General features: G+C 71.7%; 62 protein-coding genes (1 of these 62 running past the window's edge). 42 read left to right on the top strand and 20 right to left on the bottom strand.

What is annotated here, in order from left to right:
• The 4 genes in view from AB0F82_RS22515 to AB0F82_RS22500 are tightly spaced (at most 25 nt apart) and all read left to right on the top strand, a layout consistent with a single transcriptional unit that may run on beyond the window.
• Window positions 1-955, top strand: partial view of a sensor histidine kinase KdpD gene (locus AB0F82_RS22515; protein ID WP_362630576.1) — the end only. Its footprint begins 1688 nt before the window's first position; the window shows 955 of its 2643 coding nt (coding positions 1689-2643); its start codon lies beyond the left edge, outside the window; its stop codon occupies window positions 953-955.
• Window positions 952-1638 carry a response regulator gene (locus AB0F82_RS22510; protein ID WP_362630573.1) on the top strand — a complete coding sequence of 229 codons (687 nt, stop codon included), beginning with the start codon at window positions 952-954 and terminating at the stop codon, window positions 1636-1638. The genes AB0F82_RS22515 and AB0F82_RS22510 overlap by 4 nt, the downstream gene beginning before the upstream one ends.
• A gap of 25 nt (window positions 1639-1663) precedes the next feature.
• Complete coding sequence (locus AB0F82_RS22505) at window positions 1664-2083, top strand: OB-fold nucleic acid binding domain-containing protein (RefSeq protein WP_136229447.1); 420 nt, start codon at window positions 1664-1666, stop codon at window positions 2081-2083.
• 6 nt (window positions 2084-2089) lie between these two features.
• Complete coding sequence (locus AB0F82_RS22500) at window positions 2090-2833, top strand: DUF3159 domain-containing protein (RefSeq protein WP_362630569.1); 744 nt, start codon at window positions 2090-2092, stop codon at window positions 2831-2833.
• 635 nt (window positions 2834-3468) lie between these two features.
• On the opposite strand, the gene AB0F82_RS22495 is transcribed toward AB0F82_RS22500, so the two are convergent.
• Complete coding sequence (locus AB0F82_RS22495) at window positions 3469-4131, bottom strand: potassium channel family protein (RefSeq protein WP_030650639.1); 663 nt, start codon at window positions 4129-4131, stop codon at window positions 3469-3471.
• Complete coding sequence (locus AB0F82_RS22490; RefSeq protein ID WP_030838372.1) at window positions 4128-4796, bottom strand: potassium channel family protein; 669 nt, start codon at window positions 4794-4796, stop codon at window positions 4128-4130. The genes AB0F82_RS22495 and AB0F82_RS22490 overlap by 4 nt, the downstream gene beginning before the upstream one ends.
• A gap of 315 nt (window positions 4797-5111) precedes the next feature.
• On the opposite strand from AB0F82_RS22490, the gene AB0F82_RS22485 reads away from it, so the two are divergent.
• From AB0F82_RS22485 to AB0F82_RS22410, 16 genes are all read left to right on the top strand, one after another.
• A complete protein-coding gene (locus tag AB0F82_RS22485) occupies window positions 5112-7166 on the top strand; it encodes an APC family permease (RefSeq protein WP_362630565.1) in 2055 nt (684 codons plus the stop codon).
• 100 nt (window positions 7167-7266) lie between these two features.
• On the top strand, window positions 7267-8592 hold the full coding sequence (locus tag AB0F82_RS22480) for a class I SAM-dependent RNA methyltransferase (RefSeq protein WP_356811661.1): 1326 nt from the start codon (window positions 7267-7269) through the stop codon (window positions 8590-8592).
• Window positions 8593-9796: 1204 nt separating this feature from the next.
• Complete coding sequence (locus tag AB0F82_RS22475; protein ID WP_362630562.1) at window positions 9797-10825, top strand: conjugal transfer protein; 1029 nt, start codon at window positions 9797-9799, stop codon at window positions 10823-10825.
• An 86-nt stretch (window positions 10826-10911) separates the two neighbouring features.
• On the top strand, window positions 10912-11166 hold the full coding sequence (locus AB0F82_RS22470) for a hypothetical protein (protein WP_362630559.1): 255 nt from the start codon (window positions 10912-10914) through the stop codon (window positions 11164-11166).
• Window positions 11166-11735 (top strand): hypothetical protein, encoded by a 570-nt coding sequence (locus AB0F82_RS22465; RefSeq protein ID WP_362630556.1) that lies wholly within the window; start codon window positions 11166-11168, stop codon window positions 11733-11735. The genes AB0F82_RS22470 and AB0F82_RS22465 overlap by 1 nt, the downstream gene beginning before the upstream one ends.
• Entirely contained in the window at window positions 11732-14284 is a 2553-nt protein-coding gene (locus tag AB0F82_RS22460; RefSeq protein ID WP_362630553.1) for an ATP-binding protein, read from the top strand. The genes AB0F82_RS22465 and AB0F82_RS22460 overlap by 4 nt, the downstream gene beginning before the upstream one ends.
• Window positions 14281-14838, top strand: coding sequence for a hypothetical protein (locus tag AB0F82_RS22455; RefSeq protein WP_362630550.1), 558 nt, complete (start codon window positions 14281-14283; stop codon window positions 14836-14838). Before AB0F82_RS22460 ends, AB0F82_RS22455 begins: the two co-directional genes overlap by 4 nt.
• A gap of 9 nt (window positions 14839-14847) precedes the next feature.
• Entirely contained in the window at window positions 14848-16824 is a 1977-nt protein-coding gene (locus AB0F82_RS22450; RefSeq protein ID WP_362630547.1) for a hypothetical protein, read from the top strand.
• Window positions 16821-17600, top strand: a complete 780-nt coding sequence (locus AB0F82_RS22445; protein ID WP_362630544.1) for a hypothetical protein — start codon at window positions 16821-16823, stop codon at window positions 17598-17600. The genes AB0F82_RS22450 and AB0F82_RS22445 overlap by 4 nt, the downstream gene beginning before the upstream one ends.
• Window positions 17600-18766 carry a peptidase M23 gene (locus AB0F82_RS22440; protein ID WP_362630541.1) on the top strand — a complete coding sequence of 389 codons (1167 nt, stop codon included), beginning with the start codon at window positions 17600-17602 and terminating at the stop codon, window positions 18764-18766. The genes AB0F82_RS22445 and AB0F82_RS22440 overlap by 1 nt, the downstream gene beginning before the upstream one ends.
• A 4-nt stretch (window positions 18767-18770) precedes the next feature.
• A complete protein-coding gene (locus AB0F82_RS22435) occupies window positions 18771-19613 on the top strand; it encodes a hypothetical protein (protein ID WP_362630538.1) in 843 nt (280 codons plus the stop codon).
• A gap of 2 nt (window positions 19614-19615) precedes the next feature.
• Entirely contained in the window at window positions 19616-21349 is a 1734-nt protein-coding gene (locus tag AB0F82_RS22430) for a type IV secretory system conjugative DNA transfer family protein (RefSeq protein WP_362630533.1), read from the top strand.
• A gap of 56 nt (window positions 21350-21405) precedes the next feature.
• Window positions 21406-22038, top strand: a complete 633-nt coding sequence (locus tag AB0F82_RS22425; protein ID WP_362630530.1) for a hypothetical protein — start codon at window positions 21406-21408, stop codon at window positions 22036-22038.
• Complete coding sequence (locus AB0F82_RS22420) at window positions 22035-23045, top strand: hypothetical protein (RefSeq protein WP_362630527.1); 1011 nt, start codon at window positions 22035-22037, stop codon at window positions 23043-23045. Before AB0F82_RS22425 ends, AB0F82_RS22420 begins: the two co-directional genes overlap by 4 nt.
• A complete protein-coding gene (locus tag AB0F82_RS22415) occupies window positions 23045-23434 on the top strand; it encodes a DUF4913 domain-containing protein (RefSeq protein WP_362630524.1) in 390 nt (129 codons plus the stop codon). The genes AB0F82_RS22420 and AB0F82_RS22415 overlap by 1 nt, the downstream gene beginning before the upstream one ends.
• Before the next feature lie 284 nt (window positions 23435-23718).
• Window positions 23719-25836 (top strand): DUF2075 domain-containing protein, encoded by a 2118-nt coding sequence (locus AB0F82_RS22410; protein ID WP_362630664.1) that lies wholly within the window; start codon window positions 23719-23721, stop codon window positions 25834-25836.
• 57 nt (window positions 25837-25893) lie between these two features.
• On the opposite strand, the gene AB0F82_RS22405 is transcribed toward AB0F82_RS22410, so the two are convergent.
• The 4 genes from AB0F82_RS22405 to brxD form a co-directional block, all read right to left on the bottom strand.
• Window positions 25894-26022, bottom strand: coding sequence for a DUF6408 family protein (locus AB0F82_RS22405; RefSeq protein WP_362630521.1), 129 nt, complete (start codon window positions 26020-26022; stop codon window positions 25894-25896).
• A gap of 258 nt (window positions 26023-26280) precedes the next feature.
• Window positions 26281-28173, bottom strand: coding sequence for a DNA/RNA helicase domain-containing protein (locus tag AB0F82_RS22400; RefSeq protein WP_436842130.1), 1893 nt, complete (start codon window positions 28171-28173; stop codon window positions 26281-26283).
• Window positions 28174-28298: 125 nt separating this feature from the next.
• Window positions 28299-30482, bottom strand: coding sequence for a DEAD/DEAH box helicase (locus AB0F82_RS22395; protein WP_362630515.1), 2184 nt, complete (start codon window positions 30480-30482; stop codon window positions 28299-28301).
• On the bottom strand, window positions 30482-31816 hold the full coding sequence (gene brxD, locus AB0F82_RS22390; RefSeq protein WP_362630512.1) for a BREX system ATP-binding protein BrxD: 1335 nt from the start codon (window positions 31814-31816) through the stop codon (window positions 30482-30484). Before brxD ends, AB0F82_RS22395 begins: the two co-directional genes overlap by 1 nt.
• 149 nt (window positions 31817-31965) lie before the next feature.
• Here brxD and AB0F82_RS22385 point away from each other — a divergent pair, with 149 nt between their 5' ends.
• Window positions 31966-33789, top strand: a complete 1824-nt coding sequence (locus AB0F82_RS22385; protein WP_362630509.1) for a GmrSD restriction endonuclease domain-containing protein — start codon at window positions 31966-31968, stop codon at window positions 33787-33789.
• Window positions 33786-34832, top strand: a complete 1047-nt coding sequence (locus AB0F82_RS22380; protein ID WP_362630506.1) for a CBS domain-containing protein — start codon at window positions 33786-33788, stop codon at window positions 34830-34832. Before AB0F82_RS22385 ends, AB0F82_RS22380 begins: the two co-directional genes overlap by 4 nt.
• Before the next feature lie 9 nt (window positions 34833-34841).
• On the opposite strand, the gene pglZ is transcribed toward AB0F82_RS22380, so the two are convergent.
• From pglZ to AB0F82_RS22360, 4 genes are all read right to left on the bottom strand, one after another.
• Window positions 34842-37736, bottom strand: coding sequence for a BREX-2 system phosphatase PglZ (gene pglZ, locus AB0F82_RS22375; RefSeq protein ID WP_362630504.1), 2895 nt, complete (start codon window positions 37734-37736; stop codon window positions 34842-34844).
• Window positions 37733-41632: a BREX-2 system ATPase PglY gene (pglY, locus tag AB0F82_RS22370; protein ID WP_362630502.1), complete on the bottom strand. Its 3900-nt coding sequence runs from the start codon at window positions 41630-41632 to the stop codon at window positions 37733-37735. Before pglY ends, pglZ begins: the two co-directional genes overlap by 4 nt.
• Before the next feature lie 188 nt (window positions 41633-41820).
• A complete protein-coding gene (locus AB0F82_RS22365) occupies window positions 41821-42063 on the bottom strand; it encodes a hypothetical protein (protein ID WP_362630499.1) in 243 nt (80 codons plus the stop codon).
• Window positions 42060-42290: a hypothetical protein gene (locus AB0F82_RS22360; protein WP_362630496.1), complete on the bottom strand. Its 231-nt coding sequence runs from the start codon at window positions 42288-42290 to the stop codon at window positions 42060-42062. The genes AB0F82_RS22365 and AB0F82_RS22360 overlap by 4 nt, the downstream gene beginning before the upstream one ends.
• A 194-nt stretch (window positions 42291-42484) precedes the next feature.
• Between AB0F82_RS22360 and AB0F82_RS22355 the strand changes: the two genes are divergently transcribed.
• Together AB0F82_RS22355 and AB0F82_RS22350 are read left to right on the top strand one after the other, a co-directional pair.
• Window positions 42485-43327, top strand: a complete 843-nt coding sequence (locus AB0F82_RS22355; protein WP_362630662.1) for a helix-turn-helix domain-containing protein — start codon at window positions 42485-42487, stop codon at window positions 43325-43327.
• Window positions 43309-43518 (top strand): DUF397 domain-containing protein, encoded by a 210-nt coding sequence (locus AB0F82_RS22350; protein WP_362630493.1) that lies wholly within the window; start codon window positions 43309-43311, stop codon window positions 43516-43518. Before AB0F82_RS22355 ends, AB0F82_RS22350 begins: the two co-directional genes overlap by 19 nt.
• Before the next feature lie 68 nt (window positions 43519-43586).
• On the opposite strand, the gene pglX is transcribed toward AB0F82_RS22350, so the two are convergent.
• Together pglX and pglW are read right to left on the bottom strand one after the other, a co-directional pair.
• Entirely contained in the window at window positions 43587-47192 is a 3606-nt protein-coding gene (gene pglX / locus AB0F82_RS22345) for a BREX-2 system adenine-specific DNA-methyltransferase PglX (RefSeq protein WP_362630490.1), read from the bottom strand.
• Window positions 47189-51829, bottom strand: coding sequence for a BREX system serine/threonine kinase PglW (gene pglW, locus AB0F82_RS22340; RefSeq protein WP_362630487.1), 4641 nt, complete (start codon window positions 51827-51829; stop codon window positions 47189-47191). Before pglW ends, pglX begins: the two co-directional genes overlap by 4 nt.
• 314 nt (window positions 51830-52143) lie before the next feature.
• Here pglW and AB0F82_RS22335 point away from each other — a divergent pair, with 314 nt between their 5' ends.
• Window positions 52144-53187, top strand: coding sequence for a beta family protein (locus AB0F82_RS22335; protein WP_362630484.1), 1044 nt, complete (start codon window positions 52144-52146; stop codon window positions 53185-53187).
• Between the two features lie 3 nt (window positions 53188-53190).
• Here AB0F82_RS22335 and AB0F82_RS22330 read toward each other — a convergent pair whose 3' ends face one another.
• Both AB0F82_RS22330 and AB0F82_RS22325 read right to left on the bottom strand, forming a co-directional pair.
• Window positions 53191-57090, bottom strand: coding sequence for a caspase, EACC1-associated type (locus AB0F82_RS22330; RefSeq protein WP_362630481.1), 3900 nt, complete (start codon window positions 57088-57090; stop codon window positions 53191-53193).
• Window positions 57087-57506, bottom strand: coding sequence for an effector-associated constant component EACC1 (locus AB0F82_RS22325; protein WP_362630478.1), 420 nt, complete (start codon window positions 57504-57506; stop codon window positions 57087-57089). Before AB0F82_RS22325 ends, AB0F82_RS22330 begins: the two co-directional genes overlap by 4 nt.
• A gap of 191 nt (window positions 57507-57697) precedes the next feature.
• Between AB0F82_RS22325 and AB0F82_RS22320 the strand changes: the two genes are divergently transcribed.
• Window positions 57698-59701, top strand: coding sequence for a UvrD-helicase domain-containing protein (locus AB0F82_RS22320; RefSeq protein ID WP_362630476.1), 2004 nt, complete (start codon window positions 57698-57700; stop codon window positions 59699-59701).
• 253 nt (window positions 59702-59954) lie between these two features.
• Here the strand turns inward: AB0F82_RS22320 and AB0F82_RS22315 are convergent, their stop codons facing one another.
• Window positions 59955-60776, bottom strand: coding sequence for a helix-turn-helix domain-containing protein (locus tag AB0F82_RS22315; RefSeq protein ID WP_362630473.1), 822 nt, complete (start codon window positions 60774-60776; stop codon window positions 59955-59957).
• 142 nt (window positions 60777-60918) lie between these two features.
• On the opposite strand from AB0F82_RS22315, the gene AB0F82_RS22310 reads away from it, so the two are divergent.
• The 16 genes from AB0F82_RS22310 (at window position 60919) to AB0F82_RS22235 (ending at window position 101356) form a co-directional block, all read left to right on the top strand.
• On the top strand, window positions 60919-61653 hold the full coding sequence (locus AB0F82_RS22310) for an SDR family oxidoreductase (protein ID WP_362630470.1): 735 nt from the start codon (window positions 60919-60921) through the stop codon (window positions 61651-61653).
• The gene (locus AB0F82_RS22305) at window positions 61650-62126 is read left to right on the top strand and encodes a nuclear transport factor 2 family protein (protein ID WP_362630467.1); all 477 of its coding nucleotides are present in this window, start codon (window positions 61650-61652) and stop codon (window positions 62124-62126) included. The genes AB0F82_RS22310 and AB0F82_RS22305 overlap by 4 nt, the downstream gene beginning before the upstream one ends.
• 75 nt (window positions 62127-62201) lie before the next feature.
• A complete protein-coding gene (locus AB0F82_RS22300; protein ID WP_362630464.1) occupies window positions 62202-62702 on the top strand; it encodes a hypothetical protein in 501 nt (166 codons plus the stop codon).
• A gap of 104 nt (window positions 62703-62806) precedes the next feature.
• Window positions 62807-63655 carry a dimethylargininase gene (gene ddaH, locus AB0F82_RS22295; RefSeq protein WP_362630461.1) on the top strand — a complete coding sequence of 283 codons (849 nt, stop codon included), beginning with the start codon at window positions 62807-62809 and terminating at the stop codon, window positions 63653-63655.
• 534 nt (window positions 63656-64189) lie between these two features.
• On the top strand, window positions 64190-64729 hold the full coding sequence (locus AB0F82_RS22290) for a toxin-antitoxin system HicB family antitoxin (protein ID WP_356811705.1): 540 nt from the start codon (window positions 64190-64192) through the stop codon (window positions 64727-64729).
• Between the two features lie 136 nt (window positions 64730-64865).
• Window positions 64866-65714: a DUF4097 family beta strand repeat-containing protein gene (locus tag AB0F82_RS22285; RefSeq protein ID WP_356811706.1), complete on the top strand. Its 849-nt coding sequence runs from the start codon at window positions 64866-64868 to the stop codon at window positions 65712-65714.
• Between the two features lie 45 nt (window positions 65715-65759).
• Window positions 65760-66773 carry an ATP-binding cassette domain-containing protein gene (locus AB0F82_RS22280; RefSeq protein ID WP_362630456.1) on the top strand — a complete coding sequence of 338 codons (1014 nt, stop codon included), beginning with the start codon at window positions 65760-65762 and terminating at the stop codon, window positions 66771-66773.
• Window positions 66770-67567 (top strand): ABC transporter permease, encoded by a 798-nt coding sequence (locus AB0F82_RS22275; RefSeq protein WP_030650717.1) that lies wholly within the window; start codon window positions 66770-66772, stop codon window positions 67565-67567. The genes AB0F82_RS22280 and AB0F82_RS22275 overlap by 4 nt, the downstream gene beginning before the upstream one ends.
• Before the next feature lie 347 nt (window positions 67568-67914).
• Entirely contained in the window at window positions 67915-68709 is a 795-nt protein-coding gene (locus tag AB0F82_RS22270; RefSeq protein WP_362630452.1) for a thioesterase II family protein, read from the top strand.
• A 177-nt stretch (window positions 68710-68886) separates the two neighbouring features.
• Window positions 68887-75438, top strand: a complete 6552-nt coding sequence (locus AB0F82_RS22265; protein WP_362630449.1) for an amino acid adenylation domain-containing protein — start codon at window positions 68887-68889, stop codon at window positions 75436-75438.
• 10 nt (window positions 75439-75448) lie between these two features.
• Window positions 75449-93001, top strand: coding sequence for an amino acid adenylation domain-containing protein (locus tag AB0F82_RS22260; protein WP_362630446.1), 17553 nt, complete (start codon window positions 75449-75451; stop codon window positions 92999-93001).
• Between the two features lie 2 nt (window positions 93002-93003).
• The gene (locus AB0F82_RS22255; protein WP_362630443.1) at window positions 93004-94236 is read left to right on the top strand and encodes a cytochrome P450; all 1233 of its coding nucleotides are present in this window, start codon (window positions 93004-93006) and stop codon (window positions 94234-94236) included.
• Between the two features lie 46 nt (window positions 94237-94282).
• The gene (locus AB0F82_RS22250; protein ID WP_362630440.1) at window positions 94283-95485 is read left to right on the top strand and encodes a cytochrome P450; all 1203 of its coding nucleotides are present in this window, start codon (window positions 94283-94285) and stop codon (window positions 95483-95485) included.
• A gap of 139 nt (window positions 95486-95624) precedes the next feature.
• Window positions 95625-96839 (top strand): NAD(P)/FAD-dependent oxidoreductase, encoded by a 1215-nt coding sequence (locus AB0F82_RS22245; RefSeq protein WP_362630437.1) that lies wholly within the window; start codon window positions 95625-95627, stop codon window positions 96837-96839.
• The gene (locus tag AB0F82_RS22240; protein ID WP_362630434.1) at window positions 96836-100039 is read left to right on the top strand and encodes a non-ribosomal peptide synthetase; all 3204 of its coding nucleotides are present in this window, start codon (window positions 96836-96838) and stop codon (window positions 100037-100039) included. Before AB0F82_RS22245 ends, AB0F82_RS22240 begins: the two co-directional genes overlap by 4 nt.
• A 57-nt stretch (window positions 100040-100096) precedes the next feature.
• On the top strand, window positions 100097-101356 hold the full coding sequence (locus AB0F82_RS22235) for a cytochrome P450 (RefSeq protein ID WP_362630431.1): 1260 nt from the start codon (window positions 100097-100099) through the stop codon (window positions 101354-101356).
• Between the two features lie 83 nt (window positions 101357-101439).
• Here the strand turns inward: AB0F82_RS22235 and AB0F82_RS22230 are convergent, their stop codons facing one another.
• The 5 genes from AB0F82_RS22230 to AB0F82_RS22210 all read right to left on the bottom strand — a co-directional run.
• Window positions 101440-102564 carry a hypothetical protein gene (locus tag AB0F82_RS22230; RefSeq protein ID WP_362630428.1) on the bottom strand — a complete coding sequence of 375 codons (1125 nt, stop codon included), beginning with the start codon at window positions 102562-102564 and terminating at the stop codon, window positions 101440-101442.
• A 123-nt stretch (window positions 102565-102687) separates the two neighbouring features.
• Window positions 102688-103512, bottom strand: coding sequence for a thioesterase II family protein (locus AB0F82_RS22225; protein WP_362630426.1), 825 nt, complete (start codon window positions 103510-103512; stop codon window positions 102688-102690).
• On the bottom strand, window positions 103509-105494 hold the full coding sequence (locus tag AB0F82_RS22220; RefSeq protein ID WP_362630423.1) for an alpha/beta fold hydrolase: 1986 nt from the start codon (window positions 105492-105494) through the stop codon (window positions 103509-103511). Before AB0F82_RS22220 ends, AB0F82_RS22225 begins: the two co-directional genes overlap by 4 nt.
• Window positions 105491-112117 (bottom strand): type I polyketide synthase, encoded by a 6627-nt coding sequence (locus tag AB0F82_RS22215; protein WP_436842134.1) that lies wholly within the window; start codon window positions 112115-112117, stop codon window positions 105491-105493. Before AB0F82_RS22215 ends, AB0F82_RS22220 begins: the two co-directional genes overlap by 4 nt.
• Window positions 112118-112250: 133 nt before the next feature.
• Window positions 112251-115343, bottom strand: a 3093-nt coding sequence (locus AB0F82_RS22210) for a type I polyketide synthase (protein ID WP_362630417.1), incomplete at its 5' end; no start/stop codon positions are given.

Genomic DNA, 115343 nt, shown 5'->3' with positions numbered 1-115343 from the left:
CGACCACATGGCGCTCGCCCTGTCCGGGCGGGTCCTGCCCGCCGAGGACCGCCGGGTGCTCGGGGCCTTCGCCGCCCAGGCCGCCGTGGTCCTGGACCGCCAGCGACTGGTCGGCGAGGCCGAGGAGGCCCGCCGGCTGGCCGAGGGCAACCGGATCCGGACCGCCCTGCTGGCCGCCGTCAGCCATGACCTGCGTACGCCGCTGGCCTCCATCAAGGCCTCCGTGACCTCGCTGCGCTCCGACGACGTCGAATGGTCCGAGGCGGACCGCGCCGAGCTGCTGGAGGGCATCGAGGACGGCGCCGACCGCCTCGACCACCTGGTGGGCAACCTGCTGGACCTGTCGCGGCTGCAGACCGGGACCGTCACCCCGCTGATCCGGGAGATCGACCTCGACGAGGTCGTCCCGATGGCGCTGGGCGGCGTACCGGAGGACAGCGTGCTGCTGGACGTGCCCGAGTCGCTGCCGATGGTGGCGGTGGATCCCGGGCTGCTGGAACGGGCCGTGGCCAACGTCGTCGAGAACGCCGTCAAGTACAGCCCGGCCGGGACGCCGGTGCTGGTGGCGGCCAGCAGCCTCGGCGACCGGGTCGAGGTGCGGGTCGTCGACCGCGGTCCCGGGGTCCCCGACGACGCCAAGGACCGCATCTTCGCCCCCTTCCAGCGGTACGGGGACGCCCCGCGCGGCGCCGGAGTGGGCCTCGGGCTGGCCGTCGCCCGCGGATTCACCGAGTCCATGGACGGCACGATCGCCGCCGAGGACACCCCCGGCGGCGGGCTGACCATGGTGCTGACCCTGCGCGCGGTACACCGCGGCGCGCCGGCCCGTGGCACCGTGGACGCCGGCGAACGCGGGGACGGGGACGGGCTCGCCACCCCCGGTGCGGACGCATCGCAGACCGGTCACGACCGTGACCGGAAGACCAGGACGCGACAGAAGGCAGGACCTCAATGACCCGGGTGCTCGTGGTGGACGACGAGCCGCAGATCGTCCGAGCCCTCGTGATCAATCTGAAGGCACGCACGTACGAGGTCGACGCCGCCGCCGACGGCGCGAGCGCCCTGGAGCTCGCGGCGGCCCGCCACCCCGACGTGGTCGTCCTCGACCTCGGTCTCCCGGACATGGACGGGGTCGAGGTGATCAGGGGGCTGCGCGGCTGGACCCGCGTCCCCATCCTGGTCCTCTCCGCCCGGCACAGCTCCGACGAGAAGGTCGAGGCCCTGGACGCGGGCGCCGACGACTACGTGACCAAGCCCTTCGGCATGGACGAGCTGCTGGCCAGGCTGCGCGCCGCCGTCCGCCGGGCGGAACCGTCCGCCGGTGCGGGAGAGGGCGAGGTGGTCGTGGCGACCGAGGGCTTCACGGTGGACCTGGCCGCCAAGAAGGCGGTGCGCGAGGGGCGTGACGTACGGCTGACCCCCACCGAGTGGCACCTGCTGGAGGTCCTGGTCCGCAACGGCGGCAAGCTGGTCAGCCAGAAGCACCTCCTGCAGGAGGTCTGGGGGCCGTCGTACGGCACCGAGACGAACTACCTGCGGGTCTACATGGCCCAGTTGCGGCGCAAGCTGGAGGCGGACCCCTCGCATCCGCGGCACTTCATCACCGAACCGGGCATGGGATACCGCTTCGAGAGGTAGTCGGCGCGCCGGTAGGCTTTCCTGTATGAGTGCTGAACCGCGTCCCGAGAAGCCCGCGAAGCCGGCCAGGCCGGCGGGCCGGTTCCGCCGGATGATCGAGCGGCTGTCGACCTCGCAGGAGGACCTGCATTCCGCGGAGCTGCAGGAGGACGCAGAAGCCGCGGGCTGTACGCGGATCTGCGACTGCGACGACCGCCAGATAGTCAAGGTGACCGGCACCCTGCGTACGGTCACCCTCCGCCCGAGGGCCGGCGTCCCCGCTCTGGAGGCCGAGCTGTTCGACGGCTCCGGCGCACTGGACGTGGTCTGGCTCGGGCGTCGCTCGATCGTGGGAATCGAGCCCGGGCGACGCATGATCGCCTCCGGGCGCATCTCGCTGAGTCACGGCCGTCGGGTGCTGTTCAACCCGAAGTACGAACTCCGACCGCTCGGACAGGAGCAGTAACCGGCGATGTCACTCGACAAACCGACCAATCCGGAGCCCGGCGCCGAGCCCCCCGCGGAGCAGTCCGCGGACCAGAAGGCCGTGACGCAGGCGGCGCTGTTCGACGCGTTCGGAGGTGTCCGGGGCACCGTCGAGACGATGCTCCCCGGGCTGCTCTTCGTCATGATCTACACGGTCAACAAGGACGTGAAGATGTCCGCCGTCGCGGCGGGCGCGGTCGCCGTGCTGCTGGTGATCGTGCGGCTGCTGCGCAAGGACACGGTGAAGCACGCCTTCAGCGGCGTCTTCGGCGTGGGCGTGGGCGTGGCCTTCGCCCTCTTCACGGGCAGCGCGAAGGGGTTCTACCTGCCGGGCATGATCTACGGCGTCGGCCTGGGCGTGGCCTTCACGGTCTCGGCTCTGGTGGGCTTCCCGCTGCTGGGCGTGATCCTCGGCCCGGTGTTCAAGGAGAACCTGTCCTGGCGCACGCGCAACCCGGGGCGCAAGAAGGCGTACACGAAGGCCAGCCTGGCCTGGGGGCTGATCTTCCTCGCCAAGTACGCGATCCTCTTCCCGCTGTACTGGTGGGGCGACGCGACGCAGCTGGGCTGGGTGCTGATCGCGCTGAAGCTCCCGCCGATGGTGCTCGCGGTGTACTTCACCTGGGTCTTCCTGGCGAAGGCGCCGCCGCCGATCGACGTCATCGCGGAGTGGGAGGCCAAGGAGGCCGCCGAGGAGGCCCGCAAGGCGACGTCCCACCGGAAGCCCTGACCGACGGGCAGATGTAACGAGGGGCGGGACGGCCGAAGGGCCGCTCCCGCCCTTCCGCATTGCGGGCCGCAGCCACCGGGCAGCCCCTGGCCGCCCGGCCTCCGGGCCCGGCCCCAGGCCCGACCGGGCCCGGCCCCAGGCCCTGGCCTGCCCGGCCCCGGTCGAGAACGGCCCTGGGCCGCGGGCCGATCCGGGCACCTGGTGGCCGCATTCGCCGAGGTCGCACCTTCGGGAAGCCACGCTGAACGTGTCGTGGGGGCCGGGCTGCCGTCGACCTGCCGGCACGCCGTCCGCGTACAGCGCCACCTTGCCGCGGCCGCCATCCCGCACGAGCATGCAGCGCCGCGGGGGAGCCCGTCAGGCACCCGTACGTCGAGTGCGCCCCTCAGGGCCGGCGGCCGCCGAGAAGGGGGGGCACCGGCCGCCCGGACGGTGGCAGCGGCGGGCGGGGCTCCGTCCGTCGAGCGTGCCCGCAGGGCCGGCCGACGGTGCGTGGCGCTGCCCATGCGCAGGCCGAGGGGTGGCCGAGCCTGCCCGGGCGGGCCCGCAGGGCCTGTGGTGGGGAAGCGCGAAGGGGGCGCGCCGTGCCGGGCGCGCCCCCTTCGTCGGCCGAGCAGGTCCGCAGGTCCGCAGGACTAGCGGCGGGCCTGGAGGAGGTCCTCCAGCTGCTCCTCGCGGGCCTGGGCCGCCACGAAGAGGAGCTCGTCGCCCGGCTCCAGGGTCTCCTCGCCGTGCGGGGTGAGCACCCGGTTGCCCCGGATGATCGTCACCAGCGAGGTGTCCTCGGGCCAGCTGATCTCGCTGATCTGCGTACCCGCGACCGAGGAGTCGGCCGGCAGGGTCAGCTCGACCAGGTTGGCGTCGCCGTGGCTGAAGCGCAGCAGCCGCACCAGGTCGCCGACGCTCACGGCCTCCTCGACCAGGGCCGACATCAGGCGCGGCGTGGAGACCGCGACGTCCACGCCCCAGGACTCGTTGAAGAGCCACTCGTTCTTCGGGTTGTTGACGCGGGCCACCACGCGCGGCACGCCGTATTCGGTCTTCGCGAGCAGCGAGACGACGAGGTTGACCTTGTCGTCACCGGTCGCCGCGATGACCACGTTGCAGCGCTGCAGCGCCGCCTCGTCCAGCGAGGTGATCTCGCAGGCGTCGGCCAGCAGCCACTCGGCCTGAGGCACCCGCTCCACCGAGATGGCGGTCGGCGCCTTGTCGACCAGGAGCACCTCGTGGCCGTTCTCCAGCAGCTCGCCCGCGATGGAGCGGCCCACCGCGCCTGCCCCGGCGATAGCGACCCTCATGCGTGTGCCTCCTCAGGCCCCTCGGCGAAAGCCGCCTCGACCTTGTCGATCTCGTCCGTGCGCATCATCACGTGGACGAGGTCGCCCTCCTGCAGCACCGTCTGCGACGTCGGCAGCATGGCCTCGCCCAGCCGGGTGAGGAACGCGACACGGACGCCGGTCTCGTCCTGGATCTTGCTGACCTTGTGCCCGATCCAGGCGGGAGAGGTGTGCACCTCGGCGAGCTGAACGCCGCCGCTCGGGTCCCGCCACAGCGGCTCGGCGCCCGACGGCAGCAGCCGGCGCAGCATCTGGTCGGCGGTCCACCGCACGGTGGCGACGGTGGGGATGCCCAGGCGCTGGTAGACCTCGGCGCGCTTGGGGTCGTAGATGCGTGCGGCGACGTTCTCGACGCCGAACATCTCCCGGGCCACCCGCGCGGCGATGATGTTGGAATTGTCACCACTGCTGACGGCGGCGAACGCGCCCGCGTCCTCGATTCCCGCCTCCCGCAGGGTGTCCTGGTCGAAGCCGACCCCGGTGACGCGGCGGCCGCCGAATCCGGCGCCGAGCCGGCGGAATGCGGTGGGGTCCTGGTCGACGACTGCGACCGTATGCCCCTGCTGTTCCAGGGTTTGCGCGAGGGCGGAGCCCACTCTTCCGCAACCCATGATGACGATGTGCACGGCCGTCCTTCCGGCTGTCAGCGACTCGCTGGTTCCCAGCCTCATTGCATCTCTGGTTTAACAGGGTCTCAGACCATGGCCCAAGCTACACACGGGTGGTCACGGGTGAGGCCTCTTGTTCGCTTCTCGGGACGCACCCGGGCCCGCCCGGGCCCACCGGGGCACCTCCGCGACGTATCCGCGGCGCACTCGGGGCACGTCCGCGGTGCGGTCGTGGTGCGTTCGTGGTGCGGTCGGGGAGGAAATGCGACGGGATTGCGTTATGAGGGGGTGGGGGGTTCGTCAGTCTGATTTCGAACGCTTACGATCCTCTGCGTGTCCAAACTGACCGACGTGCCCAAACGGATCCTGATCGGCCGGGCGCTACGCAGCGACCGCCTCGGGGAAACACTCCTTCCCAAGCGGATCGCCCTTCCTGTCTTCGCGTCCGACCCTCTCTCCTCCGTGGCCTACGCCCCGGGCGAGGTCCTGCTGGTCCTGTCGATCGCGGGCGTGTCGGCGTACCAGTACAGCCCCTGGATCGCCCTCGCGGTCGTGGTGCTGATGTTCACGGTGGTCGCCTCCTACCGGCAGAACGTCCACGCCTACCCCAGCGGCGGCGGCGACTACGAGGTGGCCAACACCAACCTCGGCCCCCGGGCCGGCCTGACCGTGGCGAGCGCCCTGCTCGTCGACTACGTCCTGACCGTCGCCGTGTCGATTTCCTCCGGAGTGGAGAATCTCGGCTCGGCGGTGCATTTCGTCATCGAGCACAAGGTGCTCTCGGCGATCGTCATGATCCTTCTGCTCACGCTGATGAATCTGCGCGGCGTGAAGGAGTCCGGCAAACTCTTCGCGATCCCGACCTATGTCTTCGTCGCCGCCGTCTTCGTCATGATCGGCTGGGGCGCCTGGAAGGGCATCGTCCTCGGCGAGACCATGTCGGCGCCGACGGCCGACTTCGAGATCGAACCCGAGCAGAAGGGCCTCGCCGGCTTCGCGATGGTCTTCCTGCTGCTGCGCGCCTTCTCCTCCGGCTGTGCCGCACTGACGGGCGTCGAGGCCATCAGCAACGGCGTCCCCGCCTTCCGCAAGCCCAAGAGCAAGAACGCCGCGAGCACCCTCGCCCTCATGGGCGGCCTGGCGGTCACCATGTTCTGCGGCATCATCGGCCTCGCCATGGCCACCGACGTGCGCATGGCCGAGAACCCCGCCGTGGACCTGCTGCAAGACGGAGTACCGGTCGGCCCCTCGTACGTCCAGGACCCGGTGATCTCCCAGGTCGGCGAAGCCGTCTTCGGCGGCGGCAGCATCCTGTTCATCCTGCTCGCCACGGCCACCGCGCTCGTCCTCTTCCTGGCGGCGAACACCGCGTACAACGGCTTCCCGCTGCTCGGCTCGATCCTCGCGCAGGACCGCTACCTGCCGCGCCAGCTGCACACGCGCGGCGACCGGCTCGCCTTCTCCAACGGCATCGTGCTCCTCGCCGGCGCCGCCATACTGCTCGTCTGGATCTACGACGCGGACTCGACCAAACTGATCCAGCTGTACATCGTCGGCGTATTCGTGTCCTTCACGCTCAGCCAGATCGGCATGGTCCGGCACTGGAACCGGCACCTGAAGACCGAGCGCGACGCCGCCACCCGCCGGCGCATGCACCGCTCCCGGGCGATCAACACCTTCGGCGCCTTCTTCACCGGCATGGTTCTGGTCATCGTCCTGGCCACCAAGTTCACCCACGGCGCCTGGGTCGCCCTGCTCGGCATGGTGATCTTCTACGGCACGATGACCGCGATCCGGAAGCACTACGACCGGGTCTCCGCCGAGATCGCCGCCGCCGAGGGCCCCAGCGACGACAGCGTGCGCCCCTCCCGCGTCCACTCGATCGTCCTGGTCTCCAAGGTGCACAAGCCCACGCTGCGCGCCCTGGCCTTCGCCAAGCTCACCCGCTCCGACACCCTGGAAGCGGTCAGCATCAGCGTCGACACGGCCGAGACCAAGGCGCTGCGCGAGGAGTGGGACCGACGCGGGATCAACGTCCCGCTCAAGATCCTCGACTCGCCGTACCGCGAGATCACCCGCCCGGTCGTCGAGTACGTCAAGGGCCTGCGCAGCGAGAACCCGCGCGACGCGGTCAGCGTGTACATCCCGGAGTACGTCGTCGGCCGCTGGTGGGAGCACCTGCTGCACAACCAGAGCGCACTGCGCCTCAAGGGCCGGCTGCTCTTCACCCCCGGTGTGATGGTCACCTCGGTGCCCTACCAGCTGGAGTCCTCGGAGCTCGCCAAGAGGCGGGCGAAGAAGCGCCAGGACTGGAACGCCCCGGGCTCGGTCCGCCGCGGTCCGGTCGACACCCCGCGACCGTCGAAGGCGCCGACCGGCAAGGGCTGAACCGGTTGGTGAACGGCCGGACGAGATCCACGTAAACTGGTGGGTCGGTCGTCCGGCCGTTCACTTTTTTGGTCTTTCTTATCCTTGGAGCCTCCCCGCCATGACGGAGCAGAACGAGAAGCAGTCACTGGTCGGGGAGGAGTACGAGGTCGAGGTCGGTCCCGTCGCGCACGGCGGCCACTGCATCGCCCGCACCGCAGAGGGCCGGGTCCTGTTCGTCCGCCACACCCTGCCCGGCGAGAAGGTCGTCGCGAAGGTCACCGAGGGCGACGTCGACTCCCGCTTCCTGCGCGCCGACGCGATCACCGTGCTCGATGCCTCCAAGGACCGCGTCGAGGCCCCGTGCCCGTACGCCGGCCCCGGCAAGTGCGGTGGCTGTGACTGGCAGCACGCCAAGCCGGGCGCGCAGCGCCGGCTCAAGGGCGAGGTCGTCGCCGAGCAGCTGAAGCGGCTCGCCGGGCTCACCCCGGAGGAGGCCGGCTGGGACGGCACCGTGATGCCCGCCGAGGGCGACAAGCTGCCGGCCGGGCAGGTGCCGCAGTGGCGCACGCGCGTGCAGTACGCCGTCGACGAGGACGGCACCGTCGGCCTGCGCAAGCACCGCTCCCACGAGATCGAGCCGATCGACCACTGCATGATCGCGGCGCAGGGCGTCAGCGAGCTGGGCATCGAGAAGCAGGACTGGCCCCAGATGGCCACGGTCGAGGCCATCGCCGCCTCGGGCTCCCAGGACCGCCAGGTCGTCCTGACCCCGCGTCCGGGCGGCCGCCTGCCCCTGGTCGAGCTCGACAAGCCGGTCTCCGTCCTGCGCGTGGAGGAGAAGGACGGCGGGGTCCACCGCGTCCACGGCCGCCCCTTCGTCCGGGAGCGCGCGGACGGCCGTACGTACCGCGTCGGCATGGGCGGCTTCTGGCAGGTCCACCCGCAGGCCGCGGACACCCTGATCAAGGCCGTCATGCAGGGCCTGATGCCGCGCAAGGGCGAGATGGCCCTCGACCTCTACTGCGGTGTCGGCATCTTCGCCGGGGCCCTCGCCGAACGCCTCGGCGAGACGGGCGCCGTCCTGGGCATCGAGTCCACGAAGCGCGCGGTGGAGGACGCCCGGCACAACCTGGCGGACTTCCCCCGGGTCCGCATCGAACAGGGCAAGGTCGAGACGGTCCTCCCGAAGACCGGCATCACGGAGTGCGACCTGGTCGTCCTGGACCCCCCGCGCGCGGGCGCGGGCAAGCAGACGGTCCGCCACGTGGCGGGCCTCTCGGCCCGCCGCATCGCCTACGTGGCGTGCGACCCGGCGGCCCTGGCCCGCGACCTGGCCTACTTCGCGGAAGCCGGCTACAAGGTCCGCACCCTCCGCGTCTTCGACCTCTTCCCGATGACCCACCACGTGGAGTGCGTGGCGATCCTGGAACCGATCGCGAAGTAGGAATCCTGCCCCGCGGTTCGGGTGGCCGAAATGTCGGCTCGGCTGTCGTTCCGGCAAATCGCTCAGTGTCTTGCCCCCGGATGACCGTCATCCGGGGGCATTGCTGACGCTCCGTCAGAGGAGGAGGGGTCGCCGCTCGGGCCGCGCTCCACTGGGTAGTGCTCGGCATTTCCGGACTGTGGACCGGCGTGGCCGGTACGGGTTCGTCGTACCCGTACCGCCCCATCCACATACGGTGCTCAATGCTGTAGACCCCGGAGGCCGGGACGCCCTCCGTGCCGTGCGCGTGAGCGGCCGTCGGTGGCCGGGCCGACCTTGCAGCCGTCTCGACGAGGGGCGTCGGCCGCCCGGGGGCGCTGTGGTCGAGGCCACAGGCGGGCCGCGCAACCGGAGGCCCCGCACTCCGCGTGTATGCGCCGAGAACCGCGCCGCGCCCCGTGGGTCCGAGCGCGACTTTGCTCCTACCTCCGGAGTATTCGCTGAAGTGAAGGCTGGGGTAGTAGAGCGTTTCTGCAGGGTGGGGCTTCCGGCGCTGTCGCTCGGCGTGCGGTAAGCGTGCGAAGGGCGCTCGGTCACCCCGAGGGGCCCGTCGAAGTCATGCCGCCGCATTCCCGTGAGTGTGCCGAGAGGGTTCCACTTCCGGGCTTCCCGGATTTCCTGGCCGGATCGAGTGAGGGCGACGGAGGATCGTGCTGCCGCAGCGGCATCGCGGGGCGCGGTGAGCTCTCGTAAGTCTCTCACCTGCTGGTATGGGGCTTGACACAACTGTGCTGGTCGGTCCCGGGGTGTGGGTGAAGTGGCCCCGGAGCCGACAGTCGTCGTGCAGGTGGAACTCGGACGGGTCCGGTGTCGGGGGTTCGTGGGTGTGCACAGAGTCTGGCGACCGATCGATATGTGAGACGGGTCTGGATTCCCCGCCCGAGGTGTCCTTGTCGACTTAGCGCTAGTTGAAATTTTTGACTGATGATCACATGTCTCTTATGGTTTGCCGCTGCTGCATGTGCCAACACATGGCAGCTGGGGGGCGGGCACGTCGGCGTGAGGTCGAGGCGTGCGCCGGAACGGCGGGAGAGGCGTGGGGGGAATGGGCTCGTTTGCGAGAATGACCCGGAAGGTGATGGGCCTTCCGGAACCGGTGGACCAGAGCAAGCGAGGACTTCCGGAGGGGCCGTCCCGACAGGAAGAGAAGCCGGGCTCTCAGACGGTGAATCCGTGGGAGGCCGCGGGCGCCGAGCTGGTGGCGGCGCGTGAGCGTGCCTCCGCGGCGCCCAATGAGACGGTCCGTCAGGTGGTGACGCCGACCGCTCCGTGGGTGCCCCAGGACGAAAGCTCGGGTGTGGTATTCGCCCGCAGGCTCGGCCGCGGCCTGCTGTGGACCGTTGTGGCCCTCGCGGCCGTCACGGGCGTCCGTGCCTGGGTGGTTCCGCCCAAGGCCCCGGCCGCCGCCACCGCTCCGGCTCAGGCAGGGCCGACGTACCCGACCGCCGAAGCCCAGGCGGCCGCCGCCCGCTTCGCCCGCGCCTACCTCGGCTGGGACGAGACCAGGAAGGAGGAGCGCGCTGCGCTCCTCGCCTCCGCACTGCCGGCCGGGGCGGACAGCACCATGGGCTGGGACGGCAAGGGCCGTCAGGAGGTGCTGGCCGTCCAGCCCGGCGCGGTCACCCCGGCTGAAGCCGGTCGTGCGCTCGTTCGCGTCGACGTCCTGATCCGTTCCGCGGGAGCGGCCGAACCGTCCACCAGCCCCGCCCCCTCCGCCGCCCCCGGGGGAACCGCGCCCCGGGCGGAGTCGGGCGCCCGCTGGGTGGGGCTCGACGTCCCCGTGTTCCAGGCCGGTGGGCGGTTCTCCGTCACCGGACGTCCCGCCCTGGTGGGCGTGCCGGCCACGGGCCCCCAGCTGCCTGACACGCCGGCCGTCCAGACGGACGCCGAGCTCACCGGCCAGACGAAGAGCACCATCGAGAAGTTTTTCGCCGCCTACGCGGGCGGTGACACGGAGAGCGTCTCGGCCCCCGGCGCGCGACTGCCGGCCCTGCCGCAAGGGATCGAGTTCAAGGGTGTCCTCTCCTGGTCCGTCGACGCCTCCGGAGCAGGCGACCGCTGGGGTTCCGCCCGGGTCGGCTGGGCACTGGGCGGCACCACCGTCGAAGTCGCCTACCGCGTGAAGCTCACCCGGGTGTCCAGCTCGGACGCCCAGCGGTGGCAGGTCGCGGACATCCGCGGCGGCGCTCTCTGAATCTCCGTTCCCGTCGCTCACCGGGGTGAGTCGTCGTCACGGAAATCGCTTCAGCATGACAGTCATCACAACAACGGGGGAATCCTGTGCTGCACCAAACCGCCACCGAGACGCTCGCGCTCACCACGGGCGCCGACCTCAAGGGTTGGATCCTCGCCGTGGTCGGCAACCTCTTCGCCGCATTCCTGGCAGTCAGGGCCCTGGGCCACTTCCTGAAGAAGGAGTGGGGCGAGATGCTGACGCTGTTCGTCGCGGCCGTGTTCGTCGCTGGAATCGTGTGGTTCCCGGACGGCGTCAAGACGCTCCTCGGCGATGTCTGGAAGAAGGTCGCGGGGGCCTGATGAGAGTCGGTCGCACCTACACCAGCCACCTCAACCTGGAGACCAAACAGCACGAACTCCTCGGCATGGACCTGGGCGAAGGTGTGCCCCGCCGCGCGCTCGTCATGGGACTCGTGCTGTACCTCGTGTGGGCCGGGCCGCTCCTGCTGCTGTTCGGCTTCCCGTCCAAGGTCACGTTCACGTTCTACTTCCTGCCCCCGCTCCTCACCGTGGTCTACGGCACGCAGAAGAGCCGGGACGTGGACCGGCGGTGGAACGTGACCCGCTGGTCCATCGGGGCCCGCTACCTGGTGCTCGGCCACCGGCCGATCATCTCCGGCGGCCGCCGAGCCGCCACCCGCGGCGAGTGGATCAGCCGTCGCGCCCGCTGGTCCGGGAGGACCGAGATCCTCCTCGAAAGCCCCCTCGGGGGACCGCTGGAGCGGTGGCTCGGGGCCGAGGAGGCGGTGCCCGCCGGCGCCGGGGCGCCGATCCGCCTCGCCGCGCGGCCCCGTCTCTACGGTCCTGACGCCGTGGCCCGCGCCTACGGCCGCAAAGCACTTCAGCACCAGGAGGGGAAAGCATCTTGAAGATCCTGCAGAGAGTGGGCACGTTCCTCGGGATCGGGGGCGACCGGTCAGCGGGTGCCCCGCGGTACGTCGCCCTCGCCGACGGCCTGATCATCACGGACAGCCACACGGAGGCCTGGTTCACCCTCGCCTCTTCGAACACCGACCTCATGAGCGAGGGCGCGCGCGACACCGAACTAGACGCCGCCTCGGCGGCCCTCGCCCGTACCCTCGCCGGATTCGACTGCCACTTGCGCGTGCTGTGGTCGCCCCTGCACGCCGAGGACTACGTCGCCGAGGCCGCCGGAACGTTCAGTCACGGCGCGTGGCAGGAGTGGGCCGATCTGCGCGTGCGCCGACTCGAACAGATCGGCCTGCCCACCCGGCACCTCCTGCTCGGCGTACGGATGACCGAGCGCGCGGGCACGGTCCGTACGGCCGGCAAACGAGGGGTGCAGGACGGGTTGGGCCTCACCTCGACAACGGTCTCCACCCGCGAACTCAGCAAGTTCGACGCGCAGATGCGCCGCCTCGGGCGCCGTCTGGAGGCCAGCCCGTGGAAGGCGCGGCCCGCCGCGGTCGAGACCCTGGCGTGGATGATCTCCCGGGAGCAGCATCGTGCGGCGCCGCTGCCGACGGCCAACGGGGGAGTGATCACGGGTGCCAAGCTGGCCGCGCTCACCCGTGGTCGGATCCTGCCCCACCCCGATCACCTGCGCGTGGTGGACGCACACGGTGAAGTGGTCGCCTGGACGGCCGTATTGACCATGACGGGCTTCCCCGAGGAGATGCAGAGCCCCGGCAACGGCGAGTGGCTGCGCGTCCTCTCCGAGATCAACTACGTTCCGGACCTGGACGAGGACGACCTCGACCCGGGCACCGACCCCACCGCGCTGATCCTGCCGGTTTCCCCGGAGGCGAGTGTCCGCTTCCGCGTCCAGCCGAAACGGGACGCGCTCAAGCTGGTCGACGAAGCACGGCGGTTGGCCAAGGAGCAGAGGCGTTCGGCGGCCCGCCAGTCCGCGGAGGACCCGGGGCGCGAGATCGAGGAGACCGAGCAGGTGATGGCCGGTCTCACGCGTGACATGCGGCGTGAGGACCTCACCCTGGTCGAGGACCACCCGCGGCTCGTCGTCACCAGCACCATTTCGCTCGCCGACCTGCGCGACCGGGTGGACGCCGTCATCACCCACTACGGCGGCATCGGCATCGAGGTGGTCGTCGGCGAGGAGGAGCAGCGGGAGCTGTTCATCGAAACCCAGCCCGGCGACCAGCTGCGCGTGCCCGACCTGGGACACGTCCGGGACGTGACCGCGCTGGCGGGATCGTGGTGGTGGGGCGGGGCCCAGGTCGGTGACGACACGGGTCCGATCGTCGGCTACCTGACGGGCTCCACACCGGGTGTCTTCCGCAATGACGTGACCTCGGGCTCGGACCGCGGTGATGCCACGACCACTGCCTACGTGGGCCGTTCGGGGCGCGGCAAGACCATGGCGATGATGCTGTCGATGCTGGACGCGGCCTTCCGCGGCGCCCACGAGATCGCCTTGGACTTCAAGGGGGACCTCGGCGGAGTGGTGAACGCGGCCCGCCGATACGGGCTGAACGCCCACCTCGTTGAGACCGGTCCGCGCTTCGCCGGCTCCTGCGACCTGTTCACCCTGCTGGCCGCCGACGGCATCGACGCCGCCCGCGGTGAAGTCCCCGCCCAGCTGAGCATCGCCGCTCCCGAGCACCTGCGCCAGCGTGGCGCCGAAACCCCCATCACCCACGCCGTCAACGCCGTGGTCAAGGCGGGAGAGCCGGCGACGTGGAAGGTGATCGAGTACCTCCGCACGATGCAGGACCCGCTCGCCCGTGAGACCGGAGAGGCCCTGTACGAGCTGGCCCAGTCCTCCTTGGGTGCCCCTTTCATGGGCCGCCCGACCGGGGACGCGCCCCTCATCAGCCCGGGACCGGGCATCTGGGTGGTGCAGATGCCGGGCCTGAGCCTGCCCGGAGTCGAGGCCGGCCGTCACGAATGGACCCCGACGCAGCGGCTGTCGGTGGCCCTGATGCACAGCATGCTCGCCTACGGCATCACCACCGCGGGCCGCCGCGACCTGCGCCACCTGCGCAAGAGCGTCTGCGTCCCCGAGGTCCACGTCCTGACCGCGACCCGCGAGGGCGCCAACTTCCTCCAGTACATCGCCCGTGTCGGCCGAGCCCTGGGAACCTCGCTGCTCCTGGACACCCAGGACCCGGAAAGCCTCGTCGAACTCGTCGGCATCACCGAACAGCTCACCACCGTCGCCGGGTTCCAGCTCACCACCAAGGGACAGCAGGACGGCCTCGCAGAACTCCTTGGCCTGCCCAAGGACGACCACACCCGCGCCCTCATCCGCTCCGTCGGGCTCCTGCCGGACGGCGAGATCCGCCACGGCCACTGCATCATTCGCGACCGTCGCTTCAACTGCGCCACCGTCCAGTGGGACGTCCCCAGCCTCGAACTCCTCGAACTCCTCGACACCTCGCCCAAACCCGCGCGCCAGGCCGCGGACTCCGACGACTCCGAGAAGGTGCCAGCATGACCCGTCGCACGACCCACGTCGCCGCCCTGGCCCTGGCCGCCTCGCTGCTGGCGGCCGGCTGTTCCTCGTCCGGGGAGGACGGGGAGGGAGGCGTCCTCGCGCCGAAGGACCCGAAGGCGGCGGCGATGGCGGCGGCCCAGACCTACATGCAGGCGGTCAAACGCCAGGACTGGAAGACGGCCTGCCCGCTCGAGTCCCAGGGGTACCTGAGGGGGTCGGTCGAACAGTGCATCGCCTCGAGGACGGACGGAGGTCCGTCGCCGTCGCCGTCCGGCAGCGGTCCCGAGCCTGCCGGTGCGGGACAGTTCAAGGCCTCGGACGCCGTGGAAGTCGCCGCCGTCGGCAAGCACCCCGCAGGGCTCGGAGTTCTGGTCGCTCAGACCGAAACGGAGCCGGGCAAGCCCACGGAGACCGAACGCGTCGCACTTCGCCTGGTCGAGGAAGGCGGTTCCTGGAAGGTCGACCAGCGAGAGAGGGTGCGTGCGAAGGACATGGCACGCGAGCCCGACATGCCCTCCCTGGTCCGTGCCCTGATCACGGCGGGAGGGGAGTAGGAGATGTCCATGCGCTTGCCACGGCTCAGAACCGTGGCGATCCCCGCTCTCTTCGCCTTCACCTCCGTCATGGTCCTGGCCGGCCAGGCACACGCCGAGGACATCAACCCCGTCGGTATCGGAGACCTCTTCTGGTCGCCGAGTGACGGGAACATCCCCGAGGGCGGGGAGACGATGTACGAGCTGTACGACCCGGGGCGCTGGTTCATCGATGCCGACCTCAACATGTTCGAGGGCATCGACTCGAGCATGCACTTCATCGTCAGCATCCTCATGGCCCTCCTGCTCATCATCGGCCTCGCCATGACGGTGATCGTGGGCTGGGTGTTCCGGTTCACGTCGATCCCGGAGATGGAGAAGGCCATCTCCACCATGATCGGCGGCGCCTCGCAGAGCCTGATGGAGTTCATTCTCCCGAGCTGCCTCGTAGTCGGCGGGTTCATCGCCTTCGTGCAGCACAGGAAGGGCGGTGGCGGAGGCGGGCTCTCGCAGATCGCCTGGGTTCTGATCTCGGGCGTGGTGTCCGTATCCCTCCTGACCAGCCCCCAGTCCTGGGTGAGCGGAATCGATTCGGCGCGGCAGGTCGGCGCGAGCGTCACCATGACCGCCACGGCCGAGGGCCTTGGTGACGGATCCGGAGATTTCCCCTTCGCGCTCAAGAACGCGCCGAAGTTCACGGACAACGGCCGCGACACGCTGCTGCGGAAGTCGCAGGACTCCATCTGGCGGGGGTTCGTCGCCACGCCTTGGTGCATCGCCGAATTCGGCAGCCTGGAGGCCTGCAAGAAGTACGGAAGGCAGGTCCTGGACCAGGGGACCAGCGCAGAAGACCGTGTTGACTACATCGACAAAGAGGTCGAGGACCATATCGGTGGAGCCTCGAAGGACTGGGTGGACGGCGACACCCCGGTCGGGCGCATCATGGTGCTGATCCCCTCCGTCGTCGTCGCCCTGCTGTTCGCGGTCCTGTTGCTGGTCCTCGCGTTCACCTCCCTGGCGGCCTTCCTCGGGTCGCTGTTGCTCCTCCTGACCGGCGTCTTCTTCGCCTGCCTCTGGGTCATTCCCGGGCGGCCGAGGCAGTGGGGGCTCGCCTGGTTCGACCAGCTCCTCGCCCGCACCCTCGAGAGCTTCATCGCGACCCTGGTGCTCGGCGCCGTGCTCTCGGCGCAGACCGCGACGATGCAGATGTTCGGGAAGTACGGATGGCTGCCCACCATGGGCCTGTCCATCGCCCTGTCCGTGGTGGCCTTCCAGTTCCGGTCCGTACTCGCCCAGATCTTCGGCGTGCGCGGCACGACGGGCGGGTCGATCGCCGGCATGCTCGCCACCCGTGCCCTCAGCGCCGTCGGCAAGGGAGGCGGGAAGCGCTCCGGTTCCGGCTACGACCGTCCCGGGGAGACCCTTCCGGGCCGGACCGGCGGGGGCGGCGGAGGCGGGGGGAGGAACCGTCCGGGAATTCCCACCGGTTCCGGCGGTTCGGGTGACGGTGCCGACGTCACGGTCACCCGCGTTCCGCCGGCGCGCCCGCCCGCCCCGGCGCCCCTGCCGGCCGGCCACCGCCCCAAGATCGCACTCCCGCCGGGAAGGTCCGCCGAAGCCGCCGGCGGATCCGTTTCAGGGGCGGCCGGTGCCACGAAGACGGGCGCCGCCGCGGTCTCCGGGCCGTCACCGCGCCCGACGCCCGCCGTACAGGCCTCGCAGCCGCGTCCGGCCCTGCCCCCCGGCCCCTCGAGCGGCGCCGGGGCTCCCGGCGACCGAGGCCACAGCAGCCCGAGTGCCCCTTCCGGCAACCCGGCTTCGCCGGCCATGCGCCCTGAGTCCGGCAATCGGCCGAACTTCGCCTTCCGCCAGGCCCCGGTACCGCAGTCGCCGGGCGAGCCCCGCCTCATCTCGGCGACCGTCATCCGCAGTACGCCCAACCGGCCCCCGCGCAGGCCCGCGAGCACCTCGCCCCATTCCTTCCGACCCCCGGTCAGGCAAGCATGAGTGACCGAACGCCACAGGAGTGGCGCGAGATCCTGGCCGACATCCGTCACCCGGAGGAGGTCCGGAAGGCGGGCAGCCGCCGGGCGCGTCGCCGTGCGAAGGCGGTACACCACCAGCAGATGCGGCGCCGGTCGCACGAGTGGGTGCGCGAACAGCGCCGCCGCGACCCGATCCGCCCCACCGGCGCCGCGATCATCGTCGTGGTGGTGCTGGCGCTCGGAGTGGGCACCCGCTGGGTGTGGCCGGGCCTGCTCGGCGAGAAGCAGCCCGCCGCCACAGCCGGCCCGGCCCCCGCGGCACCGGCGCGCGGGGACGGTGCGGCGGAGGTCCCGGCGGCCTCCGCCCCGCCCGGCGCGCCCTCGGCGACGCCCGCGACGCCGCCGTCGCCGGCCGACCTGGACAACCCCGACCGGGTCGCCGAGCAGTTCGCGCGCGTCTACCTCACCCGCAACCCGCCGCAGGACCAGACGCACAGGACGGTGGTGGAGCGGGTGCGCCCCCTCCTGGCGCCGGCTCTGGCCGCGAACCTCTCCGAACACACCGACCCGGCCTGGGACAAGCTCGTCAGCCAGGGCGGTATCTCCACGGTGCGCTCCGTCGCCGTGACCCCCTCGGGCAAGGACCTGCCCGGGGACTCCCCGTTGCGCGTCTGGCGTCAGGCGACCACCGTCGTGGCCGTCGACGGCTACTCCGACTACAGCGAGACCACCGTCCTGCAACTGGAGTTGATGACCTCCGGCGGGAAGTGGCACATCACGCGAATCCTGGGCGTCTAGTGCGGGCCCGTGATGCGGCGGGTCTCCTGCTCGATGCCAAGGGGATCGTCTTCAAGCTCAAGGCGGCGGCCGTGCTGTCCGTCGTCATGGTCTTCTGCCTGCTGTTGCTCGGGCTGGTCGCAGCCATGGGCGGCGACGCCTCCGCCGTCGGCTGCGGCGACCGGGGCCGCCCCGGAGTGGACCCGGGGGACTCAGAAGGCGGCGGCGGGGCGCAGCGGCCCGGCGAAGGCATACGCAAGGCACAGCTCGCGAACGCAGAGATCATCGACACCGTCGCCAAGGAGGGCGGACTGTCCGGCCGGGCCACCCTGATCGCCCTGATGACGGCCTTGCAGGAGAGCACGCTCCTCAACCTGGACTACGGCGACCGCGACTCGGTCGGCCTGTTCCAGCAGCGTCCTGTCGCGGGCTGGGGCACCAAGGAACAGATCATGCAGCCCAAGTACGCCGCCAAGATGTTCTTCTGGGGCGGCGACGACGGCGACCCGCCGGGGCTCACCGACGTCCGCGGCTGGGAGTCCATGAAGTACGGCGCCGCCGCCCAGGCGGTCCAGCGCAGCGCGTACCCCGACCTCTACGACCAGCACGAGGACTACGCCCGCGAGCTGGCCGGCGAGGCGAAGATCGACCTGAACCGGCGCGGCACGAACGGAAGCCCTCCGGGTGGCGGCGAATCGGACAAGCCCCGGGACAAGGGCTGCCAGGACGGGGGCAAGCCCGGTGAACCGGGCCAGCCCTTCCACGACGGCGCCGCCGGCTGGCCCCCCGAGGTCAAGAACCCGCGGAGCACGAAGGAGGCCATCGCGGCGGCCCGAGAAGAGGCGCGCAGCGGTCCCAAGAAGTGGTACCAGATGTGCCTCGCCTTCACGTCCGTCGCGTACGGATGGTCTTCCTCCGGTGTCCCCTACGCCATCGACCACTACCGGGAAATGCCCACCAGCATGAAGCACGACAAGGACAGGACCCCGCCCCCGGGGGCGCTGATGTATTGGGACACCGGTCAGCGGGCCGGCCATGTCGCCGTCTACCTCGGGGACGGCGAGATCGCGAGCAACGACATCCGCAGGCCCGGGTACATCGACGTCGTCCCGGCGACGGAGATCGAGTCGAAGTGGGGCGCCACCTACCTCGGATGGGCGCCTCCCTACTTCCCGAAGGGCGGATGACGCAGTGACCACCGATGCCGGCCAGGTGCCGGCCACCCCGCTCTACACCATCACCCTCACCGGCTCCGGAGTCAGCATCGACGGGGAGCCGGTCGGCGCCCCGTCCGGCGACCTCCCGGCCGCCCGGCTGGCCGCGCTCGCGGAGATCCGCGTCCGCGCCGCGCTACGGGGCCGGCCCGTCCGGGTCACGGCCAAGGAGCCGGACGGCTCGGCGTGGCCCCTCGTCGTCGACCCCGACGGCCACGTGACGACGCTGTCCGTGCCGCACCCCGTCGTGCCCCCGCCGGCCCGGGTCGGCGACGGCTCCGGCCGCTCGGCCGCGCCCGCCGTGCCCTTCGTGCCCGAACCGGCCGTGACGTGGGGAGCGCCGCTGCCGGCCGCCCACCAGGAGGCCTGGGCGCGGCTCCTGGCGGCGCACGGGGCGGGGGACACCGCCACGGCGATCGCCCTGGCGGAGCGGACCGAGGCCGCGCTGGAGGCCGAGTACGGGCCGCTGCACCCTTACACCGTGCAGGTCCTGAGCGCGCGGGCCTGGCTCGTACTGGGCCGGCGCGACGACCTGTCCGCCACCGTGCGGCTGCTCGTCCGGACCGCTCTGCGTCGCCGCCGCGCCGGAGCGGAGCCGAGAAGCGAGACCGCGCAGGTGGCGGGCAACGCCCATGCCGCGTGGCGCTCGCTGGCCGCGACGGACCCGCGCCGAGCGCTGGAACTCAGCGGACCACTGACCGACATGCTCGAGGAACTCGGGTGGCCCGGCCACACCCAGGACGTCGTCCGCTGGGTGGAGGAGACCACACGTCAGCCCACCCTCCCGGAAGACTCTGCCTCCTCGGAAGGGAGAACATGACGATGACCAACGAACAGCAGAAGGAGCCCCGTCCCGGCGACGCATGGGCGAAGGAGGCCGCGCTGATCGCCGCCGCGCTCCTGGTCGTCGCGTGCGGGGCCTGGATCGCCGCCGGCCTCGGCGCCCGCGCCGACGACGGCCCGGACCCCGGCAGCCTGGTCTCCTTCACCATGGGGCTGGCCACGGGTACGTACACCTGGCCCGGAGGCGCTGCGAACGCCTACGTGGCGGGCGAGCTGTCGGTGCTCGCTGCGGCGGCGGTCGCCGTGCACCGGCTCCGCCTGCGCCGACGCCGCAAGCCCGACGTCGACGGCGCGGCCCACCACCTGGCGCAGGGCGAGGAACTCGGCCGCCTCAGCGCCAAGGGCGCCGCCTCGACCGCCGCGCGCCTCGGTGTGCGAAGCCGTGTGCCCGGTGTCCTCATCGGCCGCTCGGTGCGCGGACGGCAGCCCCTGTACGGCTCCTTCGAGGACATGCACGTCGACATCTGGGGACCGCGCACCGGCAAGACCACCCGGCGTGCCATCCCCGCCGTCCTCGACGCACCGGGCGCCGTGCTCGTCACCTCCAACAAGCGGGACATCGTCGACGCCACCCGCGGACCGCGTGGCGCGCGGGGCGCCGTGTGGGTCTTCGACCCCCAGCAGGTGGCACAGGAGGGGCCCACCTGGTGGTGGAACCCACTCTCCTACGTGACGGACGTGGCGCGTGCCCGCAAGCTGGCCGAGCACTTCGCCTCGGGCTCCCGCGACGCCGACGCCTCCACCGACGCGTACTTCGACCCCGCCGGCCGGGACCTGCTCGCCAACCTCCTGCTCGCCGCCGCGACCGCCAAGGCGCCGATCACCCAGGTCTACAGCTGGCTCGCCAACCCGAAGGACGACAGCCCGGAGCGCATCCTGCGCGGCGCGGGGCACCACATGCCGGCGGACGCCCTGTTCGGTGTGATCACCGCGCCGGACAAGCAGCGCGGCGGCATCTACGGTGTCGCCCAGCAGATGGCCTCCTGCCTCGTCAACCCGGAAGTCAACAGGTGGGTGACGCCGGTGGCCGAGGACGACGACCGCCCGGAGCTGGACCCCGCCGAATTCGTCCGCGGTGAAGGCACCCTCTACTCGCTCTCGCGGGAGGGCAGCGACTCGGCGGGCCCGCTGGTGACGGCCCTGACCGTGGCCGTCGTCGAGGCCGCCGAGGAGTACGCCGGTTCCCAGCGCGGCGGCCGGCTGTCGAAGCCGCTGCTGGCCGTGCTGGACGAGGCGGCGAACGTCTGCCGCTGGCGTGCCCTGCCCGACCTGTACTCGCACTACGGCTCGCGCGGCATCATCCTGATGACGATCCTCCAGTCCTGGGCGCAGGGCGTGGAGGTGTGGGGTGAGCGGGGCATGGAGAAGCTCTGGTCCGCCGCGAACGTACGGGTCTACGGCGGCGGTGTCTCCGACACCCGCTTCCTCGGTGACCTCTCCGAGCTGGCGGGGGAGTACGACGTCCGCGAGTTCACCGCGACCCGTGAGGCGGCATTCGTCGGCTGGTCGGGCAACCGCACCGTGAACGAGTCCCACCGGCGCGACCGCGTCCTCAAGGTCTCCGACCTGGGAGCAATGCCCCCGGGCCGGGCGCTCGTCCTGGCCTCCGGAACCAAGCCGGTCCTGGTCGAGACGCTGCCCTGGTGGCAGGGACCGCACGCAGCCGCGGTCAAGGCCTCCCTGACACGGCACGACCCGGACGCCCGAACCTGAGCACGCGTTCGACCGGGATACCTTCGAAACGCACCGACCGAGCAATGGAGAGAAGGATGTTGACAGAGACGACGGGCCGCAGCGCCTCGGACCTGACCGCGGAGCTGGAGAACTGGCGCGGGGTCGACTGGGTCTCGGTGTGGAACGGGCCGCCGCAGGGCGGTTCTCCGGAGTTCCGGGAGTGGTGCGAGCGGTACGGCTGGGTGCCGGAGACCTTCGACCGGCAGCTGAACGTGACGACGCGCAGCGGTGGCAGCTGGACGTTCTCCGACGTCCTGGGCGGGCATTGGAGCCCGGTCAGGAGCCTCGACCACGACGCCTGGCAGGTCAGGGCCTCCGCCGCCGCCGAGAATGGTGAGGTGCTGTCCACCGCCGCCGAGATCTGGCCTGCGTACCTGCAGGCGGCCGAGGCGGTCCTGGGCACGCCCACCTGGACGGGCACCTGGGACGCCGAGGACTTCCCGGAGCCGCCGGAGCCCGGGTACTGGCCGGATCGGGAGTTCCGGCTGGAGAGCCGTCGGCCCTACCGGTTCGCCTATTGGAAGCCGGCAGGTGCGACGCGCGGTGAGCCGTACGTCGTGCTGAGCCAGTCCGTGTCCTTCCAGGTCTGGACCGCAGACATGCCAGGGGGTTCGACCATCTCGGTCGACGTCCACGCACCGTCCGAGTTCCTGCGGGCCCGCCGGTGACGAAGGCCGTAGCTCCCACGCGCGAAGAGCTCGCGTCGGCCGTGGAGCGCCAGAACGAGTACGAGGCGAACGTCCCCCGCACAGGTCGTCAGGTGTCCGAGGTCCGGGACCGGATTCTCCGGGACTGGCGCGAGGCGAACGAGAAGGGCGAGGGCCATCCGGACGTCCAGTCCTTCATCAGGAGCGTCGCCGCGAACGCGTCGGTGACCAACGAGGATCGCGGCGACGTCCGGGCGTTCTGGTCCTACAAATCCCAGCCGGAAGGCTCCACCGAAGTGGTGGAGCACCGGTACGTGGCGCAGGCCTGTGGCGAGAGCCGGGGCTACCAGGTCTTGGAGGACAGTCCGGCGGGCCGCCGACTCGACTCCTACCACCTGTGGCGGCCCGAGGTCCGGCAGATGCTCACACGTGACTTCGACGTGCCGTCGAAGGAGGCCGTCGACCTCGCGCCGGAGGTCTGGAGCACGGTCTCCCGCCGCTATGCCGAGGAGGCCAAGGGGCCTGTCGTCGTCTTCGCCGCGGACATCGGAGAGGAGTCCGTCCTGGGCAAGGACGAACTCCCCCAGCTGCTCGCACACGAGCGGGTGGGTAAGGACGGCGTGGAATTCGCGCTGCCCTCGCCGCGCCACGGACACCTGCCGCCCGAGATCGACGAGTTGATCGCGGACGACCCCGTGCGTTGCCAGATACGCATGGAGGACTTCGACCCGAAGGAGACGACGCCGAAGAAGTTCGCACAGAAGCTGGCCGCCGTCTCCGTGCCGGAGAACCGGCGGACGGCGCACCAGGCCGCGATCTCACGGCTGATGTCGGCGGAGAGCTACCCGGAGTTGAAGGAACAGCCCGCCGCGTCCGCCGCGCGTGGCCAGGACCGCGCGCACGGCTACTTGGTGGCGGTGGACATACCTGACAGGGTCCCCTCGCAACGGCCCACAGGGCACTTGGGCCACGGGGTGGTCAACCCCGTGCCGGAACTCGCGCCGCGCACCGCCGGGGTCGAGCGCTGATGCCTGCCGATACCGGGGCACGGGAAGTGCCGGCGGAGGGTGCGGAGTTCCACTTCGCCGATGTCTTCGCCTTCGTCTCGGAGTATCTGGCGCCGACGATCCGGCGGCGCCTGAACGGCACGTCCGCCACCTGGTGCCCCCGCTGGTGGGAGCACCCGGAGGCAGGCGCCAGGCTGGCCGCGCTGTGGCTGGCCTGGGAGCAGCTGCGCCTGGATCCCATGCTGGGAATGTCGACCTGGTGGCTGCACCACGCCGACCCGCACCTGCGGGTCCTGACGGATCCGGACACCGGCCCGTTCGGCGCCTGCTCCCCCAGGGGTGGGCACACGGCCCACCCCTTCGACCCGCTGCCCGTCGACCCGTACGAACCGGGCGCCGACCAGCCCTGACGGCCGCCCCGGCCCGCACTCCGTGTCGGGCCGGGCGCCACCGTGCAGCGGCTCGCCAGCCCCCGGCACACTGGCATCCGCTGGCCTCACGCGGGGAGGCAGACTCACAGATTCGGCCATGATCGACTCAGTTCTGGCCGACAGCCGTGGCAGCGTTTTCGGTCCGCCAGTCCTTATCTAGGATCACCTCAACCGATTGCGGCCCGACGGGCTTCCTGGCAAGGACAAGGACATGCCCCCACCCGCACGAGTCACTCGTGCCCTGGGGGAACCATCTCGTGTCCATGCTCCTGCTCAAGCTGTCGGCGGAGGACCTGCTCACTCTGAACGCGCGGCGTCGGATGGTGCCGCACCTGGCTGCCCGATGGCGGCATTTCAGGGGCGCGGACGCTTCGTTGTCAGAACGCTCAGCGTGGGCGGAGAGCCTGGTGAGCCTGGCGAACGATCTGGTCGCTGCGGAACGCGGCAACGTGGAGATGATCGTCGAATGTGCTGCCACGGTCGACGAGGCCATCCGATCCGAGAACGCGCGCCTCATTGACGTCGTTCTGGTGGGTCGTCACCCGGAACGTGGTGTGCCCTCCGTGCAGCTGGTCGAGCTGAAGCGATGGTCGACGGTTACGCGGGTGGAACGGGCCACGGCAGACCTGCTGTACGTGCCGGCCATGGATGAGGTGAAACAGCATCCTGCGCTACAACTTCGCTCGTACTACCAGGCGTTCACGAGTGAACGGGGCCCGTTCCGGACAGCGGAGTTCGAGTGCGGAGGTTTCGCCTATCTGCACAACGCCACGGAAGAATCAGTGCGACCGTTGATCGAAGTGGACGCACCGACGGGTGCCTACGCCCGTGTGTACACGCGTGACCGGCGCACAGACTTGTTGCACGACCTGCGGAAGCACTTCGCTGTTGATGGCGCGGATTCAGAGGCCGAGAAGATGCTCGGGAACATGGGTTTGCGTAATACTCGGTTGCTCGACGCGATGATCTATTCCCGCGGCGCCGACTCGGTATTCACCCTGCGGGGGCGCCAGAAGGACGTGGCCGACCAAGTGCTGGAGACAGCGGCCAAGGTGCTGCCGGATCCGGAAACGCCCGCCTTGATCCCGGACGAGCGGCGGGTGATCTTTCTGGTGACCGGCGGTGCCGGCACCGGGAAGAGCGCGATCGGACTGCAGATCAAGGCGGAGCTGGAGGCACAAGGCCGCACGGTCAACTATGCCAGCGGTAGCCGGGCGTTCAATGGTGCATTGCAAGAGCACGTGGGTTACGGGGACCGGGCGTTCAAGGAGACGTTCACCTACTTCAGCAACTTCGTCAAAGCGCCGGAACCACCCCTGGACGTGCTGATCTGCGATGAGGCACACCGCCTTCGAGACAGGTCCACGAACAGATTCTGGAAGCCGGAGGATCAGGGCACGGGGCCGCAGGTGGATGAGCTTCTCGCGGCATCGCGACTCACTGTGTTCCTCATGGACGAAGGGCAGTCCGTCAGGCCGAACGAGGTCGGCACCGTCAATTTGATCAAGGAAGCGGCCGCACGGCACGATGCCCACCTCGTTGAGATGGGACTCCGCGAACAGTTCCGCTGCGGCGGGAGCGATGCCTACCCCCGTTGGGTACGCGCCGTCCTCGGCGTGAACGACGACGCAGCCGACCGTTGGTGCCCGGACGGCCTGATGCACGTCGAAGTGGCGGATACTCCCGAGGAACTGGAGAGGATCATCCGTACTGAGGCCCTCGCCGGGGCTTCCGCGCGAATGGTCGCCGGCTATTGCTGGCCCTGGACGAAGCCGCTCGGGAAGGAAAAGAGGCTGGAGGCAGATGTGCGCATCGGTGGCTGGCACCGGCCGTGGAACGCGGACAGCGACAGCTTTTGTGCCGATGCCGCGCCCCCGTCCAAGATCTGGTCCGTGCATGAGAACGGGCTCGGCCAGATCGGGTGTGTGTACACGGCGCAGGGCCTCGAATGGGACTGGTGCGGTGTCATCATGGGCGAGGACATGGTGCGCAGGGACGGGCAGTGGGTTTTCCGTCGGGGTAAGGAGCGCAAGGAGGAGGGCTCCGACGTCAAGCGGGTAGACCGGCCGGGCTCGTTCGACCCGAAGGTGAAGGCGGGCAGTGTCGACGACGAGGAATTCGCCCGGCTCGTCCGCCACGCCTATCACGTGTTGATGACCCGAGCGAGCAGGGCGGCCGTGCTCTACTCCACTGACGAGGAGACCCGGACCTATCTCAAAGAACTCGTCGGGCCGGTTGAGATCCACGCGCTGCGGCCCACGTGGGAGAACCTGCCGGCGGAGGCCCGTAAGCCGCACATGCCCCGGCCCGGCAGGGGAAGTCGCGGCAAGAATCGGCGGAAATCGCGCAAGAAGGGGGGTTCCGACCTGACCCTCTTCTGAATGGGCTCGTCGCGCCGGTATGAGTGGCGGGCTCGCCGGGCCCGCCACCCGCCTGCTCTAGAAGAGCAGACCTGCGACCGACAGCAGGGCCGTCACCAGAAGATTGGTGACGACTCCGACAGCGATCTCGATCAGGATCTCGCGGATCCTTTCACGACGCGCAGGCTTGTACTCGACCGAGGTCATGGCCGCTCCAATGCAGTGAGATCGGAATGGCAGGGGGACGCCCTGCGGGCATCCACGCTCGCGCCGTGTGTCACCACCCGACGGGCACAACCACTCGTCGCTCACGGGTCATTGGGGCATCCACAGCGACCCTTGCCTCGTACCCTCCGGGAAGGTGCGCAGCGTGATCATGCTAGCTGGCGGATCGGTCTCGCGCGCGGGGTTCTCGAAAGCTCAGGAGGCTGCAGGTCTCCTGGCTCCGCGTGTTCAGGGGTGGGCTCACGGAGTCGGCGGGATCAGCGAACGGAGCTTCTCGCGTGTCTCGGAGTCCGTCGAGTAGATCACCGTCCCGATCATCCCCCGGGTGAGAAGCACCTTGTACGTGTTGCGTACGAGGCGATCCACGTCGTCGTCCGATGTCGCCTTGGTGAAGGAGGGATCCTTCGACGCCGTGCGGTCCACCACCCAGCGGTCGGTCCGCCAGACGAGGTCGGGGCCGATGATGACACCCGACCAGTCATACTCGAAGCCCTGGGCGGTGTAGACGCATCCGACCTGTCCGAACCCCTCGGGGGCGGTGGCCCACAGCGGCGCCGGCGGTGCGCCGAGCAGAGCCCGGTCGCCGTAGAGGTTCCACGGTCTCGCCCAGTCGCCGATGACCACGTCGGTGGGCAGTGCGTTCATGCTGGAGGTGATCTTCGTCGTCCATTTCCAGCAGTAGCCCGCGGACATGCGGGCGCTGTACCCCTGTTCCCGTTGAGCGACCAGGAAGTCTTCCAGCTGCTGAGGGGTGTCGACGGTCAGCAGGCGTACCTTGTCATCCGGCTCCCATACGGTGGGAGCTTTACCTTCGAGCCCCAACAGGTCGATGACCCACCGCAGGTACGCGTCGCTGCCACCGCAGCGGAACTGACTGTCCAGTTTCACCACGGTGCATGTGAGGTTCAGGGCGGCGGCCGCCTCCCGGATCTGCTCCTCCGTCCCCATCTCGCCAGGACGGACCACCTGGTGCTGGTCGAGAAGGAAGACCGGAACCTGGGCCGCTGCCATGAGTTCCGCGATCTGCGGCCGCCCTGTGCGGAGCGTCGCCTTCGTGTAGCGGTTTGCTGAGGTCTTGCGCAACCGGTGGGCCTCGTCGCAGATCAGGACGTCGAGATCGTTGGGCTCGGCCTCCATGAAGCTGTTGAAATAACGGAAGAGCCGTTGGACCTCGGGCTTGCGAGTGCCCGCAATCTTGCGCATCGTCTTGGTGAACGATTGGGAGCCAGTGGCGTGCAGGGCGGGTACACCACGCCGGTACAGGTCTCCCAGCAGGGACAGGGCGATCACGCTCTTGCCGGAGCCAGGCCCACCGGTCACCACGACGACCTCTTTTTGGTTGGTCCATCGAGCCCGCCGCACAGCCGCCATGACAGTTTCGTAGGCGGTTCGCTGTTCGTCGAGCAGGACGAACTGCTCCCGGTCACGTACCTCTGCAGCAGCGACGGCAATCAGTTGCTTTGAAGGCCGGATTTTGGCCTGCAGTAGTGCATCGGCCGCCTCGGCGCCGGGCTTCGCGGCCAGCTGCGAGCGCAAGTAGCCGATCAGGGCGCCACGCTGATCGCGCGTGAACATCCGACCCCGGCCGTCCTCCGTCACAAGGCGCAGGCCCGCGACCTTGGACTCCGGAGCGTTGTGCAGGTAGGCGATGCCGACGACCGATTCCGGACTGTGTTCCAGCGCCCCGTTGAACGAGACCAGGTACTCGCAGTAGCCGCGGACCTGCTCGATCGGGTTGAGGATCGGATGTGCCCAGGCGTCGATGCGGCACAGCAGGGGGTCCTCCGCCTCAGGGTGGGCCTCGCCCCACTGCTTCAGCTCGACCACCACGTACGACGGCTCGCCAGTGGCCGGATGTTCGCCGGCCAGTATCACGTCAGCGCGCTTGCTGGTCAACGGCAGTCCGTACTCCAGCAGCATTTCGACTTCGCCGAGGCCTGCTTCCACGAGCACGTTGATGAGTGCCGGAATACTGCGTTCCCAAGCATTGACCTCCGCTGGCTGCGGTCGGTGGCGGTGCTGGTGCAGGAAGTTCTCGGTCAGGAGCCGGGCCAACCGACCCTCGACGTGGGTACGAGTGGCCAATGATGCCGCGGACTCACGGAACAGCAAGAAAATGCCCCCAGGCAGCACGAAGTAGCTCGTGCGGGTGGGGGCATGTCCTGAGTTCCGCGGACGCGGAGCGGAAGCCTGTCGGGCCGCTGAGTCTGTCCTGATCATCCTAGAACAGGCGGTGGATCAAGGGATCGGTCCGAGCCCTACTCGGAGGAGGCGAGGTAGAAGCGTACGGTCTCCTGCAGGGCCGCGCGCGCTCCATCGAAGTCGGCCAGCCGTGCGGCAACGGTGGCCACCGCAAGGCGCTGGGGGAGCGCGGCTGAGAACTTCAGGCCGTGCACCGCTCGGTGATCGACATCAGGGAGGACCAGTGCATTCCCGCTGTCGGCATCTACACGTGCCACTCGCCACATGTCGGGTGTGAGGTCTTCCCGCAGCCGCAGATAGCAGTCCGTCGGCCGTTGCACGGGGTCGCTGATCGACGGGAGGGTGGCGGCCAAGGTTGCGTTCGCTCGGTAGCCGGCCCACGTCCACCAGCGCACGTCGGTTCCGAGGCGGGTGATCAGGGAGCAGTCGGCATCGGTGATCTGGGGAGCGTCCTGCTCGCGCCACTCGGTCAGGCAAGCCTCGGCACGACGGGTGAGTAAGACCGGAGGGTCCGCTCCGAGGAGTACGTCGCGCATTGAGCGGGTCAAGGCGTAGGAGAGCCCGGCGAGCCCGCTGCCCGTCCACTTGGCAACGCCGCCACCATCGGCCGGTTCGACGAAGGCCCGCTTTCGTCCCCAGTCGATGAACGTCACCTGCCAGCTGCGCCCACCGAGTAGCAACCGACGCGGGCCCGGACGCTCCTCTGTCAGGACGGAAGGGTCGGTTTGCCCGATTTCGGTACGACCCGACAGGACTGTGAACTGAGGGGGCGCGGTGAAGGAGGCGGTCAACTCGATGAAGTGACGTCGGCCGAAGCGTCGCTCTGCCTCCGGACCGATGAACAGCATGCTGCCGTCCTCGTCGAGGAAGCCTTCGTTCACCAGGTGTCGCAGGACAGGAGCCGCTGATCGGTCGAACGGCGCCAGTCCGTTCCACATTCCTTGCCACGTACGGTCGCCGATGCGGTGCTGTTGGAGCGTGGCGGAGAGGAGTTGTTGTGCCACGAGATGGCGGGGTTCGGGAGGGGGCGTCACCGGTTCGACCCAGCCGCGGCCCCAGAGCAAAAGGAGGGCGGCTGCCTGCAGCAGGGTGTCCTTGCCAGTCGCGAGGAACAGGCAGTTGCGTGTGGTCGCCGAGCGCCTGCCGGTACGGCCGATGCGCTGCAGGAAGGAGGCCACTGTGCGGGGCGAGTCGATCTGAATGACCCGATCCAGGTCGCCCACGTCGATGCCGAGCTCCAGTGTGGAGGTGGAGACAATGACGCAGTCCCGTGCCTCAGTGAAGGCTTGTTCCGAGCGGGCTCTTTCCTCGGCCGAGAGCGAGGCATGCGACAGGAACACCGTCACTTCTCGTGCCCTCAGGGCGGCTCCCAGCAGCTCGACCTGTCGCCTTGACTCGCAGAACACCAGCCGCTTCTCGCCGCGGTGGAGGGCTGAGATCAGCTTGGCCGCGTTCTCGAGCGACCCTACGTAGTCCAGCTCCACCTCCCCCGGCGGTCGGCGGTCCACGGGTGAGGTGGCCGCGGCCGACGCGGTGACCGGTGTCAGTGCGACGCCGGGGGCGACGACCCGGCCGGGGCGTTTGCCGGCACCGGATCCCTGGAGCCAGGTGAGGAGCTGTTGAGGGTTGCCGACGGTGGCAGAGAGACCGATCCGCTGGATGGGGCGTCCCGTGACCTGCTCCAGGCGTTCCAGGACCGCAAGCAGGTGCCAGCCCCGGTCGTCACCCGCGAACGCGTGCACCTCGTCCACCACGACGGCCCGTACCTCGCCCAGGAGCTGGGCGTGGTCGGTCTTGACCCCGATGAGCATCGCCTCGAGGGACTCGGGAGTGGTGAGGAGGATGTCTGGTGTGTCCGTACGGATGCGCCTGCGCTGGGACTCCTTGGTGTCTCCGTGCCACAGCTCGGCTCGGCGGCCGAGCCACTGGGCGTAGGAGTCGACTCGGGTGACCAGGTTGTTGAGGAGCGCTTTGAGCGGGCACAGGTAGAGAACGGATGTTCCGGACCAGTGCCTGCGGGACATGGCCGACAGGATGGGAAGACAGGCTGCCTCGGTCTTGCCGCCCGCCGTGGGCGCGAGCAGCACGACGTCCTCGCCGTCCATGAGGGGATCGATCGAGGCCCGCTGCAGAGGGCGGAGGTCGGGCCAGCCGAGGGTATTCACAACATGGTGAAGGATGACCGGGTCGAGGCGGTCGACCGGGTCCGTGCCGGCGTCACCCGCTTCGTCTCCGCTCATCAGACGTCCAGGTCGATGTCGTCGGCCGATCCCGATGCCGCGTAATTGCGCTCCACGTCCGTCAGCTCGCTGCTCGTCACGGTCAACCGGTAATGCTTCCGGGGGTCGAAGTCCTCGAACTGGTCGATGCGGTCCAGAACGTCGCCGACGAGCTTCTTGAGGAACAGCCGGGGCGCCACACCGACCTTGCCCCCGAGTGCTCCGCCCACCGCGCGGGCGAGGTCGGCAACGTACGCATCGTCGGCGAGCGACTTCACACGCTCCGGCGACGTGGCACCCTCCGCGTAGAGGTCCCGAATGGTTGCTCCGAGGCCGACCAGGGACTCCTGCGTGAAGCCGGGCAGTCGGACCTGCGCCGCGCGCGGGTTGTCGAAGCGGGGGTCGGTGGTGAAGTCGGTGGCGAGGCGTTGCGCGAGAGGGGCGAGCCGCTGAACCCCCTGCTGCCCGTCGTAGAACGCCGGAGTTCCGGTGATCAAGAGATAGAGACCGGGGAACCGGCCCGAGTGCACCTCGTCGATGAGCTGTCGGAGAGCGTTCAACGCCTTGTCCCGCGCATCCGAACGGACACGCTGCAGAGTCTCGACCTCGTCCAGGACGACGAACAGGCCGTTGTGCCCGGAGTCGCGCAGTACGGTCAGGAGACCTTGTAGGAAGCCGAGGGCCCCGAAGTGATCGAGGTCCCCGCGTACGCCGGCGGAGCGGCGGGCGGCCGCTGCCACGTGGGGCTGGCCGCCCAGCCACGCCAAAACGGCTACGGCCGTCGCATCGTCGCCGTCTGCGATGGCCGACTTGTATCCGCGCAGTGCGGTGGCGAACGACGGGGCATGGCGGGACACCTCGGTGAGTCGAGCCACCAGCAGCTTCTCGACCGCCTCTGGGAGGTGCTCGTCGTTAGCGCCGTCCGCAAGGGCATCCTCTTCCAAGGCGTAGAACCAGGCGTCCACAACGGGCCGGAGCGCGCTCGGCGGGAAGCTTGCAGTGGCCAGCCGCTCGGTGAGGCGTCGGTATACGGTCTCCAGCTTGTGGAGTGGGGTCTCGGTCTCGGAGATCTGGATCTCCGCCAGTGCGAAGCCCCGCCGCTTGGCCCGCTCACCCAGCCATCGCGTGAAGAAGGTCTTGCCCGACCCGTACTCGCCGCGGACGGCCTTGAACACCGACGAACCGGAAGCCACCGCTTCGAGCTCGGCATCGAGCGCCGCTTCGAACCGGTCCAGCCCAGTGGCCAGAAGATCGAGCCCGCTTTCGGGTACGGCGCCGCGGCGCAGAGCGTCGATCACAGCGCGGCGACGCGCCGCGCTGGCCGGGGAGGGACGGGAGGAAGCAGCGGTACTCACGCCATCAGTGTCCCATTCCAGCAGCGCCCCGCGACTGGCTGAACTTCATTGCCGGTCCTTCCTATCTCGTTGACCGCTATGTCGCGTGGTTGGTCTAATCGCCGCCCGCGTGAAGAACGCGCAGCACTGCGAGGGTGGGGAACGAGCACGTGGCAGGACTCGACAATGTGAAGCTCAAGGCGCTCCTGGCGGATGTTGCGTCAGGATCTCTTCAACTGCCCGACTTCCAGCGGGACTGGAAGTGGGATGACGATCGAATTCGAGCCATTGTTGCGACGGTGACGCTCGACTACCCCTTGGGCGTGGTGATGACGCTGGAGACGGGGGGTGACTCGCCCTTCCGTGCCCGCGCACTCACGGGCGCACAGGTGGCGGAGGAGACGGCACCCAGCCTGCTACTCCTCGACGGACAGCAACGGCTCACCTCGCTGTTCCAAGCGCTTTTCCAGGACAGTCCCGTCGAGACCAGCGATGCGCGAGGCAACGCCGTCAGGCGCTGGTACTACGTGGACATCGAGAAGGCGATCGGACTGCCCGCGGATCGTGACGAAGCGATCGTCTCCGTACCCGAGGACAAGGTCCTACGCGCGAACTTTGCCCGGGACGTCGTCCACGACCTGACCACCACCAACGGGGAGTGCGCGGCCGGACTCTTTCCCCTGAGCATCGTCTTCGACACGGCGAAGGTGAATGCCTGGCGACGGGCGTACGAGAAGGCTGATGACGGTCACTTCGATCGGTGGAGCCTCTTCGAGGACCAGGTTCTCGAGCCCGTGCGCTCCTTCCAAGTACCCATGATCAAACTGGCCGCCTCCACGTCCATGGACGCTGTGTGTGCCGTCTTCGAGCGGGTGAACACGGGAGGTGTGCCCCTCAACGTCTTCGAGCTGCTGACGGCCACATACGCCGGTGACCGCGCCTATCGCGAGCGGACTGGAGACTACTACCAGCTGCCGCAGGTCTGGCGGGCCATCAAGGAGGAGCTCGCCGGCCGCCATCCCGTGTTCGGGCGGCTGGAGGCGGGCCTCGACGACGGACTGAGCAGCAGCGACTTCCTCCAGGCCGTGGCCCTGGTGCGCACGTGGTCGCGGAAGCAGGACGGGGTGGGCACAGGTGTCTCTTGCAAGCGTCGCGATCTTCTTGAGCTCCCCCTCGCGGACTTCGAGTCACTCGCCCCGCGACTGGCCAAGGCGTTCGCGTGGGCGGGAGCGTTCCTCGAGCGGCAGTGCATCGTGCGTGCTGCTGAGCTGCCCTACCGAACCCAGCTGGTACCACTCGCCGCCATCCGGGCCATCTTGGGGGAGGCGACCGACAGGCTCGGTGCCGAGGACATGATCACGCAGTGGTACTGGTGCGGCGTGCTCGGCGAAATGTACGGCGGCTCCACCGAAACCCGCTTCACGCGGGACGTCGAACAGCTGGTGGCATGGGTCCGACGTGAGGGTCCCGCGCCGGAGACCGTCAGCGACGCCTACTTCTTCCCCGAGCGGTTGGACACGCTCACCACACGGAACAGCGCTGCCTACAAGGGAATCTTTGCGCTGCTCATCAAGCAAGGTGCCGTGGACTGGCACCACACGGAGACGCCGCTGAAGCCCAGCCTGATGGACGAGTACGGTGTGGACGTCCGGCACATCTTCCCCAGGGCCTGGGTGCGGCGGCAGTACAACGGGGCCAAGACGCCTCCGGCCAACTCCATCGTCAACAAGACGCCGCTGTCCTTGCGCGCGGCTCAAGGTCTTACAGGTGCCCCCGGTACGTATCTCGACTCGCTCGCCGCTGCTTCGGACATGCGCCGGGAGTGGTTCGACGACGTCATCGCGACGCACCTGATCGATCCGTACCTTCTGAGGAAGAACGACTACGAGGCGTTCTACGCGGCACGAGCCAAGCAGCTCGAGGACATGGTGTATGCAGCCATGGGCAAGCGGACGATCCTGCGTGACATGACCGACGCCAAGGCGGTCAAGTGAACCGGAAGCCGACCACCGAGGAACTACTCGCGCTCAAGGGCACGGAGGTCCCACTCGGAGAACTGCTGGACCTCTTCGGCGTGCGGGTGCGCAGACCGTGGAACGTGCACGAGATTGCACAGGCTCTCACCGACACAGGGCTCGCCACGCTCCCGGACTTTGCCAACTGTGCGCCGGGTGAGCGCGTCCACATCGTCGCCTTCGCTGCGGCAGTGCAGGTCACGCCGGAGAGTGATGAGGCCGAAGAGACCGAGAGGGATCCCCTTCCTTCGGCCGCACTGCCGCAGCGGCTTCTGATCGGTGACCTTCCGTCTGCCCGCGGCGGGGTCCGATGTGTGTCGCTCACCGCGGAGCTTTCTCAGGCGACGTACCTGATGCGCCAGCGGGGCTATGCCCAGATCCCCGTTACGACGGGCATGACCACGGTCCACGGTGTCGTCACCTGGCGTTCCCTGGCCCTCATGTACGAGCGGGGGAAGGAGGTCAGCCTGGAGAACGCCATGCAGCAGGACTCGCTGCCGTTGGCCGACGCGCGACAGGAGTTCTTCTCGTGTCTGCCCATGCTCTTGGAGCACGGCTATCTTCTGGTCCGAGGCGAGGACGGGAGTCTCTCAGGCATCGTGACCCAGGCCCATGTGATCCACCGTTTCGAAAGCGCTGCCCGCCCCTTCTTCCTTCTCGGTGAGATCGAGTCCCTCCTGCGCCGATGGCTGGGAGCCGGCCTCACCGAGGAGGCGATCAAGGCGGTGCAGACGAACAAAAAGGCCGAGCACCGCTCCGGCAAGGTCGAGGACCTGACCTTCGGCGACTACGTCTACCTCCTCAACGGAGAGCAGAAGAAGCCGACCATGGCCCAGCAGGCGGACCTCAACTGGGCCGCGCTCCAGTGTGAATCTCTGGACCGCGGCCAGTTCGTGCGTCATCTGCAGCGGGTGAAGGACATCCGCAACCGCATTGCCCACTTCGATGCGGAGCCTTTGCCCCTCGAGTCCATGCGGGAGCTGACGGCCTTCACCAACCTGCTGCGGGACTACGCGGGCTGAGCCACTCCGTCACACTCCGAACTGCAGCTGCAGCAGACTCCTGTCGAGGCGGAGCGTTCGCCCGTCCGGCAGGGTCTGCAGCACCTGCACTCCGTCGTAGTTGAGGAGTTGGCGCAGCACGGCGGCAAACCCGTCCGCCCGGCTGGCCGGGTACTCGACGCGCTGCGCCACGGCCGTCACGGGCAGGGTGCCGGCCTCCAGCAGGGCCTGGATCGCCTTCTCCACCTTGTCCATGGGTGGCTTGCGGGCCAGCACCCCCACCTGGTCCTGGAACGCCTCCGATGCGAACAAGGCAGCGATCAGTGCATCATCCGGCGCGACCAGCACGGGTGTGACCAAGGCACCCTCGTGTTCGGCTGCCGGAACGAGAGCGACGTCGAAGAGTGAGTCGTGCGTCTCGGCAAGTTCGGCCTGCGCTTTCGTCGGCTTGGGGCGGCTCTGCTTCTCCGGACGGGGAGCGGTCGACGCCCCGCCCGGAGGGGTGCTCTGGACAGGTGTGTGCCCGTCGAGTAGCCACCATGGCGGGCGCTGATCACCCAGTTCGCGCCAGCCGCCGGGCGGCACCGCACCGAACGGGAGGAAGGCGAGCACGGGGATGGTGACTTCACGCAGGGAAGCCCCACCGTGGTAACCCGCCTTGAGTGCGGTGTAGCGGGAGTCGGCGTCCCAGAGGGCAACGATCGAGCCGCCTGCGTCGGGCCAGACCACGCGGGGACCGGACAGGGCGACCTCCGTGTCTCCGAGGGGGCCACCGGGGGAGCGGTGGCGGGCGGAGTCGGGTGCACCGGCATCCACCTTGACCCCTTGCCGGTCCACGACATGGCCGTGGTCGCTGGTGAGGATCACGGCCATGCCCTGGGTCGCGGCGACCCGCAGCAGATCGCGCAGTCGCCCTATTTCATCGACGTGCCAGGCTCCGTCACCGAGCTTCTGTTCTTTCGCGAGCCGGTCGTCGATGGTGTTCAGCACGACCGCGACGTGCGTGCGGCCGTCAGCGAGGGCCTCCGTGAGTGCCGGGCCGAATGTGTCCCCGGAGCCCTCGGCGCGCAGGTCGTCCTTGTGGAAGACCGCAGCCGGCGCTCCGCCCCAGAAAGCATGGGCGGGAAACAGCCGCTCCTCCTCCGCCTGCGTGCCCTTCAGCAGTCGGCCTGCGAAGAGGGACGTACGGCAGACCGCCGTCACGGTGGGCAGGGCAGCGGCCATCGCGCGGCGGCGGGGTGTTCCCTCGTCGAGCGGGTCGAACTCGGCCCACGATGCACGCAGTGCCTCGCCCAACTCGGAGGCGATGGCGGCGCTCATCCCGTCCAGGACGAGCAGGAGTACGCGACGGTCGGTCCCGGCGCGCACGACCGGCTTCACCACCCGGTCGAGGAAGGTCTCCACGGTCAGCATAGAGCCAGGCTGCGTGCCGGCCGCCGTCCAGCCGGCCAGCGCGCGGGCGAAGTCGGCGTCGATCTCGTGGCGCCTGCGGCGGACCTGACGGCCGAGTGCGCCATATGCCGACTTCAAGACGGGATCCGGGTCCCCGCCCGCCTCGATGTGCTCGAGAGCACGGTCCACCCAACCGGTTTCGCTGACGTGGCGCTGCAGGGCATCGGCCACGGTGTCCGATGCGACGGCCGGTTCGCCTGCCATCCACGCCGCCAGCCTCTGGCCCATGCGGGCACGCTCCACCCGGGCCCGTGCCTCCGGGCCGTCGGCCTGGCTGTGCTCGCCCAGGGCGCGTACCGCATCCGCGACGGTACGTGGATCCCCGGCGGTCAGAGCCCGTCCCACCGCAGCGAAACGTGCCTCGAGGCCCGCGGCCAGCATCGCACTGGACTTGGCGGCCTCCTCCGCGCCGAACTGGCGCACCAGAGTGGAGGCCCGGTCCAGGACGGTGTCACTGAGCCGTCGGGCCTCGCGCACTGCCTCTGTGTCACTGCTGGTGCCACGGGCCGCAGAGGTCAGCAGCGTGGCGACGTACTTCTCGGCAGCGAGCGCGAACCGGGACACGAGCAGGTCGAGCTCCTCGCCCTTGGCGAGGGGTTGCTCGCCCAGCCACCGCTCGGCCCGCCCACGGGCCCGATACACGGCCTCGTCAGGCTCACTGTGCACCCACAAGGCGGCGCAGACCAGGCCGAAGGCCACGGCGTCGGGGCCGTGGTCGGCTTCGACCAGCGCGAGGAGGGTCCGTCCGGCGTGACCGGCCTGGTCCTCCTCGCCGAGGAACGAGGACAGGCCGTCCCGTTCCGGACGGCGGAGCTTCAGCAGCAGCTCGGGCCCGCCGGCGGACAGGGACCAGCCGAACAGCGTCTGAGGATCCAGGGTGTCACCTGCCGGGGCCCGGCCCGAGGACTCCGCCTCGCTGTCGTACCGACCCAGCCGCAGCCGGCGCAGGGCCAGGGAGGTGAGGGCGCTGCGCCGGGAGAGCATGCCGCCGGCGACGGGCGGCCAGCCGCCCTTCGGCGGGGTGGCGTCCAACAAGGCCTCCGCGGCCCAGTTGGAATCCTTGAGCCGGGGATCGACCTGCTGGGCGCGGAACGCGTCGCGGACCACGTCCCAGCTGTCGACCGTGTCGACGCGCTTCTTGTGCGCGCGGGCCAGGATGGCGGGGTCCAGCTCGTTCTGCTCGCGGTCGGTGAGCACGACCAGTACGGCGGGTCCGGGCACCGTGCCGTCGAGATGGCCCAGCAGCAGCTCGTGTACGGCCAGGGGTGAGGGTGCGGCAGCGATGCGAGCCGTCAGCCCCTCGCCCCAGGAGGGCTCCGCGGGACCCTCCCACTGGGGCGCCGAGCGCAACAGCACGGCGCGGCGACGGTCATTGCCGCCCAGGGACGCGGTGAGGGAGGTCTGGGACGACAGGTACTGGGTGACGGTCGCGAGGTTCAGGCGCACGGCGACGGTCGGGGAAGCGATGCTCATCGGCCGACGACCCGCCACGTGATCTCTACGGTGACACCCGGCTCGGCGGCAGCCAGCTCCGCCAGCTCTGCCTGGAGCTCGGCGACGGCGCGCGAGGCCGTCGTCGTACGCGCCCCGCTGGTGCGGCGCTTCCCGGCAGGGGTGGCGGGTGCCGTCTGAGGTCCGGCGTAGGGAATCCGAGGATCGCTGGTCTTCGTGTCCAGGGGAACGTCCGCGGGACCCTGGGGGCCGGGAGCTGGGGCCACCGGCGGGGGTGAGGAGACCGCCCGGTTCCGCTTGACCAGCGCCAGCACCTCGCGCTGGGTGCGGACGAGAGCCTCCTCCAGTTTGTCCGTCCGCTGCTGGTCGCTGCGGGCGACATTGCGCAGGGAGTCGAGGAGCGCGTCACCCTCCGGGCCTTCGGCGGACGCCAGCTCCAGAGTGCTCCAGGAGGTCGCGGCGAGTGCTTCGGCCACCTTCCGAGCCTGCTTGATGGAGGTCCCGTACTGCTCGGGCGACATCTGGCCGAGGTCGAACCGGGCGAGAGCCTCCACCGTCTTCTTGGCACCGGCCGCACCTTGGCCGGCCGTCGAGGTCAGGGCCTTGAGGAGCTCCACGGCCCGTCGGGCGAGGGCGAGGCGGCCGGTCTCGACGGTCTGGTCGAGGTGGAGGAAGCCGGCGTGCTCGGTCAGCCGCTCGGCCAGCTCGGCGGTGGCCTCCTGGAAGGCACGGGCCTGCTCGGTGATCTGGCGGGCGAACTGGTTGACGATGCGCCCGCGCAGCAGGGTGGGTGCCGACTGCCCGAAGACGGCCGCGAAACGCTGCCTGGCGGACTCCCAGTCCTCCGGGGAAGGCAGCGGCTGGCTGCGCAGGGCGTCGCGGTCCTTGACCTGCGCCAGCTCGGGAGCGGGGTCGAGGGGCATGCCCTCGCGCACCCAGACCCGGTCGTCCATCTCGGCGAAGGCCGCCACGACGAGCCGCCCGAGGAAGTCCGGCAGGCCGCGCGGGGCGGGCTTGTCGGTCCAGTCGGTGAGCGTGATCAGGGTGAGGTCGCCGGTGACGCCGTTCTCCCGGGCGAGCTGGCGGAAGTGATCGGCCCAGTACGGGGACAGCTCGAAGTACGCCTCCTTCTGCTGTCCGAGGCGCAGCGGCCCGGCGATCCGCTTCATCAGTGCCCGGTCGCCGGCGGGAACCTCGGTGCGGCCGTCGCGGGCCTCGGCCGCGGCGCGGACGTGCGTGAAGACCTTCTTGGCGTCGGTGCCCTTGACGACCGTGCCGGTGTGGTCGGGGTCGAAGTCCGGGTGGTCCGGGAACTGCGTCGCCAGCAGCTTGCCGGCGATGTGCCGGATGCCGTCGCGCAGGGACTGGCCGAAGGAGAGGGTGAGGCCGTCGACCTCGCGCAGCGATTCCAGGTGGTCGCCGAAGCCCAGCTCCACGTCCGTGGGCTTCTTCTCGGCGAGCCCGTACGCCTGCTTGAAGGCTGCCTTGACGGTCTTGAGCAGGGATTCGCGCTGGGTTTCCAGGAGGCCCTTGGCGCGGGCGCGGTTGTCGGCGTTCAGGTGGCCGGCGTACTGGCTGTCGAAGCGCTGGTCGTCGGCGAGCGCCTTGTCGATGACCACGAGTCGGCAGAAGTCCCCGTACCGCTGGCTGGAGAGGTGGGTGGGCAGCCAGGCCACGGTGCGGGACCGCTCGCCCTGCTGCTTCTCGCGCAGGCGCCGGATGCGGTTGGCGTCCTCGACGGGGCCGTACTCGCCGTCGTCGAAGGGCAGGTCGACGGCGATGCGCCAGCGGCCTTCCTCGCGGGGCATCAGGTCGTGGTCGGGCAGTTCGTCCTCGTCCGCCATGTTTCCGAAGATGACCTCGACGGAGCGGTTCGTGCCGCGCCAGACGAACTGCAGCTCCTCGACCAACTGGCCGTGGCTGACGTCGAGTTCCTCGGCGAGCAGCCGCTTGGCGAGGGCGAGGCGGTTGCCCGGGTTGTTGTTGACGTTGGCGTTGGCGATGACCGAGTCGACGTCGACGCCGGAGAGCTCCAGGCGAACGCCCGGGTTGGTGTCGGTGCCGGTTTCCTTGATCTCGGGGAAGCGGCCCGCCCAGTCGGCGACCTTGTTCTTCAGGATGCCGTACTCGCGGCCGGGGATCGGGGCGACGACCGAACCGTAGTTGAGTGCGGACAGCCTGCGGATGGTCAGGTCGGCGAGGGCCGGCACGCTCGGCGCGAGGGCGGAGAGCAGCAGGGTGCCGATGATCCGGTTGTCACCGACGAAGGTCTTCACCCGGCCGCGCAGGGCGGCATCGGTGATGCTGTCGGGGCGGTGGGTGTACTGCTCGATGTCCTCTTCCGACACGTTGTACGTGGCGAGGAGGAACGGGCGCAGCTTCGTCCGGTACAGCTTGTCGGCGGCCTCGAAGACGACCTTGAGGCTGTCGGTGAACGGCTTGTCGCCACCCGCGGTGATCAGCGGGTACAGGTCGCCGACCGGGATCAGGTCGCCCAGGCGCAGCTCGTGGCGGTGGTCGGCGAGGAGCTGGCCCATCAGCTTCATGCCGGTGCGGTTGCGCTGGAGCGCGGAGGAGACGTGGACGAGGGTGTCCATGAAGGCGGGGGAGAACGGGTAGGTGAGCCGGAAGCTGTCCTCGTCGGCGCCGACGCCGTCGGCCCCGCGGTCAGAGCCGAGCAGGGTGTCCCAGACTTCCTGTCGGACCTTGCGCGTCTTCTCGAACTCGGCCGTGATGAGGGCGGCCGACTCGGAGTCCTTGGGCTGGAGCAGGCGGGCGTGCGCGACCTGGGGGAGGTTGCGGTCCTCCAGGGTGATCTTGTCGAACCGGCCGGAGGCCTGGTTGAGGGTGTCCTGGATGGAGGACTCTGCTGCGCCGGACAGCTCCTCGCCGACGAGCTCGCGCAGGTCGCGCTGGCGGGCGATGAAGGACACGATCGGGATGGCGCGGCGGGCGTCGGCGCCCTCGACGAAGTTGGTGATCTTACCGGCCTCGCGGCCCACGAACTTCTGGTCGTGGATGAGGGTGGCCAGCCAAAGGATCAGCTCGTCGAGGAAGAGGATCAGGCCGTCGTAGCCGAGGGACTTCGCGTGCTCGGCGATGACGGACAGGCCGGCGTCGAGCGAGATGAAGCCGTGCTCGTTCTCGTGCGCGTTCTGCGTGAAGCCGGGGAGGAGGTTCGCGCTGGCGTCCTGGACCAGGCGGGCACGCAGCTCCACGGGGGTGGAGGGAGTGACGAGGTTGAGGGCGTACCCGGCCTCGTGGATCTCCTCGGCGGCGAGCGCGGTGTCGAGGAGGGCGGGGGTCCAGGCGAAGGACTCGCCCCACTCGTCGTCCTCGTCCGCCTCCCCGCCGATCGAGCCGAGGCCCTTGATGACGGCCTCGTCGCCCATCCGGTCCCGCATGGCGTGGATGTCGGCGAAGAGGGAGTCGGTGCGGTAGACGCGGGGGGTCGGAGCCTCGGGGTGGAGCTTCTTGACGTGGCTCACGTAGGTGCCGAGGACCCGCTGCTCCAGGGCCTTCGCGCCGAGCATGTGGTACGGGACGAGGAGGAACTTCTTGCCGTCCGTGCTCAGCCACTCGTGCTTGGCGAGGACGGAGTCGAAGTCGGAACGGCGGTGGGCGGCCGGGCTGCCACTGAGCAGAGCGTGCAGCACGGCCATGAAGTGCGACTTACCGGAACCGAAGGAGCCGTGGAGGTAGGCGGCCTTGGAGGTGTGCCCGTCGAGAGAGGCCTTGATCAGTCCGAGGGCCTCGTCGAAGTTCTCCAGCAGCCGTTCCGTGACGACGTAGTCCCTGAGCGCGAGCTCGGCACCATCGGGGGTGGTGGCCTCGGACAGCTGAAGGACGAAGTCGGACGTGGAGATCGACTCCTTGATGTTGATGACATCGCGGAGCAGGGGCGGCTGCTGGGCCATTGCGCGTCTCGCTCACCTTCTGACGGCCGTCGCCGTCGCTGTCCGTGCCGGTACGGGGACCGGGGCAGGTTCCTCGGGCCATTGTCCGGCATCATCGCTGGTTACGGGCCTGATGGGCGGAAATCTCCCGAGGATCGGGACGACAGAGGGCACGGACAAACGACGGGGTGCGGTGGCGGGTGGCTGGCTCAGCCGCTCGGAGGGCGCTTGCGACTGCGGGCGTTGACCTCAGCGAGGCGGGCGCGCAGCACCTCGGGAGGCGTGGCCGACTCGACGTGGGCGGGGTCGGCATCCCACTCGAGGCCCCCGGCGAGGGGACGGAGCTGGAGGTAGGGGCCGAGCCGCTCGGTGACGACGCCGATGCGGTCGTGGCGGGTGTCGCGGACGGTATCGCCGATGGCGGGTTGGGGGCTGCGGCCGGTCCCTGTCACCGGGAGGCACCCCTCGTGATCACTTCCGCGAGCGCGTGGGCGACGGGAGCGGAACACAGCCCGAGGTGCACGAGGGCGTAGCGGGACTCCTCGGCCCAGGGGGTACGGATGTCCATGGCGGGGAGCTGGATGCCGGCCTTGGTGAGGGCGGTGGCGAGGGCGTCGCGGGCGTCCACGGCCTCCTTGATCTTGCGCTGGGCAGGGGTGGCGGGGCGACGGTCGGGCACGGGGGTCTCCTTCGGCTGGCGGTGCGCTGGTTTCCCGGACCGGGGGATGGGAGTTGGATTACGGTGCGTAGTCCGGGCACTACGAGCATGGATCCGCAGGAGGCCGTTGATGTTGTGGGTGGGGTTGTGGTTCCCCGGCCCGCAGCGTTAGTTCCACACCTTCCACTTCCATGGTCATCAGGGAGGAAGCCGTCATGCCGCCACGCCGAGCGGTCACGGGCCGGAGCAGGGAGCCGCGGCAGCGGTTCGCGGAGGAGCTGCGGCTACTGAGGACGGGGAGCGGGGCGAGCCTGCGGCAGCTGGGGGAACGGCTGGGGTGGGACTGGTCGCTCTTCGGAAAGATGGAGAAGGGCGAGACCTTGGGCGGGCCCGAGGTCGTCCAGGCGCTGGACCAGCACTACGGGACGCCGGGGTTGTTGTTAGCGCTGTGGGAAGTGGCGGCGGCGGACAAGACCCAGTTCAAGGCGCGGTACTGGCGGTACATGACGCTGGAGGCCGAGGCGGTGAACCTGTGGCATTTCGCGGTGAGTGTGCTGCCGGGCTTGTTGCAGACGCGGGGGTACGCGACTGAGCTGCTGGCCGCGGGCGGGTTTACGGGGGACGGGCTGACGCAGCAGGTGGAGGCGCGGCTGGGGCGGCAGGAGCTGTTGGAGGGTGAGGGGGCGCCGCCATTCCGGACGATCTTGTCGGAGGCGGCGCTGCGGATGGCCCTGCGGGATGAACGGTCGTGGCGGGAGCAGTTGGCCTACCTGGCCGAGGCAGCCGAGCGTCCAAACCTGACCATTCATGTGCTGCCGGAGAGTGCGGGACCGCACGGCCTGGTCAGCACTGACGTGTGGTTTCTGCGGATGCCGGACGCGCGTACCGTGGCATACACCGAGAACGCCTATCAGGGCGAACTGATCGAAGAAAATGGCACAGTGGAGCGATTGCAACGCGCCTACGATGTGGTGCGTGACCTGGCACTATCCCCGGCCGAGTCGCGAAAGTTCGTCCTGCGCATGTTGGAGGAAGTGCCGTGCGATCCATCGACCTGAGCGCCGCGACTTGGCGTAAGAGCAGCCACAGCAACCCTGACGGTGGCGCGTGCGTCGAGGTCTCCGACGACTTCGGAAACGTTGTCCCGGTGCGGGACAGCAAGGACCTGCGTGGACCGGTACTCGTTTTTCCGGCAGGGAACTGGCGGGTCTTCGTTGCCGCGGTCAAGGGTGGGCAGTTGTCCGCTTGAGCCAGTGAACGAAGCGATGGCCCTCGTGGACTCATTGAGTCCACGAGGGCCATCGCTGTTGAGGCGGGCTACTTCTTGGTGGCGCGCCGTCCACGGGCGGCAGCGGCCGGGCGCCAGGCGCGCAGGTCGTCGTCGGTCAGGCCGTGCTCGCCCTGCACCATCTGCCGGTCGCCACGGAAGAACGCGGCCGGCGAGGCACCGAAGTTCGCGTCGAACTCGTCGTGCCACTGCTCAAGCCAGGGCTGGAGTTCCAGCAACCCAGCAAGGAACGGCGTCAGCTCCTCGCTGGTCAGCGCCTCGTGGGAGGCGATGTAGGCATCGAGCGCGTACGCCTGCTCCCGGTGGTCCCAGCCGGCCCAGCCATAGAGGTCGGGGGTGGGGGCGTTGGTCTGCCCGTACGAGATGAACCGCTCCTTGGGCACGTCGAGCTTGCCGCGCGCCTTCCAGTAGGAGGGCCTCAGGAAGTCCGCCGAAGTGTACTTCGGCGGTACGGGGATCGTGTCCCGGATCTTCCGCTTGGCTGGCTCGTCCGGGGCGGCGTCCTCCTGCCGCTGGAGGTCCCAAACGTGCTCCCAGTCCTCGCGCTTCTTCAGCCCGGAGGGCTTGTAGCGCAGGGCGGGGAGGAACGGCACGTGCTCGTCGGTCATCAGCTCGGCGACGACGGCGGGCAGTGCCTTGCGGGGCGCGAAGATCTTGGTGACGGAGACGAAGTCCTCGTCGCGGGACAGGGCATCGGTGAGCTGGGAGAGTCTGACGAGGGCGGGCATCCCGTTCTCGTCGAACCAGTGGTCCCGGTTCTCGATCCGGTCGAGCAGCCATGAGCGGAGCGCCTTCTCCTGAAGCGCGTCCCACCCCTCGGTAGCCCACCGCCGCTTGTACTCCGGCCGCTCGACCATGCCAATGGCTCGGCTCGACTCGATGGCATCGATCCGCTTCTGCACGACCGCCGAATAGGCGGCAGGCCAGTGGGCGGGAATCTTGGTGACAGGCAGGTACTTGTGGTTGTGATGTCTGAACCAAGAGGTGTTCACTTGGCCAGCTTCAGACTTGCGGGCAAGTACGATTGCGAAGGCGCGCTCGGCGGGCGCAACTTCTGGTACATCGGCCGCGGGGGCGCAAATTTCTTCATCGAGTAGACCGAAACTGCCATAGACCTGCCAATCCAACTCCTCCTGCAGTGCAATCATCCGGGCGCGGAGTGAATGCCAGGCGACCTTGCCGTCTCGAAGTGCGGCAGTGGTGGGAACTCTGTTGGCTGCGATGGCTGACGGGCTCGTGGCCGCCAGCTGCTGAGCAAGGGCGTCCAACGATGATGCATGCATTGTTGGGATCTCTTTGGGGAGCGGGAACTCCTCCAGTTTCGTTCCTGTGAACTCGAAACGATGCTCCCAAGGTTCGTCGGCTCCCGCTGCATCGGCGCCAGGTCGACCCTTGTCATGGCTGACTTGGCGAAGCCAGAACCCGGCCGCCGAGCTGTTTAGCAGTCCAAGTAGCCCGAGATATTCCTGCTCGCTCGCCCCCTCAGGGAGTTTGATCACCGGCGCGGTGCGGATGAAACCGCTTTGGTCTCGACGCAGGGTCACCTGGTTGTGAGTAGACACGTATGAAAACGTCAGAAGGTACGGTGACCAGTAGCGCGTTGGATTAAAGCTGGAGAACTCGAACCACTTGAGTCCCTGCTCTTCTTGCGTGCCGGACAAAGCTTTGCGCATACGGAGGTGGACTCTATTGCGCCACATCAGGCGTTCTGTCGAATCATCGATCTGCGCTGAACGGTCTCCGTCAACATAAGGGAAAACAGTGCCGACCCCGTCGTTTAGCGACCAGTCGCGGACGGAGGCGCCCCCATGGAACAATCGGACATGGGTGGCAGGAACTCCGAGCCTGCGGGCGGGACCCTCGCCGATCATGTAGGCGTCGTCCTCGCGAGTTACTGCACAGAATCCGATGCTTTCGGCGATATCGCCGAGCTTCGCTGTGCCTCCGGCGTTGATTCTCTCATTCATTTCGAGGCCGCCGTCAGTCAGAATCCACGGCTGCTTGCCGAAATATCGACCCCGCTCGAGGTCATCCACAGAGACCCATTGACTGACGGACCCGGGGTCGTTGATTTGTTCCACAATCGCTCGCCACACCTGTCCGTCCTCGCCTCGCTCTGGTGTTGACGGCTCTCCCTGGACGCTTCGCACGGTCCGGATGGTCTCGGACCGTCCGTTTCCCTTGCGGCGCTTTCCGATCAGGATGACAGTCGGCGTACCGTGCCCTGGGATGTACGCCCCTGAGGTGTCGATGACCTCAGTCAGTTCGACCTCGTGCGCGAAGTATGTCTCGATGAGCTTGGTGCCGAACTCGCGTTTCATGAAAGAATTCGCCGTGATCTGGCCGACTGTGCCGTATCCGTGACCGTTGGCATCGCCTCGCTTGGCCAATTCGAAGAACCTCTGAGCGAATGGCACAGATAGGGCGTACTGGAGGGCGCAAGCGTCGTACAATTCCTTGTAGAGTTTGTTCAGTCCCTTGTCCTTCACCTGAATGTACGGGGGGTTGCCTACCACCACGTGGTACCGACCCTGCTGCAGGATGCCAGGGTGCTCGTGAACATCCTCCGTGGTGTACGCGAACGAGGCCGGTACGTCATCGTCGCCGTCTTCATCCCCGCCCAGCGTCAGTTCCAGCTGCCGAGCCTTAATCAGGGAGTCGCCCACTGCGAGGTGAATCGGCCACTCGTACTTTGCGGCCTCCGTCACCGTCCGGACGTTGCTCGTGGCCATAGCCGCAACCAGCAGTCGGAACCGGGCGATAGCCACAGCGAAGGGGTTCAGGTCCACGCCGTGCACCGAATCCAGCGCTGCGCGTACCCGCTCGTGCACATCCTTGGCTGGGTGGCCCTCAGCCCACAGCCGGACCAGGCGACGAAACGCACCCAACACGAAGTGGCCAGACCCGCACGTGGGGTCGATCATCCTTAGGCCCTCGTAGCCGAACTCGCGGACCGCCGGGTCCATCGTGCGGTCGAGGATGAACTCCTCCACGAACTCCGGGGTCTGGAGCAGCGCGTAGGTCTTCCGGGCTGCCTCGCTCAGGTCCTGGTAGAGGTCGCCCAGGAAGCGGGTGTCCCAGCCCTCTGTGCCGTCCTCGTTCAGCTTGTCCGTGAAGTCGTGGACCAGGACGCCGGCCTCGTCGCGCTCGCGCCAGAAGGCGATGAGCTCGCGGGCGCCGTCGTGGGACAGGGGGATCTGAAAGAGGGGGTTGTGCTTGCGGTCGAAGAGGAGGCGGCCTGCCTGGCCCGCGCCCAGGTCGGCGAACGCGCGCTCCAGCCAGCCGCGGAACGTCGGGTCCGGGTCCTTGGCCACGTACTCCTCGTAGCGGGCCAGGGCCAGGTCACGGCGATCGGCATCCGGGGCCGTCAAGTACGGCTCTGGGATGAGCTCGTTGTCCTCACAGAAGCGGACGAAGACCGTTCCCAGGACCCAGGCCACCGCGACCTGGGTGATCCGCTCGTCAAGCCAGGAGTTCCACGTCGCCGCCGTGCGGCCCAGCTTGCGGGCCTGGTCGTACTCGGCGCGGAGGCGAGTACCTACCTCGGTGACAGCTTTGACCTGCTTGCCGAGGTCCGTCTCGACCGCTTTGACCTGCTTCTTGAGGTCTTCCAACAGGGCCTTGCGGTCGATCACTTGGTGTCTCCCTCGGGTCGATCGGTTACTGCTGTCGTGTTCGTCCTCGCGTCCTTGACCCACGAGTCCGGAAGTTCGATCCACTCACCCAGCCCGGCCTGGTACGCCACTGCGACCTGGCCCAGCTTCGGCTCCCTGGCCGGGTCGCCTTGCGGGACCAGCAGCCACAGGCCTCGGCCGCCCTGGCGGGCCGCCTCCGCCAGGCGGTCCAGGACGCCCATCGCGTCGTAGCGGGCGAAGACCGAGGCCTCCGTGAGGAGAACTGGGCCGGACCCGGTCGCGGGGTCCAGCAGGGTGCGGATCTGCGGTTCTACCGAGCCCCATGCCGTTCGTGTGTACTCCGCGAATTTCATCGCGCCCCGTGAGCCAGCCTCTGCCACGTCTGCCTTGAGGAGGGTTTCCCACGTCGGCTTCGACCCTTCCGGGGCCAGGGCGTGCATGGCCTCCAGGAACAGCGCCGTCACCGAGACGGCCTGGGCTCCGATGGGGGCCGCGCCCAGCGCGCGTGCCGCCTCCTCCGGGCGGTGGTGGTGCACGGTCAGGACGCGGTAGCCGTCGCGGCGGGCCGAGGCGGCCAGGCGTTCTTTCGCCCGGACCGCGGCCGCCAGTGCCGGGTCGTCCGCGTAGCGGGTGACCGCTCCGACGTCGGTGGCCTGGCGCCACGCGCCCGTGGTCAGGTAGCTGGACGCGCTGTCCATCCGCGTCGGGAGGTAGCGCAGGGTCTTGGTGTCCTCGCGCGTGGACAGGGTGAGGTCGAAGCCCGCATCCCGGAGGGCCTTGGTGAGCGGGCCCGCCGTCGGGAGGTCGTGGGAGAAGCCGCCGCGGGAGTCGGGCAGGACCAGCTCCGGGAAGCGGGCCCGAACGCGCTCGTGGACGTCCTCGCCCGTCACGCCCGGCTGGCGGGCGTCCGGGACCCCGGGAATGAGCCGGACCAGGCCGGCCTGGGTCAGGCGGAGGGCGCGGACGAGGGACAGGTCGCGCGGGTAGATCTCCAGGCGGGGGGTCGCCGCTGCGTTGAGGGAGGCGGCGGCAGCCAGCTCCACCAGGCGGCGTTCGTCCCACTCCACCGAGCCGGGAGGCGGAGTGAGGGAGCCCAGCTCGCCCAGAACCGTCGTCGCCGTCGGCAGGGTTTCGAGCTTGGCCAGGCGGTCGGCCGTCTTGCCCAGGCGGGTCGCGTAGTCGAGCAGGCCCGGCGCGGTCGGGGTGTCCGGGGCGTCGTCCTCGCGGACGTCCAGGGCGAGGAGGCCCGCCCCCAGCGCTTCCTCGGTGGCCTTGCGGTTGGGCTGGTGTTGGAACTCGGCTTCCTCCGGCTCCAGTTGCTCCACCTCCACCACGGCCCGGACGGCGGCCAGCGCCAGCGCGCGCCGCTGCTCGCGCTCAGACAGCTGCGTACCCCGACGCACGGCGAGGGCGTCGGCAATCTCGGCGGCCGAGGCGACACGGCCCAGGTCGGTGAGGAGGTCCAGGATCTCGGCGCGGAGGGCCTGGATCGCCGGGTGCTTCTTCCAGCGCTTGCGCTCCTCCTTCAGCAATTGCGGGATGCGGCCGGCCGACAGGCCGAGTGCGTCCGCGATGTCCTTCTGCTTCGGCCAGACCCCGATGTCGGGCAGCTCACCCTGTGCGTTGGGCAGGCGCAGGAGCAGGCGGACCGTCTCGACCTTGTTGTGGTTCGAGCGATTATTGTTGAGCTCCGGGACGAAGATCGTAGCCAGGGTGTCCAGGCTGACGGCCCGCAGCGCGGATCCGCTGAGGCCGCCGGCCTCGTCCCCGGTGGCCAGGGTGCCCAGCAGCGCCGACTCGGTGGCGGACAGCTGGGCCAGTTCCTCCTTGGCCTCCGCCCGACCCCTCGGGGTGAGCGGCGAGACCGGCGTCTCGCGTAGCCGGTCGCCCCACTCGCGCTGACGGCGCTGGATCTCGCTTCGGGTCTTCGCACCCAGGCCGGGTGCGGTGAGGAACTTTCGGCGGCTGTAGTCGAGGAGTTCGCCGACCGTGGTGATGTGCAGTCCGTAGAGGAATGCCTCGGCAGCGGGGGTGAGGCCGGCGGCCGAAAGGTGGGTGTCGAGGGTGACCTCCGCCGCCAGCTGCTCGCGCTGCTGCTCCGCGGTGAGCGGTTCGGCGTCCGCGATGGCGGCCTGGCCGGCGTCGACGGCCGGGGTCTCGGCGGGCTCCGGGTGGCGGGAGCGGTGGCTGGAGGGGACGGTCTGCGTGGCGTCCAGGAAGATCTTCTTCCAGGCGTCGCGCATCGGCTTCAGCTCGGGGAAGCGCCGGGCGGCGTCCCGGTGCAGGGCCTTCTCGAAGAAAGCGACCAGACCGTCGCGCACACCGGGCTCGAAGGCGTCCTTCGCGATGGTCGGGTACGGGTGCTGCTTCGGGTCGGTCATCCGGGGCAGCACCGAGCCGTCGCCCCACTTGGGGAGCTCGCCCGAGGCCATCTGGTGCAGGGTGACCGCGACCGCGTACCGCTCGGCGTGCGAGTCGTACGCGGTCCGGGTCAGCGTCCCGATGAACGGGTCGAGGTAGCCCTCCGTGCCCGCTTCGTAGTCCTTCGCCGGGTATCCGGCCAGGGAGAAGTCGATGAGGACGAGCTCACGGGTGCGGTTGGGGCGGATGCGGATGGCGATGTTGTCCGGCTTGATGTCCCGGTGCCAGACGCTCTCGCCCTCCAGGAAGTCGACGGCGCCGAACAGGTAGTCGCCGTAAGCCTCCAGCTGGTCGATCTGGAGACGCCCGCTCTCGCGGAGCTGGCGGGCGACGGTCTCCTCGCGGCGGCGGGTGCGGGGGGTGGCAGACTCCTCGCCCTCGCCGCTCTCTTCCCGCTCGTCGCCCACGTACTCCAGGACGAGGACGGTACGGTCGGCGATCTTCAGCGGCTCCGGCTCCACGAGCCGGATGATGCGGGAGTCGGCGCGCAGCCGTCCCATGACCTCGGCCTCGTGGGCGAGGATCTCGCCGCGGTTGTCGGAGAGTGCCACCTTGAGGACTGCCAGGGGTCGCGTCTTGCGTGCGACGTAGTCCTGGTCGTGCACGAGGAAGGCCCTGCTGGTCGAGCCGGTGCCCAGACGGCGCCGGACCTGCCAGCGGCCGCCCAGTACGTCCCCGGCGACGGCTTCGAGGGGGTCCTTCTCGGGGGCTTCCGGGACCGGCGGCGTGGCGGGTGTCGTGAGGGAGTCCTCGACGAGTTCCAGCATCTCCAGGAACTCGTCGATGCTGGAGAGGCGCTGGCTGGGCCGGTAGGCGGTGGCCGCCTGAACGAGGTCGTCGATGTCCTCCGAGAGGCCGTCCACCAGCGAGCTGGGACGCAGACCCTCACCGGCTTCGAGCCGGGTCAGCAGCTCGGCCTGGCTCGCGGCCGGCGCCTTGCCCGTCACCAGGAGGTAGGTGAGGACCCCGAGGCCATAGACGTCGAGGTAGACCGGGTCGGCGTTGAGCGCGGTCAGCTCGGGAGCCAGGTACGGGTCGGAGCCCTCCGCCAGGTGCATCGCGGACAGGGCGGTCGGAGCGAACCGGGTCGCCCCTTCACCGGAGCCCGTGCCGCTGCGCTGGGTGGCGATCTGCCAGTCGGAGATCTGCAGGTGAGGGGAGAGCCAGGCAGCATCCTCGCCGAGAGCCTGCCCCTCGCGGCCCCGGTTGCGGGGAAGTACGTGGACGGAGCGGGCGGCCAGTGCCCGGTGGTGGATGCGGCTGGAGTGCGCGGAGCGCATGGTCTCGGCGAGCTGCCGGACGAGGGCCATGCGGCCGAGGATGTCGATCTTGTCCCCGTACTGGAGGAGGTACTCGTCCAGGCGCAGGGTCTGCGGGTGGTAGTCGAAGATCAGGGCGGGGCCCGAGAGGTGCCCGGACGGGTCGTACTGCTTGAGCTGGACGACGCCGGGGTGGCGGAAGCGGCGCAGTACCGCCGCCTCGCGCCGGGCGGCATTCTCGACGGACTGCCGGATCGAGGTGTCGGAGCCGCGTTCGCGCAGGTAGATGCGGACGCGGGCGACCTCGGGGAGCTCGGTGTGCTCGGCGAGGTAGTCGGCCCAGGTCTCGCCGGAGTCGAAGGACTTCCGCTTCAGTTCGTACGGGCCGACCTTGTACTTGGCGTCGCTGGGGCGGACACCGACGCGCTCCAGGGCCGCCTTGATCTCGCGGGAGTCGACTGCGGTGATCCGTCGGCGCTCGTCGCGCGGCGGCTGCTGCAGCATCGCGACCAGCTCGGCGACGGTGTAGACGCCGTTCTCGTCGTGGGCGGGAAGCCGGATGCGCAGGCCGTCGTCCGTGAAGCAGACGGCCTCCGCGACCCAGACACGCTTGCCGTTCTGGCCGAGCAGCCCGGCGAGCTCTTTGGCCTTCTTGTTGACGAGGTGCAGGGGGTTGCCGTGCAGGACGCGTCGGCCGTTGGGCGCGGTCTGTACCCAGGTCCCGTTTTCGCTGGTCACGGAGCCGTGCCAGTTCTTGAGCTCGATCATGCAGACGCCGCCGGGGGCGATGACGAGCAGGTCGATCTCGCGGACGTGTCCGGTGTTGGCCGTGAAGGTGAAGTTCGACCAGGCCCGCCAGGGGTCGGAGTCGGGGAGATTCTCGCGGATGGCCTCCAGGCCGCGGTGCTCGTGCTCGTACTCGGACTCGGTGACCGTGGTCCACCGGCCTTCCCGCATGTGCCGCCCCCGCTTCGTCGCCTCGTGCTGGAGAGCTGCCCGGTTCGGCCATCCGGCGGTATGCAGCTCAGGGGGGATCCTATCCGTGGGCTGCGACATCCGGGGCAGGTACGACCAAGCGGGCAGCGCAGGTCAGCGGGCTTCTGGTGAGGTGCGGCCGAGCCTTTTGATATCGGCATGAACCGTGGCAAGGGGCTGCGGTGAATTATTTTCCGGTCAATCCGGCTGGAAAGGCGATGTTCCGAGGTGTCCGGAAACAGGAGAACCTGAAGCGCGAGGGAAGAGGGCAGGGGTTGAGCCGAGGGGGAGCTGCCATGTCCGTACCGCTTTACGTTCCCGTCCTGCCGGCCAAGCCGCATGCTCTGGCCGCCTACCAGCACCTCGACCCCGTCGTACAGGCGGCTGTCGTGCCGCTCTGGAACCTGCCGTCGCGGCCGGGCCTTCCCCCGGGCGCCCTCCGCGCAGAGATCCGGCGGGACGCACACGCCGTGAGCCGGAGGCAGCGACACCATCCCGCCTGGATCGACGCCCCGTTCGCCGATGCGGCGCAACTGAACGCACTCGCGGCGGTGCTGGCGGAACTGGGCGAGCTGGGGCCGCTGCGGCCGGTCACCGGCCCCGACCGTCCAGCTTCGCACCAGGCGGCTTCCCTGGCACACGCCCGGATCGCCGGGAACGGCCTCGGCATACGGGTCGACGTGCCCGGGGAGTGGGACGGTACCTCAGCCCTCGCCGTACGCGATCTCCTCGCACGAGTGGATCCGGCCGTCGAGACGGACCTCTTGCTCGACCTGGGCGCCGTCCTGGCCGATCGAGCCGAGGCCGCGAAGGAGGCCCTGCGCGCACTCGACGCCCTGATCCCGCTGATCCCGTGGCGCACCGCCGCCGTGCTCAGCGGTGCGTTTCCGGACGTGACCGCCGACAAGCTGCAGTACAGCTTGTATGCCGAGCCACGGATGGACTGGCACACCTGGGGCGAGCTGGCGGGCAGCGGCCGCGACTACGCGAGCTGGCTCAGCCACGGCGACTACGGGATCCAGTCCGTGCGGGCCCTCGCGCGGGAGGCGTCCCAGGGGGGCGGCCCGCCCTGGGGAACGCTGCGCTACACCACCGAGGAGTCGTTCGTTCTCGCCAAGGTGCTTACTCGCGGCGAGGGCCGCGACAGTGTCAACCGCGCCGCAGCCCGGCAGCTCACGGAGCTGCCGGGCTTCCGGGGCCCGGCTGCCGGGGCGGGCGAGAGCTGGCTGCGGGATTGCGCGTACGGGCGGGGGCCGTCCGGGACGGGCAATGCAGCGGTCTGGCTCCGCGTGGGCAACGTCCAGCACATGTCGTACGTCGTCCGGAGCCTGCGCGCGTGACCGTCAGGGGAAGAGCGGGTCCAGGAGGGCCGGGCCCGCCGGGAGGCGCCAGGCCGGGAGGCGGATGGTGCGGGTCACCGGGGCGGGTTTCGCTCCACGGCCGCCTGAAGGGAGGCCGATCAGTAGGTCGCCGCGGGCGTGGGTGAGCCGCAGGTGGCGGGCGGGGTCCTGGCCGGGCGGGGGGCCCGGGTCGATGAGCACCGCCGTGTTCTCCCCGTCCACCGTGAACAGCAGGTCCACTGTGTGCCCGCCGACCACCGCCGCGCGTTCCAGGTCGGTGATGCCGCGGGTGCCGAGGTAGTCCTGGAGCTGGTCGGCCAGTTCCTCGCGGAAGCCGGGCCTGGGTGTCGGACCGGCGTCGATGTCCTGGTCCGACGACGCTTCCGCTCGCAGCAGCGTCGAGCGGGCCGCGAGCAGGGCCGGCAGGCCGGCCTGCCCCTGCCAGAAGCGATGGCTCCCCACCGTGATCAGCTGCGACTTCGCCCGGGTGACCGCGACGTTCCAGAGGTTGACCTGGCTCGCCACCCAGTGCGTCGTCCTCGGCGGGGTGTTGTCCGTGGCCACCGGGCTCAGGACCATGACATCGCGCTGACCGCCCTGGAAGGCGTGCACCGTGCCGACCCGGACCCGGTCGTCGCCGGCCCACAGGCGGGCCAGCGCCTCCTTCTGCGCGCGGAAGGGCGTCACCACACCGACCGTGGCTCCGTCGGGCAGCCGTGCCAGCAGTCCGTCCACCGTCCGCCGTACCTGGTCCGCCTCGGCCTGGTTGCGCCAGGACCGGCCTCCGCTGCCTGCCGCGGACTCGCCGTACGGTACGTCCACCCAGCCGAGCACCGGAGCGGGATCGGCCGCCCCCGACGGGTCGACCGGCGGGACCTGCCTTCGGACATCGGTGAGGACCTGCAACTGGCCCGCATAGCAGTAGCCGTTGACCACGTCGGCGATCTGCGGATGGCACCGGTAGTGCTCGTCGAGCAGCAGCGCCGCCTCGCCGTGCTGCGCCGCCGCGTGGTACGAGGCGTACACGTGGTAAGCCAGCCGGTGGTCCTCCAGCTGCGCGGCGGTGAGGCCCGCCCGCACACGGGCCTGCCGCTCCTGCTCCGGGCTGATCCCGGGAATGTGCCCGAGCTGCATCGGGTCGCCGATGATCAGTGCCCGCTTCGCCCGGAACAGCAGCGGCAGCACCGACGGGATCGAGCACTGGCTCGCCTCGTCGATCACCACGAGGTCGAAGACCTTCGGAGCGAGTTCCAGTTGGCGCACCGAGTGGGTGCTGATGGCCCATGCCTTCAGGTGCGCCATCAGATTGCGTTGGCTCTTCTGGAAGCCCGAGCGCCTGCGCAGTGCCTGGAGCCGCTGGTTCATCAGCGACCGGCCCCGCACCATGGCCTCGGCGGCCACGGAATGCGCCAGCTCCCCCGACACCGCGGAGGACGCGTCCGAGCTCTCCAGCCTGGCCTGCTTCAGTGCCTCCTCGTCCCAGGCCAGATGTGCCGGTACGAGTTCTCGCAGCGTGCGTTCGACCGCCACGGTCTCCGCGAGGTCGAGCAACAGCTCGGGCACGGACGGGCGCTCCACGGCCCAGTCTGGCCACGCGGCTGCGGAGTCACCGCCGCAGGAGCTGGTGAATGCCGCGAGGGCCCGCCCCCGGCGCCACCTGCCGAGCGTCAGCCACCCGGCACCGGCAGCCCTCCGCGCGCGCTCCTCCCAGCGGGCGAGAGCGTCCGGCTCCTGCGCGGACCAGGCGCCCTCCAGCAGCCGTACGGGCAGCGCGAGCGCCTCCGCACGCCGGGCCCGCTCACGGAACAGCTCCAGCAGGCGTGCCTCCTCACCGACCCGCCCGGCGGCCTCTGCCCGGAGCGCGGTCGTACGCGCGCGGCGGTTGCGCAGCTCACCGGCGACGGTCGCGGCACCCCGGGCCGGTCCTGCGGCCGGCTCGGCCAGCAGTCCGGCCAGCTTCTCGGCCTCCCGTTCCCGGGCCTCCACGTTGCCGGTCCGTATGAGCAGGCCCGGTGAGATCTCGTCGCACCGCTCGGCCACCACGTTGACGGCCTCGTTGTTCGTGGACGCTACGAGGACGGACTGTCCGGCGGCGACGGCGGTCGCGACCACGGCCGTCACCACCTCGCTCTTGCCGGTACCGGGCGGACCGGTCGCGACGGTGAGGCGGCGGGTCATCGCCGAGGAGACCACCTGCTCCTGGCTCTCGTTGCACGGGCCGGGGGACACCACCGTCACGGCTGCCGTTTCGCGGTCCGTGCCGTCGCGATCCGGCCCGTTACCGCAGTCGCCGCCGGTGAGGAGGGCCTCCAGTGCGGTACCAGCGACCTGACCTGCACGGGTCGACATCTGGAGCAGGTTGTCGACCAGGCCCTCGGTCGCGACCCGTTCCATGCCGGAAGGCACCAGCAGCACTGAGGCGTTGTGCGCACCCGGCCGCAGTGAGTCCATCACGGACCGCTCGCTGAGCGAGGAGAGGTCGAGGGGTTCCAGCTCCGGAACGCCGAGCTCGGTCAGGAGCTCCCGTACCGCCTTGACCATCTGGGTGCCGTTGCCGTCCTGCCAGCTCGGCTGCCAGCGAGCCAGCAGCTCGGCGGCCTCGTCGTCCGACAGCAGCTCGGTGATCACGCCGGTGTGCAGGGACGGGACCCCGCTCGGTCGCAGCAGGTCGCGGCCGCTCTCGTCCGGGGCGAGCTCCATCGGCTGGACCAGAAGCGGCGCGATCCGCACCGCCGCCCGCCGACGACCGTCGCCGCCGCGTTCGGGAAGGGTGATCGCGGGATACCCGTACCAGTACTCCTGGAGCCCGGCCGCGTCCGCCTGCGCACCCGTGCTCTTCGGCTTGGGCAACTGCCCGGGTGCGGGGAAGGAGTGTTCGACGCCGGACTGGATCGACTCCGGACCCTGGCCCAGCAGGAAGTATGCGGAGCCCCGGCCGCTGTCGCGGTCGGGCAGCATGCCGGACGCCGCCTGGGCGCCGAGGCAGTGCGCGTAGTACCGCAGCAGCCGCTGCGGGTCGAGGCCCTCCCCAACGTCCTGAGCGACCAGCTGCCGCGCCTTCAGCAGTGCGGGCGAGACCCCGGACCGGGCGGCGGCCCGGGCCGCGTCGCGCGGTGCGTCGGGAAGACGGACCGGACGGGCGACCGAGCGGGCGAAGGGCAGCGAACGGGTCGCCCGGATCGTGGACTTGGTGGGCCGCTGTTCTTCGGGGACGCCCTTGACCACCATCTGCGCCGTGAGGTACTCGAAGAGGTCGTCCGGGGTGATCCAGCCGCCCTCCTTGATCCGACCGCTGCGCAGGCCCTCCACGATCTCCCCGGTGAACCGGGAGGTGCCGAGGGAAGACCCCTCCGGCGCCATCGCGGACGCGGTCTGGAGGGCGTCGGATGCGGTAATGAAGTACACGCCGGTCGGGTGCAGCAGCGTACTGGGCGCGGGCCGATCTCCGGCGTCCGCGCCGCCCTTGGCCGTCCACCCCTGGACGACGGACCCGCTGGAGCAGCAGTCCAGCAGCACCAGCTTGGACGAGGCCCGGCAGGACTGGAGCATCCGCTCCAGGAACTCGGCCGGAACCGCCGTGCCCGGCAGGTCGTCCGGGTCGGCGTCCCGGGTCAGGAAGTACAGCTGTCCGTCGGCCTCGCAGAACTGGCCGTGCCCGCTGAAGTAGAGCAGCGCCGTCTCACTGGACTGCCGCTCCTCCAGGAACTGCTCGACGGAGTACAGCATTTCGGCGCGGGTCGGCTCGGCGACCATCGCGCAGTCGTTGTACATGCCGATCTCGGTGCTCTCCAGCACCGCGCGCATGTAGTGCAGGTCGGCCCGGACGGGCGGCAGATCGTGGTAGCGGTCGCTGTCGTACGTGGATACGCCGATGAGCATGGCGTACCGGTCGTTGTCGCTCACGGGGTGCCCGGCTCCGCCTCGCCGCCGTCTTCCTGCCCGGTCCCGTCCGCACCCTCGCCGGCGAGGAACCGGGCGATCAGCTCGCTGTCGGCCCGGGCCTCCTTGCCGGACACGCTGAGCGCCGTCCCGTCCGGCCGGGTGATGACGATGCTCCTCTGGGGTACCCGGGCCAGCCACACCTGGATGCTCGCCGCGACGAGCGAGCCCCCGCTGAAGACCAGCCCCAGCAGGTCGGTGACCGGGCCGCCCTTGAGGCTCTCGTCGCCGGGCCGTGGACGAGGGACGTCGAGCGAGGCCCGAGGGTCGGCCTCGGTGAGGGCGGCGAGCAGCTCGCGTGCTTCGCGCCGGGCGCGCAGCGGGTCCTCGTCGACGATGGCGATGCGGTGGCCGGCGGCCGGTCCGGTGGTGCTGCTCACGTTCTTCGTCCCCCTGGATCTTCCCCGTGCGGTGGGCACACGGACGGGCGAGCGTATCGGAGTCCCTCCGCAGCGAACCCGACAATTGCTTGAACTGCACTGGTCATTGGCCTGAAACAGCGGGCACGCGGTCTGCCGGATTGGTGGCTTTGCGTCCTATGATCGCCACTCCGTGTATGAGGGGGGCTGGCATGCGCGAGGTGCGGAGGCAGGAGCGGTTGCTGCGGGAGCAGTGGGAGGCCGCGCGGAGGCAGGTTCGGCAGTGGGGCGGGGTCGGGGACGGGGAGCGGCGGGTTCTCGCGCAGCTGTTGGTGTTGACCGTGCGGGGCTGGCGGTTGCTCGTCGGCCGTGACCGGAGCGGGAACGCGAGCGGGAACGTGCTGTTGGTCGGGCCCGGAGGGGTGTTCGTCGTCGGCGTCGGGGAGGCGGACGCCGTTCGGGACGAGGACGCGGCCGGGCTGCTCGCCGCCACGAAGGTCGCCGAGAGCGCGGTGGCGTCGCTCGGGATGTCGCCGGTGGCGGTCCAGCCGGTCATGGTGCTGGCCGGGCAGAGCCTCGACCGGGGGCTCGGGCGGATACGGCTGCTGGGGGAGCAGCAGGTCGGGCCCGTGCTGCTGGCGCAGCCGCGGCGGCTGCGGGCGGAGTCCGTCCGGGCGATCGCGGATCACCTGGAGAGGGTCCTCCCCGGCTGTGAAGGGCTCGTGCTCGAACAGGGTGCGGCGCCGGATACCACCCGACAGGACTCCCCCGACGGGCTGTTCGATCTGGACGGGCTGCGCGAGGCGGCCCTGGAGGGGGCGCGGCGGACGCCGATCGAGCAGTGGATGACCTTCCTCCACCCCGATCAGGTGGCACTGGTGCGCCGCAACTGGTCGGGCCCGGCGCGCATCAGCGGGCCGGCGGGGACCGGCAAGACGGTCGTAGCCCTGCACCGTGCGGCCCATCTGGCCCGGCGTACGACGGGCCGCATCCTGTACGTCACCTTCGCCAACAACCTGCCCCGCGTGCAGAGCACCTTCCTGCGGACCATGGCTCCCGCCGTCGCCGACCGGGTGGACTTCCGCAGCCTGCACTCATGGGCCCAGGAGTTCCTGCAGGAGCGCGGCGTACCGGTGCGGCTGAACGGGGACAAGGCCGAGACCGCCTTCAGCCTGGCGTGGAAGAACCTCGGCCGCGGGAGCCGGCTGGCCCAGATCGACCCGGGTCCGGCCTACTGGCGGGAAGAGATCGACTACGTCATCAAGGGGCGCGGCCTCACGCGCTTCGAGGAGTACGCGGTCGTCGTCAGGAAGCGGCGCAAGGCGGGCCTTCACCGTACGCAGCGGCAGTCGGTGTGGGAGCTGTACGAGGAGTACGAGGCACGGCGTCACGAGCGTGGCGTCCACGACTTCAACGACGTGCTCTCGCTCGCCCTTGGCGAGGTGTCCCGAGAGACCGAAGAGAGGGGCGGGCCCCCGTACGCGGCCGTCGTCGTGGACGAGGTCCAGGACCTCACGCTCGTCGGGGTGCGCCTGCTGCACGCGCTCGTCGGCGACGCGCCCAACGGTCTGCTGCTGGTCGGCGACGGCCAGCAGACCGTGTACCCGGGCGGCTTCCGCCTCACCGACGCGGGCATCGACATCCGCGGCGACCGCGGGCAGGTGCTGCGCACCAACTACCGCAACAGCAGGCAGATCCTGGACGCGGCCCTCGCGGTCGTGGCCGACGACGCGTTCGAGGACATCGACGGGGAACCCACGCCGGGCCGCCGCGACGTCGACCTCACGTACCACGACGGGAACGTCGTGCGGGTCGCCGAGCCCACGGTGGACGCCCACGACCGGGAGCTGGTGGGTGCTTTGAAGGCCCTGCCCGACGGCGCGCTCGCCGACACCGCCCTGCTGTGCGCCTCCAAGTGGGCCCTCGGCCACTACCAGCGGCTGCTGGCCCGGGCCGAGATCCCGGTGTGCCAGCTCGAGCAGTACGACGGCAACCCCGTCGACGCCGTCAAGCTGGGCACCTATCGCCGGGCGAAGGGGCTGGAGTTCAAGAACGTCTTCCTGCCCCGGTACGACGCCGAGTCCGCGGTCGGGACGCCGGGGACGGACACGGCGCGCGAGCGTGCGGAACTCCGGCGCAGCCAGCTCTTCGTGGCCATGACCCGGGCCCGTGACCTGCTGTGGCTCGGCAGCGTCGCCGACCCGCCGGCGCGGTGATCCCCGTGTGATCGTTCCGGCGCGGGCCGGCTGTGGCTGCGGGCATGCTCGGACCGGGCCCTCTCCTTCACAACTTCCGCCGCCCGAAGGACGGATGGTCGTCGGTGGAGACGACGGGCCGGCCCGGCGGCCGGCGCACGAGCTCCAGGACGTGCACCGGGAACGGGTGCCCCTCGTGCTGCCCGGACTGACAGACCGCCGTGCGGCCGTACCGGACCTGCGGTACGGCCGCACGCGGCGCTCGGACCTGGAGTCACTGGAGAGCGCGGGCGCCGAGCAGGGTGAGGGCTTCGGCCGTCGGGGTGCCGGGGGCGGCCTCGTAGACGATGAGCTGCTGGCCCGGGGCGGCGCGGACGTCGAAGGACTGGTACGTCAGGGTCAGGGGGCCGGCCACCGGGTGGTGGAGGTGCTTGGCGTCCCGGGTCTTGGCCAGGACGTCGTGGGTGGTCCACAGGCGGGCGAAGTCCGGGCTGTGCGTGGTGAGGGTACGGACGAGGTCGCGCAGGCGGGGGTCGTCCGGGGCGATGCCGGAGGCCTCGCGGAGGTGGCCGGCCGTGGCCCGGGACGCGGAGGCCCAGTCCGCGTAGAAGCGGCGGCCCGCCGGATCGAGGAAGACCATGCGGGCCAGGTTGTCCGCCGGCGCGAACGGCGCATGCAGGGCCAGGGCGCAGTCGTTGGCCGCCAGGACGTCCAGGGCGGCGTTGACGACGAACGCCGGGAAGGCGGGGAAGCCGTCGAGGAGTCGGCGCAAGGCCGGGTCGACCAGGTCGGTGGCCGGGCGCTCGGCCGGCGGTGAGCCGGCCAGGCGGTGCAGGTGGGCGTGGGCGTCGGGGCGCAGCCGCAGGGCGCGGGCGAGCGCGTGGAGGACCTGCGGGGAGGGGTGGCGCTCGCGGCCCTGCTCCAGGCGGGCGTAGTAGTCGACGTTGACGTCGGCCAGGACGGCGACCTCCTCGCGGCGCAGGCCGGCGACCCTGCGCACGCCGTGGCTCGCCATGCCGACGTCCTGCGGCCGCAGGGCCGCCCTGCGCGCGCGGAGGAACTCTCCGAGGGCCCTGTCCGTCGTGGTCGTGGTCATGGCCACAGGTTAGGCCGCGGGGCTGCGCCGTGCCTGGGTGTGCCGCACCCGGGCAACTCGCGCCCTGGCCGGCCGTCTTCGGCGCGCGAAGACTCGGTCGGGCAGGACGGACCTGCGCCCGTGGTCGAGGAGTAGGGCAGGCATGAGGAACGAACCCAAGGTCGTGGCAATCACCGGGGCGAGCAGCGGGATCGGGGAGGCGACCGCACGGCGGCTCGCCGCCGACGGGCATCGGCTGCTGCTCGGGGCGCGGCGCGCGGAGCGGCTGGAGGCGCTGTGCAAGGAGATCGGCGCGGCGGGCGGGACCGCGGCGTTCCGGCGGCTCGACGTCACGGACGCCGGGGACGTACGCGGCTTCGTGGCCGCGGCGGGCGAGCGGTACGGGCGGCTGGACGTGGTGGTCAACAACGCCGGCGTGATGCCGCTGTCGCCACTGGACGCGCTGGAGGTCGAGGAGTGGGACCGGATGATCGACGTGAACGTACGGGGAGTGCTGTACGGGATCGCCGCCGCGCTGCCCGTGATGCGCGCCCAGGGTGCCGGGCACATCGTGAACATCGCCTCCGTGGGTGCCTATGAGGTCTCGCCCACCGCCGCCGTGTACTGCGCCACCAAGTTCGCCGTACGGGCGATCTCCGCAGGGCTGCGGCAGGAGTCCGGAGGGGGCCTCCGGGTCACCCTCGTCTCCCCGGGGGTGACCGAGTCGGAACTCGCCGACGGAATCTCTGACCCTGCGGCTAGGGAGGCCATGAAGGCCTACCGCGCGGTGGCGCTGCCGGCCTCCGCCGTCGCGGACGCCATCGCGTACGCGGTGTCCCAGCCGCCGGAGGTCGATGTCAACGAGCTCGTCGTGCGTCCTGTCGCGAGCGTCCGATGACCGCCCCGGGAGACTGCGACGGCCCGGTCCGGCGGCTGCGCGTGCTGGAGGACAAGGAAGCGCTGCGGGGGCTGCTGGTCCGGGGGTGGCGGGCGCTGGACCGCAAGGACTGGCGGACCTGGATCGAGTGCTGGGCCGAGGACGCGGTGCTGGAGTTCGGTCCGTGGGGGGAGATACGAGGCAGGGAGGCGATCCGGGCGAAGGTGGAGGAGGCGGAGGCGCCCTTCCCGAGCATGCAGCACCACATCCTCAACACGCACTTCGAGGTGGACGGGGACCGGGCGGCCGGCGTCGGCTACATGTGGTTCGTCGCCGTCACGGGCGAGGCGGCGAGGTCCGCGCCGTACTCCATGGGAGGCCCGTACGACTGGGAGTTCCGCAGGGGCCCGGACGGCGGCTGGCGTCTGACCCGCCAGCGGCTCGGCGTCTGGTGGAGCGCGGGGGAGGACTCCGGTCCGGAGGCCTTCCGGTAGGTCAGGCGTGTCGATCTCGTGGCTCGGGCGAGCCCGACAATGGTTCCCCAAGCACAAGAGAGCAGGTAACCGTTGATGCATGCGCACTCCTACCCGCCCGCCGACGACCCGCTGTTCGGGACCGTCACCGTCGAACTCGACCACGAGGCGGGGACCCTCGCCGTGCACGGCGAGGGGATACCGCGGGTCGAGATGAGGCGGACGGGCGCCGCGGCGGCGGAGAGCCATGTGCCGATCGGGACCCGGGACCCCGAACGCCTGGCGATGGAGGTCGGGGGAGCGGAGGTGGAGCTGCGGCCCTCCAAGGGGTTCCTGACCCGCACGTCCTACCGGGTCGACGTCGGCGACCACCGGTTCGTTCCGGTCTCGCTCGACGGCAGCCGGCTGTCGCGCGACGGTGCGGTACTCGGGATGTTCATCTCGACCGGGGACGGGCGGGTGACCGCCGAGTGGGGGGACGTGCAGCCGGAGGGGTACGACGCGGCCGTCGGGTACGCGCTTGCCGCGGCGTTCGGGACCGGCGCCGAGCCGGCATGGAAGCTCACCCTGGACGCCGTACTGGAGGCCATGCCCTGAAACCGGAAATTGGCCACCTGTTCACCCGCTCCTATTGAGTGCGGCGGCGGCGCGGATATCGTGGCACGAGGTATCCGTGAACCGACTCCGCATCGAGGGAAACCATGAGCCAATCAGGGCGAACGGCAAGGCCGCGGCATTATCTGATGTGCCGTCCGCACTATTTCGACGTTCGGTATTCGATCAATCCGTGGATGGACCCCACGAAGCCCACGGTGACGGAAACCAGCCTTTCCCAGTGGAAGCGGCTGCACGACCTGTTCGTCGAGCTCGGGCACCGGATCGACCTGATCGAGCCGGTGCCCGACCTGCCGGACATGGTGTTCGCGGCCAACGGGGCGACCGTGCTGGACGGGCGGGTGCTGGTCGCCCGCTTCCGGCACGACTACCGGGCCGGGGAGTCGCCGGCGTACCTGGACTGGTTCGCGGAGCGGGGGTGGGGCGAGGTCCGGCAGGCGGCGTACGTGAACGAGGGCGAGGGCGACTTCCTGCTCGTCGGCGACACCCTCCTGGCGGGCAGCGGGTTCCGCAGCGACCCGCGCTCGCAGCGGGAGGCGCAGGAGTTCTTCGGGCGGCAGGTCCTCGGGCTGACGCTGGTCGACCCGCGGTTCTACCACCTCGACACCGCGCTCTCGGTCCTTGACCGCGACGAGGTCATGTACTACCCGGCGGCCTTCTCCCCGGAGAGCCGCGAGGTGCTCGCCGACCGGTTCCCCGACGCGGTCCTGGCCGAGGAGGCCGACGCGGTGGCGTTCGGGCTGAACGCCGTCTCCGACGGCCTGCACGTGGTGCTGCCCGAGCAGGCGCGGGGGCTGGCCGCCCAGCTCGCCGAGCGCGGGTTCGAGCCGATCGGCGTCGACCTGTCCGAGCTGCTCAAGGCCGGCGGCAGCGCCAAGTGCTGCACGCTGGAACTGCGTCCGGCACCGGCCGCCGACCGACCTGGCCGGTCGTAACCGCCGCTTTGCGCTCGCCACCCTATCCGCTTCCCGGGTGCGCTTTCAGTGGCGCGGGGCTCTCGACACCGCCTCCGCCCGCATTCGGCCGGCGAAATGCACGGAACCGCCGCGGGGCCGTCCTGTCGACAGGACGACCCCGCGGTCACATTTCGGAGGCGCCGTGAATGCTTATGCGTTCCGGCGGATGATTGGGAATGTGCCCCCGCGGAATTCCCGTGCCGCGATCCCGCGTGCCGCGCGCCGGAGCGAGCCGGTCCGCCTCTTCCGGGTCTGTTCGGACACGGCCCGGCCCGGCCCCGGCCCGGCCCCTGCCCTGCCCGGCCCGGCCCGGGCACGGCCGCGGCCGCGGCCCCGCTGGTTCCGCGGTGGCACCCGGAGGCTCCGGCCTGCCGGCATCAGTCGAGTAGTGGCGCCACTTGGCTCAGCTTGGCTCCCTAGTGGCACACGCTCTGACCTGCATCTTTATAAATGGCGGCATATCTGGCGCCAGATTGGCTCGCCATGGCGCCATGTGTGTGTCATGCTGGGGACATGGACCTCAGCCCCTATGTCGCAAGTCTTCGCCGCGAGCTCGCGGTGGCCGCCGAAGCGGGCGGCGAAGAAGCCCGCGCTCTCGCCGAGCGGCTCACCGCCCCGCTAGAGTCGGCAGCCAGGCTCACCCTCCTGACCGCCCTGTCGGACGCCATGGGCGAGGTCACCCGGGAGCTCGCTCCCGGTTCGGTCGACGTGAGGCTGCGGGGGCTCGAACCCGAGTTCGTCGTGACCGCCCCGCCGAAGGAAGAGCCCTTCGAGGCGGGCGGCTTCGACGAAGCGCCCGCCGCCGCCCTGCCCGCCGTGCCGCTCGCGCCGGAAGGGGAGGACAGCAGCACCGCACGCATCAACCTCCGACTCCCCGGCCACGTCAAGACGCGGGCCGAACAGGCGGCGGCGCGTGAGGGGCTCTCCCTCAACGCCTGGCTCGTCAGGGCGGTTTCGGGCGCCCTGGAGACCGGCGGCGCCCGGCCGGCGGCCGAGACGCAGGCGCCCCGGCGCGGCAGCGGCAGGCGGAGCTTCACCGGCTGGGTGAGCTAGGGCGCACCGGGCGACCCGGTGCCGCAGGGGCGGCACCGGGGCACACGACACCGGCGTACGGGAGCCCACCACTCCTGCGCCGTCTTCACGTCCCCGGAGCGGGGGCGACCACCAGACCCACGAGGACGGGACAGCCATGCCTTCTTACGCGACCGAGGGACCCATCACCGCGACCATCCACGTCGAGGTCGGAGTCGCCCGCATCAGCGCCACGGACCGCACCGACACCGTGGTCGAGATCCACCCGCGCACCGCCGGGGACAAGGACGACCAGCGCGCCGCCGAGGAGACGAAGGTCGACTTCACCGACGGCAACCTGACGATCCGCACCCCGAAGGCGCGCGGCCTCTTCAGCGCCCGCGGTTCGGTCACCGTCGACGTCGCCCTGCCCGAGGGCTCGCGCCTGCTCGGCACCCTGGAGATGGGCGACATCACCTGCAAGGGAACGCTGGGGGAGTGCGAGGTCCGCACCAGCGCCGGCTACATCCGCCTCGACCAGGCCGGCCCGGTCAGGCTCAAGACCCAGCACGGCGACATCCAGCTGGACTCGGCGGCCGGCGACGTCGACATCACCACCGGCTCGGGCGAGGTCCGGGTCCGCGCGATCGGCGGCGACGCCGACATCAAGAACTCCAACGGCAACACGTGGCTGGACGACGTGGCGGGCGATCTGCGACTGAAGGTCGCCAATGGAAACATCACCGTGGGCCGGGCGCAAGGGTCCGTGTCGTCAAAGAGCTCGAACGGCAACGTACGCATCGAGGAAGTGGCGCGCGGCACCGTCGAGCTCCAGACTAAAGCCGGCAACCTCGAAGTCGGGATCCGCCAGGGGACTGCCGCCTGGCTCGACATCAACTCCCAGTCCGGGACGGTCTACAGCACCCTCGGATCCGCCGAAGGCCCCACCGAGGGCGCGGAGACCGTCAAGGTGCACGCGAGGACCAGCCTCGGTGACATCACCATCCAGCGTGCGCACGGCGCCTGACGTCAGAGCTCTGCCTCGCAACAGCTACGAAATGGAGGGGGCACGATGAGTGCCGCGACCGAACAGATGGCCCCGCCCAGGGGAATCAGCGCAGTCGGCCTGCGCAAGTCGTACGGCGAGAAGCTCGTACTCGACGGGATTGACCTGCACGTGCAGGCGGGCACGATCTTCGCGCTCCTCGGTCCGAACGGTGCGGGGAAGACCACCACCGTCCAGATCCTCTCGACGCTCATCTCCGCCGACGGCGGCGAGGCGACCGTCGTGGGGCACTCGCTGGACCGGGACGCGGACGCCATTCGTGCCAAGATCGGTGTCACCGGACAGTTCGCGGCGGTGGACGGGCTGCTGACCGCCGAGGAGAACATGCTCCTCATGGCGGACCTGCACCACCTCGACCGCGCGGAGGGCAAGCGCCGCACCGCCGAATTACTCCGGCAGTTCGAACTCACCGAGGTCGCCGGGAAGATGGCCTCCACCTTCTCCGGAGGCATGCGCCGCAAGCTCGACCTGGCGATGACCCTCGTCGGCAACCCCAGCCTGATCTTCCTCGACGAGCCGACCACCGGCCTCGACCCGCGCAGCCGCCGCACCATGTGGCACCTGATCCAGCAGCTCACCGCCCAGGGCGTGACCATCTTCCTCACCACGCAGTACCTGGAGGAGGCCGACCAGCTCGCCGACCGGATCGCCGTCCTCGACAAGGGCAAGATCGTCGCCGAGGGCACCGCGGACGAGCTCAAGCGCCGGATCCCCGGCGGCCACATCCGCCTCCAGTTCTCCGACGTGCTCAGCCTGGACGCCGCCGCCCGCCGCCTCGCCCTGGGCCCCGGCGCCCGCGACGAGGAGAAGCTCACCCTGCAGATCCCCAGCGACGGCAGCATCCCGGCGCTGCGCTCCGTACTCGACCTGCTGGAGAGCGCCGGAGTCGAGGCGGACGCGCTGACCGTCCACACACCCGACCTGGACGACGTCTTCCTCGCCCTCACCGGCGACGGCTCCCGCCACCACGCCACCACCGTTCCCAGCCCCGCCGACGCGGTGAAGGAGGCCCGGCGATGAGCACGACGTACGCGATGCGCGACTCGATGACGATGCTGCGCCGCAACCTCAAGCACGCCCAGCGCTACCCCTCGATGACGATCTCGATCGTCGCGATGCCGATCCTGATGCTCCTGCTGTTCGTCTACGTCTTCGGCGGCGCGCTCGGCGCCGGCATCGAACTGCCGGGCGGCGGCACGGGCGATCGCGGCGACTACACCAACTTCGTCGCCCCCGGCATCCTCCTGATGGCGGCCACCGCCGGCGCCGTCTCGACCGCCGTCTCCGTCTGCACCGACATGACCGAAGGCATCATCAACCGCTTCCGGACCATGTCGATCTCGAAGTCCTCCGTGCTGACGGGGCACGTCGTCGGCAACGTCATCCAGACCATGATCAGCCTGGTTCTCGTCATCGGCGTCGCGCTCCTGGTCGGCTTCCGGCCCAACGCCACCTTCGTCGAGTGGCTCGCCGCCCTCGGCATCCTCGCCCTGCTCGCCTTCGGCCTCAGCTGGCTCTCCGCGGCCATCGGCCTGGGCTCCAGCAGCGTCGAGGCGGCGAGCAACGCCCCCATGCCGCTGACCTTCCTGCCCTTCCTCGGCAGCGCGATCGTCCCGCCGGAGTCCATGCCGGTCGGCCTGCGCTGGTTCGCCGAGTACCAGCCCTTCACCCCGATGACCGACACCCTGCGGGGCCTGCTCATGGGCACGGAGATCGGCAACAGTGGCTGGCTCGCGCTGGGTTGGGGCGTCGTCCTCAGCCTCCTCGGCTTCCTGTGGGCCCGCTCGGCCTTCAAGCGCGAGGCGAAGATCTAGGGATCCGCTGCACCCGCCGAAACGTGAACGGGGCCGCCCGGCCGAAGGCCGGGCGGCCCCGTTCTTCGTGCCGGCTGTCCCGTCGACGGGACAGCCGGCACGGACAACGGGACGCGATGGCCGAAAACGCAAGCGGTAATAGCTCAGCAGTACCGCCGCGGCAGAGCTGTACCGGCATTCCTTGCCTCGCCCATGGGCCACTCCTACGATCAATCCGGAAGGGCGGGGAAACGAATTCACGGCTGATCCGGTCCGGCCCCCTGTGCCATTGAATCCGGCACCGCATTCCGCATTTTCGTTTCCCTCTCCGTGCTTCCCGCTTCCGTCCGACGAAACACAGAGGGGCCATGGTCATGCACACCCGCAGCCACGCAACGGAAACCGCCGCCGGACTGGTCGTCGAAAGCCCCTTCATATGGCGGGCCAGACGGCCCGGACACCGTCACCAACTGGTCTGCTTCCCCCAGGCGGGAGGCGGCGCCGGCGCCTTCGGCGACTGGGTGCACCAGCTCCCCGCCGACATCGAGGTCGTCGCCGTCCAGCTGCCCGGCCGGCAGAACCGGATCCTGGAGGACCCCGCCACCGAGGTCGGCCCGCTCGTACGGACGCTGGCGCAGGCCCTGCGGCCCGTACTGGACGGGCCCTTCTCCTTCTTCGGCCACTCCTGCGGGGCCCTGCTGGCCTTCGAGCTGGCCCTGGCCCTCCAGGCCCGCGGCGGCCCCCGCCCGGCCCACCTCTTCCTCTCCGGCCAGGCCTCGCCCGTGCCCTTCCGCGACCGCCCCCAGCTGCACGGTCTCTCCGACGAGGAGTTCCGGGCCGAGGTGCTGCGGCTCGGCGGCTTCGACGAGGAGCTCGCCGAGGACGAGGACGCCATGGAGGCCCTGCTGCCGCCCGTCATGGACGACTTCACGCTCTGGGAGCAGCACGCCATGCCCGTCGACGCCCGCCTGGACGTCCCCATCACCGCCCTCGTCGGCGCGTCCGACAGCAGGGCTCCTCGCGGCGAGATGGAGACCTGGGGCGCCCACACGGACACCGCGTTCGACCTGCGCGTCTACCCCAGCGGGCATTTCTATCTCTTCGAGCCCGGACTGAGCTCCGAGCTGCTCGAATTCATCGCCGGAACGGTTCTGGACTCATAAGCTCCCGATGGGCAGTGCCTGTATGGCAGCTTTTTCGGGTTGCCGCGCCACCGGCCCGGCTGCGCTTAATTGAGAAATCAAACCCACGAGATCCCGGTCTTCATGTCCAACCATTGGGGGATGGTCGCTTTGTGCTCGTTCCATGACGCGGCGGTGCCGGTGGCGACGATTCCTGAAATGTTCGAGAAGCAGGTCGTCGCCTCACCGGACGCCGTCGCCCTCGTCTTCGGCGAGACGTCGCTGACCTACCGCGAACTCGACGCCCGGGCCAACCGCCTGGCCCGTTTCCTGGTGGCGCGCGGCGTCGGGCCCGAAACGGTCGTGGGCGTGGCCCTGCGGCGCTCGCCGCAGCTGTGGACCGCCGTCCTCGCGGTCCTCAAGGCGGGCGGCGCCTACCTCCCCATGGACGCCGCGTACCCGGCCGAGCGCCTGCGCTACATGGCGCAGGACTCCGGCGCCCGCCTGGTCCTGGCGGACACGCCGACCGGCGGCGAACTGCCCGAACTGCCCGCCCCCGTACTGCTGCTGGACACCCAGGAAACCCTCACGGCGGTCTCCCGCGAGGCCGCCGGGCCGCTCACCGACACCGACCGGATCCGCCCGCAGCGCGTCGCGCAGACCGCGTACGTCATCTACACGTCGGGCTCCACCGGCCGGCCCAAGGGCGTCGCCGTCACCCACAACGGCCTCGCCCCGCTGCTCGCCACGCACGTCGAACAGCTCAAGGCGGGGCCCACGAGCCGCGTGCTCCAGTTCGCCTCGCCGAGCTTCGACGCCTCGGTGTGGGAGATGTGCATGGGCCTGCTCTCCGGGGCCGCCTTCGTGCTCGCCGGCAAGGAGGAGCTGGCCCCCGGCGACCCGCTGGCCGCCACCGTCGCCCGGTACGGCGTGACCCACGTGACGCTGCCGCCCCCGGTGCTCGCCGCGGTCCCGGCCGGCACGCTGGCCGGCGTCGAGACCCTGGTCGTCGCCGGAGACGCCACCACCCCCGAGCTGGTCGCCACCTGGTCGGCCGGCCGCCGCATGATCAACGCCTACGGGCCCACCGAGACCACCGTGTGCGCCACCATGAGCGCGCCCCTCGCCGGTGACGGCCGCGTACCGCCCATCGGAGGCCCGATCACCGACACCGGCGTGCACGTCCTCGACGACGGACTGCGCCCGGTGGACGCCGGGGTGATCGGCGAACTGTACGTGTCGGGCGCCTCGCTGGCCCGCGGCTACCTCGGCCGCCCCGACCTGACCGCGCAGCGCTTCGTGGCCTGCCCCTTCGGCGGGCCCGGCGCGCGGATGTACCGCACCGGCGACCTCGTCGAACGGACCCCCGACGGCACCCTCGTCTTCCACGGCCGCGCCGACACCCAGGTCAAGATCCGCGGCATCCGGATCGAACCCCTGGAGATCGAGGCGGTCCTCAGCGCCCACCCCGGCGTCACCGACGCCGCGGTCCTCCCCCACGAGCAGGCCGGCGGCCGCAGGCTGGTGGCGTACGTCGTCCCCGCCGCCTCCGGCCGCCCCGGCCACGGGCGCCCGCAGGGCAGCGGCTACGGAAGCATCGCCCTCGACTCCGGCTTCGGCGCCGGTGAGCTGCGCGCGTACGCCGGCCGCCACCTGCCCGACCACATGGTCCCCGCGGCCTTCGTCCTGCTGGACCGGCTGCCCCTGACGCCGAACGGCAAGCTCGACAAGGCCCGCCTGCCGGAGCCGGAGTTCAAGGCAGGCACCTACCGGGCCCCGCGCACCCCGCAGGAGGAGATCCTCGCCGAGCTGTACGCGAAGGCCCTCGGCCTCGGCCAGGTCGGCATCGACGACGACTTCTTCACCCTCGGCGGCGACAGCATCCAGTCGCTCCAGGTCGTGTCCTGGGCGCGGGCCCGCGGCCTGGTGGTCACCGCCCGCCAGGCCGTCGAGCACCGCACCGTCGCGCGCCTCGCCGAGATCGCCGCCGCGAACGGGCGGGGCGACGCCACCGGGACCGTCCTGGAGGAGCTCGACGGCGGCGGCACGGGCTGGATGCCCCTGCTGCCCGTGGCCCGCTGGATCCGCGACTGGGGCCCCGGCTTCGACCGCTTCCTCCAGGCGATGGTGCTGGAACTGCCCGAGGACATCGACGCGGCCGGCCTGGCCGCCACTCTCACGGCCGTCTTGGACCGCCACGACCTGCTGCGCTCCCGCCTGGTCCCCGCGCACGACGGTGACGCCGGCACCGACGGTCTGCTGGTCGCCCCCGCCGGCTCCGTGACCGCGGACCCGCTGCTGCGCCGCGTCGCGTGCGACGGCCGCTGGGACGACGCGTCCTGGCGCACCCTCCTCCTCCGTGAACTGGACGAGGCCGCCGCCCGGCTCGACCCGGCCGCGGGCGTGGTCGCCCAGTTCGTCTGGTTCGACCCGGCCTCCGGCGAGGGCGGCCCGGGGCGGCTGCTGCTCGCCCTGCACCACCTGGTCGTGGACGGCGTGTCCTGGCGCATCCTGATGCCCGACCTCGCCTCCGCCTGGCAGCAGGTCCGCGCCGGCCGCCCACCCGAACTGCCCCCCGTCGCCACGTCCATGCGCCGCTGGGCGCACGCGCTCGCCGACGAGGCGCAGCGCCCCGGGCGGGTCGCGGAGCTCGACCTGTGGCGGTCGGTCGTCGAAGGCCCCGACCCGCTGCTCGGCGCCCGCCGTCTGGACCCGGCCGTCGACGTACGGGCCCGCGTGCACACCACGCGCGTACAGCTTCCCGCGTCCGTCACCGAGGCCCTGCTGACCGACCTGCCCGCGGCGTTCCGCGGCGGCGTCAACGACGGGCTGCTGGCGGCGCTGGCCCTGGCCCTCGCGCAGTGGCGGCGCACCCGGTCCGTCGACGAGACCTCCGCACTGATCCGCCTCGAAGGACACGGCCGCGAGGAGGCCGCCGCGCCCGGCGCGAGCCTCGCCCGTACCCTGGGCTGGTTCACGACCGCCTTCCCGGTACGCCTCGACCTCGCCGGGGTGGACCTCGACGAGGCCTTCGCGGGCGGGCCGGCCGCCGGCCTGGCCGTCAAGAAGGTCAAGGAACAGCTCCTGGCCCTCCCCGACAAGGGCATCGGCTACGGTCTGCTGCGCCACCTCAACCCGCGGACCGCCGCCGTCCTGGAGCAACACCCCGTCGGCCAGGTCGGCTTCAACTACCTGGGCCGTTTCTCGTCGGACGCCGACATGCCCGCCCAGCTGCGCGGACTGGGCTTCACCCGGGCGCCCGAGGCGGCGGCGATCGCCGAACTGGCCGAACTCGACGCCGCCCAGGACCCGCGGATGCCGGCCTCCGCCGAGCTGGACGTCAACGCCTCCGTCGACGACCGGCCCGCCGGACCCGTGCTGAACGCCGTGTTCAGCGCCCCCGAGGGGGTGCTCGGCCCGGCCGAGGTACGGGAGATCGCCGACCTGTGGCGCGCCGCCCTGGAGGGACTCGCCCGGCATGTCGCCGAGCCGGGCGCGGGCGGGCTCACCCCCTCGGACCTGCCGCTGGTGACGGCGAGCCAGCACGACATCGACGGCTGGGAGCGGCGCTTCCCCGGCCTGACGGACGTCTGGCCCACCACCGCCCTCCAGTCGGGCCTGCTCTTCCACTCGGTCTTCGAGGACTCCTCCTTCGACGCCTACCAGGTGCAGTACGCACTGCACCTGTCGGGGCAGGTCGACCCGGCCCGGCTGCGCGCGGCCGGCCAGTCGCTGCTCGACCGGCACGCCGGCCTGCGGACCGCCTTCGTGCACAACGCGTACGGGGACCTCGTCCAGCTCGTCCTCGACACCGTCACCCTGCCCTGGCAGGAGCTCGACCTGTCCGCCCTGGACGAGGCGGAGCGCACGGACGCCTTCGAACGGTTCCTCGCGCAGGACCTGACCACGCACTTCGACCAGGTCGCGCCGCCGATGCTGCGGATGACCCTCGTGCGGACCGGCGCGCGGACCCACGAACTCGTCCTCACCGCCCACCACGTGCTGTTCGACGGCTGGTCGGTGCCCCTGCTCATGCAGGACCTGCTCACCTTCTACGGATCGGCCGGCCGGGCCACCGGGCTGGAACCGGCCCGGAACCACCGGGACTTCCTCGCCTGGCTCGCCCGCCAGGACCGCGAGGAGTCCGCACGGGTCTGGCGCGAGGAGCTCAGCGGCGTGGGGGAGCCGACGCTGCTCGCCCCGCTGCTCCCCGCGCCGGAGGCCGCCCCCGCCGGCGGATCCCCGGAACCGGCCGAGGACATCGCCATGCGGCAGGCGGAGGTGCCGCTGCCCGTGGAGGCCTCCCGAGACCTCCAGCGGCGCGCGGCGGACCTGGGCGTCACCCTGAACACGGTGGTCCAGGGCGCCTGGGCGATGTTGCTGGCCCAGCTCACCGGCCGCCAGGACGTGGTCTTCGCGTCCACCGTCGCCGGCCGGCCGCCCGCCCTGCCCGGTGTGGACTCCACGGTCGGCATGTTCCTCAACACCCTCCCGGTACGAGTGCGGTGCGCGCCCGCGGACACGGTCGCCGAGCTGCTCACCGCGCTCCAGGGCCGGCAGGCCGCGCTCATGGACCACCACCACGTCGGCCTCGGCGAGATCCAGCAGGCAGCCGGCGTCGACTCCCTCTTCGACACGATCATCGGCTTCGAGTCCTTCCCCATGGACCGGGCCGGCATCGTCGAGGCCAGCCGGCTGGCCGGGATCTCGATCACCGGCATCCGCTCCTTCACCGCCAGCCACTACCCGGTGACGGTGCTCGCCTTCATCGAGCCCGACCGGCTGCGCCTGGCGGTGCAGTACCGGCGCACCGTGCTCGACCCGGCCGCGGCCGAGTCCCTCGCCGTACGCTTCGGGATGGTCCTGCGGCAGGTGGCCGAGGACACCTCCCGCCGGGTGGGCACCGTGGAGGTGCTGGAGCCCGCCGAGCGCGACCGGCTCCTGCACGGCCCCGCCACGACGGGAGCGCCCGAGGACGACACGGCCGCCGGGGCGGATACGACGGTCCCCGCGCTCTTCGAGCGCCGCGCCGCCGACACCCCCGACGCCGTGGCGGTGGCCGACGGCGGGCGGTCCCTGACCTACCGGGAGCTCGACGAGCGGGCGAACCGGCTCGCGAAGGCCCTGACCGGGCGCGGGGCCCGCCCGGAGACCCCGGTCGCCGTGGCCCTGCCCCGGTCGGCGGAGCTGGTCGTCGCGCTGCTCGGCGTACTGAAGTCCGGGGCCGCGTTCCTCCCTCTCGACCCGCGGCACCCGGGCGAGCGCCTCGCGCGGGTCCTGGCCGACGCGCGGCCGCTGCTGGTACTCACCGACGCGGACACGGCGGCCGCCCTGCCGGACACCGGCGTCCCCGTCCTCACTCCGCAGGACGCGGGCACCGGTGACAGCGGACCCGCCCCTGCAGCGTCCCTCCCGCGGGCCGGCTCGCTCGCGTACCTCTCGTACGCCTGCGGGAGTTCGGGCGGGCCGACGGGTGTGGAGACCACCCACGGCAACCTCACCGGCCGGGTGCCCGGGCTGCTCGCGCGGCTCGGCCCCGCGGCGGGCCGGCGCCTGCTGTTGGGCGCCGACTCCGACACCGCGCTGCCCGTCGCGGAGATCGTCGCCGCGCTCTGCGCGGGCGGCGGTGTCGAAGTGCTCCCCGACGGCGCGGCGGCCACGGGCGGGGTGCTCACCACGACCCCCTCCGCCTGCGCCGACCTGCTCGACGAAGCCGTCGACGACATCGCCGCGGACACCCTCCTGCTCTCGGGCGAGCCGCTCCCGGCCATGCTGGCGCTGCGGGCGGCCGCAGCGGCCCCCGGCGCCCGCCTGGTCAACGTCCACGGGCATCCCGAGACCGGCCCCGCCACCGCGTACTCACCGCCGGACGGCGAGCAGCCGCCCGGGACCGGGACCGTGCCCGCGGGGACGCCGCTGGCCGGAGTACGCGCATACGTCCTCGGCGCGGGCCTGGCCCCCGTACCGCACGGCGCGGTCGGGGAGCTGTACCTCGCGGGCGGCGCTCCGGCCCGCGGCTACCGGGGCCATGGCGCCCTGACCGCCCAGCGGTTCGTCGCCGACCCCTTCGGGCCGCCCGGATCGCGGATGTTCCGCACCGGCGACCTGGTCCGCCGGAACGCCGACGACCAGGTGGAGCTCCTCGGCCGCACCGGTACGGAGGCGGCCGTCCGCGGCACGCGGATCACCCCGGCCGAGGTCGAGGCCGTCCTCACCGGGCACCCCGGAGTGGAGCAGGCCGTCGTCGTCGTCCGCGGGGGCCACGGACCCGGCGGGACCGCCCAGTCGGTGGGCTACGTCGTGCCCCCCGACGGCTACGGCGTGCCCGACCCCGCGGCCCACGCCGACCGGGTACGGGCCCACGCGGCACGGGAGCTGCCCGCGGCCCTGGTCCCGGCGGTCGTCGTGTCGCTGGAGCGGCTGCCGCTGACGCCCGACGGCGGGACGGACCGGGCGGCACTGCCCGAGCCGGAACCGCCCGCCCGCCCCTACCGGGCGCCGCGCACCCCGCAGGAGGCGGCCCTCTGCGAGCTGCTGGCGGAGGTGCTCGGCGCCGAACGGGTGGGCATGAACGACGACTTCTTCGAACTGGGAGGCAACTCCCTGCTGGCGACGCGGCTCACCAGCCGCATCCGGAAGGTGCTCGGGGTGAGCGTGCCCCTGCGGTCGATCTTCGAGTCCCACGCAATTTCAGAACTTTCGCGCACGGTCAAGAACGCAGGCACGTCGAGCCGGCCTCGACTGCGCAAGATGGACAGGAGTGGACAGTAAAATGATCCCGTTGTCGTTCGCACAGCGTCGGTTGTGGTTCATCGACCGGTTCGAGGGGCCGTCGGCCACGTACAACGTCCCCTTCCTCGTGCGGTTGACGGGCGAGCTCGACCGGACCGCCCTGCGGTCGGCGGTGCGCGATGTCGTGGCCCGGCACGAGAGCCTCCGTACGCTCATCGTGGTCGACGAGCAGGGCGTGCCCTCGCAGCAGGTGCTGCCGGTGGACGGTGCGCTGCTGGACGTGCCGCTCGTGGAGGTCGCTCCCGACGCGCTCGACGAGGCCGTCCGCCAGGCGGCCCAGTACACCTTCGACCTGTCGGCGGAGATACCCGTCCGCGCCACCCTGCTGCGCTCCGGCGAGCGCGAGCACGTGCTGCTCCTGCTGGTGCACCACATCGCCAGCGACGGCGAGTCGATGGAGCCGCTCTCCCGCGACTTGGCCGCCGCCTACACCGCCCGGCTGCGCGGCGGGGCCCCGCAGTGGGCCGACCTGCCGGTGCAGTACGTCGACTACACGCTGTGGCAGCGCGAGCTGCTCGGCGACGAGAACGACCCCGGCAGCGTGGTCTCCACCCAGGTCGCGTACTGGAAGGACGAGCTCCAGGGCGTGCCGACACCGCTGCGCCTGTCCACGGACCGTCCGCGCCCGCCGGTGGCCAGCCACCGCGGCGACACGGTCGGCTTCCCGATCGACGCCGAGCTGCTCGCCGCCGTCGAAACCATGGGCCGCGAGAGGGACATGACCGTCCCGATGGTGCTCCAGGCCGCCCTCGCCGTGGTGCTCCAGCACCTGGGCGCCGGCCACGACATCGCCATCGGCTCCACCGTCGCCGGCCGCACCGACGACGAACTCGCCGACCTCGTCGGCTTCTTCGTCAACACCTGGGTGCTGCGCACGGACCTCTCCGGCGCCCCGACCTTCGACCGGGTGCTGGAGCAGGTGCGCCAGAAGGCGCTGACGGCCTACGACAACCAGGACGCGCCCTTCGAGCACCTGGTGGAGGTCCTCAACCCGGAGCGGTCCACCGCCTACCACCCCCTGTTCCAGGTCATGTTCACCTGGGAGAACGACGCCTGGATCGACCTGGAGCTGCCGGGGCTGGAGCGGGCGCGGTTCGAGGTGCTGGCCACCCCGACCGCCAAGTTCGACCTGGAGTTCAACTACTTCTCGGACCCCGAGGGCACGGGCATGCTCTGCTACCTGGAGTACGCCACCGACCTGTTCGACCGCTCCACGGCGCAGTCCGTCGTGGACCGCTACCTGCGGGTGATCCGTGAGGTCGTCGCCCGTCCGGACCGCCCGGTCGCCCTCGCTCCCGTCCTCGACCAGGACGAACTGGACACCCTAGTGGGCCAGTTCAACGACACCGCCGTCGAGCTGCCCCGGGTCACGGTCGGCGAGCTCTTCGAGCGGCAGGCCGCGGCCACCCCCGACGCGGTCGCGCTGGAGGCCGGGGACGAGACCCTCAGCTACCGCGAACTCGACGTGCGGGCCACGCGCATCGCGCGGGAGCTCGCCGCCCGCGGCGTCGGCGCCGAGACCCTCGTGGGCGTCGCCCTGCCGCGCACCGCGGACCTGGTGGCGGGCCTGCTGGGCGTGCTCAAGGCCGGCGGGGCCTACCTGCCGATCGACCCCAGATACCCCAGCCGCCGCCTCGACCTCATCCTGGAGGACGCCGCGCCCGCGCTGATCCTGACCGACGCGCAGACCGTCGGCGTGCTGCCGCGGACGCAGGTCCCGCAGCTGTTCGTCGGCGACATCGGCTCCGGCGACCCGCAGGAGGCGCAGGCCCCCGCCGTCGCCGGTGCCCGGCCGGGCCAGACCGCCTACGTCATCTACACCTCCGGCTCCACCGGTACGCCCAAGGGCGTCGCGATCACCCACGCCAACGTGGTCAACGACGTCATCGGGCTGGCCCGCGCGATCGGCGTCGGCGCCGGGACGCGCGTACTGGCCGGCACCTCGGTCAACTTCGACGTGTCCGTCTTCGAGATCTTCGCGACCCTCTGCTCCGGCGGCACCGTCGAACTGGTGCGTGATGCACTGGTGATCGGCGAGCGCGGCGGCTGGAGCGGCGGCGTGATCAGCACCGTGCCGTCCGTCTTCGCGGAACTGCTCGGCCAGGTGGGTGGCGACGGCATCCGCGTCGACACCGTGGTCTTCGCCGGTGAGGCGCTCCCCACCTCCCTCGTGCACCGCGTCCGCGAGGCGATCCCCGGCGTCCGCGTCGTCAACGCCTACGGCCAGAGCGAGTCGTTCTACGCCACCACCTTCGCCCTGCCCGCCGGCCAGGAGTGGGACGGCGCCGGCAGCGCCCCCATCGGCTCCCCGCTCGGCAACGTCCGCACCTACGTCCTCGGACCCGGACTGCGGCCCGTCCCGCCCGGCGTGGTCGGCGAGCTGTACGTCGCCGGCGAGATCGGCCGCGGCTACTTCGGCCGCGCCGCCCTGACCGCCGACCGTTTCGTCGCCGACCCCTACGGCGCTCCCGGATCGCGCATGTACCGCACCGGCGACCTGGCGCGCTGGAACACCGCCGGGCAGTTGGAGTACGCCGGCCGCGACGACGCCCAGATGAAGGTGCGCGGCTTCCGCATCGAGCCCGGTGAGATCGAGGCCGTCCTGACCGCCCACCCGGGCGTGGCCCAGGCCGTGGTCACCATCCGCGAGGGCCGCGGCAGCAAGCAGCTCGTCTGCCACGTCGTCCCGCTCGACGCCGACCAGGGCGGCTTCGGCACCGTCGCCAGCCTCGGCGACCTCGACGTCGACCTCACCACCAACGTGTCGGTGCGCGAGCTGCGGCGCTTCGCCGCGGGCCGGCTGCCCGAGTTCATGGTGCCGTCCGTGTTCGTCATGGTCGGCCGGCTGCCGCTGACCGCCAACGGCAAGCTCGACCTGGCGGCGCTCCCCGAGCCGGACTTCAGCGGCGGCGAGTACCGCGCCCCGCGCAACACTGCAGAGGAGGTCCTCGCCGCCGTCTACGCCGAGGTCCTCGGCCTCGACCGGGTCGGCATCGACGACGACTTCTTCGCCGTCGGCGGCGACAGCATCCGCTCCATCCAGGTCGTCTCCCGCGCCCGCGCCGCCGGCGTGGAAGTCAGCCCGCGCCAGATCTTCGACCACCGCACCGTCGCCGAACTGGCCGCGGTCGCCGTCCTCGGCGCCGAGGACGGCACCGGGCCGCAGCTCACCGAGCTCGACGGCGGCGGTACCGGCCGGATGCCGCTGCTGCCGATCGGCGAGTACCTGCTCGAACTGGGCGGGGACACCGACCGGTTCGCCATGGCCATGACCCTTCAGCTGCCCGAGGGCATCGACCGGGCCGCACTCGCCGCCACCCTCGGCGCGGTCCTGGACCGCCACGACGTCCTGCGCTCCCGGCTGGTCACCGGCGACGACGGCCCCGGCCTGGAGGCCGCCGAGCCCGGCACGGTCGACGCCGACGCGCTGATCCACCGCGTCGAGTGCGACGGCCGCTGGGACGAGCAGTGGTTCGAGCGGGCCACCGCCGAGCTGGACGCCGCCACCGGACGGCTGGACGCCGCGGCCGGCACCATGGCGCAGTTCGTCTGGTTCGCCCCGCAGAAGGGCGCCGGCCGGCTGCTGCTGGTCCTGCACCACTTCGTCGTCGACGGCGTGTCCTGGCGCATCCTGCTGCCGGACCTCGCCGCAGCCTGGGAGCAGGTCCGCCAGGGCCGAACCCCCGAGCTGCCCGGCACGGGCACCTCGGCCCGCCGCTGGGCACACGCCCTCGCCGACGAGGCGCGCACCCCCGAACGCGTCGCCGAACTCGCCCTGTGGCGCTCGGTCGTCGCGGGCCCCGACCCCCTCCTGGGCTCGCGCGTCCTGGACCCCGCCGTCGACGTCATGTCCACGGTGGACCACACCTGGCTCACGCTCCCCGTTCCGGTCACCGAGACCCTGCTGACCACCCTCCCGGCCGCCTTCCACGGCGGTGTCAACGACGGGCTGCTCGCCGCGCTGACCCTGGCCGTCGCCCGCTGGCGCCGGGCCCGCGGCATCGACGAGTCCTCCGCCCTGATCCGGGTCGAGGGACACGGCCGCGAGGAGGGCGTCGTCCCCGGCGCCGACCTGTCGCGCACCGTGGGCTGGTTCACCACCATGTTCCCCGTCCGCCTCGACCTCGCCGGGATCGACCTCGACGACGCGTTCGCGGGCGGCGCCGCCGCCGGCGCCGCGGTCAAGGCCGTCAAGGAGCAGTTGCTGTCGCTCCCGGACAAGGGCCTCGGCTACGGGCTGCTGCGGTACCTGAACCCGCAGACCGCCGACGTGCTGCGCCGGTACTCCACCGGCCAGATCGGCTTCAACTACCTCGGCCGCTTCTCCTCCTCGGACGTGCCCGAGCACCTGCGCGGCCTGGGCTGGACCCTCGCCGAGGGCACCACCGAGCTGATCGCGCAGCCGGGCGGCCGCATGCCGGCCCTCTCCACGCTGGACGTGGGCGCGCTCGTCACCGACACCGAGCAGGGGCCGCAGCTGCGCGCCCGCCTCGCCTACCCCGCGGGCCTGCTCGCCAAGGAGGACGTCGAGGAGCTCGCCGAGCTGTGGAGCACCGCCCTGCAGGCCCTGGCCCGGCACGCCGCCGCGCCCGGCGCGGGCGGCCTGACCCCCTCGGACGTACCGCTGGTCCGGGTGGGCCAGGACGAGATCGAGGCCTGGGAGGAGCGCCACCCCGGCCTGGAGGACGTATGGCCGCTGACCACCATGCAGTCCGGTCTGCTCTTCCACGCCCAGCTCGCCGGCTCCACCTTCGACGCCTACCAGATGCAGCTCGTCTTCCACCTCGCCGGCGAGGTCGAGCCGGCCCGCATGCGGGCCGCCGGCCAGGCGCTCCTCGACCGTTACGCCACCCTCCGCGCCGCGTTCGTCCACGACGCGGCGGGGGACCGGGTGCAGGTCGTACGCGACCGTGTGGAGCTGCCCTGGCAGTACCTCGACCTCAGCGGGTTCGGTGAGGAGGGCCGCGAGGAGGCGCTGAAGCGCTTCCTGTCGGAGGACCACGCCTCGCACTTCGACCTGACCCGGCCACCGCTCGTACGGATGTCCCTCGTCATGATGGCGCCCGACCGCTGGGAGCTCGTCTTCACCGCCCACCACGTCCTCTTCGACGGGTGGTCCATCCCGGTCCTCATGCAGGACCTGCTGCGGCTCTACGGCTCCGAGGGCGACGCCTCCGCGCTGCCGCGGGTGCCGGTCTACCGCGACTTCCTGGTGTGGCAGGCCGGCCAGGACCGCGAGGCCTCCGCCCGCGCCTGGACCGCCGAGCTCGCCGGGGTCGAGTCGCCGACGCTGATCGCCCCGGACGCGGGCGCCGCGTCCGACCCGGCCGGCATCGGCCAGATCGACATCCCGCTGTCCGCGGACGCCGCCCGCGACCTCGGCCGGCGCGCCGCCGAACTGGGCCTCACCCTCAACACCCTCGTCCAGGGCACCTGGGCGCTCGTCCTCGCCGGACTCACCGGCCGCCAGGACGTCGTCTTCGGCGCCACCGTCTCCGGCCGCCCTCCCGTCGTCCCCGGCGTCGACGCCATGGTCGGCCTGTTCATCAACACCCTGCCCGTCCGGGTGGACTGCACCCCGGGCGCCACCCTCGGCGGTCTGCTGCGCGACCTGCAGAACCGGCAGAGCGCCCTGCTCGACCACCACCACCACGGGCTGCTGGACATCCACCGCTCGGTCGGGCTGAACGTCCTCTTCGACACCCTCGTCGGCTTCGAGTCGTACCCGATCGACGGCGTCGCCATCAAGGAGGCCAACTCCGCCGCGGGCATCTCGATCACCGGCATCAGCCCGCTCAGCGGTGCCCACTACCCGCTGGTCGTGATGGCCTTCGCCGACCCGCACCTGCGCGTCGCCCTCCAGTACCAGCACCACCTCTTCGACCCGGAGACCGTCGAGGGCATCGCCGCCCGCTTCGCGCGGATCCTCCAGGAGCTCGTGGCGGACCCGGACGCCCGCGTCGGCTCGGTGCACGTCCTGGAGTCCGCCGAGCGCGCGACCGTCCTGGACGAGTTCAACGGCACCGCCGTCGCCGTCCCCGGCAAGACCGTCCCCGCCCTGTTCCAGGAGCGCGCCGCCGCGGCCCCGGACGACATCGCCGTCGCCTCCGGCAGCCGCACCCTCACCTACCGCGAGCTGGACACCCGGGCGAACCGGCTGGCCCGCGTCCTGGCCGCCCGCGGCGTCGGCCAGGAGTCCGTCGTCGGCGTGGCCCTGCCGCGCTCGCCCGAGCTGATCGTCGCCCTGCTGGCCGTCCTCAAGGCCGGCGGCGCCTACCTGCCGGTGGACCCCGACTACCCGGCCGAGCGCATCGGCTTCATGCTGGCCGACGCCGCTCCGGCGCTGCTCCTGGCGGACTCCGAGACCGTCGCGGGCCTGCCCGACGGAGCCTGCCCGCACCTCGTCCTCGACGACGCCGACACCGCCGCCGCCGTCGACGCGGCCTCCGGCGACGCCCCTGCCGCCGCCGACCACGGGCGCGTCGACCAGCTCGCGTACGTGATGTACACCTCCGGCTCGACGGGCCTGCCCAAGGGCGTCGGCGTCACCCACCGGGCCGTCGCCGGCCTGGCGCTGGACCGCCGGTACCGCGGCGGCGCCCACCGGCGGGTCCTCGTCCACTCCGCGCAGTCCTTCGACGCCTCCACCTACGAACTGTGGGTCCCGCTGCTCGGCGGCGGCACCGCCGTGGTGGCCCCCGTCGGCAAGCTCGACGCCGGAGCCCTGGCCGCCGTCATCACCGAGCAGCAGATCACGGCCCTGTGGCTGACCGCCGGCCTGTTCAAGGTCATCGCCGACGAGAACCCGGAGTGCTTCGCCGGGGTGGCCGAGGTGTGGACCGGCGGCGACGTCGTCTCCCCGGCCTCGGTGACCCGCGCGCTGCGGGCCTGCCCCGGCCTGAAGGTCGTCGACGGCTACGGCCCGACCGAGACCACCACCTTCGCCACCACCCACCCCATGCCCGACCCGGAGACGGTCGGCGAGCCGATCCCGATCGGCCGCCCCATGGACAACATGCGGGTCTACGTCCTCGACGCGGGCCTGCGCCCCACCCTCCCCGGCGTCCCCGGCGAGCTGTACATCGCCGGCGCCGGCCTGGCCCGCGGCTACGCCCACCGCTCCGCCCTGACCTGCGAACGCTTCGTGGCCTGCCCCTTCGGCGTCCCCGGCGAGCGCATGTACCGCACCGGCGACGTCGTGGCCTGGACGGCGGACGGCGAACTCGTCTTCCAGGGCCGCGCCGACACCCAGGTCAAGATCCGCGGCTTCCGCATCGAGCCCGCCGAGGTGGAGGCCGCCCTGGCCACCCACCCCGGCGTCGCCCAGGCCGTCGTCACCTGGAACGAGGACCGGGCCGGCGAACGCCGACTGGTCGGGTACGTGGTCCCGCGCGTCGACGGATCCGACACCTCCGGTGCCGAGGAGCAGGTCGACGAGTGGGAGGAGATCTACGACGACCTGTACGCCGTCTCCGACGCCGCCTGGGGCGAGGACTTCACCGGCTGGAACTCCAGCTACACCGGCGGAACGCCCATCGCCCTGGACGAGATGGCGGTGTGGCGCGACGCCGCGGTGGAGCAGATCACCAACTGGTCGCCGCGCCGCGTGATGGAGATCGGCGTTGGCACCGGCCTGCTGATGTCCCAGATCCTCGGGCAGGTGGAGGAGTACTGGGGGACCGACATGTCGGCCGCCGTCGTCGACCGGCTGCTCGTGCAGGTCGACGGGACCGGCTTCGGCGACCGGGTGCACCTGCGCCACCAGAACGGGGACGACGTCCGCGGGCTGCCGCGCGAGCACTTCGACCTCGTCGTCATCAACTCGGTCGTGCAGTACTTCCCCGACGCCGAGTACATGGACCGGGTCCTGGCCGGCGCGATGGACCTGCTGGCCCCCGGCGGGCGCGTCCTCGTCGGCGACGTCCGCAACGCCGCCACGCTGCGGCTCTTCCGCAGCGGCGTGCAGCGCGCACTGCACCCCGAGGCGTCCGCCTCGGTCGGCCGCGCCGCCGTCGCCCGCGCGATCCTCATGGAGAAGGAACTCGTCCTCGACCCCGAGTGGTTCACCCGCTGGGCCGAGCGGCACGGAGCGGGCGGCGTGGACATCCGGCTGAAGGCCGGCCGCCCCCACAACGAGCTGACCCGCCACCGCTACGAGGTCCTGCTGCACAAGGCGCCCGTCGCCGCGACCGACCTGCGCGACGTCCCGGCGCTGCGCTGGGGCCGCCAGGTCGAGGACTTCTTCGGCCTGGAGGAGTTCGTCCGCGGCCACGGCGAGCAGCCCGTACGCGTGACCCGCATCCCCAACGCCCGGCTCGCCGACGAGGTCGAGTCCGCCGCCGCGGTCGGCGTGATCGAGGCGCCCGCCACCGCCGGCCCCGTCCTCGACCCGCAGGACCTGCGCGAATGGGCCGCCGAGCGCGGCTGGGGCGTACTGCTCACCTGGTCGGCCGCCGCGGCCGAGTGCTTCGACGCGGTGATCGTCCCCGCCGGACCCGTCACCGACCAGGTCTTCACCGGCGGCTTCACGCCCTCGGGCCGCGCCGACCGGGTCCTGGCCAACGAGCCCGCCGCCGCCGGCCGGATCGGCACGCTCGTCGGCGCCCTGCGCGGCTACCTCCAGGAACGGCTCCCGGACCACCTGGTGCCGTCCTCCGTCGTCGCCATCGCCGAAGTGCCGCTGACACCCAACGGGAAGCTGGACCAGCGGGCCCTGCCCGCCCCGGACTTCGCGGCCGCCGCCACCGGCCGGGCCCCGCGCACCCCGCAGGAAGAGGTCCTGTGCGGCCTGTTCGCCGCGGTCCTGGGCCTGGACCGGGTCGGCATCGACGACGACTTCTTCGCCCTGGGCGGCCACTCCCTGCTCGCCACCCGCCTCGTCAGCCGGATCCGGCAGGTCCTCGACGTCGAACTGCCCATCAGGGTCGTCTTCGAGGCCCCGACCGTCGTCGAGCTGGTCGAGCACCTCGCGGCCGGCGCGCCCGTCCGGGCCCCGCTGCGGCGCACCGCCGAGCGCCCGGACTCCGTACCGCTGTCGTTCGCCCAGCGCCGCCTGTGGTTCATCGACCGGTTCGAGGGCCCCTCGGCCACCTACAACGCCCCCTTCCCGCTCCGCCTCACCGGCGAGCTGGACCTGCCGGCCCTGCGGGCGGCGCTGCGCGACGTCGTCGCCCGCCACGAGAGCCTGCGCACGCTGATCGTCGAGGACGCCGACGGCGTCCCGGCCCAGCACGTGCTGCCGGCCGACGAGGCGGGCCTGCAGGTCCCGCTCGTGGAGGTGGCCCCCGGCGGCCTGGCCGACGCCATGGCCGAGGCCTCGGCGCACCTCTTCGACCTGGCCACGGAGATCCCGGTCCGCGCCCCCGTGCTCCGTCTCGGAGAGCGGGAGCACGTCCTGGTCCTGCTCATCCACCACATCGCCAGCGACGGCTCCTCCATGGCCCCGCTTGCCCGCGACCTCGCCACCGCGTACGCGGCCCGCAAGGACGGCGGCGCCCCGCAGTGGGCGGAGCTCCCCGTCCAGTACGTCGACTACACGCTGTGGCAGCGCGACGTGCTCGGCGACGAGGAGGACCCGGCCAGCGCGCTCGCCGCGCAGGTCGGCTACTGGCGGGAGGAGCTGGCGGGCGTGCCGCAGCCGCTCCAGCTCGCCTCCGACCGGCCGCGCCCGGCCAAGGCCTCCCACCGCGGCGGTTCCGTCGAGTTCGCCCTCGCCCCCGAGGTGGCGGCCGCGGTCGAGGACCTGGCGCGCCGCAGCGGTGCGACCTCCTCGATGGTGCTCCAGGCCGCGCTGGCCGTCCTGCTGCACGGACTCGGCGGCGGCGACGACCTCACCATCGGCTCGCCCATCGCCAACCGCACCGACGAGGCCCTCGCGGAACTCGTGGGCTTCTTCGTCAACACGTGGGTGCTGCGCGTCGACCTGTCGGGCAACCCCGCGTTCACGGAGCTGCTGGAGCGCGTGCGGGCCAAGTCCCTGGCCGCGTACGACAACCAGGACGTGCCCTTCGAGCGGCTGGTGGAGGTCCTCAACCCCGAGCGGTCCACCGCCTACTCCCCGCTGTTCCAGGTGATGTTCGCCTGGCAGAACTTCGCCCGGAAGGACTTCGCGCTGCCGGGTCTGCAGGTGGAGTTCGAGCGGGTCCGCACCGAGACCGCCAAGTTCGACCTGTTCTTCAACATGGCCGATCTGCCCGGGATGGGCGTGGTGGGCCTCCTGGAGTACGCCACCGACCTGTTCGACCGGGAGACGGCCCAGGCCGTCGCCGACCGCTTCGTACGGGTCGTGGGCCTGTTGGCCGCCGCCCCCGAGCAGCGGGTGGCATCCGTCGAGCTGGTGGACGGAGCCGAACGCGAGCTGGTGCTGCACGGCTTCAACGCCACGCAGGAGCCGACCCCCGAGGTCACCGTGCCCGCCCTGTTCGAGCTCCAGGCCGCGCGGCGGCCCGACGCGGTCGCGCTGGTGTGCGGCGAGGAGTCGCTGACCTACCGCGAGCTGGACGAGCGGGCGAACCGGCTGGCCCGTGAGCTCGGCCGGCACGGCGTGGGCCCCGAGCGCGTGGTGGGCGTCGCCCTGCCGCGCACGGCGGACCTCGTCGCGGCCCTGCTGGGCGTGATGAAGGCCGGCGGCGCCTACCTGCCGATCGACCCGAAGTACCCCAGCCGGCGCCTGGAGCACATCCTGGCCGACGCCCGGCCGGCGCTGGTGCTGACGGACGCGGCCACCGCCGGGATCCTGCCGGAGTCCGGGACCACCCGCCTGTACCTCGGCGACCTGGCCCTCGGGGCTCCCGCCGACACCGCCGCCGCCGCGCCCGCGGCCGCGCTGCCCGGCAACGCCGCCTACGTGATGTACACGTCCGGCTCGACGGGCGTCCCCAAGGGCGTCACCGTCACCCACGCCAACGTCGTCAACGGCGTGCTGCGGCTCGCCGACGCCGTCGGCGTGGACTGCGGCACCCGCACCCTCGCCGCCGCCTCCGTCAACTTCGACGTCTCCGTCTTCGAGGTCTTCACCACGCTGACGGCGGGCGGCACGGTCGAACTGGCCCGCGACGTCCTCGTCGTCGGCGAGCGGGGCGGCTGGACCGGCGGTGTCATCAGCACCGTCCCCTCCGTCTTCGCCGAACTCCTCGACCAGGTCGAGGGGAAGATCACCGCGGACGCCGTGGTGTTCGCCGGCGAGGCACTGCCCGCGTCCCTGGCAGCCCGCGTCCGCGAAGCCGTCCCGGGCGTCCGGGTGGTCAACGCCTACGGACAGACCGAGAGCTTCTACGCGAGCACCTTCGTGCTCCCGGCCGACGGGGAGTGGGACGCCGGGCACACCGCCCCGATCGGCGCGCCCCTGGGCAACATGCGCGCGTACGTCCTGGGAGCCGGCCTGGCACCGGTGCCCGTGGGCGCCGTCGGCGAGCTCTACGTCGCCGGCAACATCTCCCGCGGCTACCACGGCCGCGCCGCACTGACCGCCGAGCGCTTCACGGCCGACCCGTACGGTGCGCCCGGAACGCGGATGTACCGCACCGGCGACCTGGCCCGCAGGCGGGCCGACGGGCAGCTGGAGTACGTCGGCCGCGGCGACGCCCAGCTCAAGATCCGCGGGTTCCGCATCGAGCCCGGCGAGATCGAGGCGGCTCTGACCGCCCACCCCGGCGTCGAACACGCCGTGGTGACCGCGCAGAGCGCCCCCGACGGGTCCAAGCGCCTCGTCGGCTACGTGGTCGGCGCGCCGGACTCCGGCGGCCAGGTCGACGCGCAGGGCCGCTTCGAGGCCGACATGACCTCCGGCCTCACCATGCGCGAGCTGCGCCGCTTCATCACGGGCCGGCTGCCCGAGTTCATGGTCCCCGCCGTGCTCGTACCGCTCGACCGGCTGCCGCTGGCGCCCAACGGCAAGCTGGACCGCGCGGCGCTGCCCGAGCCGGACTTCACCGGTGAGAGCTACCGCGCCCCGCGCAACCGGACCGAGGAGGTCCTCGCCTCGGTCTACTCGGAGGTCCTCGGCCTGGAGCGGGTCGGCATCGACGACGACTTCTTCGCCGTCGGCGGCGACAGCATCCGCTCCATCCAGATCGTCTCCCGGGCGAAGGCCCAGGGCGTCGTGGTCAACCCGCGGCAGATCTTCGAGCTGCGGACGGTCGCCGAGCTGGCCGCCGCCGCGGGCGCCCAGGACCTCGGCCCGGCCCTCGCGGAACTGGAGGGCGGCGGTACCGGCTCCATGCCGCTGGCGCCCATCGCGAAGTACATGCTCGAACTCGGCGGCAGCTTCGACCGGTTCTCCATGTCCGCGGCGCTCGAACTGCCCGAGGGCATCGACGGGGACGGCCTGACCGCCGTACTGAACGCGGTCCTCGACCACCACGACGTCCTGCGCTCCCGCCTCGTCCTCGACGCGGGCGGCAGCCTGGACGTCGCCGCCCCCGGCACGGTCGACGCGGCCGCGCTGGTGCGGCGGGTGGCCTGCACCGGCACCTGGGACGGGGCGTGGCTGGAGACGGCCAGGGCCGAACTGGACGCCGCGACCGGCCGGCTGGACCCGGCCGCCGGCACCATGGCCCAGTTCGTCTGGTTCGCCCCCGAGCAGGGCGCGGGCCGGCTCCTGGTGGTCCTGCACCACCTCGTCGTCGACGGGGTGTCCTGGCGCATCCTCCTGCCCGACCTCGCCACCGCCTGGGAGCAGGTCGAGGCCGGCTCCGCCCCCGCCCTGCCCGCGGTCGGCACCTCGGCCCGCCGCTGGGCGCACGCACTGCTCGACGAGGCCTCCGACCCGGACCGCATCGCCGAACTCGCCCAGTGGTCGGAGCTGCTCGACTGCGACGACCCGGTCCTCGGCACACGGCCGCTGGACCCGGCGGTGGACGTCATGTCCACCGTGGAGTCGGTCTCCCTGGAGCTCCCGGAGCAGGTCACCGAGACACTGCTGACGACCCTGCCCACCGCCTTCCACGGCGGCGTCAACGACGGCCTGCTGGCCGCGCTCGCCCTCGCGGTGACGCAGTGGCGCGCCGAGCGGGGCGTCGAGGCGTCCTCGACGCTGATCCGGCTGGAGGGCCACGGCCGCGAGGAGCAGGTCGTGCCCGGCGCCGACCTTTCCCGTACGGTCGGCTGGTTCACCAGCATGTTCCCCGTACGGCTCGACCTCGCCGGACACGACGTGCAGGAGGCGATCTCCGGCGGCGCCGCCGCCGGCGGCGTCCTCAAGGCCGTCAAGGAACAGCTCCTCGCCGTCCCCGACAAGGGCGTCGGCTTCGGCCTCCTGCGCCACCTCAACCCGTCCACCGCCGCCGAGCTCGACTGGCGCCCGACCCCCCAGATCTCCTTCAACTACCTGGGACGGGTCGCCGCCGGAACCCCCTCCGACGGGCGGCAGGGTGCCGGCTGGAACCTGGCCGCCGACGCGCTCGGCCTCGCCGCCGACCTCGACGCCGACATGCCCGCACTGTCGACCGTCGAGATCAGCGCCTACGTCACCGACACCCCCGACGGCCCCCGGTTCAACGCCCGCGTCTCCTACCCGGCGGGCCTCCTCGACCGGACCGAGGTGCGGGAACTCGCCGACCTGTGGGTGCGCGCCCTGGAGGGCTTCGCCCACCACGTCACCACCCCCGGCGCCGGCGGTCTCACCCCGTCCGACGTCCCGCTCGTCCGCCTCACCCAGAGCGAGATCGAAGGCTGGGAGGAGCAGTACCCGGGCCTGGCCGACGTCTGGCCGCTGACCCCGCTCCAGTTCGGCCTGCTCTTCGAGACCATGCGCCTGGACGAGGACGCCTTCGACCCGCACATCGTGCAGGTGGCCTTCCACGTCCAGGGCCCGGTCGACCCGGCCCGGATGCGGGTGGCGGCGCAGGCTCTCCTGGACCGGTACGCCAACCTGCGCACCGCCTTCGTCACCGACGCGAACGGCGACCTCACCCAGCTCGTGCTCGACAGGGTCGAACTGCCCTGGCGGGTCGCCGACCTGCGCGGCCTCGACGAGAGCGCCCGCGAGGAGGGGCTGGAGGGGATCCTCGCCGAGGACCACTACGCGCAGTTCGACCCGGCGAAGCCGCCGATGCTGCGCGCCTCGCTGGTCCAGCTCGCCGAGGAGACCTCCGAGCTGGTGCTGACCGTGCACCACGCCCTCTTCGACGGCTGGTCCTTCCCCCTGCTCGTACGGGACCTCGCGTACCTGTACGCCTCCGAGGGCGACGCCTCCGGGCAGCCGCGCGTGCCCGAGTACCGGGAGTTCCTGCGCTGGCTGTCCCGGCGGGACGACAAGGCCGCCGCGGCGGCCTGGGCCAAGGAGATGCAGGGCGTCGGCGAGCCCACCCTGCTCGCCGCCGAGACCCCCGCGGACGGCGGCGACGACGCCCGCGTCGGACAGGTCGACGTCCCGCTGCCGCTGGACGAGGCCCGCGCCCTGAAGAAGCGCGCCGCCGAACTGGGCGTGTCCATGGGCACCCTGGTCCAGGGCGTCTGGGCGCTGATGCTCGGACAGCTCACCGGCAAGCGCGACGTCATCTTCGGAACGACCGTCTCCGGCCGTCCGGCAGAGGTGCCCGGCGTCGACCAGATGGTGGGCCTGTTCGTCAACTCCCTGCCCATCCGCGCCGAGTACGCGCCGAGCGACACGCTCGCCCAGGTACTGCAGAACCTCCAGGAGCGCCAGACCGCGCTGTTGGACCACCACCACTTCGGGCTGCACCGCATCCAGCGGGAGGCCGGCCTGAAGGAGCTCTTCAACACCATCGTCCTCTTCCAGTCCTTCCCCGTCGACAAGGAGGCACTGGGCGCGGCCAACACCGCGGCGGGCGTCTCCTTCACCGGGATCCGGCCCTCCGCCGGCGCCGCCTATCTCGTGGGCCTCGCCGCCGACGCCGAGCCCTACCTGCGCATGATCCTCCAGTACCAGCGGCAGGACATCAGCGCGCGGACGGTGGAGCGGATCGCCGAGCGGGTCCTGCACATCCTGCGGCAGCTCATCGCCGACCCGCACATCCCGGTGGGTGCGCTGGACGTCCTGCACGAGGCGGAACGCGACCGGCTCCTGCTCGACTTCAACCGGACGCGGACACAGGAGCCGGGGCTCACCCTGCCCGCCCTGTTCGAGCGGAAGGCCGCCGAGGCACCGGAGGAGATCGCGGTCCTCTTCGAGGACCAGAAGGTGACCTACGGGGAACTGGACGCGCGGGCCAACCGGCTGGCGCGGACCCTCGTCGAACGCGGCGTCGGACCGGAGACGGTCGTGGGCGTGGCCCTGCGGCGCTCCCCGCAGTGGCCGGTCGCGGTCCTCGCCGTGATGAAGGCGGGCGGCGCCTACCTGCCGCTCGACCCGGCCTACCCGGCCGACCGGCTCACGTACATGGTCGAGGACTCCGGGACCGGGCTGATCCTGGTGGACCGGGCGACGTCCGATCGGCTGCCCGACCTCCCGTCGGAGCTGCTGACGCTGGACGACCCGGAGTTCGCCGCGGGCCTGGACGGCAGGGACGGAGCACCTCTGACCGACGCGCAGCGAACGGGCCGGCTGGTGGTGGCCAACACCGCGTACGTCATCTACACCTCGGGCTCCACGGGCCGGCCCAAGGGCGTGGCCGTCACGCACACCGGCTTCGCCAACATGGTCGCCGAGGTGACGGGGCTGCTGGGCATCACCGCCCGCAGCCGGGTCCTGCAGTTCGCCTCGCCGAGCTTCGACATCTCCGTCGGCGAGATGTGCATGTCCCTCTTCGCCGGGGGAGCCCTGGTCATGGCGGACCCGGACCGGCTCGCCCCCGGCGCCCCGCTCGCCGAGACCGCCGACGCGTTCGGGGTGACCCACGCGATCCTGACGCCCACGGTGCTCGCCGCCATGCCCGCCGGATCACTGTCCACCGTCGAGGCGCTGATGGTGGCCGGCGAGGCCACCTCGCCGGAGCTGGTCGCCACCTGGTCGGCCGGGCGCCGGATGTTCAACGGCTACGGACCGACGGAGACCACCATCGGCGCGACGGCCGGCGAGCTCACCGCCGACGCCGTCGTCTCGATCGGCAGGCCCATCCGCAACACCCGCGTCTACGTACTGGACTCCGCGCTGCGACCGGTCCTGCCGGGCGTGCCCGGCGAGCTCTACATCGCCGGCGCGGGACTGACCCGCGGCTACGTCGGCCGGCCGGACCTGACCGCCCAGCGGTTCACGGCCTGCCCGTTCGGGGAGCCCGGCGAGCGCATGTACCGGACCGGCGACCTCGTCGAGTGGAGCCGGGACGGCGAGCTCCTCTTCCGCGGCCGCACCGACAACCAGATCAAGGTGCGCGGCTACCGCATCGAGCTCGGCGAGATCGAGACGGCCCTCGCGGCCCACCCGACCGTGGACCACGGCGTCGTGACCGCCCGCGACAACCTGGCCGGCGACAAGCAGCTCGTCGCCTACGTCATCCCCGCCCAGGGCGAGAGCGTGGTGGCCGAGGACCTGCGCAAGCACCTCACCAGCCGCATGCCGGAGTACATGGTGCCGTCCGCGTTCGTCACCCTGGAGCGGCTGCCGCTCACCCCGAACGGCAAGCTCGACCGGGACGCCCTCCCGGACCCGGAGTACACCGGCGGAGTCGACTACCGCGCGCCGCGCAACCCGCTCGAGACCACTCTGGCGAAGCTGTTCGCCGAGGCGCTCGAACTGGAGCGGGTCGGCATCGACGACGACTTCTTCGACCTGGGCGGCCACTCGCTGCGCCTGACCAAGCTCATCAGCCGCATCCGCGCGGTCCTCGGGGCGAAGGTGCCCATCCGCGTGATGTTCGGGGCCACCACGGTGGCCAAGCTCGCCGAGTACCTGGAGTCCCAGGTCAAGACGGCCCGGGCGCCCGTCTTCGCGGACCCCTTCGCGGTGGTCCTGCCGATGCGGACCGAGGGGTCCAAGGCGCCCCTGTGGTTCGTCCACCCGGGTGTCGGACTGTGCTGGTCCTACGTGGGCCTCGCCCAGCTCCTCGGGGACCGGCCGGTGTACGGCATCCAGGGCCGCGGCTTCGACGGCACCGGCCGGGCCGAGTCCACGCAGGCGATGCTCGACGACTACCTGGAGCAGGTCCTGAAGGTCCAGCCGGAGGGCCCCTACCACCTGGTGGGCCACTCCACGGGCGGCACCTACGCCCACGCCCTCGCCGCCGAACTGAAGCGGCGCGGACACGAGGTGGCGCTGCTGGCCCTCATGGACAGTCCGCCGAGCGGCTGGTTCCGGCACATCGAGGACCCGGTGAACATGCCGGAGGTCCGCGAGTTCTTCGAGGAGTTCTTCATCGGCTCCGGCGTGGACGAGGACCGCGAGGCCCTGGTGGAGAACGGCAGCCACCTGTTCAAGTCGCACGCCGAGATGCTCCTGGAATGGGACTCGCCCGTCTACGACGGCGACGCGGTCTTCTTCAACGCCACCCAGAACCCGGACGAGTCCTACGCGGCCATCTGGGCCGCGCACATCGGCGGCACGGTCCACGAGTACGACATCGACGCCACGCACATGGGCATGCCGAAGGCCCGGCCCGCGGCCGAGATCGCCCGCATCATCAACCAGCACCTCGGGGGGAACTGAAAATGACCGGGACATCAGCCGGCGCGGAGGAGAAGGAGGCGGCGGCCTTCGTCGACCGCCTGGGCATCAATGCGGACTTCTTCTGGCTGCGCGGGCACCGGCCCGAGCACCCGGTCGAGGTCGACGACTACGGCATCGTCAACGTCTACGGATACAAGGAGGTGCTGGAGGTCGTCGGCAACCCGGGGACGTTCTCCAGCGATGTCGCCGAACTCATCGCCGGCGACGTGGAGATCGACCCCGAGTTCAGCGACGGCACCCTCCTGCAGTCCGACCCGCCGGACCACACCAAACTGCGCAAGATCATCAGCAAGGCGTTCACCCGCGGGATGGTCGCGGCCCTGGAGCCGCGGATGGTCGAGATCACCCACGAACTGCTCGACGCGGTCGACGGCCGGGACAGCATCGAGATGGTGGACGACCTGGCCTACCCGATGCCGATCATCGTCATCTCCGAGCTGCTCGGCGTCCCGCAGAGCGACCGCGACCTGTTCAAGACGTGGGTCGACCGCATGGCCCACAGCGCGGTCGCCCTCACCTCCGGCGAGCGCGACCTCGACGAGGACGTCGACGCCCAGGCCGCCATGCGCGTGGTCCCGGAGATGTTCCAGTACCTGCGCGAACACGCCGCCGAGCGCCGGACCAAGCCCCGCGAGGACCTGCTGACCAAGCTCGTCGAGGCGGAGGTCGACGGCGAGCGGCTCAGCGACAACGCGGTGGTGAACTTCGCCAACGAGCTGCTCGTCGTCGGACACGCCACCACCAGCGCGCTCCTCGGCAACACCCTCCTGTGCCTGGACGCCCACCCGGAGCACCTGGCCGCGGTCCGCGGGAACCCCGACCTCACCCCCGGCCTGATAGAGGAGTCCCTGCGCTACCTCAGCCCCATCGCGACGGCCTACAAGGCGTGCGTCGCCGAGGGCGAGCTGGCCGGCGTCCCGGTCCACCCGGGCCAGCTCGTCGCCATCTCCCTCTCGGCGGCCAACCGCGACGAGCGCATGTTCGCCCGCCCGCACGTCTTCGACCCGTACCGCGACCCCAATCCGCACATCGGGTTCGGCCGGGGCATCCACTTCTGCCTCGGCGCCCCGCTGGCGCGGATGGAGGGCCGGATCGCCACCGACATCCTGCTGGACCGCTTCCCGAAGATGCGGACGGACCCGGACAACCCGCCGGCCTTCCTGCCGCTGCCCCACGTCATCTCGACCTCGGAGCTCCCGCTCCTCGTCCGATGAGGCGCCGACCCGAGGCCCGTGACCGGGCCACCGAAGGAGACCCCCGATGACCCCCGCGAGCAGCCCCCTCGACAAGTGGGAGATGCATCCACGGCACTTCTGGCTGCGCGGCATCCAGCCCCAGGCGCCCGTCGAGTACGACGCCGAGGTCGGGATGTGGCACGTCTACGGCTACCCGGAGACGCTGGAGATCCTCAGCGACCCCGCGACGTACTCCTCCGAGGTCGCCGCGCGCTACGTCAGCCCGGAACAGGCGGCCGTCGCCTTCGACGGCAACCTCACCCAGGCCGACCCGCCGGAGCACCAGAAGCTGCGCAAGCTGGTCGGGCGCACCTTCACCCTGAAGATGGTCGCCGAACTCGAATCGCGCATCGCCGCCCTCACCCACGAACTGCTCGACCGGATCGAGGGGGACACCTTCGACCTCGCCGAGGCCCTCGCCTACCCGCTGCCCGTGATCGTCATCTGCGACATGCTCGGCATCCCCCGCGAGGACCGCGAACTGCTCAAGGAATGGGCCGACCAGTCGCTCATGGCGAGCACCCAGCTCACCACGCACCAGGGCGACAAGGCGCAGGAGGAGTCCCTCGACACCCAGGCCGAAGCGGCCATGGCGATGGGCTTCTACATCCTCGAACTGGTCACCGCCCGGCGCGCCCGGCCGCAGGACGACCTGCTGTCCCGGCTCGTCGAGGCGGAGGTCGACGGCGAACGGCTCACCGACCGGCAGATCGTCAACTTCGCCAACCTGCTGATCTCGGCCGGCCACATCACCACCACCATGCTGCTGGGCAACACCGTCCTGTGCCTGGACGCCTTCCCCGACGTCGACGAACGGGTACGCAAGGACCGGTCGCTGGTGCCGACCCTGCTGGAGGAGTCCCTGCGCTACCTGAGCCCGCTGGCCGCGGGCTACCGGGTCACCACGCGCGACGTGGAGATCGCCGGCGTGAAGGTGCCCGAGGGCGATGTGCTGGAGGTCTGGTTCTCGGCCGCCAACCGCGACGCCCGGGTCTTCGAGGACCCGGACGTCTTCGACCCGGCCCGCACCCCCAACCCGCAGATCGGGTTCGGCCGGGGCATCCACTTCTGCCTCGGCGCCCCTCTCGCACGGCTGGAGGGCCGGGTGGCCATGAACATCCTGTTCGACCGCTTCCCGAAGCTGCGGGTGGACCCGGACGACAAGCCGACCTTCCTCACGTCCCCGGAGTTCACCGGGGTCTGGCGGCTCCCGATCCGGGTCGGCTAGGGCCTCGTCCGGCACCCCCCACCCCGCACGACCCCGTGAGGCATGCGCCGGCCGGCGCGTCGGCGCATGCCGCACGGGCCGTCTCCACTGGGCACGACGACACCGGCCACCGGAGCCGGCGCAGGACAAGGAGCATCTCTTGACCCACTACGACGTGATTGTGGTCGGCGCGCGCTGCGCCGGGGCTCCGGCCGCGATGCTGCTCGCGCGCGCCGGCTACCGGGTGCTCATGGTGGAGCGGGGGACCTTCCCCAAGGACACCCTCTCCACGCTCTACATCCACCAGCCCGGCGTCGCCGCCCTCGCCCGGTGGGGCCTGTTGCCCGCGGTGCGGGACACCGGCGCCCCCGCCCTCGACCACGTCCGCTACACCCACGGCGACATCCGCCTCGAAGGGTGCTCCTGGGCGGCCGACGGGCAGCGCGCCGCCTACGCGCCGCGCCGCTACCTGCTCGACCCGATCCTCGCGCGGGGCGCCGTCGACGCGGGCGTGGAGTTCCGTGAGAACTGCGCGGTGAGCGATCTCGTCTTCGACGGTGACCGCGTCGTCGGCGTCCGGCTCGGTGCCGCCGCGGGCGGGGCGGTGGAGCGGGCCACCCTCGTCATCGGCGCCGACGGCATGCGCTCGACCGTGGCGGCCAAGGCCGGCGCCCCGATGATCGCCGAGGACCCCACCTCGACCTGCGCCTACTACTCGTACTGGTCGGGCCTGCGGCCCGGCTTCCGGCTGTTCGACACCCCCGGCCACTGGGTCGGCACCGTCCCCACCAACGACGGCGCCACGCTCGTCGCCGGCTACTTCCCGCAGGAGCAGTTCAGGAGCGTGCGCGGCGACGCCCTGAACGCGCTGCTCACGAACGTCGAGAAGACGGCCCCCGAGCTGCGCGAGGAGATGGCCGCGGGCGCCCGCCTCGAACGCGTCTACGGCACCGGCGACCAGCGCAACTTCTTCCGGCAGGCCGCAGGGCCCGGATGGGCGCTCATCGGGGACGCCGGCCACCACAAGGACTCGATCACCGCCCGCGGCATCACCGACGGCTTCTTCCAGGCCCAGCTGCTCGCGGACTGCATCGGGGACGGCCTCCACGACCCCGACCGGCTGCGTGCGGCGCTGCACGCTTTCGCCGAACGCCGGCTGGAGGCCCTCATGCCCGAATACCACGCCACCTTGAAGACGGCCCGCCTCGACCCGCCGCCGCACCACGTCGAACTGCTGCGGGCCATCGCCACCAGCAGCGACCTGACCGACCGGTACTTCTCGACGCTCTCCGGTGTCTGCCCGATCGACGAGTTCGTCACCCCCGAACTGCTCGACCTGATGGAAGAGATGGAAATGAAAGGACTGAACGGATGACCGACGGGACGACCGACGGGAGGGCCGTCGGGACGGCCGGCGACGACCGGACGCCGCTCACCTTCGGGCAGGAGCTCATCCGCTCCGGGCACCGCGCCGGGCAGGAGGGGGTGTACGGCCACCACCCGGTCGTCGCCCTCCGGCTGACCGGCACGCTGGACCGGGTCGCGCTCACCTGCGCCCTGCGGGGCCTGGTCGCCCGGCACGAGCCGCTGCGCACGACGTTCACGGGGAGCGGCACCGCGGCCGGCACCGGCGGCACGTCCGGCGCGCGTGTCTGGCCGGCGGGCCCCGTCGAGCTGGAGTACGCCGACCTCACGGCGCCCGGCGCGGCGAGTGACGGGCTCGAAGCCCGCGTCACGGAACTGGCCGCCCGCCCCCACGACCTCGCCTCCGGTCCGCTGCTGCGCTCGCTCCTGATCCGTCTCGGCGCCGACGAGCACGTGCTGGTGCTGACTGTCCACCGCATCGCCGCCGACACCCGCTCCCGCACGATCATCACCGCCGAGCTTCCCGAGCTGTACGCCGCCGCCGTCACCGGGCGGACCGCCCGGCTCCCCGAACTGCCCGTCCGGTACGCGCAGTACGCCGCCGAGCAGCGCGCCCGCGTCACCGACGCCGAGCTCGCCGCACAGCTGGACCACTGGCGCGGCCGGCTGGCCGGCCTGCCCGCACTGCGGCTGCCCACCGACCGGCCCCGGACCCGGGCGCGCGGTGCAGCGGCCGCCCGCCACGGCTTCCGCGTACCGGTCAGGGCCGCGCACGGGCTCGCCGAAGCGGCCCGCGCCCACGGCGGCACCCTGTTCGCGGGCCTGTTCGCCGCCTGCCAGGTGCTGTTCTCCCGGCACACCGGCCAGGAGGACCTGGCACTGGGCACCCTGGCAGCCGGCCGCCCCCGGCCCGTGCTCCACGGCCTGGTCGGCGCGTTCGACAACCCCCTCCTGGTCCGCGGCCTCATACGCCCCGACGCACCGTTCACCGAGGTGCTCGCGGGGGCCTGCGCCGCGCTCGCAGAGGCCCACGCCCACCAGGACGTCCCCTTCGAGCGGGTGCGCGCCGCCCTCGGCGAGGGCAAGGACGCCGGAGACACTCCCGACGTGCAGGTGATGGTGGCGCTCCGCGGGGCAGGCGAGGCCGCCGAACCGGCGCAGAGCCCCGCGCTGGCCGTGCGCACCGTCCAGCCGCCCGGCGTACCCGCCGCCCACGACATCACCGTGGAGTTCACCGAGACCGGCTCCGGCGACCTGGCCGGCGTACTGGAGTACGATGCCGCGCTCTTCGACCCGGTCACCGTTGAGGTGCTGGCCCGCCACCTGTCGGTCCTGCTCGACGCCGCCGCCGCCGACCCCGCGCGGTCCGTCGGGGAACTCCCCCTCGCCGACGAGGAGGAACTGCGCCTGCTCACCACCGAGTGGGCCGTCAACCGCGCCGACTTCCCGGCCGAGAGCTGCGTGCACGAACTCGTCGCCGAGCAGGCGCGCCTGCGTCCCGACGCGGTCGCCGTCACCGCCGGCCTGGAGACCCTGACCTACGCGGAACTGGACGCCCGCGCGGGCCGCCTGGCCAACCTGCTCGTCGCCGACGGCGTCCGGCCCGGCACCTTCATCGCCGTCTGCCTGCCCCGCGGCCCCGAGCTCATCACCGCCCTGCTCGCCGTCCTCAAGGCCGGCTGCGCCTACCTGCCGCTCAACCCCGACTACCCGCAGGACCGGCTCGGCTTCATGCTCTCCGACGCCGGGGTGCCGCTCTGCCTCACCGAGTCCTGGCTGACCGGCAGACTGCCGTCCGCCGGCACCCGGATGATCTGCCTCGACGAGCAGGACGAGGCCCTCGCCGCCCAGCCGGCCCAGACGCCGGCCGTCGCCGTCACCGCCGACGATCCCGCCTACATCATGTACACGTCCGGCTCGACGGGCACGCCCAAGGGGGCCGTGATCGGTCACCGTTCGGTCGTCCGGCTCTTCTGCAACGCCGACTGGGTCCGGCTCGGCCCCGACGACGTCATGGCCCAGGGCTCCGACGTCACCTTCGACGCGGCCACGTTGGAGATCTGGGGACCGCTGCTCGCCGGCGGCCGGATGGCCGTCATCGACAAGGACACCCTCCTCGACCCGGCCGAGCTCACCGCCGCGCTGCGCCGGCACGGCGTCACCACCCTGTTCGTGACCACCGCCGTGTTCAACCAGATCGTCGCCGCCGACCCCTGCGCCTTCGGCGCGCTGCGCCACGTGCTCTTCGGCGGCGAGGCGGCCAATTCGGTACGGGTGGCCGAGGTCCTGGCGGCCGCCCCGCCGCAGCGGCTGGTGAACCTCTACGGGCCGACCGAGACCGCCGTCCTCGGCACCTGGCACCTCATTCGCGAGGCCGACGAGCACATGCCCGTCCCGATCGGCCGGGCCGTCGCGAACACCACCGCCTACGTCCTCGACGACCGGCTCCGGCCGGTGCCGATCGGGGTGGCGGGCGAGCTGTTCATCGCGGGCCCCGGAGTGGCCCGGGGCTACCTCAACCGGCCCGGACTGACCGCCGACCGCTTCCTGGAGAACCCGCTCGGCGAAGCCCCCGACCACCGGATGTACCGGACCGGGGACCTCGTGCGCTGGACCAGCGCAGGCGTCATCGAGTACGTCGGACGGGCCGACCACCAGGTCAAGGTGCGCGGCTACCGCATCGAGCCCGGGGAGATCGAACTCGTCCTCCAGCAGCATCCCGATGTCGGCGTGGCCCTCGTCGTGGCCCTGGCCGACGGCGAGCACAAGCGCCTCGTCGGCTACGTGACCCCCGGCGCGACCGGACGCCGCCCGCAGCCGGCACAGCTGCGGGAGTTCGTCTCGGCCCGGCTGCCCGTCCACATGGTGCCGTCCGCCGTGGTGTGCCTGGAGCAGTTCCCGCTCACCCCGAGCGGCAAGGTCGACCGCAAGGCCCTGCCCGCCCCGGAGCACGCCGCCGCCCCCGCCGGGGCCGGGGCACCCCGTACCGGCACCGAGCGGCTGCTCGCCCAGATCTGGTCCGACGTCCTCGGCGTCCCCGCCGTGGGGGTCACCGACAACTTCTACGAGCTCGGCGGCGACTCCATCCTCGGCATCAGGGTGGTCGCCCGGGCGAAGAAGGCCGGCCTGGTGATCTCCGCGAAGGACGTCTTCCGCAAGCAGACGATCGCCGAACTCGCCACCACCGCCGTCGCGGCGGAAGCCGCCTGAGGCCTGACCCTGCCGCGGCCCCGCTCCGGGGCCGCGGTTTTTCGGAGGAGAAGCACCATGACCGCCCCCACCCTGCAGGCCGCCGCGCCTGCCGCCCCGGCCGAAGCGGCCGACCCGGCAGCCTTCGACCTCACCGACCCCCAGACGTTCGACGACAACGACCCGCACGAGATGTGGCGGCCGTTCCGCGCGCACAACCCCGTCTTCTGGCACGCCCCCAGGGACGGCAGGCCCGGCTTCTGGGTCCTCACCAAGTACGACGACATCATGGCGGCCTACCGCGACAACAAGCGGTACACCTCCGAGCGCGGCAACGTCCTCAGCACCCTCCTGCTGGGCGAGGACTCCGCGGCGGGCAAGATGCTCGCCGTCACCGACGGCCCGCGCCACCGCGAGATCCGCAACCTGATGATGAAGTCGTTCTCGCCGCGGGTCCTGGCCCCGGTCGTCGAGAACGTCCAGCAGCTCACCGACCGGCTGATCTCGGAGGCCGTCGAGGAGGGCGAGGTCGACTTCGTCACCGCCGTCGCCGACCGGATCCCCATCCACACCATCGGCGACCTGATGGGCATCCCCGCCGGCGACCGTGAACAGCTCGTGGACTGGAACGCCCAGACTCTGTCCCGGTACAGCGCCGACGACGGAGAGGAGGTCTCGCTGATGGCGCGCAACGAGATCATCCTCTACATCTCCGGCCTGATGGCCGAGCGCCGCCGCAACCCCGGCGAGGACGTCCTCAGCACGCTGGCCACGGCCACGATCGACGGCGAGCCCCTCACCGAAGAGGAGATCATCTACAACGCGTACAGCCTGATCCTGGGCGGTGACGAGTCCAGCCGGGCCACCGCTTCCGGGATCGTCCACGCCTTCAGCCAGTACGGGGACCAGTGGCGCCGGCTGAAGAACGCGGAGGTCACCCTGGAGAGCGCCACCGAGGAGGTCATGCGCTGGACCACCCCGACGATGCACTTCGGCCGGCACGCCCTGGTGGACATCCCCATCCGCGGCCACGTCGTCAAGGCCGGCGAGATCGTCACACTGTGGAACAGCTCGGCCAACTTCGACGAGGACGCCTTCAGCGACCCCTACACCTTCGACCTGGGCCGCACCCCCAACAAGCACGTGAGCTTCGGCCACGGACCGCACTTCTGCCTCGGCGCGTACCTGGGCCGCGTCCACATGATCTCCATGCTGGAGTCGCTGCGCACCCGGGTGTCCGGCATCGAACTCCTCGCCCCGCCCACCCGCCTCTTCTCCAACTTCGCCAACGGCCACGCCACCCTGAAGGTCCGCCTCACCCCGGAGTCCCGCACCTGACGTTCCCCTCGCGCGGAGCGGACCCACCGCGAAAGGCGGCGCCACCGGCCGAACCGGTGGCGCCGCCTTTCGTGCGCCGTAGATCACTCCGGCGGTGGCCAGGGACCGGCGAGCAGCCGTTCGGCCTCCGTGACGATCGCTTGCTCGCGTGTTCTGTCCTGGACCGCGTCCCATGCGTTGTACGCATCGACCGTGTCGACAAGCGGCTGCAGACAACGGGGCCGGGCCAATGCGCCCCAGCCCTCGTACGTGATCACGTCACCGCCGGCTCCGGGAGCCAGGCTCCCGTTCACGATCAGCCGGAGCCACCAGCGCACCAGCTCCCAGCGTGCCGCCTGCCAGGGGACATCGGTGTCATCGCCGGGGAGAGTCTCGGGCAGACCGAGTTCGGCCAGTACCTGGTCGAAGAGCCCCTCTGCGCTCTCGTGATCGGTGCGGCACAGGCCGGCGAGCAGCGGGAGCGACTCCGTCTCGACGCCGAGAACCAGCGCCGTGAGCCCTGCTTCGATCAGCTGGTGCGGGTGGTGCTGACGGCCGATCAGGCGCTCCAGGGCCAGCATCCGCAGGCACTCGACCGCCTCCTGCGCGCTCACGGCACAAGGGGTGTGCGGCGTGGGCGCGGTGACGTCGGTGCCGGGACTGCCATTGACGAAGTACGACCAGAAACCGACGGTCGCGCGGGCCGGGAGAGTGCTCGCCCGGCCGGTGAACTCGTGCCGCACGTAGTCGGAGAGGTCGTTCCCGTAGAAAATGATGTCGCTCTGGTGGACGGACAGCACGGGGTGCCCGGATTCGCCTGCCGTGCCGGGCAGGTAGCGGTGGCTGTAGAGGGGCACCAGCTGCGGTACGGTCGCCAACTCGGACCGTGCGACCTGCAGCGCGTCGGATGTCCGTGCGGGCCTCGGGCTCCAGGCAGGGTGCCAGAACCGGTTGTGCTCGACGTCGAAGAGCACACCCTCGACCGGCCGGGAGAGCCGCCCGGCCAGGTCCTCGGGGTTGCCGTTGCGCCAGTCCGGCCAGCTGCGTGACCCGTGGGGGAGCCCGGCGGCGAGGAAGACCCTGTGGTCCGCGGAGAAGGTGAAGCCGAACCGTGCCTCGACCGCGTCGAGTTCGCGCTCGCTGAGGCCCGGCCCGATCTCGGCCCCGAGCATGCGCTGCAGGTCCCTGGCGGTTTCCAGGGTCAGTGGAGGGGGCGACTGCGTGGTCATCCCGGCAGCCTAGTGACCGGTACGACGGCAGATGTGACGAGGCCGTCCGAACCCGGGTCGGGGGTTCTGCGGTCTGTACACGTCCCCCGAGCCCTCAAGCGATCTCCTGCCCGAGATGCGGCGTCAGCACGGGCGACCACCGCCGGCAGGGACCGGATCTCGGCCGGGGAGCGCGGTGGTGGCGAGGGTGCGGAGGTCGGAGGCGAGGGCGCGGGCCACTTCCGGTTCCTGGGACTGGAGGTAGAAGTGGCCGCCCTCGAAGAAGCGGACCGTGAACTCCGACGACGTGTGCTCGCTCCACCGCAGCAGGCCCTCGCGCGGCACGTTGTGGTCCTGCGCCCCCGAGTAGGCGTACAGGGGGCAGGAGACTCGGGTGCCCGCCGCGCCCCGGTAGCTCTCCGCCGCCTTGAAGTCCGCTCGCAGGGAGGGGAGTACGGCGGACATCAGGTCCTTGTCGGCCAGCAGCTCCGGCGGGGTGCCGGACAGGTCCGAGATCGACGAGGCGAGGTCCTCGTCCGCCAGCCGGGACAGGCCGCGGCTGAGGTGGATCGCCGCCGCCGGCCGACCCGAGACGATCACGCCGATCGGCGCACGGTCCGGGTGCAGGCCCTCCAGCCGCAGCGCGACCTCGTACGCGACGAGGGAGCCCAGGCTGTGCCCGAACAGGACCAGCGGGCGGGCCGCCCGGGGGAGCAGCGCCTCGACGACCCGGTCCGCCATCTCCCCGATGTCGTCGACGCAAGCCTCGCCGAGCCGGTCCTGGCGGCCCGGATACTGCACGTTGAGTACTTCGGCGCAGCCGGACAGGGCCTGCGCCAGGGTGTAGTAGCCCGTCGCCGAGCCGCCCGCGTGGGGGAAGACGACCAGCGTGGGACCCTGCGCCGGCGGCCGGTGGTACTGGCGCAGCCAGCCCGTCGGGTCGGAGCCGGGTCCGTAGGTTCGTGTCATCGTCGATCTCCGTTCGCGAGGAGGTGCGGCCCGACGTCCGCCAGGGACGCGCAGCCGGTCAGGGCCAGGGCCAGCCCGAGGTCGGTGAGCAGGCAGCGCAGGACGTGCTCGACGCCGCGCTCCCCGTCGAGGGCGAGCCCGTACACGTACGGACGGCCGTACAGGACGGCGTCCGCGCCCAGGGCCAGCGCCTTGACCACGTCACTGCCGGTCCGGATCCCGGAGTCCATCAGCACCGGTACGTCCGGGCCGACGGCCGCGCGCACCGCCGGCAGGGCGTCCAGCGAGGACACGCCCCCGTCGAGCTGGCGGCCGCCGTGCGTGGAGACGACCACGCCGTCCGCGCCGTGCTCCAGCGCCAGCCGGGCGTCGTCCGGGTGCAGGACGCCCTTCACGAGCAGGGGCAGCCGGGTCAGCCCGCGCAGCCAGGCCAGGTCCTTCCAGGTCAGAGTGGGGTCGGTGGAGATCTGCGCCCACCGCAGGACGGTCGCGGTGGCGTCCGCGTCCGCCGGCAGCCCGGCCCGGAAGGCGGGATCGCCGGTGAAGTTGGCGATGCCGGTCCCGCGCAGGAACGGCGAGTACCCGCTGTCGAGTTCCGCCGGGCGGAAGCCGAGGTGGGTGGCGTCGACGGTCACGACGATCGCCCCGTACCCGCTCGCCTCCGCGCGCCGCACCAGGGACTCGCCCACCGCCCGGTCCGAGGGCAGGTACAGCTGGAACCAGCGCGGGTGGCCTCCCGCGACCTCCGCAACCTCCTCCAGCGAGCGCGAGGCGAAGGTCGACAACACCATCGCGACCCCGGTGGCGGCCGCGGCCCGCGTCGTGGCCGACTCCCCCTCGGGGTGGGCCACCTGCTGCGCGGCCAGCGGCGCCAGCAGGACGGGCACCGGCAGCCGCTGCCCGAACAGCGTCACCGAGGTGTCGGTACGCCGCGTACCGCGCAGCATCCGCGGTACCAGCTGCCGGCGGTCGAAGGCCGCACGGCCGGCCCGGCCCGTCGCCCCGGATCCGGCGGTGCCCGACACGTACGCGAAGGCCTCCGGGGCCATCACCTCGCCGGCCACGGCCTCCAGGGCGGTCAGGTCGGTCGTCAGCCGCGGGGTCCGGCCCGCGAGGCCCTCCAGCATGAGCTCCCGCACCAGGTCGGCGAGCGGCTCGGCATCCGGCGCCGCGGACGCCCCGGACGGCGCCGGCCGGGCGAGGTCCTCGCGGATGCGCCGCGCGAGCGGCGGCGCGCTCTCCCCGGGCCGTTCGACGAGCGAGAAGTGCCCGCCGGACAGTGCGGTGATCTCGTACCCGCCCGCGGTGTGGCGCGCCCAGTCGGCCATCTGCTCCAGGGAGTTCTTCGGGTCTGCCGACGCCAGCAGCACCGTGACGGGAGCCGCCACCCGGGTGTCCGGCGTACAGCGGTGGCGCAGCAGCGCCCGGTGGTCGGCGCGCAGCAGCCGCAGGATCTCGCCGGCGACCTCCGGGTCGGCCAGCAGCGGTTCGGGGATGCCCCCGAGCCGCCGGAGCCCCGCGGTCAGCTCCTCGTCGCCGACGAGCGCCAGGTCGGGCTCCTGCCAGTCCTGCGCCGGCGGCCGGGCCGCCGACACGAACAGCCGTGCCACGCTGCCGCGTTCCTCCAGCAGACGGGCCGTCTCGAAGGCCACGAGCGCTCCCATGCTGTGGCCCAGGAGGAACAGCGGCCGGCCGTCGTGGCCGGCGAGGGCCTGCGCCGCACCCGAGGCCAGCTCGGACAGGTCCTGCGCGCAGGGCTCGCCGCGCCGGTCCTGGCGGCCGGGGTACTGGACGGCGAACAGCTCGACGTCCTCGGGCAGCGCGGCCGACAGGGCCGTGAAGGCGTTCGCGGCCCCGCCCGCGTGCGGGAAGCACACGAGGCGGGCGGCCGCCGCCGGGCGGGGGTGGTAGGCGCGCAGCCACCGGGACGGGCTGGCGGCCCCGGCCGGTGAAACCGGGGCGGCCGTCGGAGTGTTGGTCATGCCCACGCGGAGTGATCCTCCTTCATAGAACCCAGTTCGGTCAGCAACTCGCGCAGCCGCTCGCTCACCACGGCGCCCTGCGCCTCGCTCAAGGGCCGGTCGGCCACCGCCGCCTCCAGCCGGGCGATGTCGGCGAGCAGCGCCACGGTGACGCCGGCGTCGTCCACGGTGGAGGCCGGGGCCGGGGCCTGCACCGGGTCGGCGGCCGGCTGCGGGAGCTGCTCGCGCAGATGGACGACCAGCTCGGCCGGGGTCGGCCAGTCGTAGATGAACGTGGCGGGCAGCCGGACGCCCGTCGCCGCGGCCAGCCGGTTGCGCAACTCCACCGCGGTGAGCGAGTCGAAGCCCAGTCGGTCGAAGGCCCCGTCCCGGTCCACCGCCGCGCCGGAGGTGTGCCCCAGCACGGCGGCCACCTCGTGCAGCACGGCGTCCAGCAGCCGGTCGCCGGTCGGCGAAGCCCCCTCGGCCGGCGCCGCAGCCTGGACCCGCGCCGGTGCGGTGCCCGTCGCCGCCACGGGCCCGGGCACCTCGTCCGGCACCAGCCCCCGCAGCAGCGGCGGCACCGCCGCGCCCTGCGCGGCCGCGGCCCGCAGCCCGTCGAGGTCCCAGCGCGCGGCCACCGCCACCGGCCGGTCATGGCGCACCGCGGCGTCCAGCAGTTCGAGCCCCCGCTCCGAGGTGATCGGGGCCACCCCCACCCGCGCCATGCGGGCGACGTCCGCGTCGGTCAGCCCGGCGCCCATGCCGCCGGCCCCCTCCCACAGGCCCCACACGACGGAGACCCCGGGCCGGCCCACCGAACGCCGCTGCTCCATCAGCCCGTCGAGGAAGGCGTTGCCGGCCGCGTACCCGGCCTGCCCCGGAGCGCTGAGCGTGCCCGCCAGCGAGGAGAAGGCGACGAACGCGTCGAGTCCGAGCGGCTCGGTGAGCTCGTGCAGGTTGAGCGCCGCGTCCACCTTCGGACGCAGGGTACGCTCCAGGCTCGCGGCGGTCAGCGAGGTCAGCAGGCCGTCGTCCAGGACGCCCGCCGCGTGTACGACCCCCCCGACGCGGACCCCGGCGCCGGCCAGCCCGCTCAGGGCGGCGGCCAGCGCGTCCCGGTCGGCCGCGTCGCAGGCCACCGTACGGACGTCCGCGCCCAGGTCGCGCAGTGCCGCGATGTCCCGGGCGGCGTCCTCCCCGGGCAGTCCGCGGCCCATCAGGACCAGCTGCCGTATACCGTGCCCGGCCACCAGGTGGCGGGCGGCGAGCCGGCCCAGCCAGCCGAGTCCGCCGGTGATCAGGACGGCCCGGGAGGTGTCCCAGCGCTGCTCGTCCTCGTCGGCCAGGTCCAGGACGACCTTGCCGATGTGCCGGGCCTCGCTCAGGTGACGGAACGCGTCCGGCGCCCGGCGCAGGTCCCAGGCCGCCACCGGCGGGGCCTGGAGCGCACCCCGCTCGAAGAGGGTAAGGAGTTCGGCGAAGATCTCCTGGATCCGGTCCGGCCCGGGGTCGCGCACGTCGTACGTGCGGTACGTAACCCCCGGATACGCGGCCGCGACGTCGGCGGGCTCGCGCCGGTCGGTCTTGCCCATCTCCAGGAACCGTCCGCCGCGCGGCAGCAGCCGCAGCGAGGCGTCCGCGAACTCCCCGGCGAGCGAGTTGAGCACCACGTCGACGCCCCGCCCCCCGGTGGCGGCGAGGAAGGACCGCTCGAAGTCCAGGGTGCGGGAGGAGGCGATGTGCCCGTCCGCGACCCCGGCACCGCGCAGGGCGTGCCACTTGGCGGGGCTCGCGGTCGCGTACACCTCGGCACCCAGGTGGCGGGCGATCTGGAGGGCGGCCGTGCCGACGCCGCCGGCGCCCGCGTGCACGAGCACCGACTCGCCCGCGCGCAGGTCCGCCAGGTCCACCAGGCCGTAGTAGGCCGTCAGATAGGTGACCGGAACGGCGGCCGCCTGCCGGAACGACCAGCCCTCCGGGATCCGGGACACGAACCGGCGGTCGGTGACCGACGTCGGGCCGATGCCGTAGAACAGGCCCATCACCCGGTCGCCGGGCTTCAGGTCGGTGACACCGGGGCCCACTTCGAGGACCGTGCCGGCGCCCTCTCCGCCCTGCCCCGAACCGCCCGCGTGCCCGTCGACGGACGCCGGGATCACCCCGAGGGAGAGCAGCACGTCGCGGAAGTTCAGGCCGGCGACCCGCATCCGGACCCGCACCTGTCCCTCCTCCAACGGGGCGGCCGCCTCCGGCCAGGGCTTCAGGGCCAGGTTCGCGAAGGTCCCCTTGGCCACGTAGTCGAGGTGCCAGTGCGGGGTGTCGGCGGGCGCGGTGAGCAGCGGCTCCGCGGCCTCCGCGGTGAGCGAGGGACGGTACGCGGCGCCGCCGCGCAGGGCGAGCTGCGGCTCGCCGGTGGCCAGGGCCGTCGCGACGGCCCGGCGGGAGGCGGGGGTGCCGTCCTCATCGAGCACCGTGAACCGGTCGGGGTGCTCGGCCTGCGCGGAGCGCAGCAGGCCCCACACGGCCCGGTGGGACAGCTCACCGGGCAGCTGCTCGCCGCCCAGGGTGACGGCGCCCCGGGTGAGGACCGCCAGCCGGGTGCCGGCCAGCCGCTCGTCGGCGACGAGCAGCTTGACCGCGTCGAGGACGGCGTGCAGGGCCGTACGCACGGCCGCGGCCCCGGTGTCCGGTGCGCCGGCGCCGCCCCCGGGAAGCGGGCACGGCAGCAGGAGCAGCGCGGGGGCCTCCGCCCCCGCGTCCAGCGCCTCGGTCAGGGCGGCGGTGTCGGACAGGGCCCCGCCGAGGCCCAGTTCGTGCTCGCGGTCGTACGCGCCGAGCAGCGTCCAGCGGTGCGTCGCGGGGGCGGGGGGCAGCTCGGGCAGCTCCTGCCACGTCGGCAGCAGCAGACCGTCGCCCGGCTCGGCCGCCGAGGCCAAGGCCCCCGCCGGGAGCGGACGCAGCACCAGCGAGCCGATCGAGGCGACCGGCCGGCCCGAGGCGTCCGCGACCTCGATGCCCACCGCGTTCGCCCCGGCGGGCGCGAGCCGGACCCTCAGCACCCGCCCGGTCCCGCCGTGGGTGCGTACGCGGGACCAGGCGTACGGCAGGAAGGTCCGCCCGTCGTCACCGCCATCCTCGGGGCCGTCGGCGCCATCGATCAGGCCGCCGAGCGCGATCGGGTGCAGCGCCGCGTCGAGGAGCGCCGGGTGCAGGCCGTACCCGTCCGGGGCCGGTCCGGCCCCGGCGGGGAGCGCCACCTCGGCGAAGACCTCCTGCCCGCGCCGCCAGACGGCGCGCACCCCGCGGAAGACCGGGCCGTAGACCAGGCCCTTGGCGCCGAGGAGGGAGTAGAGGTCCGCGACCGGGCCGGGGACCGGCTCGGCGTCCCGTGGCGGCCACACCCCGGCCGGTTCTCCGCCGTGCCCGGCGGACGGCTCCGGCGCCTGCCCGGCGCCGTCCGGCAGGACCGTGCCGTGGGCGTTGCGGGACCAGCCCCGCCCGTCGGCGTCGTCCTCGGGCCGGGAGTGCACGGCGACCGCCCGGCGGCCCGTGCCGTCCGTGGCGTCGGGGGCGCCCACGGACACCCGCAGCCGGACCTCGCCCTCCTCCGGCACGACCAGCGGCGCCTCCAGGACGAGTTCCTCCACCAGCTCGCAGCCCGCCTCCCGGGCGGCGCGCGCCACCAGGTCGAGCAGACCGGTGCCGGGCAGCAGCACCCGGTCGCCGACCCGGTGGTCGCCCAGCCACGGGTGGCGCGCCAGGGACAGCCGCCCGGTCAGCAGCAGCCCGCCGGTGTCCGGCAGTTCCGCCGAGGCGCTCAGCATCGGGTGGCCGACCGCGGTCAGCCCGGCCGACCGTACGTCCCCGGTCGCCGCCGGCTGGTCGATCCAGTACGGGCGGTGCTGGAAGGCGTACGTGGGCAGGTCAACGCGGCGGGCCCCGTGATCCGCGAACACGGCGGCCCAGTCCACGTCACCACCGCAGGCGTGCAGCCGGGAGACCGCCGTCAGCAGCGCGGCCACCTCCGGCAGGCGCCGTCGCAGCGACGGGATCAGCGTGTGGCCCGCCGGGCGCCCGCGGCCCGCGTCCTCCAGGCACTCGGCGGCCATCGAGGTGAGGTCGGTGCCCGGCCCCACCTCCACGAAGCGGGCGCAGTCCAGCTCGGCGAGGGCGGCGACGCCGTCCTGGAAGCGGACGGCGTGCCGCGCGTGCCGCACCCAGTACTCCGGGTCCGCGAGCGCGTCCGCGCCCACGGGGCGGCCGGTCAGATCCGAGACGAAGGTCAGCTGCGGTTCCGCGAAGGCCAGGCGCGCGACGACGGCCCGCAGCTCCTCCATGGCCGGTTCCATCAGCGGAGAGTGGAAGGCGTGGCTGACGCGCAGCCAGGTGGCCTTCCCGCCGGCCGCCTCGAAGTCCGCGACCACGCCCACCAGGGCGGCGCGGGCGCCCGACAGGACGGTGGCGGCCGGCCCGTTCACCGCCGCCAGGGAGATCAGCCCCTCGTGGCCCGCGATCAGGGCCGCCGCCTCCGCCTCGGAGGCGCGCAGCGCCACCATCGCCCCGCCCGACGGCAGCCGCTGCATGATCCGCCCGCGTACGGCGGCCAGCTCGGCCGCGTCCGCCAGCGACAGGGCCCCGGCCGCGTGCACGGCCGCGAGCGCGCCGACGGAGTGCCCGAGGACGGCGTCGGGCCGGACGCCCCAGGATTCCAGGAGCCGGAAGAGGGCTACCTCGAAGGCGAACACCGCCGGCTGCGTGTAGCCGGTCCGGTGCAGCAGGGCTCCCTCGGGGCTGTCCTCGGCCGCGAGGACCACGTCCCGCAGCGGCCGCTCCAGATGCGGGTCCAGGGCCGCGCACACCTCGTCGAACGCGGCCGCGTACACCGGGAACGCCTCGTACAGCTCCTGGCCCATCCGGGCCCGCTGGGAGCCCTGGCCCGCGAAGAGGAACGCGGTGCGGCCCTCGGCGGCGGTCGCCCTGACCACGTCCGCACCGGGCACGCCGTCGGCCAGCGCCCGCAGCCCGTCCAGCAGTTCGTCGCGGCTCTCGGGGAGCAGCACCGCACGGTGCGGCAGGTGCCCGCGGGTGGTGGCGAGGGAGAAGCCGATGTCGGCGAGCCCGTCGCCGTCGGGTTCGGTCAGGTGCTGGTACAGCCGGTCGGCCTGCGCGCGCAGCGCGGGCTCGCCCGCCGCCGACAGCACGACCGGTACGGGCGCCGCCGCGGCCGGGCGCACGGCCGCGGCCGGCTCCGGCGCCGCCTGGGGCTCGGGTGCCGCCTGGGGCTCGGGTGCCTGCTCCAGGATGACGTGCGCGTTGGTACCGCTGATCCCGAAGGAGGACACCGCGGCCCGGCGCGGCCTCTCGCCCTGCCCGGGCCACGGGATCGTCTCGGTCAGCAGGGAGACGGCGCCGCCCGACCAGTCCACGTGCGGAGTGGCCTCCTCCACGTGCAGGGTCCGCGGCAGCACCCCCTCGCGCAGCGCCATCGCCATCTTGATGACACCGCCGACCCCGGCGGCGGCCTGCGTGTGCCCGATGTTCGACTTCAGGGAGCCCAGGTGCAGCGGCCGGTCCGCGGGGCGCCCGCTGCCGTAGGTGGCCAGCAGTGCCTGCGCCTCGATCGGGTCGCCCAGCGAGGTGCCCGTGCCGTGCGCCTCCACCGCGTCGACATCGGCCGGGCCCAGCCCGGCGGCGGCCAGGGCCCGGCGGATGAGCTGCTCCTGCGCGGGGCCGCTGGGCGCGGTCAGCCCGTTGCTCGCGCCGTCCTGGTTGACGGCCGATCCGCGGACCACCGCCAGCACGGGGTGCCCGTTGCGGCGGGCGTCGCAGAGCCGCTCGACCAGCAGCAGACCGGCGCCCTCGGCCCAGCCGGTGCCGTCCGCGGACGCGGAGAACGCCTTGCAGCGGCCGTCGGGCGCGAGCCCGCGCTGCCGGCTGAACTCCACGAACGGCATCGGCGTCGCCATCACCGTGGCACCGCCGACCAGGGCCATCGAGGACTCGCCGCTGCGCAGCGAGGCACACGCCAGGTGCAGGGCGACGAGGGAGGAGGAGCAGGCGGTGTCGACGGTGATGGCCGGGCCCTCCAGCCCGAAGGTGTAGGACAGCCGCCCGGAGGCCACGCTGCCGGCGCCGCCGACGCTCAGGAAGCCCTCGTACTCCTCCGGGGCGGGGGAGAACCGGTTCATGTAGTCGGCGTACATGGTGCCGACGAACACGCCCGTACGGCTGCCGCGCAGGGTGGCCGGGTCGATGCCCGCGTGCTCGAAGGCCTCCCATGCCGTCTCCAGCAGCAGGCGCTGCTGCGGGTCGATGCTGTGCGCCTCGCGGGGCGAGACCCCGAAGAACTCCGCGTCGAACTGCGCGGCCCCGTACAGAAACCCGCCCTCCCGCGCGTACGAGGTGTGCGGCCGGTCCGGATCGGGGTCGTACAGCTCCGCCAGGTCCCAGCCCCGGTCGGCGGGGAACGGGCCGACGGCGTCCACCTCGTCGGTGGTCAGCCGCCACAGGTCCTGGGGGGAACGGACGCCACCCGGGTAGCGGCAGGCCATCCCCACGATCGCGACCGGCTCGTGCTCGCGTTCCGTGCTGCGGGCGTGGTCGGCCTTGAGCCGCTCGTTCTCCTTCAGCGCGGCCCGCAGCGCCTCGACGACCTGCTGCTGGGTTGTGGAAGCCATCCTGTTCTCTCCGTACTTCCCCGTCGGGGTCTGGGTCTGGGTGTGGTCTCTGGGCCCGGGTCCGGAACGCGTCCGGACCCGGGCGGGGGTGTCTTCCTCAGCTGTGGCCCAGGGCCAGGCGGACCAGGTCGTCGGCGCTCATCGAGTCCAGCGCGCTCTCGTTCCCGGTCGCGTCTGCGCCGTTCGCGTCGGCGCCGTCGGCGCCGTCGGCGGCCTCCGCGGGGGAGTCCTGCGCCGGGACCCCGGGTACGAGCGCCGCCCGCAGCCGTTGCGCCAGGGCGCCCGGCGTCGGGTGGTCGAAGACGAGCGTCGGCGGCAGTTTGACGCCGGTCGCGGCCGCCAGGCGGTTGCGCAGCTCGACCGCGGTCAGGGAGTCGAAGCCGAGGTCCTGGAACCGGCGGTCCGCCGGCACCCGGTCCGCGTCCGAGTGGCCCAGTACGGCGGCCACTTCGGTCCGTACGGTCCCGAGCAGGATGTGGTGGTGCTCCCGCGGGGCCGCCCCGGCCAGCCGGTCGCGCAGACCCGCCGCGGTGTCCCGGGGCGCGGCCTGCGCGGACCCTCCGCGGCGGCGGGCCGGGACCAGCCCGCGCAGCAGGGACCCGACCGCGTCCGGATCCGCCGTCCGCAGGTCGAGGTGGGCCGCCGTCAGGACCGCGGCGCCGGAGGCGACGGCCGCGTCGAACAGGGCCAGGCCGTCCTCGGCGGACAGTGCCCCGATCCCGGAACGGGCCAGCCGCTTCAGGTCCGCCGCACCCAGGTCACCGGTCAGTGTGCTCTCCTGCGCCCACAGCCCCCAGGCCAGGGACACGGCAGGCAGCCCTTCGGCACGGCGCCGGTGGGCCAGCGCGTCCAGGGAGGCGTTGGCGGCCGCGTAGTTGCCCTGGCCCGCCGAGCCCAGGGTGCCCGCCAGCGAGGAGAAGAGGACGAACGCCGACAGGTCCAGGTCCCGGGTCAGCTCGTGCAGGTGGAGAGCGGCATCTGCCTTGGGCCGCAGTACCCCTTCCATCCGCTGCGCAGTGAGCCCGGCCAGCACCGAGTCGTCGGTGACGCCCGCCGCGTGGACGACCGCGGTCAGCGGCCGGTCCGCGGGTACGGCGGCCAGCAGGGCGGCCAGCGCCGCCCGGTCGCCGGTGTCGCAGGCGGCCACGGTCACCTCGGCGCCCAGAGAAGCCAGTTCGGCCGTGAACTCCTCCGCGCCCGGCGTCGCGGCGCCGCGCCGGCCGGTCAGCAGCAGCCGTCCCACCCCGTGCTGCTTGACCAGGTGCCGGGCCAGCAGCCGGCCCAGGGTGCCCAGACCGCCGGTGACCAGGACGTGGTCGTCCGCTCCGAAGACCGCCGGGGCGTCCGCGTCGGAAGTGACGGGCGTGACGGAGGTGGCGGGCCGGTGCGCGCGCAGGGCCGGCGCCGATGCCCGGCCGGCCCGCAGCGCGAGCTGCGGCTGCGCCGAGGTGAGGGCCAGGGCCTGGGCGAGAGCGCGTACGGACTCGGGCCGCCCGTCGGTGTCGAGCAGGGCGAAGCGGCCGGGCTGCTCGGACTGCGCCGAGCGGATCAGGCCCCAGACCGCCGCCAGGGCCGGGTCCGGGCGTTCGGTGTCCGCGACGGCGACCGCTCCCCGCGTGAGGACGGCGAGCCGGGAGTCCGTGAACCGCTCGTCCGCCAGCCAGGCCTGGGCGAGTTCGAGGACCGCGAGCACGGCCCGGCCGCCGGTGCCCGGTACGGCGTGAGCGGCCGGCACGGCGGCCAGGACCACGGTGGGTACCGGAGCCCCTCCGTCGACCGCCGTCCGCAGCTCCGCCGGGCCCGGGTAGTCCCGGACGGCCACACCGGCGGCGCGCACGGCGTCCACGACGGCTCCGCCGTCCTCGCCGAGGACGGCCCACGGACCGGCCGGCACGGGCGCTGCCGCCCGCAGCGGGGACCAGTGCAGGTCGAACAGCCCGGCCCCGTGGACGGGACCGGCGGCGACCGCCGCGTCCGCCTGCAGCTCCCGTACCGCGAGGCCGCCGGCCGTGAACACCGGGACGCCGTTCTCGTCCGCGATCAGCAGCGAATGGGCGTCGCCCGGGCCCCGGCGCAGGCGGACCCGCAGCCGCGCCGACCCTGTGGGCCGCAGTGCCAGGGCGCTCCATGCGAAGGGCACCACCAGCCGCTCCCCGGCACCGGGCCCGACCAGGGCCGTGTGCAGGGCGGCGTCGAGGGCGGCGGGGTGGAGCGCGAAGCCGTCGGCGCCGGTGGCGGTGTCGGGGAGGGCGATCTCGGCGTAGAGGTCGGTGCCGTGGCTCCAGGCCCTGCGCAGGCCCTGGAAGGTGGGGCCGTAGGCGTAGCCGCGTTCGGCGAGGCGGGCGTAGAGGCCGTCGACGGGGATCTCGGTCGCCTCCTGCGGCGGCCGGACGGCGAGCCCGGCGTCCTCCCCGGTCTCCGCGGAAACCTCGTCGGCCAGCAGACCCGAGGCGTGCCGCACCCAGGCGGCGTCCGGGGTCCCCTGCGGCCGGGAGTGCAGGGCGAGCGGACGCGTCCCGTCGTCACCCGCCGAGCCCACCATGAGCTGGAGGGCGACGGGACCGTCGAGCGGCAGCGGTTGTTCGAGGGTGAGCTCGGCGACCTCAGCCGCTCCCGTCCGCCGGGCGGCGTACAGGGCGAGCTCCGCGACGGCCGCGCCGGGCAGCAGCGGCCGGCCAAGGACGGTGTGCTCCGAGAGCCACGGCTGCGCCTCGGCGTCGAGGATGCCGGTGAACAACCACCCCTGGTCGGCGGCGAGTTCGACCGCCGAGTCCAGCAGCGGATGCCCGCCGGCCGGCTTCGTCGCCACGGGGGCCGCCGGAGCGCTCAGCCAGTAGCTGTCGCGCTGGTACGGGTACGTCGGCAGGGCGACGGCCCGGCCGCCGGGCAGGAACCCGTCCCACCGGACGTCCCGGCCGCGTACGTGGACCTCCGCGAGCGCCGCCGCGAGGGTCCGCCCCTCGGGGCGGCCCGCGCGCAGCAGCGGGGCGGCGGTGGCCGGCTGCCCGGCCGTCTGCCCGGTCCCCGGCTCCCCGGAGCCCAGGATCGTACGGGCCATCGCGCTGAGCACACCGTCCGGGCCGAGTTCCACGTACGTGGTGACGTTGTGGTGGTGGAGGTATTGGACGGCGTCGTTGAAGCGGACGGTGTGGCGCAGGTGGTGGACCCAGTAGTCGGGGTTGGTGAGTTG

Source organism: Streptomyces virginiae (genome assembly GCF_040638905.1).
In the GTDB taxonomy this organism is placed as follows: Bacteria; Actinomycetota; Actinomycetes; order Streptomycetales; family Streptomycetaceae; genus Streptomyces; species Streptomyces virginiae_B.
This window is presented reverse-complemented; position numbering and strand designations above follow the sequence as displayed.

Bases quoted from the DNA above. Each gene is read 5' to 3' on its own strand.
- AB0F82_RS22425 (WP_362630530.1), top strand. From the start codon at position 21,406: ATGTTGACAGAGACGACGGGCCGCAGCGCCTCGGACCTGACCGCGGAG.
- pglY (WP_362630502.1), bottom strand. From the start codon at position 41,632: ATGGCCCAGCAGCCGCCCCTGCTCCGCGATGTCATCAACATCAAGGAG.
- AB0F82_RS22285 (WP_356811706.1), top strand. From the start codon at position 64,866: ATGCCTTCTTACGCGACCGAGGGACCCATCACCGCGACCATCCACGTC.
- AB0F82_RS22505 (WP_136229447.1), top strand. From the start codon at position 1,664: ATGAGTGCTGAACCGCGTCCCGAGAAGCCCGCGAAGCCGGCCAGGCCG.
- AB0F82_RS22410 (WP_362630664.1), top strand. From the start codon at position 23,719: ATGCTCCTGCTCAAGCTGTCGGCGGAGGACCTGCTCACTCTGAACGCG.
- AB0F82_RS22395 (WP_362630515.1), bottom strand. From the start codon at position 30,482: ATGAGCGGAGACGAAGCGGGTGACGCCGGCACGGACCCGGTCGACCGC.
- AB0F82_RS22305 (WP_362630467.1), top strand. From the start codon at position 61,650: ATGACCGCCCCGGGAGACTGCGACGGCCCGGTCCGGCGGCTGCGCGTG.
- AB0F82_RS22270 (WP_362630452.1), top strand. From the start codon at position 67,915: ATGGTCATGCACACCCGCAGCCACGCAACGGAAACCGCCGCCGGACTG.
- AB0F82_RS22430 (WP_362630533.1), top strand. From the start codon at position 19,616: ATGACCAACGAACAGCAGAAGGAGCCCCGTCCCGGCGACGCATGGGCG.
- AB0F82_RS22230 (WP_362630428.1), bottom strand. From the start codon at position 102,564: ATGACCACGCAGTCGCCCCCTCCACTGACCCTGGAAACCGCCAGGGAC.
- AB0F82_RS22225 (WP_362630426.1), bottom strand. From the start codon at position 103,512: ATGACACGAACCTACGGACCCGGCTCCGACCCGACGGGCTGGCTGCGC.
- AB0F82_RS22405 (WP_362630521.1), bottom strand. From the start codon at position 26,022: ATGACCTCGGTCGAGTACAAGCCTGCGCGTCGTGAAAGGATCCGCGAG.
- AB0F82_RS22500 (WP_362630569.1), top strand. From the start codon at position 2,090: ATGTCACTCGACAAACCGACCAATCCGGAGCCCGGCGCCGAGCCCCCC.
- AB0F82_RS22250 (WP_362630440.1), top strand. From the start codon at position 94,283: ATGACCCCCGCGAGCAGCCCCCTCGACAAGTGGGAGATGCATCCACGG.
- AB0F82_RS22335 (WP_362630484.1), top strand. From the start codon at position 52,144: ATGTCCGTACCGCTTTACGTTCCCGTCCTGCCGGCCAAGCCGCATGCT.
- AB0F82_RS22235 (WP_362630431.1), top strand. From the start codon at position 100,097: ATGACCGCCCCCACCCTGCAGGCCGCCGCGCCTGCCGCCCCGGCCGAA.
- AB0F82_RS22510 (WP_362630573.1), top strand. From the start codon at position 952: ATGACCCGGGTGCTCGTGGTGGACGACGAGCCGCAGATCGTCCGAGCC.
- AB0F82_RS22310 (WP_362630470.1), top strand. From the start codon at position 60,919: ATGAGGAACGAACCCAAGGTCGTGGCAATCACCGGGGCGAGCAGCGGG.
- AB0F82_RS22280 (WP_362630456.1), top strand. From the start codon at position 65,760: ATGAGTGCCGCGACCGAACAGATGGCCCCGCCCAGGGGAATCAGCGCA.
- AB0F82_RS22495 (WP_030650639.1), bottom strand. From the start codon at position 4,131: ATGAGGGTCGCTATCGCCGGGGCAGGCGCGGTGGGCCGCTCCATCGCG.
- AB0F82_RS22355 (WP_362630662.1), top strand. From the start codon at position 42,485: ATGCCGCCACGCCGAGCGGTCACGGGCCGGAGCAGGGAGCCGCGGCAG.
- AB0F82_RS22480 (WP_356811661.1), top strand. From the start codon at position 7,267: ATGACGGAGCAGAACGAGAAGCAGTCACTGGTCGGGGAGGAGTACGAG.
- AB0F82_RS22445 (WP_362630544.1), top strand. From the start codon at position 16,821: ATGAGTGACCGAACGCCACAGGAGTGGCGCGAGATCCTGGCCGACATC.
- AB0F82_RS22465 (WP_362630556.1), top strand. From the start codon at position 11,166: ATGAGAGTCGGTCGCACCTACACCAGCCACCTCAACCTGGAGACCAAA.
- AB0F82_RS22220 (WP_362630423.1), bottom strand. From the start codon at position 105,494: ATGACCAACACTCCGACGGCCGCCCCGGTTTCACCGGCCGGGGCCGCC.
- AB0F82_RS22300 (WP_362630464.1), top strand. From the start codon at position 62,202: ATGCATGCGCACTCCTACCCGCCCGCCGACGACCCGCTGTTCGGGACC.
- AB0F82_RS22240 (WP_362630434.1), top strand. From the start codon at position 96,836: ATGACCGACGGGACGACCGACGGGAGGGCCGTCGGGACGGCCGGCGAC.
- pglW (WP_362630487.1), bottom strand. From the start codon at position 51,829: ATGCGGGAAGGCCGGTGGACCACGGTCACCGAGTCCGAGTACGAGCAC.
- AB0F82_RS22290 (WP_356811705.1), top strand. From the start codon at position 64,190: ATGGACCTCAGCCCCTATGTCGCAAGTCTTCGCCGCGAGCTCGCGGTG.
- AB0F82_RS22255 (WP_362630443.1), top strand. From the start codon at position 93,004: ATGACCGGGACATCAGCCGGCGCGGAGGAGAAGGAGGCGGCGGCCTTC.
- AB0F82_RS22315 (WP_362630473.1), bottom strand. From the start codon at position 60,776: ATGACCACGACCACGACGGACAGGGCCCTCGGAGAGTTCCTCCGCGCG.
- AB0F82_RS22450 (WP_362630547.1), top strand. From the start codon at position 14,848: ATGCGCTTGCCACGGCTCAGAACCGTGGCGATCCCCGCTCTCTTCGCC.
- AB0F82_RS22265 (WP_362630449.1), top strand. From the start codon at position 68,887: ATGTTCGAGAAGCAGGTCGTCGCCTCACCGGACGCCGTCGCCCTCGTC.
- AB0F82_RS22275 (WP_030650717.1), top strand. From the start codon at position 66,770: ATGAGCACGACGTACGCGATGCGCGACTCGATGACGATGCTGCGCCGC.
- AB0F82_RS22320 (WP_362630476.1), top strand. From the start codon at position 57,698: ATGCGCGAGGTGCGGAGGCAGGAGCGGTTGCTGCGGGAGCAGTGGGAG.
- pglZ (WP_362630504.1), bottom strand. From the start codon at position 37,736: ATGAGCATCGCTTCCCCGACCGTCGCCGTGCGCCTGAACCTCGCGACC.
- AB0F82_RS22415 (WP_362630524.1), top strand. From the start codon at position 23,045: ATGCCTGCCGATACCGGGGCACGGGAAGTGCCGGCGGAGGGTGCGGAG.
- AB0F82_RS22455 (WP_362630550.1), top strand. From the start codon at position 14,281: ATGACCCGTCGCACGACCCACGTCGCCGCCCTGGCCCTGGCCGCCTCG.
- ddaH (WP_362630461.1), top strand. From the start codon at position 62,807: ATGAGCCAATCAGGGCGAACGGCAAGGCCGCGGCATTATCTGATGTGC.